This window comes from Segatella hominis (genome assembly GCF_004535825.1).
In the GTDB taxonomy this organism is placed as follows: Bacteria; Bacteroidota; Bacteroidia; order Bacteroidales; family Bacteroidaceae; genus Prevotella; species Prevotella hominis.
This window is the reverse complement of the sequence record NZ_SGVY01000006.1, coordinates 1-115,343: the sequence shown is the minus strand read 5'-3', so window position 1 is coordinate 115,343 and position 115,343 is coordinate 1. Positions and strand designations below refer to the sequence as shown.

General features: G+C 42.6%; 92 protein-coding genes, 1 tRNA gene and 3 pseudogenes. 48 read left to right on the top strand and 48 right to left on the bottom strand.

Features of this window, described 5'->3' with window-relative positions:
- Nucleotides 1-242: 242 nt before the first annotated feature.
- The 13 genes from EXN75_RS03775 (at nucleotide 243) to EXN75_RS03715 (ending at nucleotide 17,447) form a co-directional block, all read left to right on the top strand.
- On the top strand, nucleotides 243-1,745 hold the full coding sequence (locus EXN75_RS03775; protein WP_118118282.1) for a 2-isopropylmalate synthase: 1,503 nt from the start codon (nucleotides 243-245) through the stop codon (nucleotides 1,743-1,745).
- A 63-nt stretch (nucleotides 1,746-1,808) separates the two neighbouring features.
- A complete protein-coding gene (leuC, locus tag EXN75_RS03770) occupies nucleotides 1,809-3,206 on the top strand; it encodes a 3-isopropylmalate dehydratase large subunit (protein WP_134842826.1) in 1,398 nt (465 codons plus the stop codon).
- A gap of 119 nt (nucleotides 3,207-3,325) precedes the next feature.
- Nucleotides 3,326-3,916 carry a 3-isopropylmalate dehydratase small subunit gene (gene leuD, locus EXN75_RS03765; RefSeq protein ID WP_006846819.1) on the top strand — a complete coding sequence of 197 codons (591 nt, stop codon included), beginning with the start codon at nucleotides 3,326-3,328 and terminating at the stop codon, nucleotides 3,914-3,916.
- A gap of 2 nt (nucleotides 3,917-3,918) precedes the next feature.
- Nucleotides 3,919-5,517, top strand: coding sequence for an alpha-isopropylmalate synthase regulatory domain-containing protein (locus EXN75_RS03760; RefSeq protein WP_022110576.1), 1,599 nt, complete (start codon nucleotides 3,919-3,921; stop codon nucleotides 5,515-5,517).
- A gap of 22 nt (nucleotides 5,518-5,539) precedes the next feature.
- Nucleotides 5,540-6,601, top strand: a complete 1,062-nt coding sequence (leuB, locus tag EXN75_RS03755; RefSeq protein WP_134842825.1) for a 3-isopropylmalate dehydrogenase — start codon at nucleotides 5,540-5,542, stop codon at nucleotides 6,599-6,601.
- A gap of 271 nt (nucleotides 6,602-6,872) precedes the next feature.
- A complete protein-coding gene (locus EXN75_RS03750; protein WP_022110574.1) occupies nucleotides 6,873-7,868 on the top strand; it encodes an AAA family ATPase in 996 nt (331 codons plus the stop codon).
- Nucleotides 7,868-8,737 (top strand): DUF58 domain-containing protein, encoded by an 870-nt coding sequence (locus EXN75_RS03745; RefSeq protein WP_118118290.1) that lies wholly within the window; start codon nucleotides 7,868-7,870, stop codon nucleotides 8,735-8,737. The genes EXN75_RS03750 and EXN75_RS03745 overlap by 1 nt, the downstream gene beginning before the upstream one ends.
- 57 nt (nucleotides 8,738-8,794) lie before the next feature.
- Nucleotides 8,795-9,868, top strand: coding sequence for a BatD family protein (locus EXN75_RS03740; protein WP_134842824.1), 1,074 nt, complete (start codon nucleotides 8,795-8,797; stop codon nucleotides 9,866-9,868).
- 39 nt (nucleotides 9,869-9,907) lie between these two features.
- Nucleotides 9,908-10,906 (top strand): vWA domain-containing protein, encoded by a 999-nt coding sequence (locus EXN75_RS03735; protein WP_134842823.1) that lies wholly within the window; start codon nucleotides 9,908-9,910, stop codon nucleotides 10,904-10,906.
- Nucleotides 10,907-10,972: 66 nt separating this feature from the next.
- Nucleotides 10,973-12,751 (top strand): VWA domain-containing protein, encoded by a 1,779-nt coding sequence (locus tag EXN75_RS03730; RefSeq protein ID WP_134842822.1) that lies wholly within the window; start codon nucleotides 10,973-10,975, stop codon nucleotides 12,749-12,751.
- Between the two features lie 53 nt (nucleotides 12,752-12,804).
- Entirely contained in the window at nucleotides 12,805-15,414 is a 2,610-nt protein-coding gene (locus tag EXN75_RS03725; RefSeq protein ID WP_134842821.1) for a BatD family protein, read from the top strand.
- Nucleotide 15,415: 1 nt separating this feature from the next.
- Complete coding sequence (locus tag EXN75_RS03720) at nucleotides 15,416-16,120, top strand: phosphatase PAP2 family protein (protein WP_118118300.1); 705 nt, start codon at nucleotides 15,416-15,418, stop codon at nucleotides 16,118-16,120.
- A 52-nt stretch (nucleotides 16,121-16,172) separates the two neighbouring features.
- Nucleotides 16,173-17,447, top strand: coding sequence for an S-adenosylmethionine:tRNA ribosyltransferase-isomerase (locus tag EXN75_RS03715; RefSeq protein ID WP_118118302.1), 1,275 nt, complete (start codon nucleotides 16,173-16,175; stop codon nucleotides 17,445-17,447).
- A gap of 173 nt (nucleotides 17,448-17,620) precedes the next feature.
- On the opposite strand, the gene proS is transcribed toward EXN75_RS03715, so the two are convergent.
- A complete protein-coding gene (gene proS / locus EXN75_RS03710) occupies nucleotides 17,621-19,102 on the bottom strand; it encodes a proline--tRNA ligase (protein WP_134842820.1) in 1,482 nt (493 codons plus the stop codon).
- 268 nt (nucleotides 19,103-19,370) lie between these two features.
- Between proS and EXN75_RS03705 the strand changes: the two genes are divergently transcribed.
- The 3 genes from EXN75_RS03705 to EXN75_RS03695 are packed head-to-tail and all read left to right on the top strand — an operon-like array spanning nucleotide 19,371 to nucleotide 23,296.
- On the top strand, nucleotides 19,371-20,060 hold the full coding sequence (locus tag EXN75_RS03705; RefSeq protein ID WP_134842819.1) for an OmpA family protein: 690 nt from the start codon (nucleotides 19,371-19,373) through the stop codon (nucleotides 20,058-20,060).
- Complete coding sequence (gene mtgA, locus EXN75_RS03700; protein ID WP_118119160.1) at nucleotides 20,060-20,794, top strand: monofunctional biosynthetic peptidoglycan transglycosylase; 735 nt, start codon at nucleotides 20,060-20,062, stop codon at nucleotides 20,792-20,794. The genes EXN75_RS03705 and mtgA overlap by 1 nt, the downstream gene beginning before the upstream one ends.
- Before the next feature lie 18 nt (nucleotides 20,795-20,812).
- Nucleotides 20,813-23,296, top strand: a complete 2,484-nt coding sequence (locus tag EXN75_RS03695; RefSeq protein WP_134842818.1) for an ATP-dependent helicase — start codon at nucleotides 20,813-20,815, stop codon at nucleotides 23,294-23,296.
- 98 nt (nucleotides 23,297-23,394) lie between these two features.
- Here EXN75_RS03695 and EXN75_RS03690 read toward each other — a convergent pair whose 3' ends face one another.
- From EXN75_RS03690 to EXN75_RS03680, 3 genes are read right to left on the bottom strand one after another with little or no spacing between them, the layout of a single operon-like run.
- Nucleotides 23,395-23,532 (bottom strand): dehydrogenase, encoded by a 138-nt coding sequence (locus EXN75_RS03690; RefSeq protein WP_134842817.1) that lies wholly within the window; start codon nucleotides 23,530-23,532, stop codon nucleotides 23,395-23,397.
- Between the two features lie 5 nt (nucleotides 23,533-23,537).
- Complete coding sequence (locus EXN75_RS03685; protein WP_134842816.1) at nucleotides 23,538-24,986, bottom strand: DUF4270 domain-containing protein; 1,449 nt, start codon at nucleotides 24,984-24,986, stop codon at nucleotides 23,538-23,540.
- Between the two features lie 58 nt (nucleotides 24,987-25,044).
- Entirely contained in the window at nucleotides 25,045-25,857 is an 813-nt protein-coding gene (locus tag EXN75_RS03680; protein ID WP_118119152.1) for a glycogen/starch synthase, read from the bottom strand.
- Between the two features lie 174 nt (nucleotides 25,858-26,031).
- On the opposite strand from EXN75_RS03680, the gene panC reads away from it, so the two are divergent.
- Both panC and panD read left to right on the top strand, forming a co-directional pair.
- The gene (gene panC / locus EXN75_RS03675) at nucleotides 26,032-26,883 is read left to right on the top strand and encodes a pantoate--beta-alanine ligase (protein WP_134842815.1); all 852 of its coding nucleotides are present in this window, start codon (nucleotides 26,032-26,034) and stop codon (nucleotides 26,881-26,883) included.
- A gap of 74 nt (nucleotides 26,884-26,957) precedes the next feature.
- A complete protein-coding gene (gene panD / locus EXN75_RS03670; protein ID WP_022110374.1) occupies nucleotides 26,958-27,302 on the top strand; it encodes an aspartate 1-decarboxylase in 345 nt (114 codons plus the stop codon).
- A gap of 202 nt (nucleotides 27,303-27,504) precedes the next feature.
- Here panD and EXN75_RS03665 read toward each other — a convergent pair whose 3' ends face one another.
- The 6 genes from EXN75_RS03665 to EXN75_RS03640 all read right to left on the bottom strand — a co-directional run bounded on the left by EXN75_RS03665 (nucleotide 27,505) and on the right by EXN75_RS03640 (nucleotide 33,674).
- On the bottom strand, nucleotides 27,505-28,344 hold the full coding sequence (locus EXN75_RS03665) for a PstA family ABC transporter permease (protein WP_134842814.1): 840 nt from the start codon (nucleotides 28,342-28,344) through the stop codon (nucleotides 27,505-27,507).
- 39 nt (nucleotides 28,345-28,383) lie between these two features.
- Nucleotides 28,384-29,265 carry a phosphate ABC transporter permease subunit PstC gene (gene pstC / locus EXN75_RS03660; protein ID WP_134842813.1) on the bottom strand — a complete coding sequence of 294 codons (882 nt, stop codon included), beginning with the start codon at nucleotides 29,263-29,265 and terminating at the stop codon, nucleotides 28,384-28,386.
- 209 nt (nucleotides 29,266-29,474) lie between these two features.
- Nucleotides 29,475-30,200: a phosphoadenylyl-sulfate reductase gene (locus EXN75_RS03655; RefSeq protein WP_134842812.1), complete on the bottom strand. Its 726-nt coding sequence runs from the start codon at nucleotides 30,198-30,200 to the stop codon at nucleotides 29,475-29,477.
- Between the two features lie 20 nt (nucleotides 30,201-30,220).
- Nucleotides 30,221-31,486, bottom strand: a complete 1,266-nt coding sequence (locus tag EXN75_RS03650) for a sulfate adenylyltransferase subunit 1 (protein ID WP_223176144.1) — start codon at nucleotides 31,484-31,486, stop codon at nucleotides 30,221-30,223.
- Between the two features lie 86 nt (nucleotides 31,487-31,572).
- On the bottom strand, nucleotides 31,573-32,481 hold the full coding sequence (cysD, locus tag EXN75_RS03645) for a sulfate adenylyltransferase subunit CysD (RefSeq protein ID WP_371318253.1): 909 nt from the start codon (nucleotides 32,479-32,481) through the stop codon (nucleotides 31,573-31,575).
- 449 nt (nucleotides 32,482-32,930) lie between these two features.
- Nucleotides 32,931-33,674 carry a Fic family protein gene (locus EXN75_RS03640; protein ID WP_408005918.1) on the bottom strand — a complete coding sequence of 248 codons (744 nt, stop codon included), beginning with the start codon at nucleotides 33,672-33,674 and terminating at the stop codon, nucleotides 32,931-32,933.
- Between the two features lie 447 nt (nucleotides 33,675-34,121).
- Between EXN75_RS03640 and EXN75_RS03635 the strand changes: the two genes are divergently transcribed.
- Together EXN75_RS03635 and EXN75_RS03630 are read left to right on the top strand one after the other, a co-directional pair.
- Entirely contained in the window at nucleotides 34,122-34,631 is a 510-nt protein-coding gene (locus EXN75_RS03635; RefSeq protein WP_134842809.1) for a lipocalin-like domain-containing protein, read from the top strand.
- A 137-nt stretch (nucleotides 34,632-34,768) separates the two neighbouring features.
- Nucleotides 34,769-35,395 carry a hypothetical protein gene (locus EXN75_RS03630; protein WP_134842808.1) on the top strand — a complete coding sequence of 209 codons (627 nt, stop codon included), beginning with the start codon at nucleotides 34,769-34,771 and terminating at the stop codon, nucleotides 35,393-35,395.
- 69 nt (nucleotides 35,396-35,464) lie between these two features.
- On the opposite strand, the gene EXN75_RS03625 is transcribed toward EXN75_RS03630, so the two are convergent.
- Both EXN75_RS03625 and cysD (EXN75_RS03620) read right to left on the bottom strand, forming a co-directional pair.
- On the bottom strand, nucleotides 35,465-37,054 hold the full coding sequence (locus tag EXN75_RS03625) for an ATP-binding protein (protein WP_134842807.1): 1,590 nt from the start codon (nucleotides 37,052-37,054) through the stop codon (nucleotides 35,465-35,467).
- 378 nt (nucleotides 37,055-37,432) lie between these two features.
- Nucleotides 37,433-37,879, bottom strand: a pseudogene (cysD, locus tag EXN75_RS03620) (sulfate adenylyltransferase subunit CysD); the annotation flags it as partial.
- A 308-nt stretch (nucleotides 37,880-38,187) separates the two neighbouring features.
- On the opposite strand from cysD (EXN75_RS03620), the gene EXN75_RS03615 reads away from it, so the two are divergent.
- Entirely contained in the window at nucleotides 38,188-39,711 is a 1,524-nt protein-coding gene (locus tag EXN75_RS03615) for an RNA-binding domain-containing protein (protein WP_134842806.1), read from the top strand.
- A 113-nt stretch (nucleotides 39,712-39,824) separates the two neighbouring features.
- Here the strand turns inward: EXN75_RS03615 and EXN75_RS03610 are convergent, their stop codons facing one another.
- Nucleotides 39,825-43,235, bottom strand: coding sequence for an AAA family ATPase (locus EXN75_RS03610; RefSeq protein ID WP_134842805.1), 3,411 nt, complete (start codon nucleotides 43,233-43,235; stop codon nucleotides 39,825-39,827).
- Nucleotides 43,232-44,608: a metallophosphoesterase family protein gene (locus tag EXN75_RS03605; RefSeq protein WP_167639437.1), complete on the bottom strand. Its 1,377-nt coding sequence runs from the start codon at nucleotides 44,606-44,608 to the stop codon at nucleotides 43,232-43,234. The genes EXN75_RS03610 and EXN75_RS03605 overlap by 4 nt, the downstream gene beginning before the upstream one ends.
- Nucleotides 44,609-44,764: 156 nt before the next feature.
- On the opposite strand from EXN75_RS03605, the gene EXN75_RS03600 reads away from it, so the two are divergent.
- From EXN75_RS03600 to EXN75_RS03585, 4 genes are all read left to right on the top strand, one after another.
- The gene (locus tag EXN75_RS03600) at nucleotides 44,765-44,950 is read left to right on the top strand and encodes a hypothetical protein (RefSeq protein ID WP_134842803.1); all 186 of its coding nucleotides are present in this window, start codon (nucleotides 44,765-44,767) and stop codon (nucleotides 44,948-44,950) included.
- Between the two features lie 120 nt (nucleotides 44,951-45,070).
- Nucleotides 45,071-45,709, top strand: a complete 639-nt coding sequence (locus EXN75_RS03595) for an HU family DNA-binding protein (protein ID WP_134842802.1) — start codon at nucleotides 45,071-45,073, stop codon at nucleotides 45,707-45,709.
- A gap of 103 nt (nucleotides 45,710-45,812) precedes the next feature.
- On the top strand, nucleotides 45,813-46,151 hold the full coding sequence (locus EXN75_RS03590; RefSeq protein WP_134842801.1) for a nucleotidyltransferase domain-containing protein: 339 nt from the start codon (nucleotides 45,813-45,815) through the stop codon (nucleotides 46,149-46,151).
- Between the two features lie 36 nt (nucleotides 46,152-46,187).
- Complete coding sequence (locus tag EXN75_RS03585) at nucleotides 46,188-46,652, top strand: hypothetical protein (protein WP_134842800.1); 465 nt, start codon at nucleotides 46,188-46,190, stop codon at nucleotides 46,650-46,652.
- Nucleotides 46,653-46,896: 244 nt separating this feature from the next.
- Here EXN75_RS03585 and EXN75_RS17580 read toward each other — a convergent pair whose 3' ends face one another.
- The 3 genes from EXN75_RS17580 to EXN75_RS03575 form a co-directional block, all read right to left on the bottom strand.
- The gene (locus EXN75_RS17580) at nucleotides 46,897-47,070 is read right to left on the bottom strand and encodes a hypothetical protein (protein WP_167639436.1); all 174 of its coding nucleotides are present in this window, start codon (nucleotides 47,068-47,070) and stop codon (nucleotides 46,897-46,899) included.
- Nucleotides 47,055-47,243 carry a hypothetical protein gene (locus EXN75_RS03580; protein WP_118119126.1) on the bottom strand — a complete coding sequence of 63 codons (189 nt, stop codon included), beginning with the start codon at nucleotides 47,241-47,243 and terminating at the stop codon, nucleotides 47,055-47,057. Before EXN75_RS03580 ends, EXN75_RS17580 begins: the two co-directional genes overlap by 16 nt.
- 176 nt (nucleotides 47,244-47,419) lie before the next feature.
- Nucleotides 47,420-47,704, bottom strand: coding sequence for a hypothetical protein (locus EXN75_RS03575; RefSeq protein WP_134842799.1), 285 nt, complete (start codon nucleotides 47,702-47,704; stop codon nucleotides 47,420-47,422).
- Between the two features lie 426 nt (nucleotides 47,705-48,130).
- Between EXN75_RS03575 and EXN75_RS18600 the strand changes: the two are divergent.
- Nucleotides 48,131-49,007 (top strand): annotated as a pseudogene (locus EXN75_RS18600) (Rpn family recombination-promoting nuclease/putative transposase).
- Nucleotides 49,008-49,184: 177 nt separating this feature from the next.
- Here EXN75_RS18600 and hemL read toward each other — a convergent pair.
- The 11 genes from hemL to EXN75_RS03515 form a co-directional block, all read right to left on the bottom strand.
- Nucleotides 49,185-50,459: a glutamate-1-semialdehyde 2,1-aminomutase gene (hemL, locus tag EXN75_RS03565; RefSeq protein WP_134842798.1), complete on the bottom strand. Its 1,275-nt coding sequence runs from the start codon at nucleotides 50,457-50,459 to the stop codon at nucleotides 49,185-49,187.
- Between the two features lie 54 nt (nucleotides 50,460-50,513).
- Nucleotides 50,514-51,509, bottom strand: a complete 996-nt coding sequence (gene hemB / locus EXN75_RS03560) for a porphobilinogen synthase (protein ID WP_022110242.1) — start codon at nucleotides 51,507-51,509, stop codon at nucleotides 50,514-50,516.
- A 131-nt stretch (nucleotides 51,510-51,640) separates the two neighbouring features.
- The gene (cobA, locus tag EXN75_RS03555) at nucleotides 51,641-53,797 is read right to left on the bottom strand and encodes a uroporphyrinogen-III C-methyltransferase (RefSeq protein ID WP_134842797.1); all 2,157 of its coding nucleotides are present in this window, start codon (nucleotides 53,795-53,797) and stop codon (nucleotides 51,641-51,643) included.
- A 74-nt stretch (nucleotides 53,798-53,871) separates the two neighbouring features.
- Entirely contained in the window at nucleotides 53,872-54,882 is a 1,011-nt protein-coding gene (gene hemA, locus EXN75_RS03550; RefSeq protein ID WP_134842796.1) for a glutamyl-tRNA reductase, read from the bottom strand.
- Complete coding sequence (locus EXN75_RS03545; protein ID WP_134842795.1) at nucleotides 54,860-55,315, bottom strand: precorrin-2 dehydrogenase/sirohydrochlorin ferrochelatase family protein; 456 nt, start codon at nucleotides 55,313-55,315, stop codon at nucleotides 54,860-54,862. The genes hemA and EXN75_RS03545 overlap by 23 nt, the downstream gene beginning before the upstream one ends.
- A 22-nt stretch (nucleotides 55,316-55,337) precedes the next feature.
- On the bottom strand, nucleotides 55,338-57,911 hold the full coding sequence (locus tag EXN75_RS03540) for a sulfurtransferase TusA family protein (protein WP_134842794.1): 2,574 nt from the start codon (nucleotides 57,909-57,911) through the stop codon (nucleotides 55,338-55,340).
- A 55-nt stretch (nucleotides 57,912-57,966) separates the two neighbouring features.
- A complete protein-coding gene (locus EXN75_RS03535; RefSeq protein ID WP_134842793.1) occupies nucleotides 57,967-58,365 on the bottom strand; it encodes a M67 family metallopeptidase in 399 nt (132 codons plus the stop codon).
- A gap of 47 nt (nucleotides 58,366-58,412) precedes the next feature.
- Nucleotides 58,413-59,222 carry a HesA/MoeB/ThiF family protein gene (locus EXN75_RS03530; protein ID WP_022110248.1) on the bottom strand — a complete coding sequence of 270 codons (810 nt, stop codon included), beginning with the start codon at nucleotides 59,220-59,222 and terminating at the stop codon, nucleotides 58,413-58,415.
- A gap of 244 nt (nucleotides 59,223-59,466) precedes the next feature.
- Entirely contained in the window at nucleotides 59,467-59,679 is a 213-nt protein-coding gene (gene thiS / locus EXN75_RS03525) for a sulfur carrier protein ThiS (RefSeq protein ID WP_022110249.1), read from the bottom strand.
- A 274-nt stretch (nucleotides 59,680-59,953) separates the two neighbouring features.
- Nucleotides 59,954-63,532: a pyruvate:ferredoxin (flavodoxin) oxidoreductase gene (nifJ, locus tag EXN75_RS03520; RefSeq protein ID WP_134842792.1), complete on the bottom strand. Its 3,579-nt coding sequence runs from the start codon at nucleotides 63,530-63,532 to the stop codon at nucleotides 59,954-59,956.
- Nucleotides 63,533-63,638: 106 nt separating this feature from the next.
- Nucleotides 63,639-64,829: an ATP-binding protein gene (locus EXN75_RS03515; protein ID WP_134842791.1), complete on the bottom strand. Its 1,191-nt coding sequence runs from the start codon at nucleotides 64,827-64,829 to the stop codon at nucleotides 63,639-63,641.
- 177 nt (nucleotides 64,830-65,006) lie between these two features.
- On the opposite strand from EXN75_RS03515, the gene EXN75_RS03510 reads away from it, so the two are divergent.
- Nucleotides 65,007-66,110, top strand: coding sequence for a hypothetical protein (locus EXN75_RS03510; protein WP_134842790.1), 1,104 nt, complete (start codon nucleotides 65,007-65,009; stop codon nucleotides 66,108-66,110).
- Between the two features lie 34 nt (nucleotides 66,111-66,144).
- The gene (locus tag EXN75_RS03505; protein WP_134842789.1) at nucleotides 66,145-67,812 is read left to right on the top strand and encodes a glycoside hydrolase family 43 protein; all 1,668 of its coding nucleotides are present in this window, start codon (nucleotides 66,145-66,147) and stop codon (nucleotides 67,810-67,812) included.
- Between the two features lie 185 nt (nucleotides 67,813-67,997).
- Here EXN75_RS03505 and EXN75_RS03500 read toward each other — a convergent pair whose 3' ends face one another.
- From EXN75_RS03500 to htpG, 8 genes are all read right to left on the bottom strand, one after another.
- Nucleotides 67,998-68,447 (bottom strand): hypothetical protein, encoded by a 450-nt coding sequence (locus tag EXN75_RS03500; RefSeq protein WP_118117476.1) that lies wholly within the window; start codon nucleotides 68,445-68,447, stop codon nucleotides 67,998-68,000.
- 337 nt (nucleotides 68,448-68,784) lie between these two features.
- A complete protein-coding gene (locus EXN75_RS03495; protein ID WP_118117419.1) occupies nucleotides 68,785-69,423 on the bottom strand; it encodes an HD domain-containing protein in 639 nt (212 codons plus the stop codon).
- An 8-nt stretch (nucleotides 69,424-69,431) separates the two neighbouring features.
- Nucleotides 69,432-70,355, bottom strand: coding sequence for a 1,4-dihydroxy-2-naphthoate octaprenyltransferase (gene menA, locus EXN75_RS03490; RefSeq protein ID WP_134842788.1), 924 nt, complete (start codon nucleotides 70,353-70,355; stop codon nucleotides 69,432-69,434).
- 4 nt (nucleotides 70,356-70,359) lie between these two features.
- Nucleotides 70,360-72,705 (bottom strand): putative porin, encoded by a 2,346-nt coding sequence (locus EXN75_RS03485; RefSeq protein ID WP_134842787.1) that lies wholly within the window; start codon nucleotides 72,703-72,705, stop codon nucleotides 70,360-70,362.
- 98 nt (nucleotides 72,706-72,803) lie between these two features.
- Complete coding sequence (locus EXN75_RS03480) at nucleotides 72,804-73,100, bottom strand: mechanosensitive ion channel protein MscS (protein ID WP_246031278.1); 297 nt, start codon at nucleotides 73,098-73,100, stop codon at nucleotides 72,804-72,806.
- A gap of 31 nt (nucleotides 73,101-73,131) precedes the next feature.
- On the bottom strand, nucleotides 73,132-74,010 hold the full coding sequence (locus EXN75_RS03475; RefSeq protein WP_134842786.1) for a DUF4468 domain-containing protein: 879 nt from the start codon (nucleotides 74,008-74,010) through the stop codon (nucleotides 73,132-73,134).
- Between the two features lie 71 nt (nucleotides 74,011-74,081).
- Nucleotides 74,082-74,170, bottom strand: a tRNA-Ser gene (locus EXN75_RS03470).
- 533 nt (nucleotides 74,171-74,703) lie between these two features.
- Nucleotides 74,704-76,761 carry a molecular chaperone HtpG gene (htpG, locus tag EXN75_RS03465; protein WP_134842785.1) on the bottom strand — a complete coding sequence of 686 codons (2,058 nt, stop codon included), beginning with the start codon at nucleotides 76,759-76,761 and terminating at the stop codon, nucleotides 74,704-74,706.
- 221 nt (nucleotides 76,762-76,982) lie between these two features.
- Between htpG and EXN75_RS03460 the strand changes: the two genes are divergently transcribed.
- Nucleotides 76,983-77,507, top strand: coding sequence for a sigma-70 family RNA polymerase sigma factor (locus tag EXN75_RS03460; protein ID WP_246031277.1), 525 nt, complete (start codon nucleotides 76,983-76,985; stop codon nucleotides 77,505-77,507).
- A gap of 663 nt (nucleotides 77,508-78,170) precedes the next feature.
- Here EXN75_RS03460 and EXN75_RS03455 read toward each other — a convergent pair.
- A complete protein-coding gene (locus EXN75_RS03455) occupies nucleotides 78,171-79,637 on the bottom strand; it encodes an aminoacyl-histidine dipeptidase (protein WP_134842784.1) in 1,467 nt (488 codons plus the stop codon).
- Between the two features lie 173 nt (nucleotides 79,638-79,810).
- Between EXN75_RS03455 and EXN75_RS03450 the strand changes: the two genes are divergently transcribed.
- Genes EXN75_RS03450 through nth form a run of 3 tightly spaced genes read left to right on the top strand, consistent with a single transcriptional unit; the run spans nucleotide 79,811 to nucleotide 81,292 of the window.
- Nucleotides 79,811-80,005, top strand: a complete 195-nt coding sequence (locus EXN75_RS03450) for a hypothetical protein (RefSeq protein WP_022109776.1) — start codon at nucleotides 79,811-79,813, stop codon at nucleotides 80,003-80,005.
- Nucleotides 80,006-80,028: 23 nt separating this feature from the next.
- Nucleotides 80,029-80,637, top strand: coding sequence for an OmpH family outer membrane protein (locus tag EXN75_RS03445; protein WP_134842783.1), 609 nt, complete (start codon nucleotides 80,029-80,031; stop codon nucleotides 80,635-80,637).
- A gap of 7 nt (nucleotides 80,638-80,644) precedes the next feature.
- Entirely contained in the window at nucleotides 80,645-81,292 is a 648-nt protein-coding gene (gene nth / locus EXN75_RS03440; protein ID WP_118117434.1) for an endonuclease III, read from the top strand.
- Between the two features lie 74 nt (nucleotides 81,293-81,366).
- On the opposite strand, the gene EXN75_RS03435 is transcribed toward nth, so the two are convergent.
- From EXN75_RS03435 to EXN75_RS03425, 3 genes are all read right to left on the bottom strand, one after another.
- Nucleotides 81,367-82,263, bottom strand: coding sequence for a GYF domain-containing protein (locus EXN75_RS03435; RefSeq protein ID WP_134842782.1), 897 nt, complete (start codon nucleotides 82,261-82,263; stop codon nucleotides 81,367-81,369).
- 36 nt (nucleotides 82,264-82,299) lie between these two features.
- A complete protein-coding gene (locus tag EXN75_RS03430) occupies nucleotides 82,300-83,622 on the bottom strand; it encodes a clostripain-related cysteine peptidase (RefSeq protein ID WP_118117438.1) in 1,323 nt (440 codons plus the stop codon).
- A gap of 152 nt (nucleotides 83,623-83,774) precedes the next feature.
- Nucleotides 83,775-86,456, bottom strand: a complete 2,682-nt coding sequence (locus tag EXN75_RS03425; RefSeq protein ID WP_134842781.1) for a valine--tRNA ligase — start codon at nucleotides 86,454-86,456, stop codon at nucleotides 83,775-83,777.
- 176 nt (nucleotides 86,457-86,632) lie between these two features.
- Between EXN75_RS03425 and mazG the strand changes: the two genes are divergently transcribed.
- From mazG to EXN75_RS03400, 5 genes are all read left to right on the top strand, one after another.
- The gene (gene mazG, locus EXN75_RS03420) at nucleotides 86,633-87,589 is read left to right on the top strand and encodes a nucleoside triphosphate pyrophosphohydrolase (RefSeq protein WP_134842839.1); all 957 of its coding nucleotides are present in this window, start codon (nucleotides 86,633-86,635) and stop codon (nucleotides 87,587-87,589) included.
- Nucleotides 87,590-87,787: 198 nt separating this feature from the next.
- The gene (locus EXN75_RS03415) at nucleotides 87,788-88,351 is read left to right on the top strand and encodes a lipocalin-like domain-containing protein (protein WP_134842780.1); all 564 of its coding nucleotides are present in this window, start codon (nucleotides 87,788-87,790) and stop codon (nucleotides 88,349-88,351) included.
- A gap of 68 nt (nucleotides 88,352-88,419) precedes the next feature.
- Nucleotides 88,420-89,334, top strand: coding sequence for a ribonuclease Z (locus EXN75_RS03410; RefSeq protein WP_134842779.1), 915 nt, complete (start codon nucleotides 88,420-88,422; stop codon nucleotides 89,332-89,334).
- 126 nt (nucleotides 89,335-89,460) lie between these two features.
- Nucleotides 89,461-90,006: an RNA polymerase sigma factor gene (locus EXN75_RS03405; protein ID WP_134842778.1), complete on the top strand. Its 546-nt coding sequence runs from the start codon at nucleotides 89,461-89,463 to the stop codon at nucleotides 90,004-90,006.
- On the top strand, nucleotides 89,999-91,417 hold the full coding sequence (locus EXN75_RS03400) for a hypothetical protein (protein ID WP_134842777.1): 1,419 nt from the start codon (nucleotides 89,999-90,001) through the stop codon (nucleotides 91,415-91,417). Before EXN75_RS03405 ends, EXN75_RS03400 begins: the two co-directional genes overlap by 8 nt.
- A 417-nt stretch (nucleotides 91,418-91,834) precedes the next feature.
- Here the strand turns inward: EXN75_RS03400 and EXN75_RS03395 are convergent, their stop codons facing one another.
- From EXN75_RS03395 to uvrB, 4 genes are all read right to left on the bottom strand, one after another.
- Nucleotides 91,835-93,199: a PFL family protein gene (locus EXN75_RS03395; RefSeq protein WP_134842776.1), complete on the bottom strand. Its 1,365-nt coding sequence runs from the start codon at nucleotides 93,197-93,199 to the stop codon at nucleotides 91,835-91,837.
- A 67-nt stretch (nucleotides 93,200-93,266) separates the two neighbouring features.
- The gene (locus EXN75_RS03390; RefSeq protein ID WP_022109789.1) at nucleotides 93,267-93,539 is read right to left on the bottom strand and encodes an ACT domain-containing protein; all 273 of its coding nucleotides are present in this window, start codon (nucleotides 93,537-93,539) and stop codon (nucleotides 93,267-93,269) included.
- Nucleotides 93,540-93,675: 136 nt separating this feature from the next.
- Complete coding sequence (locus EXN75_RS03385; RefSeq protein WP_022109790.1) at nucleotides 93,676-94,593, bottom strand: DMT family transporter; 918 nt, start codon at nucleotides 94,591-94,593, stop codon at nucleotides 93,676-93,678.
- A gap of 184 nt (nucleotides 94,594-94,777) precedes the next feature.
- A complete protein-coding gene (uvrB, locus tag EXN75_RS03380; RefSeq protein ID WP_134842775.1) occupies nucleotides 94,778-96,820 on the bottom strand; it encodes an excinuclease ABC subunit UvrB in 2,043 nt (680 codons plus the stop codon).
- A gap of 195 nt (nucleotides 96,821-97,015) precedes the next feature.
- On the opposite strand from uvrB, the gene EXN75_RS03375 reads away from it, so the two are divergent.
- The 10 genes from EXN75_RS03375 (at nucleotide 97,016) to EXN75_RS03330 (ending at nucleotide 110,824) form a co-directional block, all read left to right on the top strand.
- Nucleotides 97,016-97,888: an outer membrane protein assembly factor BamD gene (locus EXN75_RS03375; protein WP_022109792.1), complete on the top strand. Its 873-nt coding sequence runs from the start codon at nucleotides 97,016-97,018 to the stop codon at nucleotides 97,886-97,888.
- Nucleotides 97,889-98,116: 228 nt separating this feature from the next.
- Complete coding sequence (locus EXN75_RS03370; RefSeq protein ID WP_022109793.1) at nucleotides 98,117-98,458, top strand: DNA-directed RNA polymerase subunit omega; 342 nt, start codon at nucleotides 98,117-98,119, stop codon at nucleotides 98,456-98,458.
- A 261-nt stretch (nucleotides 98,459-98,719) separates the two neighbouring features.
- Complete coding sequence (locus EXN75_RS03365) at nucleotides 98,720-99,187, top strand: DUF4293 domain-containing protein (protein WP_134842774.1); 468 nt, start codon at nucleotides 98,720-98,722, stop codon at nucleotides 99,185-99,187.
- 142 nt (nucleotides 99,188-99,329) lie between these two features.
- Nucleotides 99,330-99,869, top strand: coding sequence for a 30S ribosomal protein S16 (locus EXN75_RS03360; RefSeq protein WP_022109795.1), 540 nt, complete (start codon nucleotides 99,330-99,332; stop codon nucleotides 99,867-99,869).
- Nucleotides 99,870-100,094: 225 nt separating this feature from the next.
- A complete protein-coding gene (locus EXN75_RS03355) occupies nucleotides 100,095-102,032 on the top strand; it encodes an ABC-F family ATP-binding cassette domain-containing protein (protein ID WP_134842773.1) in 1,938 nt (645 codons plus the stop codon).
- Between the two features lie 72 nt (nucleotides 102,033-102,104).
- Entirely contained in the window at nucleotides 102,105-104,138 is a 2,034-nt protein-coding gene (locus EXN75_RS03350; RefSeq protein ID WP_134842772.1) for a M13 family metallopeptidase, read from the top strand.
- Between the two features lie 210 nt (nucleotides 104,139-104,348).
- Nucleotides 104,349-105,266 (top strand): homoserine O-acetyltransferase MetA, encoded by a 918-nt coding sequence (metA, locus tag EXN75_RS03345; RefSeq protein ID WP_022109798.1) that lies wholly within the window; start codon nucleotides 104,349-104,351, stop codon nucleotides 105,264-105,266.
- 3 nt (nucleotides 105,267-105,269) lie between these two features.
- The gene (locus EXN75_RS03340; protein ID WP_134842771.1) at nucleotides 105,270-107,246 is read left to right on the top strand and encodes a peptidase U32 family protein; all 1,977 of its coding nucleotides are present in this window, start codon (nucleotides 105,270-105,272) and stop codon (nucleotides 107,244-107,246) included.
- Nucleotides 107,247-107,293: 47 nt separating this feature from the next.
- On the top strand, nucleotides 107,294-108,247 hold the full coding sequence (locus tag EXN75_RS03335) for a zinc ribbon domain-containing protein (protein ID WP_246031276.1): 954 nt from the start codon (nucleotides 107,294-107,296) through the stop codon (nucleotides 108,245-108,247).
- Between the two features lie 111 nt (nucleotides 108,248-108,358).
- The gene (locus tag EXN75_RS03330; protein WP_134842770.1) at nucleotides 108,359-110,824 is read left to right on the top strand and encodes a TonB-dependent receptor; all 2,466 of its coding nucleotides are present in this window, start codon (nucleotides 108,359-108,361) and stop codon (nucleotides 110,822-110,824) included.
- Nucleotides 110,825-110,920: 96 nt separating this feature from the next.
- On the opposite strand, the gene EXN75_RS03325 is transcribed toward EXN75_RS03330, so the two are convergent.
- Both EXN75_RS03325 and EXN75_RS03320 read right to left on the bottom strand, forming a co-directional pair.
- Nucleotides 110,921-112,501 (bottom strand): ATP-binding protein, encoded by a 1,581-nt coding sequence (locus EXN75_RS03325; protein WP_134842769.1) that lies wholly within the window; start codon nucleotides 112,499-112,501, stop codon nucleotides 110,921-110,923.
- A 145-nt stretch (nucleotides 112,502-112,646) separates the two neighbouring features.
- On the bottom strand, nucleotides 112,647-112,847 hold the full coding sequence (locus tag EXN75_RS03320) for a hypothetical protein (RefSeq protein ID WP_022110166.1): 201 nt from the start codon (nucleotides 112,845-112,847) through the stop codon (nucleotides 112,647-112,649).
- On the opposite strand from EXN75_RS03320, the pseudogene rhuM reads away from it, so the two are divergent.
- Nucleotides 112,835-113,143, top strand: a pseudogene (gene rhuM, locus EXN75_RS03315) (RhuM family protein); the annotation flags it as partial. The gene EXN75_RS03320 and the pseudogene rhuM overlap by 13 nt on opposite strands.
- Before the next feature lie 363 nt (nucleotides 113,144-113,506).
- Here rhuM and EXN75_RS03310 read toward each other — a convergent pair.
- Nucleotides 113,507-114,187, bottom strand: a complete 681-nt coding sequence (locus EXN75_RS03310) for a hypothetical protein (protein ID WP_134842768.1) — start codon at nucleotides 114,185-114,187, stop codon at nucleotides 113,507-113,509.
- Nucleotides 114,188-114,209: 22 nt separating this feature from the next.
- Entirely contained in the window at nucleotides 114,210-114,944 is a 735-nt protein-coding gene (locus EXN75_RS17960; RefSeq protein WP_187349069.1) for a hypothetical protein, read from the bottom strand.
- Nucleotides 114,945-115,343: the final 399 nt, after the last annotated feature.

Below are 115,343 nucleotides of genomic sequence, written 5' to 3'. Positions count from 1 at the left end.
ATATATTACCTTTGCAATCGTAAATTAAAAATTAAGAATTATGGCAATTGAAACATTGAACATTAGCAGCATTATTATTCGACTTCGACTGCAGTATGTAGGCGGAAGTGATGAGGTATGCGTATAGTTCATGGATTATGATATAATAAGCCTTTCCACTTCCATATAGAAGTGTGAAAGGCTTTTTTGTTAAAAACTTCGGTTGTCTTCTATGGTATAGAATAATAAAAAAAGATATTGATATGAGTGACAGATTATTTATTTTCGACACAACCCTGCGAGATGGTGAGCAGGTGCCTGGATGTCAGTTGAACACAGTGGAAAAAATTCAAGTGGCAAAACAGTTGGAGCTACTCGGCGTTGATGTTATTGAAGCCGGTTTCCCTATCTCAAGTCCAGGTGATTTCAATTCGGTTGTGGAGATTTCTAAAGCCGTGACTTGGCCTACGATTTGTGCCCTTACTCGTGCGGTGGAGAAAGATATTGACTGTGCTGCCGAGGCATTGAAGTATGCTAAGCATAAGCGTATTCATACGGGTATCGGTACAAGCGATAGCCATATCAAATATAAGTTCAATTCTAACCGTGAAGAAATCATTGAGCGTGCTGTTGCTGCTGTAAAGTATGCTAAAAAGTACGTCGAGGATGTGGAATTCTATGCAGAGGATGCTGGTCGTACGGATAATGAGTATTTGGCTCGCGTGGTAGAGGCGGTCGTAAAGGCTGGTGCTACGGTGGTGAATATTCCTGATACTACTGGTTATTGCCTTCCTGAGGAATATGGTGCTAAAATCAAGTATCTGATGGAGCATGTTGACGGTATTGAGAATGCCCGTATTTCTACTCACTGTCATAATGATCTCGGTATGGCAACTGCCAATACGCTCCAAGGTGTATTGAATGGTGCCCGTCAGGTGGAGGTTACGATGAATGGTATCGGTGAACGTGCTGGTAATACTTCTCTTGAGGAGATTGCCATGATTCTGAAGTGTCATAAGCATCTCAATATTGATACCAATATTAATACGACTAAGATTGTTCCGATGTCTCGCATGGTGAGCAGTCTCATGAATATGCCTGTTCAGCCTAACAAGGCCATCGTGGGTCGTAATGCTTTTGCTCACTCTTCTGGTATCCATCAGGATGGTGTATTGAAAAATGTTCAGACTTACGAGATTATTGATCCTAAGGATGTCGGTCTGGATGATAACGCTATCGTATTGACTGCTCGCTCTGGTCGTGCGGCATTGAAGTATCGTCTCCATGTAAATGGTGTCAATGTGGAGGATGAAGAGAAGCTCGATAAGATTTACAAGAAGTTCCTACAGTTGGCTGATAAGAAGAAAGAGGTTACTGATGAGGATGTATTGATGCTCGCTGGTGCTGATTCTGCTGACAAGCATGGTGTTCAGCTCGACTGGTTGCAGGTTACTACTGGTAAGGGTGTCAAGAGTGTGGCAAGTATTGGTCTCAATATCGCTGGTCAGAAGTTCGAGGCTGCATCTTCTGGTAATGGTCCTGTGGATGCTGCTATCCGTGCTCTCAAGAAGGTGATTACCAAGGAAATGAACCTCAAGGAGTTCACTATTCAAGCTATTGATAAGGGCTCTGATGATGTAGGTAAGGTTCATATGCAGGTAGAATACGATGGTCATGTTTACTATGGCTTCGGTGCAGATACCGATATTGTGACTGCTTCTGTAGAGGCTTATATTGATTGTATCAACAAGTTCAAGGTGAGATAGTTGGTTCTGTTTAAATTTTGAATTGTCATTAAACTTAAACTATAAATATTAAACATTAGCATAATGAATACATTATTCGACAAGATTTGGGACAAGCACGTTGTCCAGATTGTACCAGACGGTCCTACACAGCTTTATATCGACCGTCTTTACTGTCACGAAGTTACATCACCTCAGGCTTTTGCTGGTATGCGAGCACGCGGACTCAAGATGTTCCGCCCAGACCAGATTTTCTGTATGCCTGACCACAATACTCCTACTCACGATCAGGATAAACCAATCGAGGATCCTATCTCAAAGAAACAGGTAGATACCTTGGCAAAGAATACTGCAGATTTTGGTGTGGCTCACTTTGCGATGAACACCAAGGATAATGGTATCATCCACGTGGTTGGTCCAGAGAAGGGTCTTTCTCTTCCTGGTATGACTATTGTCTGTGGTGACTCTCATACTTCTACTCATGGTGCGATGGGTGCCGTTGCTTTTGGTATCGGTACTTCTGAGGTGGAGATGGTGATGGCTTCACAATGTATTCTCCAGAGCAAACCAAAGTCTATGCGTATCAGCATCAATGGAAAGCTCGGTAAGGGTGTTACTGCTAAGGATGTGGCGCTCTATCTGATGAGTCAGCTCACTACTTCTGGTGCTACCGGTTACTTTGTCGAGTATAGTGGCGATGTTGTGAAGGACATGTCTATGGAAGGTCGTTTGACTCTCTGTAACCTCTCTATCGAGATGGGTGCTCGTGGTGGTTTCGTGGCTCCTGATGAGACAACTTTTGAGTACATCAAGGGTCGCGAATATGCTCCTAAGGGTGAAGATTGGGATAAGGCTGTGGCTTATTGGAAAACCTTGAAGAGTGGCGATGACGCTGTATTCGATAAGGAATTGACTTTCGATGCTATGGATATCGAACCTCGTATTACATATGGTACCAACCCTGGTATGGGTATCGGTATCACAGAGAATATTCCTACTCTTGACCAGATTCCTGAGGAAGAACAGGCTGGTTTCAAGAAGAGCCTTAACTATATGGGCTTCCAGCCTGGTGAGAAACTCGAAGGTCATCCTATCGATTATGTCTTCTTGGGCGCATGTACCAATGGACGTATAGAGGACTTCCGTGCTTTCGCTTCTTTGGTTAACGGTAAGAAGAAGGCTGAGGGCGTAACTACTTGGCTTGTACCTGGTTCATGGTTGGTTGATAAACAAATTCGTGAAGAAGGAATTGATAAGATTGTAGAGGCTGCTGGTTTCGAAATCCGTCAGCCAGGATGTTCTGCTTGTCTTGCTATGAACGATGATAAGATTCCTGCAGGCAAGTATTCTGTAAGTACATCAAACCGTAATTTTGAGGGTCGCCAAGGTCCAGGTTCCCGTACGATCCTTGCCAGTCCTTATGTGGCAGCAGCTGCAGCTATCACTGGTAAGATTACCGACCCAAGAGAGTTTATGAAATAGTGTTTGATTAATGTTTAATGTTTAGTTGGGTTTCGCTTTACAATACATTCAATATAATCCTATTAAGTAAACATTAAACATTATCAAGTAAACATTAAAAATTAAATATTTAAATAACGATGAAACAGAAATTCAATGTAATCACATCAAGCTGCATTCCTCTTCCTTTGGAGAATGTTGATACAGACCAGATAATTCCTGCCCGTTTCCTCAAAGCTATTGACAAGGAAGGTATGGGCGACAACCTTTTCCGTGACTGGCGTTATAATGCTGACGGTACTCCTAAGCCTGATTTCGTGATGAACGACCCTTCTTACAGTGGTGTTATCCTCGTAGCAGGTAAGAACTTCGGTTCTGGTTCTTCTCGTGAGCATGCTGCTTGGGCCATTGCTGGCGCTGGCTTCCGTGTTGTCATCAGCTCTTTCTTCGCTGATATTCACAAGAACAACGAGTTGAACAACCTTGTTTTGCCTGTTGTCGTAAGTGAGGAATTCCTGAAAGAACTTTTCGAGAGCATCGATAAGGATCATAAGACAGAGGTAAAGGTGGATCTTCCTAATCAGACCGTTACTAATCTTGCAACTGGCAAGAGCGAGCATTTCGAGATCAATGGCTACAAGAAGCACTGTCTCGAGAATGGTTTGGATGATGTGGATTTCCTTGTGCAGAACCGTGACAAGGTAGAGGCTTGGGAAGCTAAAAACAAGTAATTATGGATGTTAACGCAAAGAGAGATAATTCTCGTATCAAGGAGATTGAAATCATGGACTGTACGCTGCGTGATGGCGAACAGACCAATGGTGTCAGTTTCCTTCCTCACGAGAAGTTGATGATAGCAAGAATGCTGTTGCACGATATCAATGTGGACCGCATTGAGGTGGCTTCAGCTCGTGTTTCGGAAGGCGAAAAGGATGCTGTCGCTCGTATTTGCCGTTATGCTAAGACCATAGGTAAACTGGATTCCGTTGAGGTACTTGGATTCGTGGATAACAATAAGAGTGTAGATTGGATTGCTGAATGTGGCGGTCATGTCATCAACCTCTTGGCAAAGGGCAGTTACAAGCACTGCACCCAGCAGCTCAAGATGTCTCCTGAGGAGCATCTTGCGCATATCAAGCAGACCATTGATTATGCCTTGAGCAAGAATTTCACTGTAAATCTCTACTTGGAGGATTGGTCGAGCGGAATGCGCGATAGTCGTGACTATCTCTTCATGATGATGGACGAACTGGTCAAGCTGCCTATCAAGCGTTTCCTTCTTCCTGATACTTTAGGAATTCTGAACCCATTGCAGTGTGTGGAGTATATGCGCCTGATGGTGCGCCGCTATCCGAATACTCACTTCGATTTCCATGCTCATAATGATTATGACTTGGCGGTGAGCAATTCTTTGGCTGCAGTACTGAGTGGGGCTAAGGGACTTCACGTTACCGTAAATGGTCTGGGTGAGCGTTGTGGCAATGCGCCTTTAGCGAGCGTGCAGGTGATTCTGAAGGATATGTTTGAGGCTAAAACCAATATCAAGGAAGATCGTCTGAATGATATCTCCCGTCTGGTAGAGGGGTATAGTGGTATTGCTGTGGCTCCGAATACTCCTGTCGTGGGTGATAATGTCTTCACACAGGTGGCTGGTGTTCATGCTGATGGCGATAACAAGGACAAACTTTATTGCAATGATCTGGTGCCGGAACGATTCGGCAGACATCGTGAATATGCACTTGGCAAGAACTCCGGTAAGGCTAATATTGTTCAGAATCTTAATGAACTGGGTTTGGAGTTGACGCCGGAGCAGACCAAGGCGGTGACGAAACGTATTACCGAACTGGGTGATCGCAAACAGTTGGTAACTCAGGATGATCTTCCTTATATCGTGAGCGATGTGCTGAAACATTCTGCTCCTGAAGATAAGGTAAAGCTGGTAAGCTACATGGTGTCAACTTCTTATGGTTTGAAGCCTATTGCAAGTGTAAAAGTTGAAATCGATGGCAAGGAATATGAGGATCAGAGTACTGGTGATGGTCAGTATGATGCTTTCGTGAAAGCTTTACGTAATATATATAAGGTAAAGCTTGGCAAAACCTTCCCATTGCTTGACAACTATCAGGTAAGTATTCCTCCTGGCGGTCGTACGGATGCACTTGTTCAGACTGTCATCACTTGGCGTGAAGGTAATCGTATCTGGAGAACCCGTGGTTTGGATGCCGACCAGACTGAGGCTGCTATCAAGGCAACGCTGAAGATGATCAATATGTATGAGGCAGATAAGAGTGACGAACAGCCAGTATCGCCTCGAAATTTAGACATGGAATAAAAACGATTAAAAAATAAATAAGATGAAATTAAACATTGCAGTTCTCGCCGGTGATGGTATCGGACCAGAGATTATGAAGCAGGGCGTTGCTGTTATGCAGGCCATTGCAGAGAAATTCAATCACGAGTTTACTTACAACGAGGCTATCTGCGGCGCTCATGCTATCGATGAGGTAGGTGATCCATTCCCAGAGGAAACCTTCAAGACTTGTATGGATGCTGATGCTGTGCTTTTCGCAGCTGTTGGTGACCCACGTTTCGACAACAATCCTACTGCCAAGGTTCGTCCTGAGCAGGGTTTGCTCGCTATGCGTAAGAAGTTGGGCCTTTTTGCTAATGTACGTCCTGTTGCAACATTCGATTGCTTGCTCCACAAGTCTCCTTTGAAAGATGAACTCTTGAAGGGTGCTGACTTTGTTGTCATTCGTGAGTTGACCGGTGGTATGTACTTCGGTGAGAAGTATCAGGACAACGACAAGGCTTACGATACAGATATCTATACCCGTCCTGAGATTGAGCGCATCTTGAAGGTAGCTTTCGAGTTTGCCATGAAGCGCAATAAGCACTTGACTGTTGTTGATAAGGCAAACGTTTTGGCTTCTTCTCGTCTCTGGCGTCAGATTGCTAAGGAAATGGAGCCTCAGTATCCTGAGGTTAATACCGACTATATGTTTATCGACAACGCTTCTATGCGTGTGTTAACAGAACCTACTTTCTTCGATGTCATCGTAACAGAGAATACCTTCGGTGACATCCTGACTGATGAGACCTCATGCATTACAGGATCTATGGGCTTGCAGCCATCCAGCTCTTTGGGTGAGCATACTCCATTGTTTGAGCCTGTTCATGGTTCATGGCCACAGGCAGCTGGCAAGAATCTTGCCAACCCAGTTGCTCAGATTCTTTCTGCAGCCATGTTGCTTGAACACTTCGGTCTGAACGAGGAAGGTGCTTTGATTCGCAAGGCTGTTGATGCCTCTCTTGATGCCAATGTCCGTACACCTGAAATTCAGGTTGAGGGCGGTGCACAGTACGGTACCACTCAGGTTGGTGAGTGGATCGTAAACTGGATCAAGAATGCGTAATCTATAGATGCTATATTTATATATGATTATAGTATTCTCATGGGGAATGTTTCTTACATTCCCCATTTTTATTGCTTGTTTCTTTGGCTCAAAATATCAAAAGTTTCTTAAATAAAGAAAATATCTCTCATTTTTAATATTATTTAGATTGCTATATTCGTCTATCTGAGGCTAAATGATTACTTTTGCGATTGTTTTAATAAATACTCCTTATCTTGGAGTGATTAAATACGATTTTAATTTAGAGTTTAAACGTAAAAGTATATAGATTATGGCAGAAGCTATAGATATCCGCGAATTGAATATCCGGATTGAACAACAAAGTCATTTCGTTACCAATCTGGTAACTGGCATGAATAAGGTCATTGTAGGACAGAAGCACCTTGTTGACTGTCTTTTGATAGGCTTGCTTTCCGATGGTCACATTCTCTTGGAAGGTGTGCCGGGATTGGCTAAGACCCTTGCAATTAAAACACTGTCTCAGTTGATTAGTGCCGATTATAGTCGCATTCAGTTTACTCCAGATTTGTTGCCTGCCGATGTAATCGGTACACAGATCTATTCCCAGAAGGATGAGTCTTTCCATGTAAAGAAAGGCCCTGTCTTTGCAAACTTTGTGTTGGCTGATGAAATCAACCGTGCACCTGCTAAAGTACAGAGTGCTTTGTTGGAAGCTATGCAGGAACATCAGGTTACCATTGGCGAACAGACTTTCAAGTTGCCTAATCCTTTCCTTGTTATGGCTACTCAGAATCCTATAGAACAGGAAGGTACTTATCAGCTGCCTGAAGCGCAGGTTGACCGTTTCCTCCTAAAGGTTGTCATTGATTATCCGTCATTGGAAGAGGAAAAACTTATCATCCGTGAAAATATTCAGGGCAGTATGCCTACCGTGACTGCTGTTACTTCTGCTGATGAAATTCTCAAGGCTCGTAGCATTGTCAATGAGGTATATATTGATGAAAAGATTGAGCAGTATATTGCTGATATTGTTTTCGCTACCCGTTATCCTGACCGTTATGGACTGGCAGATTTGAAGGATATGATTACCTTTGGTGGCAGTCCTCGTGCAAGTATCTCTTTGGCAAAAGCAGCACGAGCATACGCTTTCATCAAGCATCGCGGTTATGTGGTTCCTGAGGACGTGAGAGCTGTTGCTCATGATGTTTTGAGACATCGTATTGGTCTTTCTTATGAGGCAGAGGCAAGTGATGTAACCAGTGAAGAAATTGTAAGCCGAATTATCAACAAGGTGGAGGTTCCTTGATGGATACACAAGATCTTTTAAAGAAAGTTCGTAAGATTGAAATCAAGACTCGCGGATTGAGCCAGAATGTTTTCGCAGGTCAATACCACTCTGCTTTCAAGGGTAGGGGTATGGCTTTTGCGGAAGTAAGGGAGTATCAGTTCGGAGATGATGTGCGTGACATTGATTGGAATGTTACAGCCCGTTTCCATCGTCCGTTCGTCAAGGTTTTTGAAGAAGAACGCGAACTTACGGTCATGCTGTTGGTCGATGTGAGTGGCTCGTTGGATTTTGGTACAAGTTGCCAGATGAAACGTGACTTGGCTACAGAGATAGCTGCCACATTAGCCTTCAGCGCTATTCAGAATAATGATAAGATAGGTGTTATCTTTTTCTCGGACAGAATAGAAAAGTATATTCCTCCGAAGAAGGGAAGAAAACATATTCTTTATATCATTAGGGAAATGTTGGATTTCCATCCTGACAGCCAGCGCACTGATATCGGTGTTGCCTTGGAATATTTCACTCGTGTCATGAAGAGACATTGCACTGCGTTCCTGATTTCGGATTTCTATGATGAAAAAGATTATCAGCACAAACTGCAGATTGCCAATCAGAAACATGATGTAGTGGCCATCCAGGTTTATGATTTAAGGGCTAAGACATTACCGGATATCGGCTTGTTGAAGGTAAGGGATGCTGAGACTGGACATGAAATGTATATTGATACCAGTAGCAAGAAATTGAGGTTGGCTCATACTCGCAATTGGATGTATCGGGAAGAAAAACTTCGTGATACTTTTGCCAAGAGTAAAGTGGACTGGACTTCCATTGCTACGAATGAAGATTTCTCTAAAGCGCTTCTCATGCTTTTCAAGCAGAGAGGATGAAATGATTACGATGACTGAAGTATATAAATACTTTGCGAATCATATAATATTGGATTAATGATTAAAGTTAAAAGTTTTATATTAGCAATCGCCTTGATTTGCAGTGCCTTTTCTGCTTCAGCACAAAGTGTTGAACAGAAGTTGGATTCTCTGCAACTTCTCATTGGTGAGCAGACTACTTTACATCTTATAGTGACTGCCAACCGTGGTCAGAAGATTGTAATGCCTTCTTTCAAGCCTTCCCAACAGTTGATACCTGGTGTAGAGGTTGTTGGACAGAGTGAAGAAAATACTTCTGAGATTGATGGTAACCGCATTCAGGTGAGTCGCAACTATACGCTTACTTCTTTTGATGAGAATGTGTATGCGATTCCTGCACTCAATGTAAAGGTAAACGGCAAGGACTTTCATGGTAATCCCTTAGCATTGAAAGTACTTACGGTTCCTGTAGATACAGTTCATCCTAACCAGTTCTATCCTCCTAAGGACGTTCAGGACAATCCTTTCCTCTGGAGTGAATGGAGTGGAATCTTTTGGTTGAGCGTATTAATGTTATTGCTCTGTGGTGCAATGTGTTATCTCTTGCAGAGATTAAAGCAGAATAAACCAATTCTCAAAAGTTTCCGTATTGTAAAACGAGTTCCTGCTCATGAAAAGGCTCTTAACGAAATCAACGCTATCAAGCATCAGCGCTCTGAGAATCAGGAGAATCTGAAAGAGTATTATACCCGTCTTACCAATACTTTGCGTGAATATATCAATGGTCGCTTCGGATTTAACGCTATGGAGATGACCAGTAGCGAAATTATCGAATGTCTCCAGTCTGCTGGTGATCAGAAGATGATTGATGAATTGAGACAACTCTTCAGAACTGCCGATCTGGTAAAGTTTGCCAAGTATGAGACGCTCATCAATGAAAATGATTCTAATCTCGTTAATGCCATCAACTTTATCGACCAGACAAAGACCGACGAAAAGCCTGTAGAGGAGAAAATTGTTCCAACATTGAGTGAGAATGATAAGAAGTCTCAGAGTCAGCGCAAGGTCATCAAGTTGCTCTTATGGGCAGGCTCTTTGGCGATTGTTGCTATTTTGGTTTATATCGTCTATACTGTGGTTTCACTTGTTTAACAGTGGTTGTTGGACGATAGTTATTAATAAAACGAAAAAATGGAATTTGCAAGTAAAGGATACTTTCTGTTACTCCTGTTATTGATACCTTATATATTATGGTATTTCCTATACAGGAGAAAGAACGAGCCAACGATGCGTATGAGTGATACCAAGCAGTATCTTTATGCGCCTAAGAGTCTGCGTGTTCGTCTGATTCATCTTCCGATGTTTCTGCGCTGCGTCTCTTTTGTACTGATTGTTTGTGCAATGGCTCGTCCTCAAACCCATAATTCCTGGGACAACAAGACGGTGGAAGGTATTAATATCATGCTGGCGATGGACGTATCTACATCCATGCTTGCTGAAGACTTGAAACCTAACCGTATGGAAGCTGCCAAGGATGTTGCTCATGAATTCATATCAGGCCGTCCGAATGACAATATCGGTTTGACGATTTTTGCCGGTGAGGCTTTTACTCAGTGTCCGATGACCACAGACCATTCGAGTCTCTTACGCCTGTTGCAAGATACTCGTACGGATATAGCTGCCCGAGGTCTTATCCAGGATGGTACTGCTGTGGGTATGGGTCTGGCTAATGCCGTGAGTCGTCTGAAAGATTCGAAATCAAAGAGCAAGGTTGTCATTCTTCTGACTGATGGTAGTAATAATATGGGTGATATTTCTCCTATGACAGCTGCAGAAATTGCCAGAAGTTTAGGTATCAGAGTTTATACCATTGGTGTCGGTACGAATAAGGTTGCTCCATATCCAGTACCTGTAGCAGGTGGAGTTCAATACGTGAATATTCCTGTGGAAATAGACACGAAGACTTTGAAGGATATTGCCCAGACTACCGATGGTAATTTCTATCGAGCTACCAATAACAAGGAGTTGAAGCAAATCTATCAGGATATTGATAAACTGGAGAAAACGAAGATGAACGTCAAGCATTTCGCCAAGAGATATGAGGCTTATCAGCCTTTCATTATTGCAGCGTTCTTGATTTTGCTCATGGAAATTCTTCTTAGAATCACCTGGTTGAGAAAAATTCCTTAAAAAAAAGAGGTCGAACTTCCATTTTATACATGAAGTCGATTCTTGTAGATTTAAAAAGATTAGAAAATGTTACGTTTTGAAGATCCTATATTCCTCTGGTTGCTATGCATCCTTCCGGTTTTGGTTTTAATCAGACTGATAGGATGGGGGAGGAGACATGCAAAGTTGAAGAAGCTGGGTGATCCTGAGCTTCTCAAACAATTGATGCCTGGTATTTCTAAATACCGTCCTACCGTGAAATTCTGTCTGCTGTTGTCTGCATTGGCACTCCTGATTGTCATGTTGGCTCGTCCGCAGATGGGTAGCAAGATTTCGCATGATAAGCGACAGGGTATTGAAACTATCATTTGTTTGGATATCTCCAACTCTATGTTGGCAGAGGATGTTGTTCCTTCCCGTCTTGATAAGAGTAAGATGCTGGTAGAAAATCTGGTTGATAATTTTACCAATGACAAGATTGGACTGATTGTTTTTGCAGGCGATGCGTTTGTGCAGTTGCCTATTACCAGCGATTACGTTTCTGCCAAGATGTTCTTGCAGAATATTACCCCTGGTCTGATTCAGACACAAGGCACCAATATAGCTGATGCCATTGATTTGGCTTCTAAAAGTTTTACCCAACAGAACAATGTTGGACGTGCTATCGTTGTGATTACTGATGGTGAAAACCATGAACCAGGTGCAACGGAAGCTGCTGCCGCTGCCAAGAAAAAAGGTATTAATGTATTTATCCTTGGTATTGGTAATACGACAGGTGCGCCTATCCCTATGGGTGATGGCGGTTATCTGAAAGATCATTCCGGTAATACGGTTATGACTGCCCTGAATGAAAACATGTGCAAGGAATTGGCTCAGGCTGGTAGCGGACAGTATATTCATGTTGATAATACCAGCGATGCAGAGAAAACGCTGAATGATGATCTGACAAAATTGCAAAAGGGAGATACTTCTTCTGTGATATACAGTGAGTATGACGAACAGTTTCAGGCTGTTGGTATTTTAGTGATATTGCTCTTAATCATAGAAATCTGTATTTTGGAAGTGAAAAATCCTCTGTTGAGAAATGTCATGTTCTTTGGTAAGGCCTTTTCTATGGGAAAGGCTGCCAAATCATCGCAATTGGGTAAAACCAGTATCCTGCTTCTTCTCTTGATTGTGAATAGCGGACTTGCATTTGCGCAGAATGACAGAACCTTCATTCGACAGGGTAATAAGTTATACCGATCTCAGAAATGGGCTCAGGCTGAAACCCAATATCGGAAAGCTATATCTAAAAATGCGAAGAATACCCAGGCATTGTATAATTTAGGTTGTGCCTTGATGATGCAGCAGAAGGATTCCATGGCGATGGTACAGTACCAGCATGCAGCACAGGAAGAAACCAATGTGCTGAGACGTTCCAAGAGTTATCACAACATGGGTGTTATCATGCAAAACCATCGTGAATATGCCAAGGCTATTGAATGTTATAAAATGGCTCTGAGATGTAATCCTCAGGATAATGAAACAAGATATAATCTTGCTTTGTGTAAGAAACTTCTGAAGAATCAACCTCAAAAGAATAATAAAGATAATAAGAATAATAAGAACAAGAACAACAAAAATAAAAACAAAGACCAGAATAATAAGAACAAGAATAACGAACAAGATAAAAACAATAAGAAAAATAACGACAAGGATAAGAATAAACAGAACCAGAACGAAGAGCGTAATCAGGACAAGATGAGCAAAGACAACGCTGAGCAACTTCTGAATGCAGCTATTCAACAAGAGAAGGCAACAAAACAGAAAATGCAGAAAGCATTGTCACAGCCTAAGAGCCGCTCTTATGAGAAAAACTGGTAATAGGAATCTTATCAAAGACTCTTTTTTCAAAAAGTAAAATTATGATGTGTATAATGAAACATATTGGACGTTATGCGATATTGGTGGTGATTGCTATTTGCTGTGCTCTGAGTTCCAGAGCTCAGCATATTGTTGTATCTGCCCCATCTCATGTGTCGGCGGGTGAGAACTTCCGTCTGGCTTACACTATTAATACGCGTGATGTGGAGGAATTCCGCATGGGCGGAGTACCAGAAGGATTGGAAGTGATTGCCGGTCCTTATACTTCCCAGCAGTCCAGCTATCAGATGATTAACGGACATACCAGTTCTTCTTCTTCCGTTACTATTACTTATACTTTGTATGCTGCAAAGAATGGTTCTTATACGATAGGGTCTTCTCATGCTGTAGTAAATGGTAAGAGAATTGCTTCTCGTGCTGTTAAGGTGAGTGTTTCTGGTCATGCCAGAAATTCCAATGGTGCTCCGAATATGCACGGAAGTTCCAATATGGATGATGAACCTCGTATGCGACAGGCTGGTTCTTCTATTTCTGGTAGAGATCTTTTCATCAAGGTTTCTGCCAATAAGAAAACGGTACATGAACAGGAACCTGTCTTGTTGACCTATAAGGTATATACTCTGGTTGATTTGTCTCAGTTGGAAGGAAAAATGCCTGACTTGAAGGGTTTCCATACTCAGGAGGTAGCTTTGCCTCAGCAGAAGGCTTTTCATAGTGAAATGGTCAATGGCCGTCAATATAAGTGTGTGACCTGGAGCCAGTATGTCATGTATCCGCAGATGACTGGTAAACTTGAAATTCCGTCTATTACTTTTAAGGGTCTCGTCGTTCAGCAGAATCGTAATGTGGATCCGATGGAAGCTTTCTTTAATGGTGGCTCCGGTTATGTTGAGGTACACAAGGATATCAAAGCACCAGGCATGACTATCAATGTTTTGCCTTTGCCATCTCGTCCAGCTAATTTCTCAGGAGGTGTGGGTAAGTTTAATATTTCTGCAAGTATAGACAAGAAAGAAGTAAAAGCAGGTGATCCTGTTACCATCCGTGTGGTTGTGGGTGGAGTAGGAAATCTCAAGCTTCTCAAACAACCTGTCGTTACTTTGCCGAAAGATTTTGATAAATATGATGCTAAGATAACCGACAAGACTCGCCTGACCTCCAATGGTGTTGAAGGTAATATGGTATATGATTTCTTGGTTGTACCTCGTAATCAGGGTTCTTATAAGATTCCGCCTGTAGAATTTACATATTACGATACATCTTCTAATTCATATAAGACCATCAAGACTCAGGCCTTTGATCTGACTGTGTCTAAAGGCGATGGTTCTACAGGAGGTTCACAGGATTTCTCTGATCAGGCAAAGGATATTCGTGCTTTGAAATTAGGAAAGAGCAAGTTGCATGATTTGGATGATATGTTCTATGGCAGTTTTGGATATTGGACCAGTCTGCTCGTTCCGCTTATCACCTTTATTGTTTTGCTTGTTGTCTTCCGTAAACGAGCTTTGGAAAATGCAGATATCGTGAAGGTTCGTTCTAATAAAGCTAATAAGATTGCAACGAAACGTCTGAAAAAAGCTCAGCAGCTGATGTCTCACGGTAAACAGAATGAATTCTATGATGAAGTTTTGCGAGCATTGTGGGGTTATGTGAGCTATAAGTTGAATATTCCTGTAGAGAAACTCTCTCGTGAGAATATCACGGAAAATTTAGAGATGCATTCTGTCAACATCTCAACGATTGATAAATTTACCCAGGCATTGGATGAGTGCGAGTTCGAACGATATGCACCGGGTGATGCTGCTGGTAATATGAATAAGACTTTCAATTCTGCTATGACAGGAATCATGGAAATAGAAAACGCAATCAATGCTATGCGTAAGGAGCACAAGAACCGTGCAAAAGAGGACAGACAGTCCTATTCTTTCATATGGATTCTTGCATTCTTTCTCCTTACATCTGTGTCTGCTTCTGCAATAACCAAGCAGAATGCAGATGCTGAGTATCAGAAAGGGAATTACCAGCAAGCTATCAAGGATTATGAGGATCTCCTGAAAAATGGTGTTTCTTCTGAGATCTATTATAATTTGGGTAATGCTTATTATCGTACGGATAATATCACAAAGTCAGTATTGGCTTTCGAGCGTGCTCATCTCCTGTCTCCTGGTGATGAAGATATTAATTTCAATCTTCAGTTCGTTCGTGGCAAGACGATTGACAAGATTACACCTGTAAGCGAGATGTTTTTCGTGACATGGTATAAGGCTTTAGTAAATTATACCAGTGTTGATTGCTGGGCAAAGACTGGTATCATAGCGATTATCATAGCTTTGGTTTTAGCATTGGTCTATCTGTTTGCTCCGCAAATCTATTTGCGCAAGATGGGCTTTTTTGGTGGTATATTCTTCTTGGTTATTTTCCTGTTCTGTAATGTCTTTGCATATCAGCAGAAAGAAGTTCTCTTAAACCGCACGGGTGCTATTGTGGTGGCGCCAACTGTGAATGTGAAGAATACGCCTGCTAAATCAAGTTCTGACCAATTCGTCATTCATGAGGGAACTCGAGTTGATATTACTGACAAGTCTATGGATGACTGGCGAGGTGTTCGCCTGGCTGACGGGCGAACAGGTTGGGTAGAGACCAAACAAATAGAGGAAATATAATATGGGAGCATCTCTTTTATTAAATGCGGATTTGGCGTTGCTTCACTTCTTTAATGGAAGTGGTAATATGCTGTTGGACCAGATTGTCTGGCTACTTTCTTCCGGATTGACCTGGGTTCCTCTTTATCTGGCTTTGTTTTATATTGTAATGAGAAACAATGAAACAATGTCTCAGATAGGATTGGTAGTTCTGATGGCTATTCTATGTATCTTCTTTTCCGACGGATTAGTAGATGGTATTATCAAACCATTGGTTGCCCGTTGGAGACCAAGTAATGATCCTGTTATCAAATATACCATAGAGGTAGTCAACAATATGCGCCTGAAAGATTTCAGCTTCTGTTCTGCCCATGCAGCGAACACCATGTCATTAGCTGTATTTTTCTCTCTCTTGATACGTAGTCGTCTGATGACTTTCACGTTGGTCTTCTGGTCATTGTTGAACTGTTGGACTCGCCTTTATTTAGGTGTACATTATCCATCAGACATTCTCTGTGGACTGGTATTGGGAGTTGTAGTTGGTATATTGGTTTACCTGCTGTATTATCGTTTGTACTATAAGATTTCTCCGAAGATTAAATACATTTCCAATCAATATACAAGTACGGGCTATGCACACGATGATTTGGATTTTGTGATGGGTGTTATTATGTTCATCCTCGTCTATGTGCTTTTGCGTGCCTGTATCATGATGAGTGGATTTTAATGTAATGTGAGAAATATTGTATGGTGATTGGAATATAAAGAATAAATTGAAAATGGATACAAAACATATTAAAATTAGTGATTACAATTATAGTTTGCCAGATGAGCGAATCGCCAAGTTCCCTATAGCTCAGCGAGATCATTCCAAACTTTTGGTCTATAAGCATGGTGTGGTCAGTGATGATGTCTTTTATCATCTGCCAGATTATCTTCCTAAGGGAGCTTTGATGATATTCAATAATACAAAGGTGATTCAAGCACGTATGCACTTTAGAAAGGAAACTGGTGCTTTGATTGAAGTTTTCCTGATGGAACCTGCTGCTCCTACCGATTATGAATTGATGTTCCAGACTACTGGTCACTGTTCTTGGTTGTGTATGGTGGGTAATCTGAAGAAATGGAAAGACGGTAGCCTGAAACGCGATTTTGAAATTAAAGGTCATTCGCTCACTCTTTCTGCAACGATGCGAAGAGGAGAGGCTGGTGCTGACGGCAAGGCTGCTCCTTTAGCTGTAGGTGGTGGAACTAATTATTGGATAGACTTTGATTGGGATAATGAAAATATCTCTTTTGCTGAGATTCTCGAGGCAGTCGGTGAATTGCCGATTCCTCCTTATCTGAATCGCGAAACTCAGGAGAGTGACAAGACTACCTATCAGACGGTTTATTCTAAAATCAAGGGTAGTGTAGCTGCTCCTACGGCAGGTCTTCATTTTACAGATGCAGTCTTGGCAGATTTGGATGCCCATGGTATAGACAGAGAAGAAGTGACTCTTCATGTTGGTGCTGGTACATTCAAACCGGTCAAGAGTTTGGAGATCGAGGGGCATCAGATGCATACGGAGTATATCGTTGTTCATCGTCGTAGCTTGGAAAAACTGCTTCACCATGATTGTCAGGTGATAGCTGTGGGTACTACCAGTGTTCGTACGATTGAAAGTCTTTATTATATGGGTGTTCATCTGTTGAAACATCCAGAGGCCAATGAAGAGGATTTGCATGTGAAACAGTGGGATCCTTATGATGATGGTCGTGATGGTGGTCTTGTAGATGATATTACTCCGATGCAGGCTATTCAGGCTATCGTAGATTATTTGGATAAGAATGGATTGGAGGCACTGCATTCCAGTACACAGATTATTATAGCTCCAGGATATACCTATAAGATAGTGAAGATGCTGGTTACTAATTTCCATCAGCCACAGAGTACTCTCTTGTTGTTGGTCAGCGCCTTCCTGCATGGTGATTGGCATCAAGTATATGATTATGCTTTAAGTCACGATTTCCGCTTCTTGAGTTACGGAGATTCTTCTTTGCTGATTCCATAAGGGGTAGTCAAGTATTCAAAGACTCAGTTGAGTTGACAATAAATAATAAAAGGTGAATGAGAATTATTCTCATTCACCTTTTATTATTTATAGGATTCGATAGGATAGAATCTCTATTTTATTTATCATAGAAATCTATGATATTAAATCTATGCATGATTGGAATCTACTTTTTAGTAGCTTCTTGCGATGATGACACGAGCCACAGCAGGCTTGCCGCTTACCATATCCACACCAGGTGTCTGCTCATAAGCGAAAGGCACGCAGCGGATAGTAGCCTGTGTTTCCTCCTTGATCTTTGCCTCGGTCTCGGCTGTACCATCCCAGTGGCAGAGGAAGAAACCACCTTTCTTCACGCGCTCCTTGAACTCCTCGTAGTTGTCGCATTCATAAACGTGAGCATCACGATAAGCACGAGCCTTTTCGAAGATGTTCTTCTGAATGTCTTCCAGCATATCCTTTACGCGCTCTACGATACCGTCGAAGCTTACATTCTCCTTCTCGAGTGTATCACGGCGCATAATCTCGATGGTGTTGTTCTCCAAGTCACGACCACCCATAGCGAGACGCACAGGAACACCCTTCAACTCGTAGTCAGCAAACTTGAATCCTGGACGCTTAGCAGTATTGTCATCATATTTCACTGAGATGCCCAGCTCGCGGAGTTGGTCGATAACAGGCTGCAACTTAGCTGTAATCTGAGCCAACTGCTCCTCGCCCTTGTTGATAGGGATGATAACCACCTGGATAGGAGCTAACTTTGGAGGCAATACCAAACCATTATCGTCGCTATGAACCATGATGAGGGCACCCATCAGTCGGGTAGAAACACCCCAAGAAGTAGCCCATACATACTCAGGCTTATTTTCCTTGTTCAAATAAGTAACATCGAAGCTCTTGGCGAAGTTCTGACCCAAGAAGTGGGAAGTACCGCTCTGGAGAGCCTTGCCATCCTGCATCATAGCCTCAATGGTATATGTGTTCAATGCACCAGCGAAACGCTCAGTCTCAGACTTTACACCCTGTAAAACTGGAACACCCATGTAGTTTTCTGCAAAGTCAGCATAAACCTTCAGCATCTCCTGAGCCTTTGCCTCTGCCTCTTCCTTAGTGGCATGAGCGGTATGACCCTCCTGCCAAAGGAACTCCGATGTACGGAGGAAAGGACGAGTACGCATCTCCCAACGCATCACGTTACACCACTGGTTGCAGAGGATAGGGAGGTCGCGCCAAGAATGAATCCAGTTCTTGTATGTGTTCCAGATAATAGTCTCTGATGTAGGGCGGATAATCAATTCCTCATCGAGCTTTGCATTAGGATCTACCTCTACCTCTGTACCATCCTCAGTAGAACGGAGGCGATAGTGAGTAACTACGGCACACTCCTTGGCGAAACCTGCTACGTGCTCAGCCTCACGAGAGAAGAAACTCTTCGGAATGAGGAGAGGGAAGTATGCATTCTGTACACCTGTCTGCTTAAACATCTTGTCGAGCTGCTGCTGCATCTTCTCCCAGATAGCGTAACCGTATGGTTTGATAATCATACAACCACGTACAGGTGACAACTCAGCGAGGTCAGCTTTTACTACCAAGTCATTATACCACTGACTGTAATTGTCAGCACGCTTGGTCAAATTCTTAAGTTCCTTAGCCATTTTTATTATTCTAAATTTTAATATTCCAAATATATTATAATATAGGTATAGTCAGATATCTTCGCTCCGTTCTTAGGAGTAAAATATCTTCAGAAAAAGTGCACAATAGGGATTTTCCAACCCAAAATAGGTGTTTCCCTTTGCCATTTTCATCAAATACCATTAAATTTGCATGCAAAAATACAAAAAAATATTAGAAAAAGCTCCATAATGGAGAAAAAAGAGTTATCTTTGCAATTAAATAACAAAAATATAGGAGATTTTGAATATGAATAAGATGAAATTTTCGGTTGCAGCACTTTCTATGCTGTTGGTTTTGGGTAGTTGTCAGACTAAGACTGGTACAGGTGCAGCAGTAGGTTCTGGTGCAGGTGCAGCCCTCGGTGCTATCGTAGGTGGTTTGTTGAACAATAGCCATCGTGGTACAGGTGCCCTCGTTGGTGCAGCTATTGGTGCAGCAGTTGGCGGTGGTGCTGGTACTTTGATAGGTAAGCATATGGATAAGGTGGCTGAGCAGGCTAAGGCTGTTGAGAATGCCAAGGTAGAGCAGGTTACTGATGCCAATGGTTTGGCTGCTGTCAAGGTAACTTTCGATTCTGGTATCCTTTTCCCTACTAATGGTTCTACATTGAGCAGCGCAGCTAAGAATGACTTGGCTAAGTTTGCTGGTGTATTGAAGAGCAATACTGATTGTGAGGTTGCTATTCAGGGTTATACCGATGCAACTGGTAATGATGGTATCAACTTGCCTTTGAGTCAGAAGCGTGCTGATGCTGTTTATAGCTATCTATCTTCTTGTGGTGTAACACGTAATCAGGTAAAGACTGTTGAGGGATTGGGCTCTTCTAACCCAGTTGTCAACACAACTGCAGCTTGTGCTCAGAACCGTCGTGTAGAGGTTTACCTCTATGCTTCTCAGGCTATGGTTAATGCCGCTAATAACGGAACATTGAAATAATGATACTTAAAAGAATTAGAAATATTCTAAGATGGGTGGTGGTGCTGTTTTTCAGTACCACCATTCTTGCTGTTGTAGTATATCGTTTCTTACCGGTTTATTTTACCCCTCTGATGTTTATCAGATGTTTTCAGCAAGTTGCTGATGGTGAAAGCATTACGTTGCATCATCATTGGGTAAGTATGGACAAAATCTCTCCTCATATGCCTGTAGCTGTAATGGCCAGCGAGGATGGTCGTTTTCTGAAGCATCATGGTTTTGATTTTAATGCCATCGAGAATGCTGCCAAGAATAATGCCCGTGGAGGTAAGGTTCATGGAGCCTCAACCATCAGTCAGCAGACTGCCAAGAATGTTTTTCTCTGGCCTGGTCGCTCTTGGACCCGTAAGGGCTTTGAGGTGTATTTTACTTTCCTGATAGAAATGATGTGGAGTAAGCAACGTATCATGGAGGTTTATCTCAACAGTATAGAAATGGGCAATGGTATCTATGGCGTAGATGCTGTGGCCGAATACCATTTTAATAAAAAGGCTTCTGATCTTTTCAGAAGTGAATGTGCATTGATAGCGGCAACGCTTCCTAATCCAAGAAAATTTGATTCCCAGAATCCGAGCGCTTATATGAAGAAGCGCCAACGCCAGATAGAGCATGAAATGCGTTTTGTGCCTTCTTTCCCAAAAGAAGGTGAGGATTTTGACCCTTCTACTGCAGTGGGTGGTTATAAGGGTAAATAGTTATAATATTTGAAGTTTATGGATTTATTGAACGACTTGAATGAGGCGCAGCGTCAGGCTGTGGAATATATAGACGGTCCTTCGCTGGTGATTGCCGGTGCAGGATCTGGTAAAACACGTGTTCTTACTTACAAGATTGCTTATCTGTTGGAAATGGGATTGAAACCTTGGAATATCATGGCTTTAACCTTTACCAACAAGGCTGCTCGTGAGATGAGGGAACGTATTGATAGACTGATGGGAGGCGATTTGGCTGCCCATCTGTATATGGGTACATTCCACAGTATCTTTTCACGTATTTTGCGCGCAGAAGCGTCTCATCTTGGCTTCAATAATAATTTCACTATTTATGACGAGACCGATTCTCGCTCCTTGCTCAAGGCTATTGTCAAAGAGATGGGGTTGGATGATAAGATTTATAAGCCTGCTGTCGTACATCATAAGATTTCGATGGCAAAAAATCAGTTGATGGGACCGGATGAATATACTGCCAATGGTGAACTCCTCCAGCGTGATTTGCATGAGAAGATGCCTGAGGTGGGGAAGATTTTTGCTGCTTATGTTCAGCGTTGTAAGCAGGCTAACGCAATGGACTTTGATGATTTGCTTACCCTTACCTTCCAGTTGTTCCGTGATCATGAGGATATCAGAAGAAAATATGCTGACCGCTTTGATTTCATTCTTGTGGATGAGTATCAGGATACCAATCAGGTTCAGATGAATATCGTGATGCAACTTTGTAAGGAAAAGCAGCGTGTCTGTGCGGTGGGTGATGATTCGCAGAGTATCTATAGTTTCCGTGGTGCTAATATTGATAATATCCTGAATTTCAGACGCCATTTCGATGATGCCAAACTTTTCAAGCTGGAACAGAACTACCGCTCTACCCAAACTATTGTCAATGCCGCAAACAGTCTGATTAAGCACAATCGTAATCAGATTCCTAAGGATGTGTATAGTGAAAATGCAGAGGGAGAAAAGCTTCTCTACCAGCCTGCCTATAGCGATAAGGAGGAGGCATTGATTGTCAGCAAAGACATCAAGCGTTTCAAGCGCATGGATGACTGCGAGTATAGTGATTTTGCCATCCTTTACCGTACGAATGCGCAGAGCCGTAGTTTTGAGGAAGAATTCCGCAAGCAGGGTATCCCTTACCGGATTTATGGTGGATTGAGTTTCTATCAGCGCAAGGAAATCAAGGATATCATTGCTTATTTCCGTCTGGTGGCTAATCCTGATGATGAGGAGGCTTTCAAGCGTATCATCAATTATCCTACTCGCGGTATTGGTGCTACTACTGTCAATAAGGTGATAGATTGTGCCCGCAGTCAGGAGGTCAGTTTGTGGGAAATCATTTCTTCTCCCGAACATTATGGATTAGCTGTCAACAAGAGTACGCTTACTAAGTTGGATAAATTCCATCTTCTTATCAGTAGCTTTATTGAACGAGCTAATCAGGTGGATGTCTATGAACTTGGTGAGGCTATTATCAAGGAAAGTGGTATCAGTGCAGAAATCTTTAATGGCGGTAAGGACGCAGACAATATTGCCCGTCAGGAAAACTTGGAGGAGTTCTTGAGTGGTATGCAGACATTTGTGGAGGAACGCAAGGAAGAGGATAGGGCAGAAGAGATCTTTCTGACTGATTATCTGCAGGATGTAGCCCTGTTGACCGACCTGGATAGTAAGGGAGATGATGATGCTCCCCGTGTTTCTCTGATGACTGTTCATGCTGCCAAGGGTCTGGAATTCCCAACCGTCTTTGTTGTCGGTCTGGAGGAAAATATTTTCCCAAGTCCTATTTCTGCAGTTTCTTTACGTGAACTTGAGGAAGAGCGTCGTCTGCTTTATGTGGCTATTACACGTGCAGAGAAGCGCTGTGTCCTGACCAATGCCAAAAACCGTTTCCGCTATGGAAAGATGGAGTTTGATAATCCAAGCCGTTTCATTGATGAGATTGATTCTCGATTGGTTCAGACTGAAGGTGAATCGAGTGGAATGGATAGTGGTTATGGCGGAAGAATGCCGTGGGATCGGGATGATTATTCCAGAACCCGCAGGTCAAGATGGGAGCAGGATGATGACGAACCGGAGTATCTGAGAGGTCAGCGTAGACAGAAATCTGTGGTATCCCAATTTATGCCGGATCCAAAGCCATCATTCGGTTCTCAGGGCTATAAGTCTGAACCGAAATCTGCCCCTCGTTCTGACAGTTATAGATCTGAACCGAAATCTTCGTCACTCAATGAAGGAAACTTCAAGTCTGTAAGAGCTGTAAATGCTGCTCGCAGGATTATGGGGAAGGATACACCTGTTTCCGGAACGAATTCTTCTTTTGGAGGATTACAGGAAGGAGTCAAGATAGAACACCAGCGTTTTGGTGTGGGAACTGTGGTGAAATTAGAAGGTTCTGGAGAGAATGCAAAGGCTACCGTAGAATTTGTTAATTCTGGTCGTAAGCAACTCTTGTTGAAGTTTGCTAAGTTTACTGTTGTCAGTTGAAATGAGTTGATGTTCTTATTAAAAAAGCGAAAGAAATAAGATTCTCATCCTATTTCTTTCGCTTTTTAATATGATAGAGTTTATTAAAACTACGTTATTTATAGAGCCTCATCCTCTGGTTTCTCAGGAATAACCCTTCCGCCTTTAATCACAGGAAAGCGTTTTTTCTTGCGAAGCCATGCAGCTTTTCGCTTTTCGTAGTCCTCCCGATGACGCTCCAGGAAATTGTCTTCCATCTTGATTAATTCTCTTTAAACTTGCTATAGATGACTTTGATCTGAATAGGTCCTGCGGGAACACGCTTGCCATCTTTGGTCTCATATACATCAGTTCCCTTTACCAGTCTGGTAGAGGTCAAACTCATACAGTGTGTCATCTTACTGATAACGGTAGATGAGTTCTCTGTTACTGTAGTAATGGTGATAGGTACGAGTACCGCCTTGTTCCAATTCTCGCTCTTACCCTTGTTCTTATACATGGCAGTAATCAAGTTACTGATATTGCTGAACGTATAAGTGTTCTTGTTGATGGTATTGTATGTAGCGTAGAAGGATGTTCTATTGTCTATAATGTCACCATTCTCAAAGAAAGACTTCAAACTGTCTTTTGGCAGTAAGAGAACCGTCTGTGGAGTATCAAAATTATATGCATTGTTTTCATCCACATTGTTGATTCTTGGGAACATAACCGTTGCTGTATTCAGCGTATCCTTCTCATGATCTTTGATGATATCTTCTACAGGGAGAGTAACCTCCGTGAAGATGCCCGCAGGAGACTTCAAGTATGTGCAACTTTCATCTGTAGCCAATTCGTTGATTCTATCCTGGTCATTGGTGATTCTATTCGTCTGAAGGACCTCTTCTGTACCATCAAAGCGGTTGAAACCGGATGAAACAACAGTACTGTCTGTTACACCATCAGAAGCCTTGACGGTCTTCTTTCGGGTCCAGTAGAACTGGAGCTCAGTATTCCAGATGTCAGCTACGTTACCGATACCGCCTTCATGCTTGATGTAGAAACCAGGACAGATATTCTTCATGAACTCATAATTGCTCTTGAAGTATTCTGGATGCTTCTCGTAGTTCTGCATGATGTATGTACCATAGTTGTCATACTGTACCCCATTTTTCGTAAAAGGCTTGTTGAAATAAATCTTGAAATAGCCCTTTGATTTGGATAGGGTGTATGTAGCGCTGGAATGTAAATTGTCCTTGCTCACATATCCTTCAGCCATCGGGTCGTAATCAGAATAGTAATTTCTGTCCTCAGACATCGCTTTGGTCATTTCGTATGCAGTAACCTTCATCGGTGCGAGGGTGTCTCCGTATGTGCTCTGATAGCTCACGAGGAGGAAGCAGGAATCAGCTTTGAGTACACCATTGTTGGCATCCTTGATATATTTTAGAGTATCGATGTCGAATGAAGAAAGCGGAGCTAACTGAGCCATATAGTCGGCTTCCAGATAAGCTTTTGTTTCAGGATCCTTTACTTTACCAATAATACCATTATTTGTTTTACTTAAAACGGACCCTGCAGCCAATGAATTGGTAATTACATTGTATGTCGCATCCGTAACGGTGAGTTTATCCACATTATTAGTGATAGACGAACCAATCATGTCGGTAGTGTCATCACAGGCAACCATGGAAAAGGCTGCCATTATCAATGCTGTATATTTGAAAAACTTCATTTCTAATTTTGTTTTTTAAAACCCCTTTACAGGGAACAGAATATTGCAGAATAAACTTTTATTCTTCGTCAGGACAAACCTCATTGATGAAGTTTGTATATGGTTCTTCGAAGTCGTTGCCAGTGAATCCCAGCATAGGCTTTTCTTTCTCCTTGGCATATTCCAGAAGGATAGGGTTTACGCCCTCTTCACCTTCTACCACACCATCTGAATAGTCGATGGCCAGTTTGCCGAGTTCTACGAAGTCAAAGTCGTTCTTGTAACCATCCAGAAGTTCTGCTTTCGCATCGCGGAAATCTACGCACTGCTTAAAGTTGGTGCCTAACTCTCCCTTCAGTTCGTTGTTGTAAAGAGAGATGATAACCTTAGAGTTTGCGAATGAAGGTTCTTCTGCGTAGGCAGTTTTGATATAGAGAGGTACCACAGCACTCATCCATCCCTGACAAACGATTACATCAGGCTGCCAACGTAGTTTCTTGACAGTCTCCAATACGCCTCTTGCATAGAAAATAGCACGCTCACCATTATCGGTGTATTCCACGCCATTTTCGTCCGCACCCATTTGGCGGTTGTTGAAGTAATCATCGTTGTCGATGAAATAGATTTGCTGACGGGTTGTCGGAATAGAGGCAACCTTGATAATCAGTGGATGATCCGTATCGTCGATAATGAGATTCATGCCAGAAAGGCGAATAACCTCATGTAGTTGACCACGTCGCTCATTGATGATGCCCCATTTTGGCATGAATGTTCGAATTTCGAAACTTGCCTCCTGCATTTTCTGAGGCAACTCTCTTCCCATGACAGACATGCGGCTTTCAGCTACGTATGGATTAATCTCCTGATTGATGAATAATACTTTCTTTGCCATAATTATTAATTTATTCTTCTCGAATTAGGTGCAAAGTTACAAAAAAAAGTTGAAATTAGCGAAAAAATTAGGGAAAACAAAGAAATCAATGCCCTAAAAGGCATATTTTTATGATATTTTTTTGTTATTTCAGAAATTAGTTGTTATTTTGCACCCTGAAAACAGATTTAAACGATGAAAGTATTCAATAAGATTGTTGACCTCCAGAATGAACTTTTCAATGTTCGCAAGGAGGGAAAGGAAATCGGCTTAGTGCCAACTATGGGTGCGCTTCATGAGGGTCATGCCTCTTTGGTTAAGCGTAGTGTTAAGGAAAACGGTGTTACTGTGGTATCAGTTTTCTTGAATCCTACTCAGTTTAATGATCAGGGTGACCTGGATCGCTATCCTCGTACACTCGATGCTGACTGCAAGCTTCTTGAGGCTTGTGGTGCTGATTATGTATTTGCTCCATCAGTTGAGGAAATGTATCCAATCCCTGATGAGCGCCATTTTGAGTTTCCACCGGTTTCTACCGTCATGGAGGGCGCTAAGCGTCCTGGACATTTCAATGGCGTATGCCAGGTAGTTAGCCGTTTGTTCTATATCGTTCGTCCTACTCGTGCTTATTTCGGTGAGAAGGATTGGCAGCAAATTGCAGTCATCAAGCAACTCGTCAAGTACATCGGTAGTGATGTCAAAATCGTAGAGTGTCCTATCATTCGTGATGAGGATGGTCTTGCGAAGAGTAGTAGAAATACCTTGCTCTCTGCTGATGAGCGTGCTATTGCTCCTTCTATCTTCAAGGCTCTCAAGGCGAGTGTGGAGTTCGCAAAGACTCATACTGTCAAGGAAACTCACGACAAGGTGGTTGAGGATATCAATGCCGTGGATGGTCTTGAAGTGGAGTATTTCGAGATTGTGGATGGTGATACCTTGCAGGATGTTGCTTCATGGGATGACTCTGCCTATGTTGTAGGTTGTATTACGGTGTATTGCGGAAAGACCCCTATACGCCTGATCGACCATATCAAGTACAAGGGGTAATTCCTGACGATAGAAACAGTATCATTTAGCTCTATATAATTTAGTCAGTTTGATAAAGATAAACGAATCGAGATATGCAAATCGAAGTATTGAAGAGTAAACTCCATTGCGTGACTGTTACGGAAGCCAATCTCAACTACATGGGAAGTATTACCATCGATGAGGATCTGATGGATGCTGCCGGACTGATTGCTGGAGAAAAAGTTCAGATTGTAGATAATAATAATGGCGAACGCTTGGAAACCTACATCATCAAGGGTGAGCGTGGCAGTGGTTGCATCTGTTTGAACGGTGCTGCTGCCCGCAAGGTTCAGGTGGGTGATACGGTTATCATCATTGCCTATGCCATCATGGACTTTGAGGAGGCTAAGACTTTCAAGCCTACCGTGGTTTTCCCGAAAGAGGGAAATAAGGTATAGGATTCTATATTCAATGGAAAAGGAAAAAGGTGTGCCTGAAGTGGATTTCCCACTTTTGACACACCTTCTTTTTTATGTCCCACAGATTTCACGGATTTACACAGATTTGGAGACCTGTTCGGTCTTTGAAAAAGTCAAAAATCTGTGAAATCTGTGGGACATAAAAATATTTAGTGAGAAGAAAAAACTGCGTGCGCAAATATTATATTTTATTCTTCGAGAAATGACTCATGATGAAACGGCCGCCGAAGCTCAATATCAAAACGATGATGGTGAGCACCACGGCTGCAGCATAGGCTCTGTTCTGTACATCTTCCTGTGGAGCACTCAACTGGAAAAATACGCTTAGTGGTAGCGTTGCGGCTTGCTGGTTGAGACCATGAGGGATATGGTCTGAAAAGCCTGCCGTAAACATCACACCGGCACAGTCTCCAATGGCTCTTCCGATGCTCAAAAGAGTAGCGGTAGCGATGGCTGGAGCAATCTGTCGCAATACGACGCCGATGGTTTCTATGCGTGTGGCTCCTAAACTGTAGGAACTGTCCAGAATCTCCTGTGGAATGGTCTTGGCGACTTCGTCCATCGAACGAATCAGGATAGGTACTATCAGCAGGGTAGTTACCAAAATTCCACCGCCCAGCGAGGCTCTGATTCCCAACCATACCATGATGGTGAAGGCAAACGAGCCATATACGATACTTGGTATTCCAAAGAGAGTGTCGTAAGCCAGACGGGCAGCATAACCGAATTTGGAATTCGGTTTCAGATACACGTTCATATAGAATACTACAGGTAGGGCGATGAGCAGTCCGACAATGGTAGAACCTCCTACGATATAAAGACTTCCCACGATGGCATTGAGAAAACCTCCCTTACCGCCCAGATAGAACCCTCCGCTTGGTAATTGACTCACCATTTCCCAGGAGAGTACCGGAAATCCTCGTCTGAAGATGGTCCAGAGAACGCTCAGTACGAAGAAAGCGACAATGCCAATCGACAGAAGCATCAAAATTTTCACGATTTTTTCTTCCAAGTATTTCATAAGCCTTTTGTCCTTTTACCTTTTTACCTTTTTACCTTTTTACCCTTTTACCTTTAAAAGCACGATTCTTGAACAGAGATTCAGGATGACCACTACGAAGAAAAGCAGGAAGGCTGCAAACATCAGAGCACTGTCGTAGAGCGGAACTGAAAGCATTTCACCATAATTATTGGCGATAAGTGCCGGAATCGGATAGCAGGCATCGAGCAGACTTTCTGGTACGATGGCAAGATTGCCGCAGACCATGAGAACTGCAATCGTTTCTCCGAGCGTACGGCTCAAGGCCAGTACGATGGCTGCAATCATTCCCGGTCTGGCTTTTCTCAGAACCACGTATTTGATGGTTTGCCATTGCGTAGCACCTAAAGAGAGCGAAGCTTCACGCAGTTCTTTCGATATGTTATCGAAAATCTCCATGAACAGACTTACTAAGAGGGGAATAACCATGACTCCTAATACGATACCTCCTGCAAGCACCGTATATCCCGAAGAAAAATCAATGAAGAGAGGAGCTACATATTTTGAAATGAAAGGTACTATCAGCAAGGATCCCCAGACACCATAGATGACCGAAGGTAAACCAGCGAGAATGTCGAGTAGGGGATAAACGTATTTCCTAATCCTTCGATGGGCATATTCCGTAAGATATATAGCCATGAAAAGTGATATCGGTAAGGCAATAATCATGGCGAGTACTGTGCACCAGAAGGTACCAGCAAGGAATGGCAGAAAACCAAATTTCCCTTCCATCGGTCGCCAGTTGCTTTCCGTGAGCAGGTCCCACAGATGATACTGGCTCAATATCGGTTCCGATTTGATGAACAACCCTATCGTCATGGCTATCACCAGTAATATGGAGGCAATGGTCATGATGAACATCACTTGTCCTGCAATCTTATCCTTTGCAATTCTATATTCCATACTCTTTTTATTTTTCAAGAATTATTTGAGCAGACTAACGCCCAATCCCAGCAGTAGAAATACTGCAGCTTCCAAAATATTGATGATCAAATTCTTCATGCTCATTCCTTTCTTAAAAACATTTGAATTGACTTTCACTTCGTCCGTCGAACGTTGTTTCTTCACTCTTCACTCTTCGCTTAAAAAGCTCTTCGTTCTTCACTTCACTCTTAGCTTCTCTGATGAAGTCCACACTCCCTGTGCTCTGGAGATTCCCACCACCATCTGCCTGCACGGATATCCTCGCCAGGCTTAATAGCCCTTGTACAAGGTTGGCAACCAATGCTCGGAAAACCTTTGTCCTGCAGCTTGTTATAAGGCACATGGTGCTTCTTTACATACTGTTCAACGTCTTCTTCAGACCAGTTGATGAGTGGGTTTACTTTGATGAGGTTGTGAATGTCATCCCATTCTACTACCTGCATGTTCTTTCTGGTCACGCTCTGCTGCTTTCTCAGTCCACAGATCCAAACATCCAGTCCTTTCATTGCCCGTTTGAGAGGTTCCAGTTTTCTCACCTGGCAACAGCGGTGGCGACTTTCTATGGAGTTATAAAACAGATTTATACCTTCTTCTTTCACCATCTGTTGTACTGCCTCATAGTTGGGGAAGAATACCTCCAGATTGATGCCATACGTCATGTTGGTCTTGTCGATGAGCTGGTAAGTTTCCGGGAAAAGGCGACCAGTATCAAGTGTGAAGATGCGTGCAGTTTTATCTGTCTTCACGATGATGTCGGTAAGCGTCTGATCTTCTATGCTGAGAGAAGAAGAAAGAGCGATGCGCCCTTTGAATGCCTGAAGGAAATAACCGACAATATCCTCGGCAGGCGCATCGCTGAATTTCTTATTGAGCTCTGGTACGAGAGACTCTATATTGCTTTGATCATTTCTCATTTCTCATTTTTCATTTCTCATTACTTAATAAGTCCCGCTCCCACAGTCTCGTTGGTATCAGGATCGATGAAGATGAGGCTTCCCGTCACCTTGTTCGCCTGATATGGGTCGAATACCAATGGGTTGGCGGTGTGGATAGTGATTTCGGCGATGTCATTCATCTTCAATTCACTTACTCCCTCTTCCTTTTCCAAAGTATTGATATTGCGGCGGTAGTTGATGCTGCGTATCAAACCCTGTGTTTCGAAAGTAGCCTGACGGATTACATATTTATTCCTTACGGCAGCTGGGCGCTCGTTGAACCAGCAAACATCCAGCGTAATATCCTGTTCGATACTTGGCTGTTTTTCGTCTGCCTTCACAATCGTATCTCCACGAGAAATGTCGATGTCATCATTCAGGGTCAGCGTTACGCTCATTGGTGAATAAGCTTCCTCTAAATGCTCCTCTACAAAGTCGATGCTCTTGATGGTACTTTCTGTACCTGAAGGAAGAACTCTGATTTTGTCACCCGGACGAATGATGCCGCCGCTTACTCTACCTGCATAACCACGATAGTCTGGGAACTGGCTGCTGATAGGACGAATCACATACTGTACAGGGAAGCGGAAGAAATCACTCACCGTCTTATGACCTACCGGAACGGTCTCCAGGTAGTTCAGAAGTGTTGGACCGTCATACCAAGGCGTCTTTTCACTCTTGTTGACTACATTATCTCCATCCTTGGCGCTGATAGGGATAAATACCACGTTCTTGATATTGAGAGTCTCAGACATCTTCTTATAGTCTGCGATAATCTTGTTATATACATCTTCACTGAAATCAACCAGGTCCATCTTGTTGATAGCCACCAGAATATGAGGTATTCCGAGAAGCGAAGAAATATAGCTGTGACGTACTGTCTGCTCCAATACACCATGTCGTGCATCGATGAGAATGATGCTCAGGTCGGCAGTACTTGCACCCGTCACCATGTTGCGGGTATACTGAATATGTCCCGGAGTATCAGCGATGATAAACTTGCGTTTCGGTGTAGCGAAATAGCGGTAAGCCACATCGATGGTGATGCCCTGTTCGCGCTCAGCACGGAGACCATCCGTGAGCAAAGCTAAGTTCACCTCTTCATTACCACGGCTTTTACTTGCCGCTTCCACCGCCTCCAACTGGTCTTCGAATATCGACTTGCTATCATAAAGCAATCTTCCTATCAATGTACTCTTTCCATCGTCCACGCTACCCGCAGTAGAGAAGCGGAGCAGCTCCATATCTAAATAACCTCTGTCCATGCTTTTTAAATCTTAAGTGTTAAATGTTGAGTTGTTTGCACTATATGCTTGCTATGCTCATTTCACATTTCTCATTTCTCATTAAATTAGAAGTATCCCGCCTTCTTGCGGTCTTCCATTGCCGTTTCACTTCGCTTGTCATCGGCTCTTCCTCCACGTTCAGTAACACGGGTAGAAGCAATTTCGTCGATGATATCCGCTACAGTTGTAGCTTTTGATTCCGTGAGTCCGGTGCAGGTGATGTCGCCGATGGTGCGGCAGCGAACCAGCTTCTTTACCACTTCCTCTGTAGGCTTGCGCTTGATGCAAGGCAGGGCTGCGAGCCATTGTCCGTCACGGTTGAATACCTCTCTTTCGTGGGTGAAGTAGAGCGAAGGCATTGGGATGTTCTCCAGGAAGATATACTGCCATACATCCATCTCGGTCCAGTTGGAGATAGGGAACACACGGAAGTGTTCGCCCATGTTCTTTCTGCCGTTGAAGATGTTCCAGAGCTCAGGGCGCTGGTTCTTCGGGTTCCATTGTCCGAATTCATCACGATGACTGAAGAAACGTTCCTTGGCACGGGCTTTTTCCTCATCTCTTCGTGCACCACCGATGGCTGCATCGAATTTATATTCCTCCAGGGTATCGAGCAGGGTAGTGGTCTGCAACTTGTTGCGGGATGCATAATAACCCGTTTCCTCCTTCACTCTTCCCTTGTCGATGCTTTCCTGCACGCTGCCCACGATGAGTTCGGCTCCGAGTTTCTTCGCCAGTTCATCACGATACTGGATGGTTTCCTCGAAGTTATGTCCTGTGTCGATGTGCAACAACGGGAATGGAATCTTTGCCGGATAGAAAGCTTTGTAAGCAAGATATGTAATCACGATAGAATCCTTGCCACCCGAAAAGAGGATGACTGGACGCTCGAACTGGGCAGCTACTTCGCGGAGCACGTAGATAGATTCTGCCTCCAGTTCCTTGAGATGTTTGATAGTCTTATTGTCCATAATCTATGTCTTTTATTATTATTATTTTCTGGGTGCAAAGGTACTGCGTTTTCGTGACTTGGGCAATACCACATGGGGTGTAAAAATACTACCACGATGGGAGTAAAGCTCATACCAAACGTATGGTATGGGATAGACGAATGTATGGTATGAAGTGTCTGTTTTTCGGTGGTATGTTATATATAATGTACGCTCGCGTGTGTATTTATGAATGCTTTGTTGGCAATGAAAGAACCGATAGAAGCACAGGAAAGAACAAATGGGAGTTTTTGAAAATATGAATAGAAAAAGTCAGAAGAATAAGGTTGTGTCTCCAAAGAATTAAGGTTCGTTAATCGCACATCAGCTGTTGAGCGCTCGCCCAACACCTGTTGTGCGCATGTCCAGCAGCTGATATGCGGTCGCACAACATGTGATGGGCAGTGAGTTTTCGTCATGCCGTGTGGTATCATTTATTCTATTTCTTTTAATCTTTCTTCTAATCTCCCCAAGAAATAATCTGCATATTGGGTATAATCTCCTGTTTCATAGAATGCTATCAAACCTCTACGATAATGCAGAATATTGGCATCTTTGGCAGAATAGACTGGGATGAGGTCGGCATTCATCATCACCACACTCTCTAGCATTCGGGAAGTTCGCTTGTTGCCATCAATGAATGGCTGAATTCTCGCCACATTGCAATGCAAGAAGACGGCTCTCTCCAAAGGGTTCTGATATTGCTCTTGCTCAAAGAGTATCATTCCTAATTTCTGCATGATGTCCTCACGATTTTTAGGCGGAATATATTCCGTACCGCTAATTCTCACGGCACGGTCACGAAGTTGCCCTCGCTCCTCGGTAGATACCAAACCGTCGCTGATGGTGGAATGGATGCGGAAGAGCGTGCGCTCATCTATCTGCTCTTGGTTCTTTCCCTTATGGATATATTCTAATTCTCCTACGAAAGTATTATGCAGATTCTTCAGCATTTTGGCATCCTCGTATCGCTTTTCGGGCGTGATGCCATCCTTCAAGAGCGTCTCCGTCTCCACGTATGTATAGGTATTGCCCTCTATCTTACCTGAGTAATAACACCATACCACCGCCAAATCTCTTAATTCGGAAGAAGAAAGACTCGATAGCTTTGCCAAAGGATTTCTTATGATACCCTCAGCCCGCTTAAGTTGTTCCTCATTAAATATATGTTTATCCATTGCCATTATTCTCTATTATTATGTGATAATCTCGGCACAAAGTTAATCATAAATTCAGAGAAAAACAAAAAATAAGGAAAAAATATTGGTATTTCAAAAATATTCATTACCTTTGCATTCGGAATGATTCTCCAATAGGGGATGACTTCTGATTTTTTTGATGGTTAAATTAGCGTTTGCTATTCGGTCATGCACATTGGAACGTAGGAAACTTCAATAAAAGCAATAGAAAAGCCGACAGTTAGTAGACGTCCGCTATAGCGTGGACGTTACTTGTCGTTTTTCTCAGCTTTTCCTACGGCTGCAATGTGGACAAGTTTTCGTCCACGTGTTTTGTATCCGTAGGTGTTATGTAGAGAACGATGGCTTTCGCAAATACAACTAGCAAATATTCACTAATTTAATAACATTCAAAAGCTTAGCTACCGGCATGACGGGCAGAAACTCATGAAAAAGTTACATTTTTCTTTGATGGCGATTCTCTTCGCCTTGTTGGCAATGGTGTCTTTCACCGCTTGTTCTTCATCTGATGATGACGATGCTCCTTCTCAAAAGTCTATCAAGGAGAATATCGTGGGAGGACGATGGATTCCTACTCATGTTTCTGGATGGGAGTACATAGGAAGTGGTATGGAGACTAGTGGAGATGACGTTTACAAGCAGGTTGATAAAGATATTACGCTTGGAGATGATGAATATGAGGCCATTACATTTAAGAGCGACATGACTTGCCGCTATTCTTATTATTACCAATTTCAAGGTTCATGGGTAGAAAGTAGCTACAATAGCACCTATACAATTAAAGGTAACAAACTAACTATTTTTGACAACAGAGGGTATGAGGAAGATGTCTTTGATGTCATTTCTGTCAACAGCAAGAAGATGGTTGTAGAATATCCTTTGGAAGATGATACTCCAGACAAAAAAGTTAGATTAACTTACGAGAAAGCAAACTAGTTATGGAACTTCAATGGTGTGATCTCCCTATTTTCGTGCTAAGAATGCATGTCGATGGAAATGAGAAAATGCTGACTTCTGAGACGTTTCCTATTTTGTCTTATGATCATCAAGATGAATTGGATGAGTTGAAGAAAATGGCAGATAGTGATGCAAAAACGATAAAGGACATGTATTACTATGCTTGCGAAAATGGCATAAAAGAACTGTTGGACTTAAAAGAAGAGGCTTATTTGAAAATGGAGAAAAAGTCCTTCTATGAAGGAATGGTTAGCCATTCAATTCATGAAAGATATAGAAAAACTCTTGATGAACTTGGAAAGGATAAGTCAATTGTAGTTAGTTATCAGGGACTTCCTGGATTCTCTAGAAGAAGCTATTCTATAGATGAGGATTTCAGGGTTGAGTTTTCTACAAACATTGGCTATGGCTCTTACTCTTACTTTCTGGTATTCTTGTCGTATAAGAATATCCCAATTGAGGTTGCTCCTGCTTTTTCTTGGAATGCAAAGAGGCCAGATGTCATAAAAAACTGGGCAACAGGGAAATACGATGGACAATATCTTGCCGCTGGTTTTGCAAGAGGAGTTTTGGATATGAGTCCAAATTATGATTCATGCAAAAAAGCCATGGATGCTATTGCGGAATTATATAATATGTTGGTAAAGAATATCGAGTATAAAGTTCAAGCTTTAGTTCTTGATGCCGATACCTCAAGAATGATTAGTTCTAAATATTGGGCGTCTGATATTTACAAAATGTAGTTCTCGAATTAATATAAAAGAGGTGGAATCTGATTTGAAATTTAGATTCCACCTCTTTTATATTAACCCTTACTTCACATCCCAGTCATCAATGGTTCCTGTTTCGGATGAGAAGCTGCAACCTATCTTGTATATTTTTCTACCATCCGTAATATATTCTCGCTCATAGCCTTTGTCCTTAATCTGCTGCAAGGCATCGGCTGAATTGCCATCTCGCTTAAACTCAAAGATATAGACGAAGCGAGGGGTCTCTACGACGCAGTCAACCCTGCCTTCGCTCTGCTCTTTTTCGATAAATACCGTGTAGCAGCTTATCATTCTGAGCACCAAGTAGAAAGTGTATTGGAAATAACGCTCCTTCTCGGGTTCGGAATCCTTCCTGCGCTGAGTATATGGGATGCTGGCAAAGAATGACACCAGCAACTGATGCAACTGCTCGCACTCGCCATCTTCCATCGCATCCAATACCTGGAGCACCCATGAATCGGGCGAAACCCTTGGCTTCAGATAGTCTGACGCCAGCAAACTGACAAAACCTCGTCTCACTTCATCATTCGGAAAGTCCAAGAGATAGGAATTCGTATTGCGGCGATAGCCCTTGATGGTGAGATAACCACTCTGATATATCATAGGCAATGGACGCTCTACCGTAGCCTTGTAATCATCAAAATCCTTGGTGGGATAATATTTGCCTACCAGTTCGTTGATTTGCTCGTTGCAATGAGACAGGAGGCGAACCAGATAGGTGGACGAACCTGTCTTAAACCAATAGTCGTCTATCAGCATCTCCTTGAAGGCACGCAGGATGCTGAACGGATTGTACACACCGCGCATCCTACGGCTGAAATGGTAGCCATCAAACTGGCGGCGCAGTTTCAGCAGCATCTCCTCCTCGGTAACTTCATATTCCTCAGCCATCTCGCTTATCTGCTGGGCTAGGGCAGAGCGCAATTCCTCCTCTGTTATGCCGCAAAGCGTATCGTAATGGGCTGAAAGACTGATGTCTTCTGGCTGATTGAAACCGCTGAATACGCTGACCTGCGAAAACTTGGTAACTCCTGTGAGCAATACAAACTGCAAGTCTTGGTCGGCCGCCTTGAATACGCTGTAGAATCCCTTCAGTATTTCTCGATTCTCCTCCTCCAAGAGCATCTCGTTGCCATATTCATCCTTGGTCTTCAGCCCCGTGTCCAATACATCGAGCAATGCCTTGTCATATTCATCTATCAAGATCACGGCTCTCAGCCCTGTCTTCTGGTGAGCCTGGGCAAGCACATAGATGAATCTGTCGCCCAGGGTGTCGTGATAAGGATCCTTGCCATAGATGGCTTCCTGCTTCTCGATGAAACCATTGAGCGTGCGCTGCAATTCTCCGGGTTTGGTGAAGTTCTTGCCATTGAAATCTAGGTGGAATACAGGATATTGCTTCCATTCCTTCTCCAAGTCATCTATCGCCAACCCCTTGAATAATTCTTTCTTTCCCTCAAAGTAATACTTCAAGGTGGAGACGAGCAATGACTTTCCGAATCGTCGAGGACGACTCAGAAAATAGATTTTTCCCATTTGAGTCAAATCATACAATAGGGCGGTCTTGTCGATATAGAGATAACCTTCCTTGATGATTTTCTCAAAATCCTGTATTCCTATTGGATATTTCATTATGCTATATTTTTATTTGTTTTGCAAAGATAGTGCAAATTGTAGACAAAACAAAATAAAAAGACGAAGTTTTATATTTTTTTTGTTGAGATGCAGCCTATCTTATCAAAAGGTAATAAATAATATTGGAATAAGTGGAATTTTAGGATAAAAAATCAATTCTGATAGCATTTTTGTCTTTGCAATCAGGATTGAGAATTTTATTGTCCATGAGAAAATCTCACGCAGATTTCTTACTCGTTTTAATATTTCTTACTCGATGCTCTCCGCTATCGACTTCAATACGTAGTCGAGGATTTCGTCGGTGTGGCAGAGGGAGATGAAATTGCCCTCAAACTGGGACGGGCTGACGTAGATGCCACGCTCCAGCATGTTGCGGAAGAAGCGTTCCTTGGCACGAGCCTTCTCCTCATCTCTTCTTGCGCCTCCGATGGCTGCATCGAATTTATATTCCTCCAGGGTGTCGATCAGGGTAGTGGTCTGCAGCTTATTTCGGGAAGCATAATAACCCGTTTCCTCCTTCACTCTTCCCTTGTCGATGCTTTCCTGCACGCTGCCCACGATGAGTTCGGCTCCGAGTTTCTTCGCCAGTTCATCACGATACTGGATGGTTTCCTCGAAGTTATGTCCTGTGTCGATGTGCAACAGCGGGAATGGAATTTTTGCCGGATAGAATGCCTTGTAGGCAAGATATGTAATCACGATAGAATCCTTGCCACCCGAAAAGAGGATGACTGGACGCTCGAACTGGGCAGCTACTTCGCGGAGCACGTAGATGGATTCTGCCTCCAGTTCCTTGAGATGTTTGATAGTCTTATTGTCCATAATCTATGTCTTTTTTTATTATTATTTTCTGGGTGCAAAGGTACTGTGATTTCTCCAAGTGGGCAATACCATATGGGGTGTAAAAAGACTACCATACAGGGAGTAAAGAACATACCATACATTTGGTATAAGGCTGCCAAACGTATGGTATGTATGATGGATAACGTATGTGTATCCTATATTTAATAAGGTGTAATTGATATTGACCAATTAAAAAAAGTATCTCCATTTTATTGCTAAATAATTATAAAGAAGTTGTTAGTATCAAATAAAAAGAGTATATTTGTACGATATAAAATTAATAAATCATGGCATTACCAATAAATATAGAAAGCCTTCTTAGTGGAAGTGCAGTAGAAAGCAACCAACTTGAATATAAGGAAGGTTGGAATCCAGATACAATATATCGTAGCATCTGTGCCTTTGCCAATGATTTTGAGGACACTGGTGGTGGGTATATCATTGTTGGTGTAAAGGAGGAACACGGTCATGCTGTTCGTCCTGTTTTAGGTGTTAATCCTAATTTGATAGAACAGATAGAGAAGGATATGGTTGGTTACAATAATCTTATCCGTCCATACTATCAACCTCGTCTTTTCATAGAAGAGGTTGATGGCAAGACTATTCTTGTAATCAAAGTAACGGCAGGAGAACGCCGTCCATATAAGGTGCCTGATCGTATTACAGCAAAACAGAAGGATTTCAACTATTATATCCGCTATAATAGTAGTAGCATCGTGCCGAAAGATGAGTATGAACGCGAGTTGATAAACTTGGCGAATCGTACGCCATTTGATGACCGTGGCAACGACCTAATAAGTCTAAGAGATATTTCGACAACTTTACTGAGAGATTTTCTAGTGGAAGTAGGTAGCGACTTGGCTGACCAAGATTTAACTGGTGACAACTTGAAAATAGTTCTTGATCAAATGGACTTGTTGGAAACTACACCAGAAGGCTTCAAGGTCAAGAATGTTGCTGCAATGATGTTCTGTGAGCATCCCGAGAAATTCTTCAAAATGACCCAGGTTGAAATCGTGATATTCCCTAAGGGGAGATTACAAGATCCTGATAATATGATAGAGGTTGCACCGATAAGGGGTTGTGTACCTAAGATGATTCGTGATACGATGAATTATCTAAAGACAAATATTATTCAGAAGACAATTCATAAGCCAGAGGATACAGAACGTTCTGTTGTTACATATAATTATCCTTATCAAGCTTTGGAAGAAGCTGTCGTAAACAGCCTTTATCATCGCAGTTATATCGAAAGAGAACCAGTTGAGATAACTATCGAACCAGATAAGATTAGTATTCTCAATTTTGGAGGACCTAATCACACAATATCTATGCAGGCTATAAAAGAAGCTCGTATGCTTCGTTCTCGTCGATACACAAACCGACGATTAGGAGAGTTCTTAAAGGAATTGGATTTGACTGAGGGTAGAGCAACTGGTATTCCGACTATTCAACAGAAATTGCAGGAAAATGGTTCGCCTCGTGCAACAATTGAGACTGATGAGGAACGTACATATTTCTTGATTGATATACCATGTAATTTAGACTATATCGGTGTGCCTATTGGTAAAGAATGCAAGAAAGAATGCAAGAAAGAATGCAAGAAAGAACTGACTGAATTACAGATGCTTATCATGGGTGCGTTGTCTGAAAATGCTAAGTTAACAATACCAGAATTAGCAAGAAAGATGGGCATATCTGCAAGAAAGATTTCTCAGGAACTAAAGTCTTTACAGGAAGAATTTCAGGTCTTGAAACGTGAAGGAGGTCGCAAGAATGGTTATTGGGTAGTATTGAATAATGACGTGTAAAACGTATTATAATATACATATATTTCTGTACGATAGCAAGTGCTTTCTAAAGTAACTCGAATGGTTTGGAGTTATTCAGAGCATAACTTGCTATCGTCAGATATTTCGTTCTGTTAAGGATAGATCTCGATATGGCTGCTGCCGGAGTTGCCATTCTTGATAATCCTTATCTGGGTGGTGATGCGCTCGCTCATCGTGTCGGTATGACTGATGACGCCCACCTTCTTGCCTTGCGAACTTTGCAGCATGGCGAGGGAATCGATGACGGTGGCGAGGGTATCGGGGTCAAGGGTTCCAAAGCCTTCGTCGATGAACAGATTCTCGAAGGAGATGTTGCGGGAGGATAATGCTGACAGACCCAGAGCGAGACCGAGACTCACGATGAAGGTTTCGCCACCTGATAGGGAGGTGGTGTCTCGGATATCGTCGGCACGGTCGTGGTCGATGACTCGGATGCCCAAGGAATGCTTTACCTGCTGCAGTTCGTAACGGCTGTTGAACTTTCTGATTTCCTGGTTGGCATGAGTTATCAGGAAACTGAGCGTATAGCATTGGGCTATCTTGCGCAGCGTCTTTCCGTCTGCTCCGATAGCATCCGTAATGGCTGTCCAGTCATCCTTTTCCTGTGTTACGAGTTGCAGAGCCTCAGCCTTGTCACCCAACTGCTTCACGGCTTCCTGGTGGTTCTGCATCCTGGCGTTGGCAGCAATCAGTTCGTTGCGCTGGCTTCTTTCCTGATACTCCTGCTGAATGGCTAAGAGAGCATCCCGGGTTTGGGCAGGCTGATGTTCCAAGTGCTGCTGATGCGCCTTTTCTGCGTTCTGGTAAAGGGCGGTAGTTGAAGCCGCGGCTTTCTCCTTTTCGTCCTTTTCCCGACGGATGGCATTCCAGTCTTCGGCAGAATGAAGCATCTCCCGGATGGTATTTCGGTCGATAAGGCTTGGTTCGATGCTCTTTTTTGTAAGCTGTTTGTTATATTCCTCAATCCAAAGGTCGAGTTCCTTTTCCTTCGTCTGCAGAGTCTCCTTTGTTGTCTTATTCTGAGACAGCATGGTTTGATGCGAACCTTTACTGTTGGCGAGTTCTGCCTTCAGTTTGTTGATATTCTCGTTCTGGTCATCTGCTGCTTTTGTTGCTTCGTCCTTAGCTGCAGTCAGTCTTTGTTCAGCAGCATCAGGCTCTTCACCATTCAGAATCTGCTGGTATTGCGCCTGCCATTCCTCCATTTCTTTCTTGGTGTTATTCCACGCTTGAAGAGCTTTCTCGTAAGCTTCTTTCTTGTTCTTTTCTTGTGAAATGAGATTTGTGGTAAGTGCTTTGTGTTCAGCCAGTTTTGTGGCGCAGATTGAAGTGCTTTCTTGAGCGTTATTCAGTATCGTTGAAGCCTTGCTTTCATACGCAGCTTCATCCTTTACAGCCTTATCCTTGAGTTGGGTCAGTCGTTCTATCTCTTTCTGAATCTTGTTAAACAGGCTCAGTTTGTCGGTTGCTTCTTTCGCCTTGTCTTCATAGATAGGCAAGAGCGATTTCAGTTCTGCCTCTTCCTTTGGAATCTTTGGATACTGGGCGATGAGCGCCTTCCATTCCTCTTCGTAAGTTGCGATTTCACCCGAGAGTTTTTCCTGTTGTTTTTGGAGCGTCTGTACTTCGCCGTCGTTCTGTTTTCTTTCGCCGGAAAGATCCTTCTCCTGTTTCTGCTGCAGTTTCAGCAGATCCTCTTTTGCTTTCAGAAGTTGCGAGAGTTCCGTGGTGGCTTCCTCAAACTGTCTGTTGTCGGTATGATAAGGATGGGTCGTGCTGCCGCAAAGTGGACAAGGCTTGCCTTCGGTCAGGTTGGCACGATGAATCTCCCATTTCTCACTCACCATGAGGGTATAGGCATTTCTCAGCGTCAGGGTCTCTTTCTCCAAAGCCTCGATGAACAACTTGCCCAGCGCTTCATCTATCTCTGCGTTTCTCTTGCCCAAGATCTGGATTCGCTCCTCATTTTTCTGCTTTTCTGTTGTGGCAGAGTCGAGATGAGCTACTACCTTGATGGCTTGCTGGACATCTTGCAGTTTCTTTTCGGCTGCCGACTTTTGGGTCTGCAGTTCCTCTATATTCTGTCCGGCAGTCTTGCTCTTTTCTGTCTCCCAAGCCTGTTCTGCGGCTTGCGTCGCTTCGTACAGAACCTGTTTCTGCTTGGCAATCTCTTCCTGTGTCGTTTTGAGAGCAAGGTTCGCTTTCTCCGTTTCTGCTTCCCATTTTTGGATGTTTCGGGCGTTTTCCTCCACATCTTTTTGGGCAGTTAGATTCTCTTTCTGTGCCAGCTCTAATGCCTCTTTCTTTTCTTTCAGATTCGGCATTGCCGCTTCCATTTTTGTTTTCAGCGCCCTTGCTTCAGCGATAACCGGCATGGCCTTTTCGAGTTGCTCCTGTGCCTTGCTGACTGCTTCCTTCAGACTGGCGAGAGTTTTCTCGCTTTCGCTAATGTCAGACTCTTGGCTTTTGATGGCAGCTTCCGATTTCTGGATTTCTTCTTCTTGATTGTGGATGCTTTGTATCTGTCGCTCAACTTCCTGTAACAGGTTGACGGCTGGTTGTACTTCATCGTGCAACTGGAGACGGATAATCTGGGCTTGTATGTCTTTGATTGCGTTTGCAGCCTGCTCCATATCTGCTTGATAGATAGCTATTTGCTTCGTTTGCTTATCGTTTTCCTCATACCATTGCAGGTTTTCAGAGATGACCTTCAATTGGCTGTCGAGTTCCTTCTCTGCCTTTTCCAAAAGGGTGATTTCCTCTTGCAGTTGGGCGAGTTCTTCGTCATTCAGCAGGTTCTGTTTTACTGCTTCCACTGATGCTGCCATCTGGTTGTAGGCATCCACCGCCTGGTCTTTTGCTTTCTTGATTTCAGTAGCGATGTTCGTATAAGTTTCCTCACATCCGATGAGTTTCTCCAGGAGTTCGTAGCGCTCGTTTTCCTTTGCAGTCAGGAAGTTGGCAAACGAACCTTGTGCGATGAGCACGGTGCGGAGGAACTGGTCGTAGTCGAGACCGATGATGTTCGGCAATTCGTTCCAATCGGCTATTTCTTCTGTCAGTTGTTCTCCGTTTCTTGTGATTTTATAGAGAGAAGTCTTGGCATTTTCATAGCGTACTCTTTGGAATCTGACATGCCATTCTGCGCGGTAGATACTGCCGTTGTTGGCAAGGAAGGTGAGTTTACTGTAACCCTCTTTCTTGCCACGGGTCAGTATGTTTCGACTATCTGTAGGAGCTAATCGGTTGTTTTCATTAGCATCAGCTTCTCCGAAAATCTCTATGTTCTGATTCTTGTCGCCTTTCTTTCTTGGGTAGCGAGGGGCGCGGTTGTAGAGGGCAAGGCAGATGGCGTCGAGTAGGGTGGATTTGCCACTTCCCGTCGGACCTACGATGCTGAAGATGGTGCTCTCGCCTAAGGCACCTTCTTCAAAGTTGATGACCTCGCCACCTTGTTTGTCAAGCGAAGCGAGGTTGAGTATTTCGAGTTGTAGGAATTTCATAATGATGATGTCGTTAATAAATCGGATAACATTTTCTCCTGTCTTTCGTTCATCGGAGCGTTGTGCTTGATGGCAAAGGCCTCCTTCAAAGTATCAAGTGGCGGTCGGTTGACGATGTCCTCGATGCTGGTGATTTGCTGGGAACCCTGTATGGTAGAGAGGTCTGACTGCGGGATGATGCGCTGGATTTTGCAGAGTACGGCATCCTTCTCATTGACGAGATTCTCCAGTTCCTTGATGTCATCGTTGGAAAGCTTCTCCTGTTTCACCTTCAGCATTACGTAGTCGAAATGGTCGCTCAGTTCGCCATTCATCCTTTCTGAAAGTTCTGAATGGATGAGTTTCTGCCATTTCTTGATGGTGAGTTCCTCCTCGTTTTCAGGCAGAATGCGAAGGGAGTGCTGAGGCTTGTATTCCAGGAAATCTACTTTTATATCCTTGCTTTTGCTGTTTTCCTTTTCTTCTTCTTCCTTCATTCCATCTTTATTTTTCTTCATTTCATCTTCTTTCTTCTTCGCTTCCATTTCCTCCTTTTCTCCCTTGTCACATCCGATGGTGATGAGGTCGATGCCGTGAGTGTAGTCTTTCTCGGCGAACGACATTGGAAGAATACTACCCGTATATCTTGCCCAGTCGGTGTTCCAGATATGTTGCCGTTTGTGGATGTGTCCGCAAGTCATATAGTCAGGATGATCGTTCCATCCTTCCAAATCCACTTCCTCCTGTCCGCCGATAATGATCTTCTCGCTCGCATCCTGTTTGGCTATGTCTGAACTCTTGGCGTACATGTGTGCCATCATGATGCACTTTCTGCCCGGGTATTTCTTTCGTGCTTCAGCAGTCAGTTCTCTCAGGAAGGTGTTGACTCCTTGCGAATAATAGGCGTTCTGGACCACATCACTCCGAAGGAAAGGCACGGCGAGGATGATGACTTCTTCTCCTTCCTCATTGGACACAGGGATGATGAGATCATCGTAGGAATAGAGCCAATGTCCGCCGGTTTTATTATCGTCTTCGTTTTCTCCCTGCTGCCAGATTTTCCTTACGTTTCCTCTGATTTCTACATGGTATCTGGCAAGGAGTGGGCGGGGAGCCTCCAGTCGGCTGGCGGAATCGTGGTTGCCAGCGGTGATGATAATCTGCATGTTCGGGCACAGATGGGTGGCATCGGCAAGAAACTCGTAATAAACGGTCTGTGCTGCTGCCGATGGATTTCCATTGTCGAAGATGTCTCCTGCAACGAGGAGTGCATCGGGCTTTTGTTCAGCGATTTGCACTAAGAGCCATTGCAGGAAGTGCTTGTGTTCAGGCAGTCGGTCGTTGCCGTGAAACAAGTTGCCCAAGTGCCAGTCGCTGGTTGCTAATATCTTCATACTCATAGGGGTTGTGTTATCTTTGTCTTTTTCTTTGTTTCAAGTTTACAATCGTTTTTCCTCCGTTTCAAGATTGCAATCCTTGAACTCGGAAATGCAATCTGACCACAAAGTTAGCATAATTCTTTGGGATAAGCAAGGAAAAATACCCTAAAAATGAAGAAAAACGACTGGAAAAGTGAAGATATTTGGGTAAACTATTGTTTTCTTCCTGATAATGTTGTATCTTTGCCTAATAGAAATCTTCGTTCAAAGACGTTGAATGTCGGTTCAACGACTCTGAACGGCGGTTCAACGACTTTGAATGTCGGTTCAACGTCTTTGAACGGAGATTTCTCTTAGGATGAGATACTTTTATTCCTAAGTAGGAAGATCCTGTTACTTAGTAGAGATCATATCTCTCAGAGATAGAAGGACCGATTAAGTGAGAAAACTAACAATCTAAATAAGAAAGGAAAAGAAATGGCAAAGTACAAATTGCAGGAAATGAGTGATATGCGTGATGAAGGCAAGCGCAGAGTTTATCCCAAGATGGTGCCCTATCGCACGCTTTCCAGAAAGGAATTCGTCGAACAGATGCAGAGTTATCATCGTGACCTTTCTCAGGGCACTATCGAAGCGGTTCTGACAGATGTGGAAGACGTGTTGGTCCGTATGCTCTCTATGGGTTATAATGTGAATCTCGAAGGCTTGGGCACCTTCTCCTTGTCCCTTGGTTTTGAGGATGACAAGCCTACGGAGATGCAGACAGATGACGACATGATGAAATATCGCAAGGTAGGGGTGAAGAACGTCAACTTCAATTCATCTCCTGAGTTAGTGAAGGCTGTAAAGATGGAGACCGACTGTGATTTGGAACGAGTGATGAGTGGTGTGAAGGTTATCCGCAAGCAACTCTATTCCAAGGAAGAGCGCATTGCCCGTGCCTTATCGGTATTGGAAAAGAACGCAGCTATCACTCTCGGTGATTATGCCTACATCAACGATATGAGCCGCACCGCCGCTTCCCTCGAATTGAAGGAGATAACCCAAGACCCGACATCACCTATCCGCTCGATTGGAAGAGGAAGCCACAAGGTTTGGGTGAAGCGCATGGAATGATGGTTAAGAAAATAACCAATATATGTAAGAAAAAAGCTTTGAGATTTTGAAGTTTCAATTCTTTTTCTTATCTTTGTCGCAGTTAAACTAAATGGATAGAGTTATGACGATATTGAAAAACGAACATCTTGAAGATGAGGTTTTAAATGCGATACGTTTGAAAGCGGAATCGATTATGCCGAAAGATGCCAAGGTCATTCTTTACGGGTCAAGGGCGCGAAGAGATGCGAAGGCAGATTCCGACTGGGACCTCCTTGTGCTTCTGAACAAGGATAAGATAGATGAGCAAGATCATGATGATTATACTTATCCGTTTTGGGAATTGGGTTGGAAAATCAATCAGATGATTCACCCAATTGTGTATTCGATGAAGGATTGGCAGTGCAAAAAGGGCAGTCCTTTTTATAATAATGTAGAAGAGGAAGGACTGCAGTTATGTTAATATTTTATTAAAAGCGCGTGTTAATAGTCTTATTTAGTGCATCAGGTATTGCAGGCAGTAAACTTCCGTTTTAAGGTGGCTGATGATAAGGGAGAGATGCATGAGGCTACGGAATGGTATCAGGTTCCGCTGGAAATCATCGACAGTATCATTCAGAAAATCATGAATGGCACTATCATCTACTTTGCCTACAATAAGGAACAGCAATGTCTGGAGCAGCGAATAGAGAAAAAGCCATCGCAGTTAAATCTGTCGGGCTTGAAGGTTTTGACGCTGATTATCGAGAAGGTATATTTCGAGGAAATTATATCTGGTGTGAAGACCGAGGAGTACCGTTCGCTGAAGCAGACTACGCTTAACAAATATACTTATATTGATGAGGCTGATGCAAGCGTTATCTCCGTCGTTTCGATGCGATTAGGTTTTATGTGGGTTATCATTCGGATAGGGATAGTGCCGTGGTTCTGGTATTGGACACCACCTATGAGGATGGCTTGGTAACTTATCATCTCGGAAAGGTATTGGAGGTGATAAGGGGAAAGGAAAATAAACAAAACAGTTGAAATCCAATAGTTTAAGGTCACAAATTGTGACCTTAAACGCTATTTCTATGTGTTCTAATATAGAGTGTTATACGAAGCTTTTGCCCTTGCAGGGCGCATTGCTGACTGCAAGTGTACCTGGGCGCTACCCTTGACTAGGAACTTTTGGGCTTTCAGCCCGTTTCTGAACCACCTGCAAAGTTCTATTTTATGTTCGACCTTTCAAGTATTGTGCGCATAGCACGATAGCGAGGATCTTTTTTGATGTCTCGCTTGGGACTAATATCATATTTGCGCTCTGTTACGTCTGCCATTTCTTGGAAACGACGAGCCTCTTCACCATAGAGTGTTGGTATTGCTTTTATTGGTTGAGCCATAATCCTTCCGATTTTAGTTCTTCTATAAATTCATCAAAATCAGTAGCCTTGCCTGCCCTTTCGTACTCCGCTTCAATGGCTTCAATCCTATCCGCGGCTTCTTCTTCATTAGCCGGATGCCAGCCAACTGGAATCGGCTGCTCTTCTGGCAATGTATATCTTTTCTTTTTCATGGGCTCTTTCCTTTATAGTTTTCTTTTGAATTGTCTAATCAGATATCTAGGACTTCTTCTCATATCCCATAAATCTACGAAAATGACGAGGTCGTTGGCTTCGTCGTAGCGATAGATAATCTTCCAATTCCCCTTGATAATTGCACTATGGTAAGGGCGGTGGTAAAGAGTTAATCTTATGCCAGCCATGGATATTGTGCAATTAGTTCTTTTTCAAATTCTTCTGCATCAATATATTGCCCATTCTCATACTCCGCCTCAATAGCTTCAATCCTTGTCATGGCTTCTTCTTCATTAGCCGGATGCCAGCCCACAGGAATCTTGTTCCGGTCAATATCTTCTTCTGCACATTCATCCTCGGGAAGTGTCATGGCGGCATTTCCGTGATAGGTTGGTGCAGGCTCTGCTGCGAAAGCTGCATCTTTCTGCTCTTCTGGCAATGTATAGCTTTTCTCTTTCATAAGCTTGCGTATTTTATCTACTGCAAATTTACGATTATTATCTGAATCATGCAAGGAAAATGGGAGAAAACTGTGAAAAACAATATATTTTTTAAGCTTTTGCCCTTACAGGGCGCATTGCTGACTGCGAGTGTACCCAGGTGCTGCCCTGGGTTACGAGCCTTTGGGCTTTCAGCCCGTTTCAACCATACAGTTAGAGCTCTTTCCTTTATATTTTTCTTTTGAATTGTCTGATCAGATATCTGGGGCTTCTTCTCATATTCCATAAATCAACGAAAATGACGAGGTGGTTTTCCTTGTTTTTACGCCGATATTCTCCATCATATTGATTTTTTTTGCTTTCAGATTTGCATTTTTCAAAAATTAATCGTACTTTTGCCCTCGAAGACGCAATAGTGCGTTAACAACATACATCATACAAATATTATGGCGAAATACATTAACCCATTTACCGACTGGGGCTTTAAGCGATTGTTCGGTCAGGAGTTCAGCAAGGATTTGCTGATAAGTTTCTTAAACGATTTGTTCGAGGGGGAATTTCAAGTCAGGGATGTCTCCTTCAAGGACAAAGAGCAGTTGGCTGATTCCAAGGATTTGCGAGGCTGTATATACGATGTCTATTGCGAGACAGATGAGGGCAAGCATTTCATTGTGGAGATGCAGAACAACTGGACGGTTAATTTCGTGAATCGTACGTTGTGTTATGCCAGCAAGGCTATTACCAATCAGCGTGAGAAAGAAAAGTCCAAGGACAAGCCTTCATTTTATGAGTTGGTTCCTGTATATGTGATCAGTTTTATGAATTTCTCTCCTCATGTCGGAGAAGAGATCAGTCAGTTCAAATCTGATGTGATGTTGAGAGAAAAATAGCGAAGAACCTTTCACAGACAAGCTTCGCTTCATCTATTTGAATCTTCCGTATTTCACGAAGAAGGCGGAGGAATGTGTAACAGATTTTGAAAAGTGGATTTACGTATTGAAGCATATGACAACATTAGAAAGAATTCCATTTGAAACGCAGAAGAAGATCTTCAAGCGTTTGGCAGAAGTGGCTGACAGCCGCTGCCTGAGCAAGGAGGAAATGGAAAAATATGAAGAGAGCCAGCGTCAGGTTGATAATTACAACCTGGGGATGTATAGTGCCTGGCTGGAAGGAAATGAGAAGGGGATAGAGCAAGGTGAACTTGCTAAAAGTCTTGATGTCGCAAAGAATCTTCTTGCATTAGGTATGTCAGTAAGTCAAATCATGCAAGTTACAGGCTTGACTAAAGAGCAAATAAGCAGTTTGCAGGCCAAGAAATAATATAAATTCGGATTTAGAATCCTCAAGAAATAAAACGGAGAAAAGTTTTTAAAAGCATCTTATAATCAAGGCTTTTGCTCTTTATTGGGCTTGGGGTGTTTCTGAAAATAAAAGTCACAATACCCGGCAGAGGGTGCTGAGTATTGTGACTTTACTTTCTTGTTATACAAATCTTTTCTATTCTATACTTTCTTCTATTGACTTCAATACATAGTCGAGAATCTCATCGGTGTGGCAGAGGGAGATGAAGTTGCCCTCAAACTGGGATGGACTTACGTAGATGCCACGGTCCAGCATATTGCGGAAATAACGTGCGAAACGTTCCTGATCACTCTTCTTGGTATCTTGGAAATTGCGGACAGGCTGGTCGTTGAAGAACATCGTGAACATCGTGCCCACGTGGTTCACCTGGATGCCCTTGCCTTCTACTATCTTCTCAAGACGGGAGAGGAAACGATTGCTGCGTTCTTCTAAGAGTTCATAAACGCCCGGTTCGCCCAACTGCTTCAAAGTTTCATAACCGGCTGCCATCGCCACAGGATTTCCACTCAAAGTACCTGCCTGATAAACTGGACCCTCTGGGGCTAATACGCTCATGATATCCGCTCTACCTCCGAAGGCTGCGGCAGGGAATCCGCCACCTACTATTTTACCAACTGTTGTCATATCCGGTGTGATTCCGAATCGCTTCTGTGCTCCGCCGTATGAAAGACGGAAACCGGTGATGACTTCATCGAATATCAGGATGGCTCCATGCTCTTGGGTTACCTTGCGGGTTGCTTCAATAAACTCATGGGTAGGAGGAACCACACCCATGTTGCAGGCTACAGGCTCAATGATGAGGGCTGCCACTTTGTCTCCGTTTCCTGCAAAGTATTTCTCTAAAGCCTCGGTATCATTATAAGGTAATACCACGGTATATTGAGTGAAACCAGCTGGAACTCCGGCAGACGAAGCATTGTTCAGCTTGGCTACTGCAGAACCGGCACTTACCAGAAGATGGTCGGCATGACCATGATAGCATCCTTCGAACTTCACGAGAATATCTCGTCCGGTAAAACCACGTGCCACACGGATGGCTGACATCGTTGCCTCGGTTCCGCTGTTGACGAAGCGAAGTCGCTCCATAGAAGGAAATGACTCTCTTACCTTCTCTGCCAAGGTGGTTTCTGCAAGAGTCGGGATTCCGAAACTGCTTCCGTGGAAGATGGCATCGGATGCAGCCTTGCTTACCTTATCATTATTATGCCCCAAGATGAATACGCCCCATGACATACAGAAGTCAATAAACTTGTTGTCATCAATATCGTAGATGTAGGGACCTTTGGCATCACGGACGAAGAGTGGGGTAGTTCCCACGCTCTTCAATGCTCTCACTGGCGAGTTGACTCCGCCAGGTATTATCTGTTTTGCCTCCTCAAAAGCGGCGGCAGATTTGATTCTTTCGTTCATATTTCAGTAATGTTTAGTGTTAAATGTTTTGTATTTACTGAATGGAAATTGCTTTTAACCTATTTTGATATTCCACTCTTCTGCCTTTTCGATGATTTCCTTGGCATAATAAGTGATAATGTATTGTGCGCCAGCTCGCTTGATGGCGATGAGGCTCTCGAATGCCACGCGGCTCTCGTCCAGATAACCGAGTTTGGCTGCAGCCTTGAGCATCGAGTATTCTCCGCTCACCTGATAAGCTACCATTGGGATGTTTGGGAACTTCTCTACACCTCTGGCAATCATGTCGAGATAAGGCATCGCTGGTTTTACCATCGTCCAGTCTGCCCCTTCCTCTATGTCTGCTGCAATCTCTTCAAGACCCTGATCGTGGGTGCGGAAGTCCATCTGATAACTCTTTCTGTCTCCAAAGCTTGGGGCAGAATCTGCTGCATCACGGAATGGACCATAGAAGGCTGAGGCGTATTTGGCAGAGTATGCGAGAACCTTACACTGTTTGTCGAGACCTCCTTCTTTAAGCCTCTTCTTGATGGCTTCCACCTGTCCGTCCATCATGGCTGATGGGGCTACGAAATCAGCGCCAGCCTTGGCATGAACATAAGCTTCTTCAGCAAGTAATGGGAGGGTGGAATCATTATCTACATCGTGATGATGCAGAAGACCGCAATGTCCGTGATTGGTATATTCGCAGAGGCAGACGTCGGTGAAGACGATGATGTCCTTGCCAAACTCTGCTTTGATGGCTTTCACGGCACGGGCAATGAGTGCATCATCGGCATAGGCAGCACTGCCTCGCTCATCTTTCTGTTCATCAGGAATCACTCCGAAAAGAAGAACCTTGTTGATGCCGAGGTTCTTGATTTCTTTGATATCCTTGAGAAGAGTATCTATACTGAAGCGATAGACGCCCGGCATGGTGGAAATCTCTTCCTTTTGGTTCTCTCCCTCTACTACGAAGTAAGGGTAGATGAAGTCTGCGGCACTCAATGAAACGTCGGCATACTTGTCGCGAGTAGCCTGGTCTTTTCTAAAATCTCTAAATCTTTTCATAATCTATGTCGGTTTTATTATAATGTTAAATTAAAAATGAGAAATATTAAAGAATGAGAAATGACAAGAAAATGAGAAATGACAAATGAAAAATGAGAAATTAGGCTGCGCCCTTCAAACACTTGAATTCTTCACTCTTCACTCTTCGTTCTTCTCTTTCTATTGTTCTTCGCTTCCAATACTTCTTCCAGATGTTTCTGAGTGATAGGACCACGGGTGATGAACTCAGTATTCTCTGGCAATTTACCATACAGTTCGATGAAGTTGTCGATAGTGGAAGGCGATGTGAAGACAATCCGCTTGAAGTGATTGAGATTCACAAGGCGAGGATGCTCCGGCATCACGTTTTTGTAAGCGACGAAGCTCTTTACGCTAAATCCTAATTCTTGCAATGCCAGAGGAATGTCTTCTGGTGACAATGAGGAATGAGGATAGATAATATCCTCGTATCGTGCATTGGCTTCATCGTATTTCTCTTTCTCTTTTTCAAACCACTTTATGATTCCGAAGCGATTGTCTTCCTCTACCTGTATCACATCTTTGATGCCTGCATTATGCAAAGCTTCAGTCGTGGTATCCCCAATGGAAATAAATATATAATTTTCTTGCTCCTCGAGTAATTCAGGTATGCATTCTATTGTTGATGATATGCTATGTTGACTTGTAAAGACTACATATTTCGGCTTCTTTTCATCATCGTCATCCCAAGCTAAACCTTTTCCTTTGTAATACTCGTAGTTTTCTTCATCATATAATGCATCTTTTAAACTGAAAATAGAACTATTATTGATTTCTATCAGCGGGGTATATGTGTAGTCGGCATTTCGTTTCTCTATATCAGGTAATGTGCCCGTATAGAGTGTTGGCTTGATGTCTGATGCCTGATGATGCTTCAGACCAGCCACGTTGCCGATAAGGGCGATGAGAGGAGTAGGGAGATCTTTTTTCTCTCCGTTTCTGAGTTCCCAAAGCGTAGTTTCAAAGGTCTGTTCGTCCTGACGGCTCACATTGTAGGTGAGGAGAACCGGGGTATTGAAAGCCCAACCCTCTTCGTCGATGAGTTGGGTAGCGATAGCCTGCAACTGTTTGGCACCCATGTAATACACCAAAGTTTCTGCATCAGGAGTGACTGGCTGGGGGGTATGTCCGCTTACCAATGCTACGCTGGAGGAAAATTCGCGATGGGTGAGACTGATCTTCTGAGATGCGGCAAGGGCCGAGGCTGTGGTAATGCCCGGAATGACATTCACATTGATGAGATTACTCTCTAAGAATTCGATTTCCTCGCTTCCATGAGCAAATATCATAGGATCTCCACCTTTCAGGCGAACTGCGTTCTTACCCTTTCTGGCTGCATCAAGCAGGAGACGATTGATCTCAGACTGCTCTTTATGATGATATCCGGCTCTCTTTCCTACATATACTTTTTCTGCTTTTTTATCATTGAGATAAGTCTCGTCTATCAAGTCATCATAAAAGATGATGTCGGCGGCTTCAATGGCTTTTGCTGCCTTAATGGTTAACAGCTCTGGGTCACCAGGACCGAAACCTACCAAGGATACGGTGCCTTGCGAATTCAAGAGATTCTTATGGGAAGAACGAAGAGTGAGAAGCGAAGAATTTTCTTGCTCAGAAGCAGAAGAACCTTCTGTATTTTGATTCTTCATTCTTTGTGCTTCACTCTTCACTTTCTTTGCTGTGATGGCAAGGAAACCTTGAAGAGGATGGGTTTGGAAAGGGAGTACTTCGGCGATTTCATCCTCCATTCCCAATCGCTTTAATGCACAAGTAGCTACGATGGCGGCATCATATTTTCCGTCTTTTACCTGTTGTACTCTATCTTCAATGCAACCGCGTATCCCTTTGATAGTCAGGTCAGGACGTAATTCGTTTAAACCTTTCTTGCGAAGTGGACTACTGGTTCCAATGATACTTCCGGCAGGGAGTTCTGCCAGTTTCTTGTGGTCTCTGCTAACGAGTGAATCGGTCGTATCGAAAGCAGGAAATAAGGCGATGACCTCCATGTCCTCAGGCAGAGGATAAGGCAAGTCTTTCGCTGAATGAATGGCGATGTCTGCATCTCCTTGGCGGATGGCATCGTCAAGCTCTCTCGTGAAAATATCAGCAGGAGCTTCACCGTTTAATAGTGAAATCTGCTGGTTCTTGTCGCCGTAAGATTCCAAATATTTAATCTCGTAGGCGAGTTCCGGGAAGTTCTTGAACACTTCCTCTACTTGCAGTCGGGAGAGTCGGCTGCCTCTTGCAATGACTCTAATCTTTTTATTCATCTTTAAAAATGTCGGTTATGTTTATGAATAAAATGAAAAGGAAGTAAAGATGTTTGAGATGATGACAACTGACTTTAAGCAATTGAATTGGCTTTCCCTTCGGCCGCCGAACGTTGTTTCTTCACTCTTCGTTCTTCATTCTTCACTTCTAAAAATTTCTTTCTTCTTTCTAAAGCCTCCTGCATCTCCTGAATTTCTTCTTCGATGATAGCTTCGGCTTTATCTACTTCAGCTCCTCTCACTTCGATGTTCTCACGTACTTTTCTTTCTACGTCTCTGATATTGTAGAGCAGAACGTTTGGGAGTTCACTAAGGCGTGAATCGATATCACGAGGGAATGCGAGATCGATAGCGAGCAGAGATTTCTGCTCTGGGATGTCTTCCTTGCGGATGATGAGATGTGGGGCTGAGGTAGCGCTTATGAGGATATCTGTCTTTGACAGGAACTCCTGCTTCTCATCCAATGTATATACCTTGATGCCGAGTGGATCAGCAAGGTAATGTGCCTTAATCTGGCTGCGGTTGGCGAGGAACACCATCTTAGCTCCTTTATTCTGGAGGAACTTCAGAATGTCGGCGGTCAGTTTGTTGACTCCGATGATGGTGATTCGGGCATCCTTTAGATCAATATTGCCATCCTCAATAATCTCCAAGGCTGCAAGACTGTGCGATACGGCACCATGGGAAATCTCGGTTTCGTTGCGCACCCGCTTGCCTACCTGCAATGCACTTTGAAAAAGTCGATGGAGTTCGGCTGTCAATGGGCGCTGGTCCTTGGCTGTATAATAAGCTTCTTTCACTTGTCCCTGAACAGCTCTTTCTCCAATGATGGCAGATTCCAATCCTGCTACCACACGGAAGAGATGGCGCGCTACCTCATCCGGGACTTCGCCTTCACCATAGTATATTTCGCTGCGGTTGCACGTTTTCAGGAAGATATAAGGAATGGGGGAATGATTGTTGATATGACTTCCCTTTATTTCCAAGAGAGATTCTTGTAGAAAATCATCGAAGACTTTCTCCTGCTCCTTGATGTTGGTTCCTTCAGCGAACTGGTTTTGGTCAATCGATTTGTAATGTACCATTTTCTATCAATTCTTTTATTCTGTTTCTTACTCGGATGCTTCTTTTTACATCCCTGGAGTCACTTCCAACGGCAATGGTGAGGTTGTCATTGCGATAGATGGCTGGGGATATGAAATCACATTGAGCCGGGTCATCGCAAACGCTGGTCAGAATATGCCGTTCTGCTGCAAGTTCTTTGATATGGTGGTTCAACTCATGATCTCCTGTACATACAAAGAGGAGTTGTACTCCATCCAGATCTGCAGCTTCGAAAGTTTTCTCTTTGATATGGAAGGGTAGTGCCTTCAGCTCTTCTGTAATCTCTGGGGCTACAATCGTTGCGTGAGTGGTGAAGCGGGCGAGTATCTGAGCCTTGTGGGTCGCTACCTTCCCTCCGCCAACGATGAGTATGTTGGCGGAGACGATTTTAATCGTTATAGGAAGATAGTCCATATTGACATAGATTAATGAATTTCTACTTTTTCCTAATCAATACTTTCCAGTAGTTCTCTATCTTTTCAGTAGAGAGTATGGTGTGGCCTTCGCCTTTCACGCTGCCTGGAACGTTTTCGATAGGTGCGCCATCGTCGAGAAGAATCTCCAGTATCTGTCCACTCTGCATTGGTGTGAGAGCAATCTTTGTCTTTACAAAGTTCATTGGGCACATCACGCCTCGGAAGTCTTTCTTTACATCCGGGGATATGGCTGCTTCGCCCACAGATTCTTTTTCTTCATTCTCGCTTCCGTTTTTTTGTCCCACAGATTTCACAGATGACACAGATTTATCATTGGCATTCTTGCTTTCGGAAACGCACACGGATTTCACGGATTTTTCTTTCTGATTGTCCTTTTCCTTGGAATCTTTTGCATCCGTCTGAGAACTATCGCTTGACAATTTAAACTGCAATGAATCATCCATGTTCTGATAGAGGTCATTGAGCAGCTGTGCGAGTTCATCAATCAATGGCTTCTCTGCTATCAATGAATTGTTGTTTCTTGCCTTTTCTGTCAATACTTTGAACTTCTGAGGGATGATGCCAGCAGCGATGAATTCCTTCTCAAATCCCTGATATACATCCTCGTCGGTGCGTGGATCCAAACCACGGGTAACGAGCAGCATTCGGTTCTCCGAGAACACGATGTCGTGGAGGAGTTTCTCTATCTTCTTTGCGTCCTCTTCGTTTACAATATCCGTGAGATTCGTGAGATCTGTGTGCGACTTATCATTGCCCAATATCTTGTCTATCTCTCCGAGTTTCTCCCTGATGGTATCCTGGTCGATCTCGATGATATCAAACAGACCGGCTGAGCATTCTGCTTTACCATATTTGATGAGAGAGAACTTTTCGTCGTCGCCGAAATCATAAAAGGTATCTGGTTCTTCTGTAAACGGAGCTATCTCCTTGTACTTGGCTATCAATTCCTTGATAAAACCTGCACCACGCTTTGCTACATAATCGTAGTAGTCAGCATAGTTGGCTTGCTCCTGGATGACATCTCTCAGATAATCTTCTACAAAGGCAGGAATCTTCTTGGCTGCGATATAACCCTGTTGGAGGTCAATCTCATGTTTGCCCTTGACTGGCAACCAAACCGTATAGGCTGGGTATGGATCATCTCCGACACGTCCCACACGTCCACTGAATCCCAAGTCGCCCCATGTGGCCAATGCACATATATTGGTACATCCGTTCATTCGGAGTTCGAAGTCAGGGATGGTATCCAGATTCAAATCACTGTTGAGGAGTTGCTTGGCAATTGCATCAATCGCACCCTTAGGTAAACAGATGCCAAGTCGGCAGGTGTCTGCACCAGTACAGCAGGTGAGGTTTGTGACAACTACAGGATAATCTACCTGATATACGCCTAATTTCTTGAAGAAGGAATAGATATCTGGAAGATATTCTTCTGGGATATTTCTCACCTGGATTTGTTCCTTCTTGGTGAAGCGGATCACATCGTTGCCATAATTTCCAAGATATTCAGCCACTTCTGCAAAGAAATCGGTGGAATTATTGCCGTGTCGAAGCGGAATGTAAGCATACCACAGATTCTCTTTCAGACCTTCCGCATTCGTTTGCTTGTGAGCATAGCGGTGCTTCCAGATTTTGAAAGCATCACTATCAAAGTAAGTACTTGCATTATTACCTTCTTTCTCTCCTAATGGTGAAAAGGATGGTTTGTGATGTTCCAGAGGAAGTGCTGGAGCTACAAAATCGATGGACGGATCTTTCTTGAGTGCCTCAAACTCTTCCAGATACAAGCGTTTGGCTTCTTCTGTGCCGTATTTGTAGAATACGTATCTCATACGGGCCTTGTGGCGGTTGCGCCGGTTGCCATATTTGTGGAACCAGTTTTTCAGTGCTTTAGCAGCACGGTAAAGGTCCTTTTCTGGAAGAAAGTCAAATACTTCCCAACCCGTATGGGCATTGCTTGCAGCGCTACCAGCTATCAGTACTCTGAATCCTCTCTTGCCATCCTTGATTCGTGCTTGTAATCCCAAGTCTGCAATATAAGAGTAGTTGGCGGTATCTACACTGGTGTCTATAGCCACCTTATATTTTCGAGGCATCGTAAACGAATCCTTTTCTGCAATGAGGCGGGATGTTAATTCCTCTACATAAGGATATACATCGAATTCCTCTTCGGCAGTCAGGCCGCTTCGGTCGTCCACCATCATATTGCGAACCGTATTTCCTCCACCACCTGCGCTGGATATACCTATTTTCTCTAATTTTCTCAGCGCAGGAACTGCATCCTCTATATCAACATTGTGTATTTGGATTTCCTGTCGGGTGGTTACGTGGAGATGAGAGGTGGATAGCTGATGACCCACGAAAGCTATCTTGGCGAGTTGTTCGGGAGTGACCAATCCACCTGCACAACGAAGTCGTAACATATAATGTTGATTTTTGCGCTGTTCGTAGATTCCCATAGGAACGCGATTGGATTTCAATTGTCCTGCCTGTATCTCGCCAGCCTTAAACTGATCGATGAGCGACTGGGTATAATCCAGGTCCCCCTTTAATGTAGAAGGTATTCTATACATGTTTTTGTATCGTTTATTGTGGGTGAACTTTAATCTTCACTTTTTGTGGTGAATTTTAATCTTCACTATAATGTTCTTCTTTATCCACCACTTTTCCATTCAGAACCTTGAATGAATTGAGATGAACTTTACCATTTTGCAGTGAAAGAATGGCATAACGGATATTGGGATCGTTGGCCAATCTTAAATCCTCTTCTGAAGGACGGGAAGGTGATGCAGGATGACTGTGCCAGTTGGCAAGAATCTTAAGTCCCTTGCTTCGTGCATATTTCAATGCGGCAAACTGGTCTTTGGGTGAAAAGGAAAAATGCTCTTCACTGTGGTCAATATTCTCCATCCAATAGCTCTCTGTCACATGATCATCTTTGCCTAAAAGTAATCCGCAACTTTCTATTGGGGCATCCTTCTTCGCCTGCTCTAAAATAACTTTGATTACGTTGTCGTTAATTTTCATAAGCAATAGCGAGTCTTTATCTATTTACACTTTACACTAATATATGATTAGTGCTTTTTTAAGTCACAGGCAGCCTGCTCGTAGTCAATGAGGTGGTCGATGGTTGGATGATCACCACAAATTTCACATGAAGCACGCTTCTTCACATTGATGGTACGGAAGTTCATCGTCTTGGCATCGAATGTGAGCAGTCTGTCTGTCAGAAGATCGCCTACGCCCAGGAAATATTTCAATGCTTCTGCAGCCTGAATGGTTCCTAACATACCGGCAATGGCTCCTAAAACTCCTGCCTGACTACAGGTCGGAACGACACCTGCTGGAGGTGGCTCCTTGAAGAAACAACGATAACATGCTGTTCCTGGCAGATGTGTAAAGGTCTGACCCTGGAAGCGGAGAATACCGCCATGAGAAAAGGCTTTGCCTAATCGAACACAGGCATCATTGATGAGGAATTTTGCTGGGAAATTGTCTGTTCCATCAATGATGAAATCCCAAGGCTGGATGATTTCCTCTGCATTGTGGGAATCAAGGAAATCATGATAGGTAGTTACCTCTACGTCCGGATTGATGGCAATCATCTTCTCCTTGGCACTTTCCACCTTAGGTCTTCCCAAATCTTTGGTCTGATGAATGACCTGTCGTTGCAGGTTGCTCAGATCAACAACGTCTGCATCAACGATACCGATATGTCCCACTCCGGCTGCTGCCAGATAAAGAGATACTGGTGAGCCTAAACCTCCTGCACCGATAATTAGGACTTTGGCATTGAGGAGCTTTTCCTGTCCTTCAAGGCCTACATCCTGAAGCAGGATATGTCGGCTATATCTCTCAATTTGTTCTTCACTTAATTCTATCATCTTACACTGTTTTTCTTTTACGGATGAATACTATCACTTATTAAATACGTTAACGATACAGAATACGTACATTAACGACAACGTAATCTAATATATTAAACTATTTAATAAGCTTTTTATTGTACAGAATTTCTGTCTTACTTCTTAAAAAATGCTACTTTTAATAGTTTTTTCTCTTTAAGAATTTTTTCTTGCTATTTTGTATACAGTTGATTCCTGCTTGACGACAGAGATTCTATTGAATTTAGCAAGCGCCTCCTCCCATGAAATATAGGAAATCTACACGGTCACCTTCTTTCAGTTGTATTTTCTCGTAGTCTTCTCTTTCTACGAAATCTTCGTTTACCTGAATGGTTACCATTTCTGGCTGGAACACTTTATTGATTTTTATCAGTTCTGCCAATGTGAGAGGAAGTGTTACTTCCTGCTTTTCGTCGTTTACAATAATCTGTGCCATAATCTTATTTTTTATTTGTTATTTTCTGGGTGCAAAGTTACTGCGATTTTGCGACCTATACCATACCACCCCGGGGGTATTTTGGGTCACATTATGATAGTATGGTATATACCACAAATGGGGTAGAAGGATACTATATAAGTATAAATAAGACTACAAAGCTGCAGATATGCGCTTAAAGTAAGCCAAAAATAGGTATAAGTAATAGTAAAAAAAAAGTGGTACACCCTCTTTGGGATGTACCACCTTATATAGATATTTACTGAAAATCAGATTAGATCTGCTCGCTCCAGTCCTCCTGGCTCTTACGAACGTAAGTCTGGTAGCGGAGCTTAGCCATCTTCTCTGCCTGAGAGAAGAGCTCATCAGCCTCCTTAGGGAATGCTTTCTGGACAGAGAGGTAACGAACCTCACCGAGCAAGAAGTCGCGGAAGTTCTCCCAGTTAGGAGCCTTAGAGTCGAGTGTGAATGGGTTCTTACCCTCATCAGCCAAGAGTGGGTTGTAACGCCACAAGTGCCAGTAACCGCACTCAACGGCCAACTCTTCCTCGTGCTGTGAACGACCCATACCGCCCTTACGCTTCAAACCGTGGTTGATACATGGTGCGTAAGCGATGATGAGTGATGGACCTGGATAAGCCTCAGCCTCGCGGATTGCCTTCAATGTCTGAGCATTGTCAGCACCCATAGCTACCTGAGCTACGTAGATGTAACCGTATGTAGTCTGCATCAAACCGAGATCCTTCTTACGGATACGCTTACCCTGAGCAGCGAACTGTGCGATAGCACCGAGTGGAGTAGACTTAGAAGACTGACCACCAGTGTTAGAGTAAACCTCAGTATCGAGTACCAAGATGTTAACATCCTCACCAGAAGCCAATACGTGGTCGAGACCACCGTAACCGATATCATAAGAAGCACCGTCACCACCGATGATCCACTGTGAACGCTTAACGAGGTAGTGATCCAAAGTCTTGAGCTCCTTGCAGATAGGGCAACCCTTCTCAGCGCCGGCAGCGATGAGAGGCTTCAACTCTGCAGCAGCCTCCTTAGAACCCTCTGAATCGTTCATGTTAGCCATCCACTTGTCAGCAGCAGCTACGAACTCAGCAGGAACATGCTCCTGAGCCTTAGCCTCCTCGAGCAAGTGAGCGATACGCTCCTTCATCTTCTTGTTACCCATTACCATACCGAGACCGAACTCGCAGAAGTCCTCGAACAATGAGTTGTCGAATGCAGGACCCTGACCCTTAGCGTTCTTTGTATATGGAGTAGATGGGATAGAAGCTGAGTAGATAGAAGAACAACCAGTAGCGTTAGCAATCATCTGACGATCACCGAAGAGCTGAGAAATCAACTTAACGTATGGAGTCTCACCACAACCAGAGCAAGCACCAGAGAACTCGAACAATGGCTGAGCGAACTGAGAGTTCTTAGGGCTCTGCTTGATGTCAACGAGATCCTGCTTAGAAGCAACGTTGTGTACAAGGTACTCCCAGTTAGCTGCCTCCTTAACCATATCCTCTGCATCAACGTTGAATGGAACCATTGTCAACGCCTTCTCACCCTTCTTACCTGGGCAGACGTCAGCACAGTTACCACAACCCAGACAGTCGAGTACTGAAGTCTCGATGCGGAAGTGCATGCCAGCCAAAGCCTTAGGTGCCTTAACATCCTGAGTCTCGAGACCCTCGATGCCAGCGAGCTCCTCGTCGGTCAATACGAATGGACGGATAGCTGCGTGAGGACAAACGAATGAACACTTGTTACACTGGATACAGTTCTCAACGTTCCATACTGGTACGAATGCCTCAACACCACGCTTCTCGAATGCTGCAGTACCGTTCTGCCATGTACCGTCAACTGTGTTGTGCTTAACGAAGTCAGAAACCTTCAAGAGGTCACCTGCCTGGCCGTTGATAGGACGAACGAGCTCCTTAACGAATGCTGGAGCGTTATCCTCCTTAGCCTCATCGTCAGCGAGGTTAGCCCAAGCTGGATCTACTGTCAACTGCTTGTACTCACCACCACGGTCAACAGCGCCGAAGTTCTTGTCAACAACGTCCTGACCCTTCTTAGAGTAAGACTTAACGATGAATGCCTTCATCTGCTCTACAGCGAGATCCAAAGGAATAACCTCTGTGATACGGAAGAATGCAGACTGGAGGATGGTGTTGGTACGGTTACCGAGACCAATCTCCTGAGCAATCTTAGTTGCGTTGATATAGTAAACAGTGATGTTGTTCTTAGCGAAGTAACGCTTTACCTTGTTAGGGATGAAGTTAACCAACTCCTCACCATCGAAGATAGTGTTCAACAGGAAGAAACCGTTCTTACGCAAACCACGTGTTACATCGTACATGTGGAGATAAGCCTGTACGTGACAAGCTACGAAGTTAGGAGTATTTACCTGGTATGCGCTGTGGATAGGGCTGTCGCCGAAACGCAAGTGAGAGCAGGTGAAACCACCAGACTTCTTAGAGTCGTAAGAGAAGTATGCCTGGCAATACTTGTTAGTATTGTTACCGATAATCTGAACTGAGTTCTTGTTAGCACCAACAGTACCATCAGCACCCAAACCGTAGAACTTAGCCTCGAACAAGTCGTCACCACCCATTGGGATTTCCTCCTCTTCTGGGAGAGAAGTGAATGTAACATCATCAACGATACCTACAGTGAAGTGGTTCTTTGGCTGTGGCAACTCGAGGTTCTTGAATACAGCAACAATCTTAGCTGGAGTTGTATCAGAAGAACCGAGACCGTAGCGACCGCCAACGATCAATGGCTTGCGCTCGTCATCGTAGAGAGCTGACTTCACGTCGAGGTACAATGGCTCACCCTCTGCACCTGGCTCCTTAGTACGGTCGAGAACAGCGATACGCTTAACAGTAGCTGGGATAGTCTTCTTCAAGAAGTCAACAGAGAATGGACGGAAGAGGTGAACTGCAACCATACCAACCTTCTTGCCCTGCTTGTTCAAGTAGTCGATAGCCTCGCGAGCTGGCTCTGTAGCAGAACCCATCAAGATAATGATGTTCTCAGCATCCTTAGCACCATAGTAGTTGAAGAGGTGATACTCACGACCAGTAATCTTAGTCATCTCCTGGCAGTACTTCTCTACTACCTCAGGGATTGCATCGTAGTAAGTGTTGCAAGCCTCGCGGTGTGTGAAGAATGTCTCTGGGTTCTCAGCGGTACCGCGAGTAACAGGACGCTCAGGAGTCAAAGCACGGTTACGGAAGTCCTCGATGAACTCTTCCTTAACCAATGGACGGATGTCTTCCATATCCATCTCCTCGATCTTGTGGTACTCATGAGAAGTACGGAAACCATCGAAGAAGTTAATGAAAGGAACCTTTGTCTCCAATGTAGCCAAGTGAGGAACTGCAGAGAGGTCCATAACCTCCTGAACAGAACCAGAGCAGAACATAGCGAAGCCAGTCTGACGGCAAGCCATTACGTCCTGGTGGTCACCGAAGATACAAAGTGAGTGAGAAGCCAATGTACGAGCTGATACGTTGAACACGCAAGGGAGCAACTCACCAGCAATCTTGTACATGTTAGGAATCATCAACAACAAACCCTGAGAAGCAGTGTAAGTTGAAGTCAAGGCACCAGCCTGGAGAGAACCGTGAACTGCACCAGCAGCACCAGCCTCAGACTCCATTTCCTGGATAGAAACTCGCTGACCGAAAAGGTTCTTACGACCTTTGGCAGCCCATTCATCTACATGCTCCGCCATTGGTGATGATGGAGTAATAGGGTAGATTGCAGCAACCTCTGTAAACATATAGCTTACATGAGCGGCAGCTGTGTTACCATCACAAGTGATAAATTTTTTCTCTTTAGCCATTTTACTTTTAGATAAAATATTAAAAATGTTTTGTATTTAATTCGTTTTTTATCGAATGACTTTTGCAAGCCAACCGATGCGTTTTATAGTCTTTGTTGTATTTACCTTAGTACAGGAATCCCAATAACCACAGTGGAATCTTATTGTCCTTACCAACTTCCGTATTATAGCGGGCATAGATGGTGTCTGGATTAAATCTCACTTTGTTGGTGGCATGAGCATCACAGATACGGAACTTGGTCGTTCCATCTACCATATAGAAATGGTCTTTTCCGCCTTGGTGTACTTTGTGATCTTTCCACATGGAATTGACGAAGAATGTCTCCATGATTTCCTGCTCGTCTATTTGCAGCGGGAAGATGGCATACATCAGGTTGGTATTGTGAAGCATGACCTTGGATGGTTTCTTTGGGAAGAATTGACCATCAGGATAAATCATGTTGATGAGTCTTGCATCTGCCAGATACTTGATATAGTTCATCACCGTAGCTCGACTTGTCTCAATGCTTTCTGCCAGTTGACTGACGTTTGGAGCTTTTGCACCTTCTACTGCCAGTTGATAGAACAATCTTTTGATTTTGTTTAGATATTTAAGTTCTATTTGTTTGATGAGCAATATGTCAACCTCCGTCATCATATTCATAGTCTTGAGCAAGTTCTCCGTGAAGTTGCGTTGCTCCAAGAAGAATGGATAGAACCCATGATGCAAGTAGTCCTTGAAATACTTCATCGGACTAACTTTCGGTAAGATTTGTTTTACTATGTGCTCGTGATTACGTAATATTTCATCAAGAGAAAATGCAGGAAAGTTATTACCCGTCTGCAGATTGAGAAACTCTCTGAATGAGAAACCTCTGAGATTGTAGCTTTTAACAATTCCGTTGAGCTCGGGATTCTCCTCCTTGAGTCGCATCACGCTTGAACCGGTAAATATGATTCTCAGCTCTGGATACAAGTCGTAGCATTTTCTCAACTCCTTGCTCCAGTTTGGCTGTTTAAATACCTGGTCAATAAGTAATGTTCTTCCACCTTGGCGAACAAAGTCTCCAGCAAAATCAGCTATACCTCTTCCCTGGAAATAGAAGTTGTTCATATTCACAAAGAGACACTTGCGGTCAGTCGCTCCAAAATGTTCTTTTGCATATTGAAGGAGAAATGTTGTCTTACCAACGCCTCTTGTGCCCTTGATACCTATCATGCGGTCATTCCAGTCAATCTCGTCCATGAGAGATCGACGTACTGGCGCATTGATATGCTCTACCAGGTATGTATGTGTTCTGAAGAATGCTTCTTCCATGCGATTCTATTTGTTCGTTTTGTTTTATGATGCAAAGGTAATCAATATTTTCTAATTTGCAAACTCAAGATAGCAAAAACTAACTTTTTTTTCATTATTTAGCACTATTCTAAGTTAAAAACCCATTTTTGGGGCTTTTTTTTCTCAATTTAGAGTGCTTTTTATTAACTTTGCAGTATGAAACTACATATATTTAATCCAGAACATGATTTGGCGCTTGCTGTCAATCAACCGAATTATACGGCTCCTCATGCGGGGAGACAACTTCGTAATGATTTAGCTTTCATTCCTGCTCTTTGGGCGGATGAAGGAGATTTCGTCATGGTGGATTCCATTGATGATGCTTATGATAAGGTAAGGCATCTCGGCTATATATATAATAAGGTGGAATTTATCACGCCAAGACAGTTGGAAGGTGTCTTCAGGGATACGATGGAGATAGATAGTATTCATCCTTGGGGATGGGATAAGGCTATCGTTTCTCAATTGAGACATTTGGGGTGTCCGGATATCATGTTGCCTACTTCTGAAAATCTGGATAAAATCAGATGCGTAAGTAGTAGAGAATGGGCTGCTCGTCATCTCCAGGATCATGTGGATTTTGTTGCTGATGTGACAAAGCTGAAAGATGTGGTTTCAAGAAAAGGACAGGCAATTATTAAATCTCCTTGGAGTTCCAGTGGACGTGGTCTCAGATATGTGAACAGTTCTTTCTCTGGCGTAGCACAAAATTCCGGTATTACCAGACTCGACAATCTGGATGATATGGAGAAATGGGCTGCTAACGTGATTCGCCATCAAGGGGGTGTTACTGTGGAGCCTTATTATAATAAGGTGAAAGATTTTGGTATGGAATTTGAAATGGTTGATGGCGTGGTGAAATACTGTGGATTATCTCTGTTTCAGACCATCAAGGGGGCTTATGCGGGTAATATCCTTGCTTCAGAAGAAGAGAAAGAGGAAATTCTTGCTTCTTATGTTTCCTTAGATGAATTGGCTCAAATACGTCAGCATATCATTGAGACTCTCCAACCGGTTCTGAAATCTATCTATAGCGGACCTTTTGGTGTGGATATGATGATTTATGCGGATGATGAACGAAGATTGCAGATTAATCATTGTGTGGAATTGAATCTTCGTCGTACGATGGGACATGTTGCTTTGTCATTAGGACTATCCGAAAAAACGGCCGGACATATTATGCAGGTTGGTTTTGATGGTAACAGACATCGCTTACGGGTTTTACCTGGATTGCCTTCTGAATCTGCTCCTTATCATTAAAAGTACTATTATTTATATACAAACAACTTAAGACATGAAAACAAAATTAATCTATCTGCTGATAGCTTCAGCTTTGGTAGGTGGTAGTTCGACAGTTTTTGCTCAAAAGGCTCAATCGGCTTCCCCTTATGTTTCTCAGGTCTGGAATCCAGACTTAGGTAATGGCATGTATAAAAATCCTGTCATCAATGCGGATTATTCTGATCCGGATGTGGTTTGCGTTGGTGATGATTATTATATGACAGCCAGCAGTTTCAACTGTATCCCAGGCTTACCAATCCTGCATAGTAAAGACTTGGTGAATTGGGAAATCATCGGTCATGCTGTTACGAAACTTCAACCAGAGAGTGAGTTTGATCAGCCTTCTCATGGCAACGGTGTATGGGCTCCATGTATCAGTTATCATAATGGTGAGTTCTATATTTATTGGGGCGATCCTGACTATGGCGTGTTTATGGTCAAGACGAAGGATCCTGCCGGAAAATGGGACGATCCTGTATGCGTGATTCCTGGTAAGGGAATGATTGATACGTCTCCTCTTTGGGACGAAGATGGTAGAGTTTATCTCGTTAATGGTTGGGCTAATTCCCGCAATCGTTTTGCCTCTGTTATTACTGTTAGAGAATTGAATGCTGATGGTACCAAGGCTATCAGTGATCCTGTCATCGTTTTTGATGGAAATGGAACGGAGAACCGTACTTGCGAGGGACCTAAATTCTATAAGAGAAACGGCTGGTATTGGGTTATGTTCCCTGCTGGTGGCGTACCTACAGGTTTCCAGGTGGCTATGCGCTCTAAATCACCTTTCGGTCCTTATGAATCTAAGAAGGTTCTGGCACAGGGAAAGAGTCTGATTAACGGCCCTCATCAGGGTGGATGGGTTCATACCAAATATGGAGAGGATTGGTTTATTCATTTCCAGGATAAGGAAGCTTATGGACGTGTCGTCCATCTCCAACCTGTTACCTGGAAGGATAATTGGCCAGTGATTGGCAAGGTTCCGGCAAAAGGTTATTGTGGTGAACCTTATGAGACTTATAAGATGCCTAAAGCAAGTACTCATGTGAATGTGAATCCTGTTGAGAGTGATGAGTTTAATACTCCAAAACTTGGTTTGCAATGGCAGTGGCACGCTAATTACCAACAGCAGTTTGGTATGCCTACTTCCTGGGGAGTGTATCGTATTTATACCCATAAGAGTGATGAAACCATTTGGCATACTCCCAACCTCTTGCTCCAAAAAACTCCTGCTGATAATTTTACGGCTACTGCAAAATTACAACTGACAGCTAAAGATCAGAATCAGATGGGTGGTATCATCATGATGGGATTGGACTATTCTGCTTTGGTTGTCAAAAGAGTAGGGGATGAATTCCAGTTGCAGCAGATTACCTGTCATAAGGCTGACAAGAAGGGAACTGAAGATGTGAAGGTGCTTGCCACTTTTGCGCCGACTTCCGCTGATAAAATTGATTATCAGCCTGCCTTGCATCATTCTTCTTATCTCCGAATGGTTGTTAAGCAGGGAAAGGTTAATTTCTACATTAGTAAAGACGGAAAGTCCTTTAAGAAGGTAGGTGACGAATTTACAATGCGTGAAGGTAAATGGATTGGAGCTAAAGTCGGAATGGTTGCTCAAGAACCGGCTGGTAAGACCAATCGTGGTTGGATTGATGTAGATTGGTTTAGAATTACCAAATAATCTACTTATAACTGCAGAGCATTTTGAAATCTATATAAGAATATAGAATCTTTAGAAAAAGATAAAGGATGAGTGACTTCTCAGTTACTCATCCTTTTTTTGATTTCGCTAAATCAATTTTAGTTCTTATAAGTATGTACTTATTTAATTTATAAAATTATTATTTACTTTTTACTAACCCCTGATTATACTTCTTTGAGTAGGTCATCGAGGAAGGTATCTAAGTCATGATCTAAATCTTCCATCAGATCACCACCCACAATAATCGTATCATCATCTGCCAGATAGAGTTCTCCAAGATGCTCTTTGTCATCATCTTCGAGGACAAAACTGTATGGCTTGAGAATTCCCAAGTTATCAACGATAGCTGTGTTCTTTCTCAAGATGTTTCTCAAACACTTGGCAACTTCCTCATAGAAATTTTCGTCTTTGTTGTCTATCCATTGTTCAACAACGCAGCGAGTAATCTCCTGTTCGTCGTCATTGAATGCCAACAATTCTCCACTATCCTGAGAACATCTTACATGAATATCTGTAAGAACAGAAGTTTCATTGAGTTCTTGAGGTGGAAACTTTTGAGCTATCTTCTTGATGAATCGCTCAACTTGCTGAAGTGTTTGTTCTGTTAATTCCATGTCGTTTCTGTTAGCGTTATTGCCTGGCATGATATTGATGTTTGTACTTTTATGTACTTATAAAAAGAGAGGGGTCGCTCGATGATGTGATGAAACTCTGAACTTTCACAAGTTTGAGAGCTCTCCGTCTTTGTAATCCACTGGCTTTACAGCTTAGTCGCAAATGCGATTTATATGGCCCGCCATCAACAAGAGAAGTCTTCTCGGTTTCACGATTTAATATGAAGAGTAACCCGATCGAACCGATACGACCCCAAATATTTTTATTCATTTGTCATGTCTTACATTTGCAAAGGTAATGCTTTCTTATGAAATAACCAAATATTTTCTCATTTTTTTATTTGCATTCTTCAATTTCTTTCCAGATGCTTTCAAATGTTCTTCTTAATTCTTCTTTGTTTTCTATAATACCCCTCAGTTCCTTTAATGCTTTTTCATTGGGTGAGTTGGGTATCCAGAGTTTGATATACCCATTGTTGGAGTATTTTTCTTCCATGTGCTGAGAGAATCTGAGCCATTGTTCTTCTTTATCTTTCTCTGCGTAATTTTCTCTTCCATATTGAATAGCTCGCAGGAATATTTCATGAGCTTCGATATCTCTGTCTGCCTCTGCAACGATTTTCCCATAAATACTTCGGGGTTGTCTGCTGGAAGATGCTCGATGATCTTCTACAGCTTCTTTCATGATTTTGATTTGCTCTGGCTTGAACCAACGCTTCAATCTTTGATCACTCTGGAGTATCTTACCACTTGTGATATGGTGTATGGCTCTTGGTCCTTCCATTCCTAAATCATGATATGCTGCTATCACATATACCATGTTTATGTCTGCACCTGTCACTTCTGCCAACTTGATGGAGTTTTTGATTACTCTATTCACGTGGCGTAAGCCATGACTCGTTCCGAATGCATTGTAACGTGGAAGAATCTGTAGCTCGATGAATTCCATTATTTCAAGATTTACCTGTTGTTTCATAAGCTTTGTTATATAAATATTACAGAAAGTATGGCTGCAACTGATAGAATGCCAAAAACTAAAATGTTACGGGCTGTCAAGCCGAGTACCTGATTTAATTTTGCTCCCTTGTTGATTCTTTTCATCTCTTGATAGGATTGCCGGTGTAATATGATATATATAAGGTATATAGCATACGTCGGAATGAACTTGTCGATTTGATATAAATCGAAGAATACGAGGATGATCATGATACCTGCAGCGATGTATCCTATTGATTCGTATAGTCTTCTTGTCTTGCTTTCTCCCAAACGTACTGCAAGGGTTATCTTGCCGTTGCTCCTGTCATTGTCAATATCTCTGTAATTGTTGACTATCAATAGTGCGTCTATTGCTAAGCCGCAGGCTATGGATGATGCGATCACTTCACCTGTTGGGATTTGTTGGTGGAGAGGCATGCAGACGTAGTACGTACAGCATACAGGAATGATACCGAAAAACAGAAGTACTAAAATATCACCCAATCCGTGGTAGCTGAATAATGTGGTGTAGAGAAAGCAAAATACGACACATGCTATTCCCACCATCACCATTTCCAGTCCTCCGTATAATATAAGCGGTATTCCTGTCATACATCCCAAAAGGGTTGTAATGAGGATTCCCCACACCATAGCGTCGGATGTTATCCATCCTTCCGAACATGCTCTTTTAGGACCTAATCTCGTCTCGTCATCATTACCTTTTTTAAAATCAAAATAGTCGTTGACAAGGTTTGAATCAATCTGCATGATCCATGCAAATAGCAAACATAAGATTGCAGGAATCCAATTGAATTGTTCGCTTGTATTTCGCCACGCGAATGCAGTTCCTATCATGACAGGAACTGCAGCCGCTGAAAGCGTCTTGGGGCGTGTTGCTAAAAGCCACGCTTTTACAGAATTCGTTTTTACCATTTTATTAGTTAAAGAAATTCCAACTTACTCCAAATCTGAATACCCTTCCATTGATAGGGTAGTGAGGTGTCAAGAAATAATTTCTGTCTCCCTGTCCAGCATTGATGTGACTCATCATGACAAAGAAACGGGTATGCTTGATGAATGCATTGGCATAGACATTGACTATCGGATAATTGCCTACCTTTACGTTCTTGTCACCATTTCCCTGGACAACATATTGTCCCATATATGGAGAATAGTCGGGTGCTGTGTAGCTCGTGAAATATCGGGCATCTGCACCTAAGTCTATATGCAAAACTTTTGCGATAGAGAATTTGATATATAAATTGGTGTAGATATCCAAGTCTGGTACCGGTACAACTTCTTCCTTGCTTGAATGCTGGTATGTGACTACGTTTTCCCAATTCAGTATGCCCAACTTAAAGTCCTGTTTTAATTGTGCAGTAAGTAAATTGATAGGACTTGAACTCTGCATAGGCGTTACTGTAACGCCAGTTCTCAAACCTTCATCGGTAATGGTATAACTCTGACTCAAATAAGTATAATTCTTGATTTCGTCAACGGCAACACGTAACGAAGTGCGAGTCTTGTTGAATCTTAATGTTCCCATGATGCGGGTATGAATGATCTTGTCGAGATCGTTTTCCCACCAGAGGTGTCGAGAATGATACTTTCTATAGTAAAAAGATGGATTCTCGCGATGGAAGAAAGCATCTCCAATAATCGAAAGTGTATCTCCAAGGAAAGGGATATTTACATCCAGATTCCCATCTACTGCCAAAGTACCCGCATCTTCGCCTGCGATTCCTATTTCCGCAATGGCATTATAATGTAATAGTTTTCCTTGTTTTTTACTGAGTTGACCACCAACACTGAAGGTGTGTTCGTTATATTTCTCTATACCGCCATCCATTGTAGGCAAGTCGAAGTGGCGCATGTCGTAACTTGCAAAAGCTTTGATACCTGCTTTGGCCCATTTGCTGAAGCCCTCTAAAGTAGCTAATGCAAAGGTATTCTTCATTTCCCAATGGCGGGTCTTGTCGTATATAGAGTCTCCTGTCAACTTACCCACGTTGTAGTATTCGTTTAAGTAAAAGTTCGCAGGGGTCTGATAAGCAGTGTATATACGCTTGTAATTGTCAAACTTGAGCGTATGGATAAAACTTGTGACTGGTACGTACTCAGTTTTATAGAACAATGAGTCTTCCTTGGCCTTCTTTTGGATGGCCAATAAGCTATCAGCTGCAGCTTTACCGTTGACTGCTATTCTGGTTGTATCTGTTTTCAAAGTGCCAGCATTAGCTTCCACTGCAGGTTCGTTGCCTGCAATTTTAGCACCTTCTGGTCTTCCGGTATATTTGGTTTGTTGTGCTTTATCAAATTCCTTTTCGTCAAATTTCTTTCCGGCTTCTTTCGCCTTTTTTCTTGCCTCTTCTTTTGCGTCGCTTTCTGCATTATCTTTTGCAGATTCCATAGCGAATTTTTTAGCCTTGATTTCTTCTTCTGTCATTTTTACTTTGCGTTTGAAACCTAAGCTATAGCGATGAGATAAGAAGATATGCTGATTATCGTTTCTGTTCCAGTTCTTCTCTAAAACCGTTGGAATTTCGTTTTCAGAAAATGTTTCTTCGAAAATTTCCGGGTGCTTGATATAGTCATCGTCTGTAATACCTCCATTCTCTGTCACCTTCTGGTGGAGGGTACTGAGAAGCAAATGTGCCTGATATTGGTTACCAATGTAGGAAGCCCACATGGTATATTTGAAGTGACTGGTACTTTGTGCGTTATAGTAACCACGTCCGTATTTGTAGTCGAATTTGAATCCTGCTCCCAATCGCTTATTGGCATTGATTGCAAAGATGGCATGGAAATCGTCCTCACCATTGGTGCGATTACCACATGAGTTGAGTGTGATGTTGGTGATTTGTGAGTATGTGTTGGTGAAATGAAAATCGCTGACAGGCGTATTGAAATATGAATAAGGTTCTGTGAAGAGGAATTGTCCCTGAGTGTTTCTGCGATCAATAAAAATACGTCCTATTCTCGGAGAACCCATGTTTCCTAAGGTGTTGTATTCTCCGCGAAGTCCTTCTGTGAAAGTGGTATTCATGTACATATGCTGAAGTGTATCTACTACAGCATCTTGCTGGTCGCCGAATCTTTCATCTACCGTCCAAACTTTAATTCCTTTTGGAATTTCCTGGTTGGAGCCGAGTGAATCTGTACTTATTCTTCTTTCGGAAGCTGGGCGGAAATCTCCATCTTCATTGATTGAGTTAAAATCAGTTTGTGCTGCAACTGAGGTAGTTGCAGCACAAAATATCATTGTAGTGAATATTTTATTCATTATGTAGGTATTCATTTACTACTTTCTTATTCCTAATATATGGTTTTCTCCTGATTCTTGAACAGACTAAACCTAATATCATTTCTTAAAACCTTATGTTATTTCTTAAATAGTCTGAGACAGACTTCAATAATTTTAAGAACAACTCCTGCAATCAGTACAATGGTACTTGCAGTTTGATATTCTGTTTGAGTCCAAAGAATGAGTCCGATGACAGCCAAAAGCATGAATGCAATGTTGAGCTTGTTTCGAACTTTCAGCATCTTATCTCTTCCATCATAGTCTATGAGGCGTCGCTGACGATGTTGGGGTCTGACGGCATAAGATGTCTTTGTTTCGTTATTCTCGTTGGATTCAGTATTTACTGTATCCTGTATCTTGTTATCTTCTTGCATTTTGAAAGAATTGTTTTAAACAACTTGAAAGTTAATTTTTAACTAATGCTTTTATGTCGCTGAATATCTGATCCTTACGGTCAATAGTTCTCTTGCGGAATTTGCCAAAGATGCGTGCTAAACCATTCTTTTTCTTATTGAGTGCATAGCGATCAGAAATTACATTTTCTGCTGGCTCCTTAAAACCAGTAGAGCGTCCTTCTTCATAATTATAGATGATTCTAGACAATGTAACGGTCAAAGAGTTATCTGCAATTTGTGCAACCAACTGATATCTGAATTCAGTTCGGTCGAGGGAAAGGAATGACTGACTGAAAACAAGCCATTCATCCATGGTATTTGCTATGATGTTCTCTTTTGGATTGACAAGTGCAACTCTGCTTGCTATATTATTCTTGTCTTGTGTCAAATTGCTGAAGTAATTGTACACAAGATCATAAATCTGTTTTGCAGATTTCCCGTTAGCATCTGTTTGCATCGTAAATTCGATTTTACCATTTTCATCAGTTGGTATTGCACCCTCCAAATACTTTGGGTCGTCTTTCAGTGTAACACCATTTTTTGTAACCGTTTTCTTGGCAACTTCGTTTTGCTTTTCTACTTTAGGGACAATCCAACCTTGGTTTGTCTCTGCAGGTGTGGTGTTGCTTTCGACATTCTTTTGCTGATTTTTGACTACAATAGTTTTACCATTAATTGTAGTAGATGCTGGCTCATTTGCAATGGATGGTTCCAGTTCTTTATCTGTACCTTTCGCTTTTTCAGCGGCAGCCTTTGCTTCTTCAACTGCTTTCTTGGCTTCTTCCAATTGTTTTTGAGCTTGTTCCAACTTTTGTTCTGGTGTCAAAACAGTCTGTGCTGACATCATCAAAGGGAGAAACATGAATATGGTGAGAAATACTTTCTTCATGATTATTTTGCTTTTAGAATCTTTTTCCGCTCAATTAATGGCGAAAACAGAATGGTTATAAATGATATGTGCGGAAGATGAGGGATTCAAACCCCCGATACCCCGTAAGGGGTATACCGGATTTCGAGTCCAGCGCATTCGGTCACTCTGCCAATCTTCCATTCTCTGGTAATTTAGCATGATATATATTCATACTAACCTTAAAACATTGCAAAGATAGTGTTTTTTGATGTTATAGCAAAATTTATGACGTATTTTTTAACAATATTAACCTCAGTTTCTTTGTTGTTCATTCAATGGATAAGTTCAATTGGTGTTTTGGATCATATTGTAAAAGATGAAGGAGTGGTACTTTTCGGAGGTACTGTTGCTATTTGACTTGTTTCCTGATGCTAAGTGACTTGTTTCCTGATGCTAAGTGACTTGTTTTCTGGTGCTAAATGACTTGTTTCCTGATGCTAAGTGACTTGTTTTCTGGTGCTAAGTGACTTGTTTCCTGATGCTAAGTGACTTGTTTCCTGATGCTAAGTGACTTGTTTGCTGATGCTATCTGACTTATTTATTGTTGCTGTTTCCCTTTATTTCTTGAATTTGTAATCTATGATTCTGATTTGTAAACATAAAAATCCCCTTCTGGAAAGCATTTGATTGTCTTTCCGGGAGGGGAATTATTATATTCGGTAAATAAATCTATTATTTGATCATATCAACGCTGCGCTTCAAGAATGCTTCGAGACCTGCGCCCTTTAGCATACCGTTTTGCAGCAAAGCAAGGTCAATCAGTTGGTGAACAATATTGTTGTCCTTGGCGTAATTGCCTATGATTTCATCGCGCTTACCTTTTTCATCGCTGATAGTCTTTTCGGTTTGATGAACATCATCCTTTTCCTGCTGGGTAATCTCCTCTGGTTTCTTCTTGGTCTGTTCCTGATGAAGAACTGCCAATCGAGCCTCCTGACCTTTGATCTCTGCCAAAATAGGCTTGAGTGCTTCTGCAGTATTGCTTTCTGAATCAGCCAAAACATTCTTTATCAGAGTATGGTCTGAGTTCAAGATGATGGTGTAGCTGTCAGGCATCTCACCATAGAAGTTCATACCTTGCTGGAACTGACTCATGGTCTTCATTCTTCGCATCCACTCGTTCTGTGTGATGACTACCGGTTTGCTGTTCTCACCCAAAGCTTGCACTTCAACGGTGAATTCCGTTTTTTCTATCTTAGGAAGTTGTGAGCGGAATACTTGTGTCAGATTGTCGGTCTGCTCATGATTGAGGTCTGTCTTTTTGGCATCTTCTTTCACGATAAGGCGCTCAATTGTATCAGAATCAACGCGAACAAAACGAGATTTCTCAAACTTTTGTTCAAGCATGTTCACCATTGGAGTATCCAGCTGACCATTCATCAAGAGCACAGAATATCCCTTGTCCTTTGCAGCCTCGATATATGAGTACTGCTCCTCTTTGTTGTTGGCATAGAGATAAATCAGGTTGCCTTCCTTGTCAGTCTGGTTGTCCTTGATAACGGTCTTATATTCGTCAAATGTAAAGTACTTGCCATCTACGTCCTTAAACAAGGCGAAGTCTTTAGCTCTATCATAGAAATCTTCCTTAGACAACATACCGTAGTTGATGAATATCTTGAGGTCATCCCATTTCTCTTCGTATTCCTTGCGGTTTTCCTTGAATATAGAATTCAGACGATCTGCTACTTTCTTTGTGATATAGGTAGAAATCTTCTTGACGTTGCTGTCGCTCTGTAAGTAACTGCGGCTTACGTTCAATGGAATATCCGGTGAATCGATGACACCATGAAGCAAGGTAAGGAACTCTGGTACGATGCCCTCAACTTGGTCTGTCACAAATACCTGGTTGCAATACAACTGTATCTTATTGCGTTGCATGTCGATACTGTTCTTGATACGTGGGAAGTAGAGAATACCAGTCAGGTTGAATGGGAAATCTACATTCAGGTGAATCCAGAACAGAGGCTCGTCGGACATAGGGTAGAGGGTACGATAGAAATTCTTGTAGTCCTCGTCTTTCAATGTACTTGGAGTCTTAATCCATAAAGGTTCTACATTATTAATAATGTTGTCTTCCTCTGTTTCGACATTTTTTCCATTCTTCCATTCAGTTTTCTTTCCGAATGCCACAGGTACGGCCATGAACTTGCAGTACTTGTTCAGCAATTCCTGAATCTTGTTTTTCTGAAGGAATTCCTTGCAGTCATCTGCTATGTGGAGGATAATATCCGTACCTCTCTCGCTCTTTTCTGCATCTTCAATTTCGAATGCAGGAGAACCATCGCAGCTCCATTTTACGGCTTTAGAACCTTCTTTGTAGCTCTTGGTAATGATTTCCACCTTGTTGGAAACCATGAAAGAAGAATAGAAACCGAGTCCGAAGTGACCAATGATAGCATTGGCATTCTCCTTATATTTATCAAGGAAATCAGTAACACCTGAAAAAGCTATTTGGTTGATGTATTTATCTATTTCCTCTTCAGTCATTCCGATACCATGATCGCTGAAGGTCAATGTACCAGCATTCTCGTCAAGAGAAACTCTTACTGTAGTGTCTCCAATTTCTCCCTTGAAATCACCTTGAGCAGCAAGTGTTTTCAACTTTTGTGTGGCATCTACTGCATTTGACACCATCTCACGGAGAAAGATGTCATGGTCTGAATAAAGAAACTTCTTGATGACAGGAAAAATATTTTCTGTCGTTACTCCAATATTACCTTTTTGTGCCATAATTATATGTTTTAATTTTAAATTTACTATTCTTATCTTATGTTTTTGTGTTTGCCACTTACAAAAGGCGTGCCAAAGAGTGATTAAATGTTTCTTAATGTATCTGAAATGTTTCATTTATGACTTTTTGGCTCAAATTATTTCTTATAAAATTTGGTTGCTTTGTTTTTTTTATTACCTTTGCAATCAATTTAATGATAAACTTTTGAAACAACACAATCATGATGCAACAATTTCAATCTAAATCCGATTTGATCGCTGACTATTATTCTCAGCACTACGAAGAAGTGAAAGCTTTCGTTTCTTCTCGATTACAATATGCAGATGATTCTGAAGATGTCGTTCAGAATATCTTTCTGCGCCTCTTGCAAATGGACAAAATGATATCTTCTGTCACTTTGCCTTGTTTGGTATATACGGTTGCCAGAAATTTGATTTGTGATTATTGGCGTCATCGTCAATGTGTGTATGATTATGAACATTTCTTCGTGAACTCTCCTGCTTCTCGAATTTGCACTAATACGGGTGAATCAATCTATTCGGTCCTGCAAATTAACGAATTGCTTGAACGTGGAATTGCTCGCTTAAGTGAAAATCAACGTAAGATTTATCGGATGAACGTATGCGATGGAATGCAGATTAGTGAGATAGCAATCAAGTTGGATGTTAAATATAAGAATGTAGAAAATCGTCTTTGTGCTGCTCGTAAAGAGGTTAGGAAATATATGAAGTGTATGTTGGCTTAATTGGTGATTTAAATGAAAGATGTTGTATTCATATAAAAATAGGAGAAATTATCATCTTATAAGTGATAATTTCTCCTATCTTTTTGTAGCTGTTGCCACAAAAGCATTGAGACAACGTAAATTTCTTTGTTTAGCTAATCATAAGTTAGTTATACCAAATTTCTCCGCCCATTACGTTTTGGGTCATTAACACAGTTTCTTGAATAGGTGATGCGATTTCTACATACTCACCATAGATCTTAGCATTTTCTGTTTTCATTTTCTTTAGGTTTGTGATTTAATAAATGTTTATCTTTGTACTTATACTTTGTCTTAAGAAAACAAACATGTTATCTTTAAGACATTGCAAAGTTAATCATTATTTTTCAGATTATCAAGTATTTACCGCATTTTTTTTACGTTTTTAACAGTATTATTTTTCTTTTGGCATATTTATGCGTCTTTTTTCTATTTTTGCTGAATTTAGTATATTTTATGATTCTGGATAAAAGAAAAGTAGGTGCGTCATAAGCCGCATCATGTAAACTAAAAAAGTCCCACAGACTTTAAATATTTACATAGATATTTATGGCGGAAAGACCAAATCTGTGTATATCTGTAAATCTGTGGGACTATGTGCTATTAGGCTATCAGCCCGTACTAATCTTGCCTGTTACTTAACTTTTATCCTTTGCGTGGTGCATTGTGGAGTATTTCCAGAAGATGATCCCATACCATCTGCACAGTTGGGATATAGAGTGCTTCCTGTGGAGTGTGTACTTCTCGGAGAGTAGGACCAAAGCTAACCATGTCCAAATCAGGATATTTTTCTGAGAAGAGACCGCATTCCAGACCTGCATGAATACCCTTGACTAATGGTTTCTTTCCGAAAAGTTTTTCGTAACTCTTGACGGTGATTTCCGTGAGTTTGCTATCTGTACGCATTTTCCATGCTGGATATTTGTCGCCTACAGTAATTTTAGCTCCAGCCAGCTGGAAAGCAGCTTTCACAGTATTGGTCATGTTTTCCAGATTGCTCATCACATTACTGCGTTGTGAAGCTACGATGTCAATAGAGTTGTCTGTAGTTATCACACTGGCAACATTGCTGGAAGTTTCTACCATCCATGCAATAGCTTCATCCTGGCAGGTTGTCAGCGGACCGTTATCTACTGCTTGTAATGCCATGATGAACTTTTCTGCTGTTGCTTTTTCGATGACAGGAGATGGCTCTGCAGATTCCATATTGAAGACCATATCCTTTTCTGTAACATGGAATTCTTCTTCAACTTCTGATGCAAAGATGTTCCAGTCTATACGAACCTGTTCTTTTACCTCATTCTTGATAGCTAATACGACCTGACCATCACGAGGAATGGCATTGTGCATCTTACCACTATTGAAGTTGACTAATCTGATGTCGCCGTTAAACTTTTCCATCTCCAAATACAGGAAGCGGGCGAGAAGTTTGATGGCATTGGCGCGCTTCTTGTTGATGTCATCACCAGAGTGACCGCCATTTAAGCCTTTCAGACTCAATTTGATGAAGAAGTAACCAGCAGGAGCTTGTTCGCGTTCAAATTCAAACGTAGCGTGAATGGTTTGTCCACCAGCACAGGAAACGAAAATCTGTCCTTCATCCTCAGAATCCAGGTTGATGAGCATTTTGCCAGTCATAAAACCTGCCTCCATGCCATGAGCACCTGTTAAGCCAGTTTCTTCATCGCGTGTAAACACACATTCAATAGGACCGTGTTCGATCTCATTGCTGTCGAGGATAGCCAGTTCTATAGCGCATCCAATTCCGTCGTCAGCCCCCAGAGTAGTTCCCTTAGCTCTTAACCATTCGCCATCTACATAAGTCTGGATAGCATCCTTGGTAAAGTCGATATCAACATCTACCAACTTGTCGCAAACCATATCCATGTGACTCTGAAGAATGATGGTTTCTCTGTCCTCATATCCAGGTGTAGCAGGCTTTCTGATGATCACATTGCCCGTTTTGTCAACGTTGGTTTCAAGATTTCTGCTTTCGCCAAAATCTTTGAGGAACTCAATCATCTTTTCCTCGTGCTTAGAAGGACGAGGTATTTGATTGATTTTTGCGAATTGCTCGAAAACGCATGATGGTTTTAACTCATTTTTTTCCATATCAATATGTTTTTATATTATTGTTGTACTATTAATAACTTACTTTTTTTAGAAAAGAATGTTATTTTATTTATAATTACTTACTATTTCTGGCTTTTTATTTGGGATATTCCCCAAAAAATATTACCTTTGCAACCAAATGTGCTAATTAAAGCACTGCAAAATTAATAAAAATGGTAAAGATATTCCTATTTAGTGTGTTAATAATTGCTATTTGTATAGCATTGTTATCAGTTAAGTTGATTTTTAGGAAGAACGGAAAGTTCTCTTCCCAGCATGTGCATGATAATCCAGGCTTGCGCAAGCAGGGCATTCATTGTGTCATTGATCAGGACAGAGAGGCTCGTCAGGCAGGAAAAGCATATTAAGTAATAATAAAATTATAGAAGAAATGAAAAAGAACATTTTGGGGTCAGTGGCATTTGCTGCTATGGTCGCTTTGTCACTAACATCTTGCAACAAGTCACAGCCACAGGTTGAAGCTAAATCTGAAAGTAAGGCTCCGGCTGAGTTAAAGATTGCTTATGTTGAGGTGGATTCTATCATGACTCAATATAAATTTGCAAAGGAGTATGCTGCAATTCTTGAAAAGAAGAGTCAGAACATTCAGGCTACTCTTGCACAGAAGCAGCAGAACTTGCAGGCTGCCGCTGCTAATTTCCAGCAGCAGATTCAGCAGAATGCTTTAACTCGTGAGGCTGCTGAGCAAAGACAGGCTGCTTTACAGAAGCAGAATAATGATTTGCAGGGATTGCAGCAGCGTTTGAGCAACGAGTTTGCTTCAGAACAGGAGAAGTACAATAAGGCTCTTCATGATAGCATCGCTAATTATCTGGCAAGATATAATAAGGATAAGAAATATAGCATTATCTTCTCTAAGAGTGGTGACAACTTGCTGTACGCAGACAAGGCTTATGATATTACCAATGAAGTAATCTCTGGTCTTAACAAGGCTTACAAGAGTACACTCCCTGCTGCTACTCCAGCTGCAAAGAAGTAATATTATTATGTTAAGAGACGAGCGGTATCAATTTGTGTTGGATTACTTTCGGCAATCCATGCCACATGTAACCACGGAGTTGCAGTTTGGTAGTGCATTTCAGCTTTTGGTGGCAACCTTGCTTTCGGCTCAATGTACAGACAAGCGTATCAATATGGTTACACCTGCTCTTTTTGCCCATTATCCTGATGCAAACAGAATGGCTCAGGCTGAGGAGGATGACATCTACGATCTGATTAAATCAGTCAGTTATCCTAATGCCAAGGCTAAGCATTTGGTGGAAATGTCACGTAAACTGGTATGTGATTTTAATGGAGAGGTTCCTTCCGAAATGGCTCAGTTGGTTACTCTTCCTGGCGTAGGGCGAAAGACAGCAAATGTGATACGGGCAGTTTGGTTTGGTAAGGCTACGATGGCTGTTGATACGCACGTTTATCGCGTAAGTCACCGTTTGGGCTTAGTTCCTAAAACCGCTGATACTCCTCGTAAAGTAGAAGATTACCTGATGAAGCATATTCCAAAGGAAGATATTCCTAATGCTCATCACTGGTTACTCCTGCATGGTAGGTATGTTTGTAAAAGTGCTAACCCAGATTGTGGTAAGTGTCAGTTTACAGATATCTGTCCTAAATTGCTGAAAAACAGTAAATTATAAATATGGATACAAAAAATCCCAAACAGTTGGTTGATATTCAATCTCTGTTTGGGATTTTTTGATGTTTTATCTTTTTATATTAATTCCAGAATCTTATCGATAATTTTATCTATTGTAGTAGAATCAGTAGCTTGATCTATTTTCTGATTTATCTTTTCCTCGATTTTCTTGCTCACCTTGTCTGCAGCCTTATCCATAGCCTGATTGGCTCTGTCTTCCAACTTCTTCTGGATATTTCCGCCCAAATCTCTTTCATCAGTTGTGCTTTCGCCCAAATCTTTTTCATCAGTAGTGTTTTCACTTGAATCGTACTCGTCAGAACTGGTATTTTCTGGGTTGTTTCCTTCCAATGCTTTTACCATGTCGTCAGAATTCATAGTAATGACTTTTCCGAAAATTCCATAACTTACTGTATGTTCTTTGTCTTGAATAGTCACAGTACCTTTCGAGAAAATCAGATAGTTATGATATTCGAAGAGATTGTCAAGTGCCGAGTCAATAAAATTACCAGCAAGCATTCTCGCCATCATTCCAAAACCTTGTGAGAAGATATCATTGCCATTAGATGTTGTTGCTTTTTCCACGGCTTTACTTACTTCTGTGCGAATGGCATTTTCATGTGATTCTTTATTCGGATTTGTCAGAGCCATGATAATGAGGAGAAGCAAGACAAGTCCACCGAAAATTTTGAGCAAATAATGATTTTGCGGTTTCTTTTCCTCTTTATAGGGAGCCGAAGGGGGTGTTGGCGGAATTGCTGTTTCTTGTTGCATGCCTGTGGAAGAAGCATTCCTATATTCATTTGTCTTTTCATTCAAAATGTAACGGAGTTCAGAAATAGTCCAGGCTGGTTGCCAGTCTTTCATACCTTCTTTCCATACTAAGGTTTCTGATGAAATACCCATTTCTGCAAGTTGGGCTATCGTATATGGTCCTTCTTGCTGATTATTTAATATAACAAAGAATTTCATTTGCTTATGATATTATATATAATGTATGGTCTTCTTTTATTCATGTGTAGCTTTCCACCAGCCAGTTTTCTCTTTACCTCTGATGGCAACAGGATGCTGGCTTGGGTCAGAAATTGAAAGACCGCAATAATTCTTGATCTTAATTGTTACTTCTGGATACTGTCTTAAAGCTGTATATGCGCAATCAGTATGTGCTGCAGCTTTGACTGTTTTCTTCAGTTGGTTGCTGAATTGTTCTTTCAGATAACCATTTGGTCTCAAACTGTCAACATATACAGCCATGTCATAGGTCAGATGTGGCAAGAAACCATCGAGTGGCTGGATGGAGTCGAGAGGAATCGTGGTATCTAATGTATATTTTTGATTGATTTCTTTCATTACATTTGCCAGCTCATCTAATTGTCTGCAATCGATGGCAGCCATATTGCAATATGGAAAATTGCTATTCTTGTAGAAGTTTACGATGCCATTTACAAGACTGCTATAGTTTGGTGTCGTTCCATTAAGATAGCTCCACATTGAGCGGTAAGGAATTCCTTTTGCCATGATTTCACTACTGGTAGCGACGAGATAGTTGGTAACATCTTTCAACTCGTAGGCGGTTTCTATATTGCTCATGTAGCAGACGTCGAAGAGGATGTATTGCATCTTCAATCCGCTCTCTCTGATGCCTTCGGCAAGGGTGCTGATATCCATGGCGTTTTCTGCCAGGCTCACACTGCCGAAGAAGCGGGTGAGGGGGGCGTTGGGATCAGGACCAAACTGAATGCCGCTGAAAGAGGAGATACCGGTAGCAGAATAGCCGGTAGCTGAATTGTCGGCTGCGGAATAGCCGCTCAAGGCGCTATCGCTTGGTCGTGTTACGCTTGGACGTGCATAGTAAGGGTATTTGTTCCAGTCGCTGGCATAAGTCCATCCACAACCATGTGCTCCCACGATGAGGGCATAGTTCAGTGCACTGGCTTGCGTTTTCACCTCGTTCAGAATATCTGCGATGCCCTCGGCTGAGGCATACGAAGCACCCTCGTATTCCTTCAGGGGAACACGGTCCACGCTTTTGGTAGTAGCATTATATTGCAAGTCATAGAGCGTGCTGTGGTTATATTTATCGCTTAGGAACACCAGAACGCGGGAATTGTTGAGTCCCTTTCTGTCGATGATGCCATCGCAGATGCTGTCGATGTTGTTCTGCAAATAGCCCAATAATTCCGTGCTGCTTTTGCCTCCCGTCCATGGATAGAACGCCAGGATAGTCTGCTTGTTGACGCTATCCGTATCAAAAGCCTCTTCGCTGCAACCCGTAAAAGTCATCGCGAGCGAAATCATGCATATAAATAAGGTGAAAAGCTTCTTGATCATGTTTATATCTAAAAAGGTTAAATGTTTAGTGCTTAGCGTATGACACACTAAACACTAAACATTATTTATAATTATTTTCCGTAATTATGTCTCTAATTATATCTATAATTATTTCTAACTATGTCTATAATTACTTCTAATTATGTTTCTAATTACTTCTTCTTGAGCTCCTCGATGGTTGCCTTGAGGGCAGCAATCTTCTCTACAGAGTCGCTCTCCTTCTTGCGCTCCAGAGCTACAACCTTCTCTGGAGCGTGAGCCACGAAGTTCTCATTGCTGAGTTTCTTGCGTACACCCATCAGGAAGCCTTCTAAGTGCTTGAGCTGAGCTTCTGCCTTCTCAATCTCGGCAGCTACGTCGATAAGGTCGCCCAAAGGAACGGCAAACTCGTCAGTACCTACCATGAAGCTGGATGCATCAGCGCTCTTTTCTGCAATGACCTCAATCTTGTCGAGGTTAGCCATCTTGAGAGTTACCTCATTGAAAGCTTCGAAATCGTTCTTGCCAACTACCTGGAGAGACAACTGCTCCTTCTGTGCAATGTTCTTCTGGTTGCGGACAGTACGAACACCGGCGATAATCTGCTTCACTGCGTCGATGTCTGCTGTCAACTTCTGCTCCTCGGCTGTAGGTGCAGGCATCTCCAGCTTCTCGCGCATGATGCTCTCGCCATCCTTGCGGTCGTAGATGTGCTGCCACAACTCCTCGGTGATGAATGGCATGAATGGATGCAACATCTTCAGGAGGGCATCGAAGAAACGGAGGGTAGCGTCGTAGCTCTTCTGGTCGATTGGCTGACCATAAGCTGGCTTTACCATCTCCAGGTACCAAGATGAGAACTCATCCCAGAACAACTTATATACAGTCATCAGAGCCTCAGAGATACGATATTCCTTAAACTGCTTCTGCATCTCTTCGTTTACCTCCTTGAGTTTAGCGTCAAACCACTTCACTGCGATTTCTGCGCTCTTAGGCTGCTCGATGTCGGCTGTTTCCCAACCCTTAACAAGACGGAAAGCATTCCAAATCTTATTGTTGAAGTTACGTCCCTGCTCGCAGAGGCTCTCGTCGAAGAGGATGTCGTTGCCTGCTGGAGCGCTGAGCATCATACCCATACGAACACCGTCGGCACCAAACTTATCAATCAGATCGAGTGGGTCAGGTGAGTTACCGAGACTCTTACTCATCTTACGGCCAAGCTTATCGCGAACGATACCTGTGAAATATACGTGCTTGAATGGCATCTTGCCACGATACTCGTAGCCAGCCATAATCATACGTGCTACCCAGAAGAAAATGATATCCGGACCAGTTACGAGGTCGGAAGTAGGGTAGTAGTAGTTGATCTCCTCGTTGTCAGGATTTTCAATACCATCGAACAATGAGATAGGCCACAACCATGAAGAGAACCAAGTATCGAGGCAGTCGCTTTCCTGCTCAAGATCCTCAGCCTTGATGTTGGCGTTCTTTTCCTGAGCGAGCTTCAATGCTTCCTCTGCAGTTTCTGCTACTACGAAATCCTTCTTGCCAGCGTTGTCGAAGTAGTAAGCTGGGATGCGGTGACCCCACCAGAGTTGGCGGCTAATACACCAGTCCTTGATGTTCTCCAACCAGTGGCGATAGGTGTTCTTATACTTCTTAGGATAGAACTCAATATCATCGTTCATTACTGGAGGGAGGGCGATGTCTGCAAAGTGCTGCATCTTGAGGAACCATTGTGTAGAGAGCTTTGGCTCAATAGGCACATTGGTACGCTCAGAGAAGCCCACCTTATTATTATAATCCTCAATCTTCTCCATCAAACCAGCATTCTGAAGATCGATAGAAATCTGCTTGCGCACGTCCATGCGGTCCATACCTACATAGAGACCAGCAGCTTCGCTGATAGTACCGTTGTCGTTGAAGATGTCGATGGTTTCCAAACCATGCTTCAAACCGAGAGCGTGGTCGTTGATATCGTGAGCTGGAGTTACCTTCAAGCAACCTGTACCGAACTCGATATCTACGTATGTATCTTCGATGACTGGAATCTCACGGTTGACGAGAGGTACGATGACGTGCTTACCCTTCAACCATGTATTCTTCTTGTCCTCTGGGTTGATACACATGGCTGAGTCGCCCATGATAGTCTCAGGACGTGTAGTAGCTACTACTGCATAGTAACCCTTCTCATCCTTGTGAATGACGTTCTCTTCATCTACCTGCTGGCAGTCTTTCTCTACTACGTAATACTTCAAGTGATAGAGCTTAGAGTGCTCGTCCTTATAGATTACCTCCTCGTCAGAGAGTGCAGTCTGAGCCTTAGGATCCCAGTTGACCATGCGCACACCACGATAGATGAGACCTTTCTTGTAAAGATCGCAGAATACGTGGATGACGGCGCGAGAACGGGTCTCATCCATAGTGAATGCTGTGCGATCCCAATCGCAGCTGGCACCGAGTTTGCGGAGCTGTTTCAGGATAATGCCACCATGCTCGTGAGTCCAGTCCCAAGCGTGCTTGAGGAACTCCTCGCGAGTAAGGTCAGTCTTCTTGATGCCCTGCTGAGCGAGGCGGTTGACTACCTTAGCCTCGGTAGCGATACTGGCATGGTCTGTACCTGGTACCCAACAAGCGTTCTTACCTTCCATGCGTGCACGGCGAACGAGAATATCCTGGATCGTATTGTTGAGCATGTGTCCCATGTGAAGCACACCTGTAACGTTTGGTGGAGGGATAACCACTGTATAAGGTTCACGACCATCTGGCTTTGAGCTGAAAAGCTTGTTGTCGAGCCAGTACTGATACCATTTACTTTCCACTGCTTGTGGATCGTATTTACTTGCTAATTCCATTGCTTATATCTAATTTTTATTCTTTTTCTTTCTTTTTCTTTAAAAAACAGTGCAAAGATACTACTTTTTGGGCGAAAAACACTATCTTTGCATCAAAATTATTAATTTTTGCACATTTTCTTAACGTGATAGTTGGAGATGCGCATGATGAACCTTTAAAGTTGAATATGAATAAAATGCATACGAAAGAAGAAAAAATGGCAGCGTTCAGTCGCTTGTTGGATGTGCAGGACCGTCTGCGACTGCAATGCCCATGGGACAGAAAGCAGACATTCGAGAGTCTTCGTCCGAATACAATCGAGGAGACTTTCGAACTCTGTGATGCACTGATGAAACGCGATTATAAAGATATCAAGAAAGAGTTGGGTGATGTTTTGGAGCATGTGATGTTCTACAGTATCATCGGACGAGAAGATGGTGAGTTTGATATCTGCGATGTTTGCAATCAGGAAGCAGATAAACTGATGTTCCGTCATCCATTTATCAATTGGAACGAGGAAGGAGAATGGAGCGTATCCAATCCTGATATGTATATCAACGAAAATGGACAGGTGGTTTATAAAGAAGAAAAATGTGAGTCAGAGGATTCTGCTTCTGATGATGACCAGAACTCTTTGGTTAAGGCGGGTTCAGTCAAACCTAAAACATCAACTGCTGTTGAGAAAACCTGGGAACAGATTAAGCAGCAGGAGAAGGATGGAAATGAAAGAGTGCTTAGCGGTGTTCCTAATGCCTTGCCTTCTCTTATTAAAGCTTATCGCATACAGGACAAGGCAAGAAATGTTGGTTTTGATTGGAAAAACAAAGAGGATGTTTGGGATAAGGTTCAGGAGGAACTTGATGAATTGAAAATAGAATTGGCAAAGGAAGATAAGGAAAATTCTACAAAGGAATTAGGTGATTTCCTTTTTTCTGTGATCAATGCAGCCCGTCTCTATAAACTGAATCCCGATAATGCACTTGAACATACCAATCAGAAATTCATTCGTCGCTTTAATTATGTGGAAGATCATACCTTAAAGAAAGGAAAAAATCTGAAGGATATTTCATTGGAAGAAATGGATCTACTTTGGAATGAAGCTAAATCTTTAGAGAAAAATGAAGGTCAATCTAAAGAGGTGAATAAAGACTGATCTTTTCTATTAAGATAAGAGTGATTAAATCTATAGATATGAGTGATATAAATAAGAGTAATGGTAAATCTATAGAAAAGAATGGTTTTGATTTTTGATAACATTCGGAATATAGATAATCCTGCGATTATTGGTTATCCTGCGATTATAGACTATATCGCGAATATTGATAAAAATAAATAATAAGGAGATTTAAATATGAAGAAATTATTTTTTATAACAATAGCTGTGGTAAGCCTGTTTATTGTTAACAGTTGTAAGGAACGTAAAACGTCCAATGTCATTTCTGTTGTTGATTCTGCAGATGTTGATGTTCCGGACTCGACAATATATGGTATTTGCGGTGACGGCACCACAATGCATAATCTTCAATTGATAACAGATGCTGGAGATACCATGAATGTTTTTATTGATGATGAAGAACCTAACATCGTGAAAGGTGGTTTGTTGGCAGGTGACAGAATCGCTTTGATATTGAATGGTCAAAAAAATGAAGAACTGGGCGATGTGGCTGCTCAGCAGGTGATTAATCTGACTTCCCTTCTCGGAAAGTGGACGAGTCTGGATAAGAATTTTGAGATTATTGAAGGCGGTGAGGTCAAGAATCATGTGAAGGCAGAACAGAATCCTTGGACATCCTGGAAGATTCTCAATGGTAAGTTGTTGCTCAACAAGGATACTTTCATGATTGATGAATTAGGCCCTGACAGTATGTATTTGGAAAATAATGCTGGAATCTTTACTTTCAAGCGTCAAGTATAATATATTTCCAAATGTTGGGTATAAGTTTCTTGTAAGAGGAAAATAATTAACGTTATAGATAACTTTTAATGGAACCTTTTAGAATTCATATATTAGGGTGTGGCAGTGCATTGCCCACCCTTAAACATTATCCTACTTCGCAAATTATTGAATTGCGAGGAAAGGCTTTTATGATAGATTGTGGTGAGGGTGCACAGATACAATTCAGGCGCTCCCGCATTCATTTTGGGAAGATTAATGCCATCTTCATTTCTCATCTCCATGGTGACCATTGCTTTGGCTTGCTCGGATTACTTTCTACCTTTGGAATGTTAGGTCGAACCTCTTCTTTAAAAGTCTATGCACCAAAAGAATATGAGAGTTTGTTTAAACAACAGTTAGATTTCTTTATGACGGGTATGGAATATAAAATCGAGTTTATTCCCGTTGATACCAAGGTGTCTGAAATTATCTATGAAGACAAGTCTCTTACGGTAGAAACAATTCCACTTCAGCATCGCGTTCCTTGCTGTGGATTTCTGTTCCGTGAGAAGGCTACATTGCCCCATATCCGACGTGACATGATTGACTATTATGAGATACCGGTAAGTCAGATTAATAATATCAAGTTAGGAAAAGATTGGATTACATCGGATGGAAAGGTTATTGACAATAGCCAATTGGTTACTCCAGCAGAAACGCCAAGAAGTTATGCCTATTGTAGTGATACAAAGTATATGCCTGAGCTTTATAAAAAAATACAGGATGTAACGGTACTTTATCATGAGAGTACTTATGCTTCGGAGAGTGAGGATAGAGCCAAACTTTATTATCATTCCACTGCTAAACAGGCTGCTCTTGTTGCTAAAGCAGCCAATGTTGGTAAACTTCTTTTAGGCCATTATAGTGCAAGATATAATTGTGAAGCCGTTTTGCTCAATGAGGCAAAAGCCGTTTTCCCTCATAGTTTTTTAACTCAGGAAGGGGATGTCGTAGAGATTTAAATGGCCTACAAAAAAGAAATTTGCAAAAAAAATATAAATCTGATGCAAGATTTTCATATTTTTCAGTTTTTAGATAAAAGGCTATGAGTTTAAGACCACCCGGTTGTGGTAACTTGTTGTTAAAGAATGAAATCAGAAAAGGAATTATTGGATGACATCAAAAAGGGCGACAGGAGTGCGTTGCATCAACTGTATAGCCGATATGTGGGATATGCCATGGCTGTAGGGCTGAGGTATGTCCCTGATCGTGATGATCTCAATGATGTCATTCAGGATAGTTTCGTGAAGATTCTTTCTTCTGTCAACAGGTTTGAATACAGGGGTGAGGGATCGTTGAAGGGATGGATTCTTAGGATTGTTTCTAACGAGGCAATCAATTTCATCAAACAGAAAACGAAATTTTCTTTTGTTGATGAGTTCCCAGATGAGATAGAAGAACAAGTACCAGACGTCGATAAAGTGCCACCGCAAGTTCTGAATCAGATGATCAGTGAGTTGCCTGATGGTTATAGAATGGTTTTGAATCTCTATGTCTTTGAACAAAAGAGTCACAAGGAGATTGCAGAGATGCTTGATATCAAGGAATCTACTTCTGCTTCTCAGTATTTGAGAGCCAAGAAACTTTTAGCGAGCAAAATTAATAATTATCTAAAGAATAAGGAATATGAATAACGATTGGACAGACAGACTACGCGACCGGATGGCAGACTATGAAATGCCAGTCGGAGATGAGTTGTGGGCTAACATAGAACAATCGTTAGCTCAAGATGAGGTATTTGCGAATAAAAACGACCATAGCAATCATGGGGTCACTCGCTCTATTGTGATGCGTCGTTTCTCTATAGCCGCATCAATAGCTGCCATTCTTGCTGGTAGTGCCTATGTGTATTTCCATCCGTGGAATGAAGTTGCAGAAAAAGAAGTTGCTGCTATATTTGACAAAGGCCCCAAAACTTTCATTGATAAAAGGCAGACAGCTGTCCCTAAAGATAGTCAGGCAGCAATCTCTGATAATAGTCAGAAATCAATCTCTGATAATGGTCAAAATGCAATTTATGATGATGGTCAGACTGCTGTATCTGCTAATGGTCAAAATGTGATGTCTAAAGATGGACTGCAAACTTTGTCTGGAGGCGGACAGACAAGGAACAACATTCTTGCTCAATCTAATTCTGTAGAATTAGTAAGTTCTGAATCTGCTTTGTCTTTAGATTTAGATACTCAGAGTTCTGCCCGTTCTGTAAATGAGAAATCAGAAACGGTTCCTTCATCCCGTTCTTCTCGGAAAGTAAACTCTCTAATAACTTCAGAAGGTGATGTAATGTCTTCTGCTCAGAACGGAAGAAGGACTGTTTTGGCACAAAGCAGTATGGATGAAAAACTGGGACGTAAAGACAAACATCATCGTGGTGGCTTGAAACTCCAGTTGTACGGCGAGAATGGATTTATAGGGAAGACATCGGGAGGCAACAGTCCTGTATTGATGAGCTCTATGCCTTCTTCTGATCCTGTTTATTATGATAAAAATATCAAGATTGCCAATTTCTTTGATGAAAGATATATGGCTATGATTCCAACTTCGGATCTCTACGAAGAGACCAAGCATCATCAACCGATATCTGTAGGTATGCAGGTGGGCTTTCATCTTCTTACTAAGTTGAAACTCTCTACGGGTCTGGTTTATACCAAAGTCAGTTCGGATTTCATCAGTGGAGTTTCTGATACCCGTACAGTATCTACCCAAGATCTCCATTATATGGGAATACCGCTCAATTTGAGTTATTCTGTATGGGAATATAAAGGCTTGCATACTTACGTGACAGCAGGTGGCGAAGGTGCTGTAAATATTAAGAATCATACCGAAACGGATGGAGAAGTAAAAGAAAGCAAACGTGATAAGATGCAATGGTCAACAAATGCATCTGTTGGTATTCAGTATGATTTTATTCCTCAATTGGGAGTTTATGTGGAGCCTGGAATGAAATATTACTTTGATAATGGAAGTCAGATTGAAAATATCTTCAAAGATAAAAAGTTGAATTTCAATATCCAGTTCGGTCTCCGATTCAATATTGGGAAATAATAAAGTTAATTATAAAAAAGTGAGGGTGTGTCATAAGCCATGATACACCCTTTTTCTATCTGTATTTTTCTACCATAAATGTTAAAACATGCCCTTTTCGATGACACTCCCATTTCCTACAAATACTCTTATAATTTCCCTTCTCTGTCTGGGTATATTTTTCTCCCTGCCCACGCAAGAATTTTTCCGTGGGCAGGGAAAAATAAAAGTGGGTACAGGGGCGGAAATTATGAAACCTGAATCCTCGAAAATTATAGACGGATGAAGAAGCGCTTTGTTAGATCTCAATAAACTTAGACCTTAACAAAGCGCTTCGTTAGAGCTTATAAATGCGTTTCCTTTGAGGAAATGCTTTATAAAAAGAGGGAGTGTCATAAGCCATGACGCACCCTCTCTTTTTTATATGATTTTTCTGATTTAGTTCTTGAAACTGTGGATAGGAGCAGGGATGCGTCCTACACGGTTGACAAATGCTTCACAACTGAAAGAGTTGACAGGCATGATAGGTGCATGACCCAGCAAACCGCCAAAGTCAACATTGTCGCCAACCTTCATTCCTACTACAGGAATAACGCGGACTGCAGTTGTCTTCTGATTGATCATACCGATAGCTGCCTCGTCAGCAATCACACCAGAAATGGTTGTTGCAGGAGTATCGCCAGGAATTGCAATCATATCAAGACCTACAGAGCAAACACAGGTCATAGCTTCCAATTTCTCGATAGTCAGAGCACCTGCCTCTACAGCATCAATCATACCCTGGTCTTCACTTACAGGAATGAAAGCACCACTCAGGCCACCTACGTATGATGAAGCCATGATGCCACCCTTCTTTACCTGGTCATTCAACAAAGCCAAAGCAGCAGTTGTACCAGGAGCTCCTGGATGCTCTAAACCAATTTCCTTAAGAATATCAGCCACACTGTCGCCGATAGCAGGAGTAGGAGCCAGAGACAAGTCGATGATACCGAATGGGATATTCAGACGAGCAGAAGCCTCTTTAGCCACCAACTGACCTACACGTGTAATCTTGAATGCAGTACGCTTGATGGTCTCGCACAAAACCTCGAAACTCTCACCTCGAACACTTTCCAGTGCATATTTTACAACACCAGGACCGCTGACACCAACGCTGATGACAGCATCAGCTTCGCTAACACCATGGAAAGCACCAGCCATAAACGGATTATCGTCAGGTGCATTGCATAAAACAACCAACTTAGCACAACCTAATGAACCCTTGTCCTTGGTTGCTTCAGCAGTATCCTTGATGATTTGTCCCATCAGGCGGACAGCATCCATGTTGATACCCGTCTTTGTAGAACCTACATTGATAGAACTGCAGATAAAATCAGTCTGCGCCAGAGCCTGTGGAATAGAACGAATCAGAAGTTCATCGCTCTTGCTCATACCCTTGCTTACGATGGCAGAGTAACCACCCAGGAAGTTTACACCGAGTTCCTTGGCACATTTGTCAAGCGTCTTGGCTATCTTCACATAGTCGTCTGTAGTCTTGCATGCAGAACCGCCTACGAGTGAAATAGGAGTAATGGAGATTCTCTTGTTGACGATAGGAATACCAAATTCCTTAGAGATATCTTCGCCTGTTTTTACCAGATTTTTGGCCAGGCGAGTTATTTTATTGTATATGTTCTGCCAGAGCACGTCTACATCTGTTGCAGCACAATCCAACAGGTTGATACCCATTGTGATGGTACGAACGTCGAGATTTTCCTGCTCAATCATCTTGTTGGTTTCGATAACCTCAGATATGTTGATCATAATTGTATTTTTATCTATATATATAATAATGTGTCAAACTGATACTCTGAATGAATATCAGGATTGATTAGATACGGTGCATCATATCAAAAATTTCCTCACGCTGGGTTTTGATCTGTACACCCATGCCTTTACCAATCTCAGCAAGTTCATCAGCCACATTCTCAAAAGACTTCTTCATCTTACCCATGTCAACAATCATCATCATGTTGAAATACTCCTGAACGATGGTCTGTGAGATATCAAGAATGTTGATGTCATTCTCTGCCAAATAGGTACAAACCTTTGCAATGATACCCACAGTATCTTTGCCCACTACTGTAATAATTGTTCTGTTCATGATCAAATCTATTTGTTTTTGGTAATTATTTTGTCTGCAAAATTAACACTTTATTATCGAACTGCCAAATAAATATTCAAAAAGTTATTGTTTTTAATGGAAAGAATATTCTTTTTGCAGTAATTTCCCTGTTTTCTTATTTAGTTCCGAAATACAGGAAGAGCATACCTAAGAGTACCAAAAGCAGGTCGACAAACTTTGCTTTGAGGTTCTTTTCGTGGAAAATGGCGGCTCCAAAGAGGAAGCTGACGATGACACTTCCGCGTCTCACCATACTCACGATACTGATCATGGCTCCTGGCAAACTCAATGCATAGAAATAGACGAAGTCTGCTGCGCTCAAGAAGATACTGATGAATACGATAGACCAGTGCCAGTGGAATGGGGTGGTACTGTTTTTCTTAGGCCACCAGATCATGAGCATCATCGCTCCCATGAGGAAGAATTGGTAGATATTGTACCAGCTCTGTACAATCATTCTGTCCAGTCCTACGCCACCATTCTCTGGAGGAGCCATGAGATATTTGTCGTACAGACCGCTGATAGCTCCCAATATGGCAGCCAAGACGATGAAGTAGATCCACTTGTCATGCTTGAAGTCGATTCCTTCTTTCTTTCCGCTTTTGCTGAGCATGGCGAAAGAGACGATGGCTAAAATCACACCGATCCACTGATATAGGTTCAATACCTCCCCATATACAATCAGTGCACCTACAAGTGTCATCACCGGTCTTGTAGCGTTGATAGGTCCTACAATGGTAAGAGGCAGATGCTTCATACCGAAATAGCCGAATGTCCAACTGCTCAGTACAATCATACTCTTCAATACGATATATTTATGAACTTCCCATCCGCCTTCGGCTACATGAAAAATCGTTCCGTCCAGTTGAGTTCCTGTATAGCTCATTATGATGAACGGAATGAAAATGAGCGATGAAAATAGGGTGTTCAGAAAGAGCACCGGAATCACCGCGTTACCAGAAAGAGCCTTTTTCTTGAAGGCATCATAGAATCCCAGCAGTGTGGCTGAGAGAAATGCTAATACTAACCACATAAATTTTAATCTTATTACCTTTTATTTACCTATTGCTTTTTCTAATATTTTAATTTACTTTTTCTGAAGTCCAGAATTTCTATAGTCCTGGATTCCTGAAGTCCTTGGTTTCCCACTTCCAGATACCTTCATTTCTTGATTCCTCCAGTCCTTGAATCCTCCAGTTCTGATATTCTCTAAGTGTTTATTTTTCCTCCAGTTCCTTCTGCAGTCTCAGAATCTCATCTCTGTATTGTGCAGCTTGCAAGAAGTCGAGTTCCTTGGCAGCCTGTTTCATAAGGGCAGTCGTGTTTTCAATACTCTTGACGAGTTCCTCCTTACTCATACTGCGTACGATAGGATCGGCAGCAAAAGCGCCTCCTTCCGGTTCGACATATACCCGTCTGTTTTCCTTTTTGCCGTCACCGATGCGATAGTTAGCTTCCTTGTCGGCAGATGTTGGGAGTGCAGAGGTAATTGCCTTCTCTATCTGTTTAGGTGTGATACCATGATCGGCATTGTACTGCAACTGGATACTTCTTCTGCGGGCAGTTTCATCGATGGTACGCTGCATGCTCTCTGTGATGTTATCTGCATACATGATTACCTTTCCATTGACGTTTCTTGCCGCTCTACCAGCAGTCTGTGTGAGTGAACGGTGACTTCTCAGGAAACCTTCCTTGTCGGCATCGAGAATAGCTACCAATGAAACCTCAGGCAGGTCAAGTCCCTCACGTAAGAGATTGACGCCCACCAGCACGTCGTAAATGCCAGCTCGCAGGTCGTTCATGATTTTCACACGGTCAAGCGTAGCCACATCACTGTGGATATAGGCAGCTTTCACATTATGATTCAGCAAGAACTCAGTCAATTCCTCAGCCATTCTCTTGGTCAGGGTCGTGATCAGTACTCGCTCGTTTCTGTGAGTCCTGGTCAATATCTCATCCAGCAGGTCGTCTATCTGATTTTCACTTGGTCTTACTTCTATTTCAGGATCCAACAGTCCCGTCGGTCTAATCAACTGTTCTACCACAATACCCTCAGCCTCTCTGAGTTCATAGTCGGCAGGTGTGGCACTTACGTAGATCGCCTGATGGATCATACTGTGGAATTCTTCAAAGGTCAGCGGTCTGTTGTCAAAAGCAGCAGGAAGTCTAAAACCGTATTCCACGAGATTCTTCTTTCTGGCTCTATCACCTCCGTACATCGCACCTATCTGTGGGATGCTGACATGACTCTCATCCACCACAAGCAGGAAATCTTTCGGGAAGAAGTCCAGCAGACAGTATGGTCGTTCTCCAGCCTGTCGTCCATCAAAATATCTGGAGTAGTTTTCGATACCCGAACAGTGACCTAATTCCTTGATCATTTCCATATCGTATTCCACTCTTTCCTTGATTCGCTGTGCCTTGATTCCATCGCCGATACTCTTGAAGAATTCTTCCTGCTTCACCAGGTCGTCCTGTATCATGCGGATAGCCTGTTCTGTCTGTTCCTTGGTAGTCACAAACAGATTGGCAGGATAAATCTCATACCGGTCGAATGATTCTATGCGATGATAGGTGAGAGAATCGACTTCCTCGATACTGTCGATTTCGTCATCCCACCAGGTAACTCTCAGCACATGGTCACTGTATGCCATGAAGATATCAACCGTTTCACCTTTCACCCTGAAGTTGCCTCGCTGCAGTTCAATGTCGTTTCTTACATACAGCGCATCAACCAGTTGGCGCAGGAATACATTGCGGTCCAGTATCTGTCCTTTCTTTATCTTGATGATATTTTCCTGCATGGCAGTAGGTCCACCCATACCATAGATACAGGAAACAGAGGAGACCACGATGACATCCTTTCTACCTGATAATAGAGCAGAAACGGCTCCGAGTCGCAACTTGTCTATTTCTTCGTTGATGGCAAGGTCCTTCTCTATGTAGGTGTCCGTAGTAGGAAGATAAGCTTCCGGCTGATAATAGTCGTAGTAGGAAACATAGTATTCCACTGCGTTTTCAGGGAAAAAGCCCTTCATTTCCTGATACAACTGTGCAGCCAGAGTCTTGTTGTGACTCAGGATGAGGGTCGGCTTTCCCACGTTGGCAATGACATTGGCTACGGTGAAGGTCTTTCCCGAACCGGTGACGCCTAAGAGAACCTGTGCAGGATCTCCTTGCTCCACACCCTCAGTGAGTTGCCTGATCGCCTGTGGCTGATCGCCGGTAGGCTGGTATTTGGAAGTTATCTTGAATTCCATATCTGTTGATTTCAAAAATCAGTTTGTTGACAAGTATTGAGACGCGAAGTCTTAATAAAATTAAATTATCGGTTGCAAAATTACAAAAAAAATCGCATAATTAGTTATAAAGAATGATAAAATGCGAAAAAGTGTATTTTTTTCTTTGTAGATAGCTATTTTATAGTTAACTTTGCATCACAAAACGTGATTATAATGAAAAAAACAATTCTTATATCAGCTTGTTTTGCGCTTCTGATGTCAAGTTGTGCAAATCAGTTTAACCAGGTTTATAAGTCTCAGGATTATAACTTGAAATATGAGTATGCCAAGCAGTATTTTGCTTCTGGCAAGTATTCTCGTGCAGCTACTCTTCTGAATGACTTGATTACTATCAAGAAGGGATCTACAGAGGCAGAGGAGAGTCTGTATATGCTCGCCATGTGTGAGTTTGAGATGAAAGACTATGAGACTGCAGCAGAATATTTCCGCAAATATGTTTCCAGTTATCCTAAGGGCATCTATGCAGAGCAAGCTAAGTTCTTTGTAGGCGAAAGTCTGTATATGAATGCTCCAGAACCACGTCTCGACCAGAGTACTACGATTACAGCAATCAGTGCATTTCAGGAGTATCTTGACGTATATCCTGATGCCCGTCTGAAGAATTTGGCTACCAGTCGTCTTTTCGCTTTGCAGGATCTTCTGGTGGAGAAGGAATATAAGAATGCGAAGCTTTATTATGATTTGGGCAGTTATTTTGGCAACTGTCTGGGCGAGGGTAACAACTATCAGGCATGTATCGTAACAGCTCAGAATGCGTTGAAGGATTATCCTTATAGCAATAAGCGTGAAGCATTTGCCACACTGATTATGAAAGGCAAGTATGAACTGGCCAAGATGAGTGTGGAGGAGAAGCAGCTGGAACGTTATCAGGATGCTGAGGATGAGTGCTACGGCTTCATCAATGAGTATCCAGATTCAAAGGAACGTGCCAATGCTGAAAAGATGATTGCAAAATGCAAGGAATTCGAAAAAGAACATCCAGAGGATGCATTGGAAAAATTGAGTTCCGGTAATTCTAATCAGTAAAGTTTCTTTTGGGATTTAGCTGTTGCAAGAATCTATCTGAAGAGAATTGAATATTCTTTCTGAAGGGATTTGAATAATCTTTCTGAATGGATTTAGAGAACATTATAAAAATAGTTTGAAGAATCTGCAGATTTATAGAATCTTCCAGAATAAGAATAATTTATAGAATTTCTCAAAAATAAGAATAATAAGAATCAATCAAAATAGATATTAAATAAAGGTATTATTATGGATTACAAAAAAACAAAAGCTCCAACAAACACCGTGACTCGTAATATCATGGATCTCTGTGATGACACAAACAATATCTACGAGAGTGTAGCAATCATCGCTAAGCGTGCGAATCAGATTTCTCTTGATATTAAGCAGGAATTGAACAAGAAGCTCCAGGAGTTTGCTTCTTATAACGACTCTTTGGAAGAGGTATTCGAGAACCGTGAGCAGATTGAAATCTCTCGCTATTATGAGAAGCTCCCTAAGCCATCTCTCTTGGCTACTCAGGAGTTTGTAGATAAGAATATCTACTGGCGTGACCCAACAAGAGAACACGCTCCTGTTGACAGATATTAATCTGATTACTGACTCTATATCATATATAATGCAGATTCTGCAAATATATAATTCAATTTTATATAGTAAGGTATTCTGCTTCTTTATGTGGTGTTTCTCCTTATAATGAGGTGCTTCCCTTTTTAATGAGGAGTTCTGCCTTTTAATGTGGAGTTCCGTCTCTATTATGTAATTTTAGGAATATAATTATAATTTAGGGATTTCAATTATATAGAAATGTAGGGTAGTGATTATATAATCATGTAGGAATATAACAAGATTATGATACAGCGTAAACAAACATTGTTTCTTCTGGTCGCAGTCATTGCCTGTGTGATCTGCCTGTTTGTACCTGTGGCTTCAGTGATGCCACAAGGTATGGGCAATCCGATGTCAGTACACTGTCTGGGCATTAGCGGCGACGAGGGAATCCGTTTTGATGCAAGCTGTTTGCCACTGTTTCTTCTTTGCTCCGTTTCAGCATTGATGTCTCTGGCAACAGTATTCCTGTTCAAGAACCGTAAGTTGCAGATCAATCTCTGTTCTATCAACCTGCTTTTCAATGTACTCTGGTACGTAGATTATGCAGTGATCTTCTTCGGACTTGTAGGATTAGAAAAAGTATCCGGCAATTTGACATTCCATTGGGGTGCAGTAATGCCTCTCTTATCACTTGTCTTTGTGCTTTTAGCACGCAAGGGAGTCAGTGATGATGAAAAATTGGTACGTGCTGCCGATAGAATTCGTTAATGCACCCCGTAGAATACGTTAAAAATAATTATAAAATCAACTTGAAATTTGTGGGAATCAAATAAAAGTTGTAATTTTGCACCCGCTGTCACGAGATGGCAGCATAAAATTCAAACCTCAAATTAAAAAATTAGATTAAAAAATGGCAACAAAAATCAGATTGCAGCGCGGCGGTCGTAAGAGCTATGCTTTCTACAGCATCGTAATCGCTGACGTTAGAGCACCACGTGATGGTAAATTTACTGAGAAGATTGGTACATACAACCCTAACACCAATCCTGCTACTGTAGATTTGAATTTCGATCGTGCCCTCTACTGGGTAGAGACAGGTGCACAGCCAACAGACACAGTACGTAACATCCTCAAGGGCGAGGGCGTTTACTTGATGAAGCACCTCCGTGGTGGCGTTAAGAAGGGCGCATTCGACGAGGCTGAGGCTCAGAAGCGTTTTGACGCTTGGAAGAACGGCGCAGACCAGAAGGTTTCTGCAGTTCGTGACGCTGAGGCAAAGGCTAAGAAGGAAGCTGCTGCTAAGGAGCTCGAGGCTGAGAAGAAGATGAATGAAGCAATCGCAAAGAAGGTAGCTGACAAGAAGGCTGCTCAGGCTGCTGCTCAGGCAGAGGCTGAGGCTGCTGCAACTGCTGAGGAAACTCCAGCAGAGGACGCTCCTGCAGAGGCTTAATCTTCTTGAAGATTTAAAGTATAAAGGTCGGTTTCTCTTTTTGAGGTCCGACCTTTTTTATTAAACTTACCCCATTGGGGATTTTTTTGGAAATAATAGATTCTTGATGATAGATTCTCAAAAAGAATAATAAATTCTTCATAATAAAGATATTTACATTTCAAAAGAATGAATTCTTTAAAAGTAGATTCTGTAATCAAGATTCTGTAATATATAGATTCTGTAATGATATCGGTTGAAAATCTTAAAGTTGAATTTGGCGTTAAACCTCTTTTTCATGATGTCAGTTTTGTCATCAATGATAGAGATCGCATAGCGCTCGTCGGCAAAAACGGTGCTGGAAAATCTACCATGCTCAAAATCCTGTGTGGTTTGCAGAAACCTACTGACGGTGTTGTGGCGATTCCAAACGATACCACTATCGGATATCTGCCTCAGGTCATGAAACTTCAGGACGATACGACGGTCAAGGAAGAAACCCGCAAGGCCTTTGCTCATAATACGGAGATGAAGGCACGTCTTGATAAGATGCAGCAGGAGATGGCTGACCGTACCGACTACGAGAGTGATGAATATGCGCAACTCGTGGAGAAGTTCTCTCAGGAACATGAACGCTACATGATGATGGGAGGTGAAAACTATGAGGCTGAAATCGAACGTACCCTGACAGGTCTCGGATTTGTGCGAGAGGATTTTGAACGTCCTACCAGAGAGTTTTCCGGTGGATGGCGTATGCGTATTGAATTGGCGAAAATCCTGTTGCAGAAACCTGATGTCCTCTTGCTCGATGAGCCTACCAACCATCTTGATATCGAAAGTATCCAGTGGTTGGAACAGTTTCTTGCTCAAAGTGCCAAGGCGGTAGTACTCGTGAGTCACGACCGTGCGTTTATCAATAATGTTACTAATCGTACGTTGGAGATTACCTGCGGAAGGGTAGAGGACTACAAAGTGAAATACGATGAGTATATCGTCCTTCGTCAGGAACGTCGTGAACAGCAGTTGAGGGCTTACGAGAACCAACAGAAGGAAATCGCTGATATTAAGGACTTTATAGAGCGATTCCGATATAAACCTACCAAGGCTGTACAGGTGCAGAGTCGCATCAAGCAGTTGGAGAAAATTGTGCCGATCGAGGTGGATGAGGTGGATAACAAACAGATGCATCTCAAGTTCCCTCCTTGTCTGCGAAGCGGTGATTATCCGGTTATCTGCGATGAGGTACGCAAGGATTATGGAGAGCATACGGTTTTCGATCATGTCACCCTTACTATTAAAAGAGGTGAGAAGGTTGCGTTCGTAGGAAAGAACGGTGAAGGTAAATCAACGCTTGTCAAATGTATCATGGGCGAGATTCCTTTTACGGGCAACCTCAAGATTGGACACAATGTACAGATAGGATATTTCGCACAGAACCAGGCGCAGCTCCTTGATGAGAACCTCACGATATTCGATACCATCGATCGTGTAGCCACTGGTGAGATGCGATTGAAAATCAACGATCTCCTTGGTTCATTCATGTTCGGTGGTGAGACTTCAGAAAAGTATGTGAAGGTACTCAGTGGAGGTGAAAGAAGCCGATTGGCTATGATCAAACTGCTGCTCGAACCAGTGAACCTGCTGATACTCGATGAGCCTACCAACCATCTTGATATGCAGTCAAAGGATGTGCTCAAGGAAGCTATCAAGGCTTTTGATGGTACAGCTATCATCGTGAGCCACGACCGTGAATTCCTTGATGGACTGGTAGATAAAGTCTATGAGTTCGGTGGCGGAAAGGTACGTGAGCATTTAGGTGGTATCTATGACTATCTTCGTGCGCATAATGCAGATTCCATCAATGCCGCATTGACAAGTGCTCAGTCTGCTCCTGTAGCAGCAACTGTAGAAGCAACTCCTTCTGCCGGTAAACAGAATTATGCTGAGCATAAGGAACAGCAGAAGAAAATCCGCAAGGCAGAGAAGGCTGTCAGGGAGTGTGAAGATCGCATTGCCAGACTGGAAAAGCGCAAGAAGGAAATAGATGACCTCCTGATGAAGCCGGAGAATGCTACCAATATGGAACTTGTCACAGAATATACTTCGCTGATGCAGAAACTTGATGAGGAAAATGATAACTGGCTGCTTCTTTCTGAAAAGCTCGAAGAAGTCAGCAATTCATAAACCTTCAGCATAAGATTTTCTTTCAGCAGATGCTTATCTTTCTGAGATTTAATAATAAAAAATATAACTAACATGAACATTAAAATGATTCTTCCGATGATGATGCTGGCAGCTATGCCTCTCGGCGCAGATGCACAGAACAAGTCGGGTCTTGTCATGGAAAACCTTGATAAGACAGTCAGTCCTGCTAATGATTTCTACCAGTTTGCTACAGGTGGATGGCAGAAGAACCACCCACTCCCAGCAGCTTACAGCTGCTACGGCAGCTTCAATCTGTTGGCAGATGACAACAACAAGCGTATCAATACCATTCTTTCTGAACTTCAGAAGAAGACTTATAAGAAGGGTACTATCGAGCAGAAATTGTCTGACTTCTATAAGTTGGCGCTTAATGTAGATGCTCGCAACAAGGCTGGTATCTCACCAGTTAAGCCACTTTTCGATGAGATGGAAGCAGCCAAGACAAAGGCTGACTTGCAGAAGATCCAGTTGAAGTATGCAGCACAAGGTTATGGTGTGAGCTTCGGTGGCGGCTTCGCTGCTGACGAGAAGAATGTCAAGATGAATATCTTCAATCTCGGTCAGGGCGGTCTTACCCTCGGTCAGAAAGACTATTATGTCAACAATGACACAGCTACAGTAGCTATCCGTGAGGCTTTCAAGAAGTATGTTCAGAAGATGTTCCAGCTCTACGGTTTCTCAGCAGAGGAAGCAGCTCAGAAGGAGCAGGCTATCTTCCAGCACGAAACCATGTTGGCGCTCATCTCAAAGAGTATGACAGAACTTCGCGATCCTCAGGCTAACTATAATAAGATGACTCTCAAGGAGTTCCAGGAGAAATATCCTAACCTCAACTTCGAGGCTATGTGTAATGCAGAGGGTATCAAGAGCGAGTACATTCAGGAGATGATCGTAGGTCAGCCTGACTTCCTCGCTGGTCTCGACAAGATTACTGCTGCCGAGAATGCCAATACGCTCAGAGCTTTGATGGAGTGGGATGTTATCCAGAGTTCATCTTCTTATCTCACTGATGAGATCCGTGAGGCTAACTTTGATTTCTTCGGCAAGACAATGAGTGGTCGCAAGGAGGATTATCCTCTCTGGAAGCGTGCTACCAGTCAGGTAGAAGCTCAGTTGGGCGAACCTCTCGGTCGTATGTACTGCAAGCGCTACTTCCCAGAGTCTTCTAAGAAGATCATGTTGGAATTGGTAAGAAATCTTCAGGTAAGTCTCGGTCAGCGTATCGATGCACAGACCTGGATGAGCGATACTACCAAGGCAGCAGCTCACGAAAAGCTCAACAAGTTCTATGTGAAGATCGGTTACCCTAACAAGTGGACAGACTATAGCAGTCTTCAAATCGATCCATCTAAGAGTTTCTATGAGAACGTGATGGCATGCCGCAAGTTTGCTCACGACAAGCATATCAATGACAAGGCAGGAAAGCCAGTGGATCGTGACGAGTGGTACATGACTCCACAGACAGTCAATGCTTATTATAACCCAACAACCAATGAGATTACCTTCCCAGCAGGTATCCTCCAGTATCCATTCTTCGATCCGAAGGCTGATGCAGCATTCAACTATGGTGCTATCGGCGTAGTGATCGGACATGAGATGACTCACGGATTTGACGACCAGGGAAGACTGTATGATTCAGATGGTAATATGCATGACTGGTGGACAGCCAATGATGCAGAGGGCTTCAACAAGCGTGCTGATCAGTATGCTGCATTCTTCAGCAATATCAAGGTATTGCCTGATTTGAATGCCAATGGTCGATTCACTTTGGGTGAGAACCTGGCAGACCACGGAGGTCTGATGGTTTCTTTCAATGCATTTAAGAATGCAACTGCAAAGAAAAAGCTCAAGGAGAAGGATGGTTTCACACCAGAACAGCGTTTCTTCCTTGCTTATGCTGGCGTATGGGGTCAGAACATCACAGAGCAGGAAATCCGCAACCGCGTAAAGAGCGACCCACATTCATTGGGAGAATGGCGAGTAAATGGCGCTCTTCCTCACATCAATGCCTGGTATGAGGCATTTGGTGTCAAGAAGGGAGACAAAATGTATATCCCAGAGTCTGAGAGATTGGATCTTTGGTAAAAGAAATGATGATGTTATAGCATCTACTTCTGGATCAAGTCTTTTTAGGGTTTTGGCATAATCTTATTTAGATACTGTTCCAGGGGGTGGGAAGGTGTTGAACTTCGGTTCAACACCTTTTTTGCGTTTTATATAAAAAAATCCTCTTTTTTTTCGCTAAGTCAGATTTTTACAGTAACTTTGCAGAAAAATACAAAGAAAGGATAAAAAATGCCATTAAGATTACCAGATAAATTGCCAGCCATCGAGTTGCTGAAGCATGAGAATATCTTTGTGATGGACGAGAGCCGGGCTCACAGCCAGGAAATCCGTCCACTTAAAATCGTGGTTCTCAACCTGATGCCGCTGAAGATAACTACAGAGACCGACCTCGTGCGACTGTTGTCCAATACGCCTTTGCAGCTTGAGGTCTATTTCATGAAACTCAAGAGTCATACCCCTAAGAATACTCCTATCGAGCACATGATGATGTTCTATAAGGATTTTTCCGAACTCTCCAAACAGAAGTTTGATGGTATGATTGTTACGGGTGCTCCGATCGAGACGATGGCATACGAGGATGTTGAGTATTGGCCGGAAATCATGCAGATTTTCGATTGGGCACGTACTCATGTCACTTCTACGCTCTATATCTGCTGGGGTGCACAGGCTGGACTTTATCATTTCTATGGCGTGCCGAAATATCCGTTGGAGAAGAAGATGTTCGGTATCTTCCAGCAGAAACCGCTGGATATGTCACAGCCTATCTTCAGAGGCTTTGATGATGTCTTTGCCATGCCTCACAGCCGTCATACAGAAGTGAGACGAGAGGATATTGAGAAGGTACCAGGACTTGACATTATTGCAGAATCTCCTGAAAGCGGTGTGAGCATCGTGATGGCAAGAGGGGGCCGTGAGTTCTTTGTAACCGGTCATCTTGAATATGCGCCAAATACACTCGATAAAGAGTATAAGCGCGATATGGGCAAGCGCGATGATGTGGAATTGCCAAAGAATTATTATTATCACGACGATCCTAACGAGGCTCCATTGGTTACATGGCGTGCACATGCCAATCTCTTCTATAGCAACTGGATCAACTATTATGTTTACCAGGAGACTCCTTATAATATTGACGATATTCAGTAAGTTATGAGAACATTGGAATTATTGGCTCCTGCCAAAAATTTAGAATGCGGTATAGCTGCCATCGATCATGGAGCAGACGCCGTCTATATCGGTGCTCCACGATTCGGTGCACGAGCTGCTGCCGGCAACTCTATCGAGGATATCAAGCAACTCTGTGATTACGCCCATCAGTTTGGTGCCAAGGTTCACGTTACCGTCAATACCATCATCTATGATTCAGAATTGGAAGATACGCTTAAGATGATTTCCCAGTTGGATGAGATTGGTGTTGATGCACTCTTGCTGCAGGATATGGGACTCCTCTGGGAGGTGAGAGCTAAAGGTTTGTGGAAGAGGGAGTTACATAGCAGTACCCAATGCGATACTCGAACTCCTGAGAAAGCTTTGTGGTTGACTCAGATCGGTTTCAAGCGAGTGGTTCTTGCACGTGAACTGTCACTGGATGAAATCAAAGCCATCCACAATGCTATTCCAGACAGAGAGATTGAAGTCTTCGTGCATGGTGCTCTCTGCGTCAGTTATTCCGGAGTCTGCTATGCATCCGAAAAATGCTTCTCCCGTTCTGCCAACCGTGGTGAATGTGCCCAGTTCTGCCGTATGAAGTTTGACCTGGTTGATGCCGACAACCAGATGATAGAGCACCAGCGCTATCTCCTGTCGCTCAAGGATCTCTGTCAGTTAGATTATCTGAAGGACCTGGCTGATGCCGGAGCTTCTTCATTCAAGATAGAGGGCAGACTCAAGGATATCACTTATGTGAAAAACGTGGTGGCTGCCTATAACAAGAAATTGGATGAAATCGTAGCCAAATATCCACGCGAATACCGACGTGCTTCGCGAGGACATGTGGAATATAATTTCGTTCCGAATCTGAAGAAAACCTTCAACCGCGGTTTTACCAACTATTTCCTGCATGGCAGACAACCCGATATTTCATCCTTCGACACACCGAAGGCTATCGGTGAATATGTAGGTAAGGTGAAGGAAATCCGTGGGAATGTATCATTCAATGTGGCTACTGTTGCAAGTTTTGCCAATGGCGACGGACTCTGTTTCATCAATGATGAGCGAGAGTTGGAGGGTTTCCGTGTCAACAAGGTAGAGGGCAACCGCCTTTTCCCTTTCCGCATGCCGGAAAACCTCAGACCGGGTATGGCTTTGTATCGCAACAACGACCAGGCATTCGAACAGATTCTTGCTCGCAAGACAGCAGAACGCCGTATTCCGCTCTTTATCGAACTCCAGCCTGTGTTGGAAAAGGACGAGGATAATGATGAAGTAGTAGATGGATTCCTTGCAACTGCCAATATCTTCAAGAGTGTAGAACAGGGCTTGTACTACAAGGCTGCAGAGGTCTTCACACCTATGCAACTGCAGTGCGCCAAACGCTCTCAGCATGATAATATGATTGCGCAGATGAGCAAGTTCGGTGAATCTAAATATGAATGTAAGCATGTGGTACTCAAGAATGATATTGATGCTGCGTTCATCCCTAACAGTGTGCTTTCAAATGTCCGTAGGGAATTGATTCAAAAACTTGATCAGAGAATAACAGATGAACTCAACCGTTCGCTGATTTCTGGTATGGACAGAAATTTCTTTGCCAATCCTTACAGATTGGATCACCCGGGAGAACGTGAAGCTAAGAGTCAGAAGGAATTAACCTGGCAACCGGAATATGAAAAATGGCGATATACTTATAATATTGCCAATGATGCTGCGGTTGATTTCTACAAGAAGCATGGACTTGAGAATATCCAGCCTGCATTCGAACTGGGTGCTAACAAACGCAAGGATGAATCGCTCATCATGCAGTGCCGCCATTGCATCCGCTATTCCTTAGGATATTGCGTGAAGCGTGGGGGAAAGAAACCTACATGGAAAGAACCGCTTTCGCTGGTATTAGGCGATGGCAGAAGATTCCGGCTGGAGTTTGTCTGCAAGGAATGTCAGATGAATGTCTATGCTGAGTCAAACTGATCATTGTGAGCAGGTTCTATTCAGAAGAATCATATAATAAAATACAGATGAAGTTAAAGTTATCCGATATGAGAAAAGGCTGTCAGTGTGTCCTCAAGGGCATGCTGATGGTCTTTGTGCTTTTCTTTGTAACCAGTTGTTATCACCGTCATATTGCAAAGGGACAGCATGCAGCACTGGTGGAATACAGTGATCGCCAGCGCGATTCGATTTCTTTTTCTTCTACGCATCATTATACCTATCGCTACAATTTCGAGGTGGCAGCAGATTCTCTGATGCTTATCAAGCAGCAGCCGGAGGAATTCGTCAGCCATCTTCCCATCGATTCTTTCGCAGTCATGAAGCACTGTCTTCTGGTTGTTTCTGATATCAGGATAATTCCGCAGGATCGTGAGGATTCAGTTTGGATCCAGTTGGCAACAGAGGATAATGTATTCGGTTGGATACATGAGTCTAATATGCTTTCTAAGGTAGTGCCTGATGATCCCATTTCCCAGTTTATCATGGTGTTCAGCAATACCCACCTGCTCATCTTCCTGATAGTCTTTGTGCTGATAGGAGTGAGTTATCTGGTGAAGAAGATCTTTACGCGAAATGCGCCTATCGTGCATTTCAATGATATCGACTCACCTTATCCAACAGCCCTTGTGCTGATGGTATCGCTGTCTGCAGCTTTCTATGCCACGATTCAGACCTACATGCCTGAGGTATGGCGTCATTTCTATTTCCACCCTACGCTCAATCCTTTTGCAGTGCCTAAGGTGTTGGGTTTCTTCTTAGCATCCGTATGGGCGATTCTCATACTTGCCATTGCCTGTGTGGATGAAGTAAAAAACCGTCTTACTTTGGGTGAAGGAATACTTTATTTGGGTGGTCTGATGGGTATGTGCGCCTTAGATTATATCATATTCAGTATCAGTACGTTATACACTGTCGGTTACATTATTTTAGTAGCGTATATCTGGTATGCCATCCGGGCTTATCTCAAGCGAAATTCCTGATATGTTCTCGTTTCCTGATTTTTCAGGTTCAGTCTGATTTCCTAATTTATAAGGATAATCCTTTCGGGATAATCTTTGTACCTTTGCAGCCGAAAAAAAATCAGTTGAATTATGTATTTTAAAATTTTGGTAGCCGCATCTTTAGCTGCAAATTTTCTGCCAGTAAATGCAGAAGATGAATATCTGGCTAAAGCGGAAAGTATGCATCCAGCCAGTGCCGCTAATGGTAATTTGGTCAGTCCCGAGAGCGTTTTTGCTGATAGCAGCAAGGTATTTGATATTGATGAGATTGTAGTCGTTTCCCAACCCAAGGAAACCCGTCGCCTCCGTCAGCAGGCATTGAGCAGCAGTTCTCTCAGCAGTTTTCAGATTCATAAACTCGGTGTTCATGATTTGCGTGAACTCTCTCAGTATATCCCTAATTTTGTGATGCCTAATTACGGCAGCCGCTTGTCGTCTTCCGTCTATGTGCGTGGCATCGGCAGTCGTGTCAACAGTCCTTCTGTGGGCATCTATATGGATGATATCCCGGTGATGAGCAAGTCTGCCTTCAATCTCCACAATTACCAACTGAGTCGTGTGGATGTGCTCCGTGGACCGCAGGGCACTCTTTATGGACAGAATACAGAGGGCGGACTCGTGAGAATGTATTCCCACAATCCTTTTAACTATCAGGGTACGGATGTGAAATTGGGCTATGGCAGTCGCAGCTATCGCAATTTTGAGGTAGCGCATTATAATAAGGTGAATGAGAAGACAGCCTTCTCTTTGGCTGGTTTTTATGATGGACAGAACGGTTTCTTCCGCAATTCCTTTACTGGTGAAAGGGCTGACAAGATGAATGAAGCGGGCGGAAAACTGCTTGTAAAAACCCGTCTGAATGCCGGTTGGGATGTTGATGTTCTCGCCAATTATCAGTATGTAGATCAGAATGGATTTCCTTATGGTCGTCTGGATCTTGCAACAGGCAATACCGACCGTCCAGCCTCCACCTTTGCAGGCATCTATCGCCGCAACAATCTGATTTCCGGTTTGCGACTCACCCGTCAGGGAAATCTTTTCGATTTCACTTCCGTTTCGAGTTATCAGTATGTGAAAGACCATATGCTGATGGATCAGGATTATCTTCCGGCTGACTATATGCGCATCCTTCAGCAGCAGTTGCAGAATTCCTTTACCCAGGAGTTTACCTTCAAGGGCAAGCAGGCTGTGGGCGGATTCTGGCATTGGACATTAGGTGCTTTCTTCTCCCAACAGTGGTTGAAGACCAACGGACCAGTGTTCTTTGATGAAGCGATGACGGCGCCTATCGGCAATGCCATCCAGCGCCAGATGTATGATGCGATGGTGAAGGCGATGGCAGGCAGGATGATAGCCCAGGGAATGCCTGCAGCTGCCGCTCAGGCTGCCGCTCAGCGAGCTATAGAACAAGCTGGTGGAGTAGGCATGGAGGTTTCCATGGGTGCGCCAGGATTGTATCGTACGCCTCAGTCCAATCTCGGTTTCTATCACGAGAGCCTTTTCGATTTATCTTCTTCGCTTTCCCTTACCTTGGGTTTGCGATATGATTATATGCTTACCTCCATTCATTACGAAAGTTCTGCCTATATGAGTATGAAGGCGAGGGTGATGGGCATGGAGAGAACCAATACTTTGCGCAGTATGCTCGATGGTCGCACGCACGATCATTTCGAAGAGCTGTTGCCTAAGCTGGGACTCACTTGGCGATTGGATTCCCATGGCAGTAATGTGTATGCGGTTGTCAGCAAGGGTTATCGTGCCGGTGGTTATAACATCCAGATGTTCAGCGATATTCTTCAGACAGAATTGAATGCCAACCGTCAGGCTGCGATGCGTGGTGATTATGATGTTCCTCATTCTGCCGAGGATTATGAGAAGGTGAATAAGACGATTTCCTATGAACCGGAAGTGAGTTGGAACTACGAGTTGGGAACCCATCTCAATCTCTTTGAGAATGCGGTTCATCTGGATTTCAGTGCTTTCTATATGCAGGTAAAGAACCAACAGTTGTCTGTGATGGCGGGTAATTACGGTTTTGGCCGAATGATGGTCAATGCAGGCAAGAGTCACAGTTGCGGTATTGAGGCTGCGCTCAGAGGTCAGCTCTTCAATGGTCATTTCGACTGGATGTTGAACTATGGTTATACCCGTGCCGTATTTGATGAGTACCGGAGTGGGGAAGGAGCCGAGGCTGAGGATTTCAAGGACAAGTTTGTACCTTATGTTCCGCAGCATACGCTTTCTGCAGCAGCAGATTATCGTATTGATACAGATTGCCGTTTGCTCCGTTCGCTTACTTTAGGAGCCAATGTCAATGCACAGGGCAAGACCTATTGGGATCAGGCCAACAGTTACAGTCAGAATTTGTATGCAGTCTTAGGCGCTCATCTGGATGCCGATTTAGGCAAGGTCCTTATCAGTTTCTGGGCTCGTAATCTGACGAATACCCATTACAATACCTTCGCGGTAGATAATGCCGCCACAGGCAACAAGGAATACTTTGCCCAGCGTGGCAATCCTTTCCAGTGTGGCGTTGATCTCCGCTTTCACTTCTAATATTCCGTAAAAGGCGGGATTAAATAAAAACCACCACATGCCAATAAATAAGCATGTGGTGGTTTTTATTTTGTTTATGTATGATTTAAGAAATACTTACTCCTTTGCGATTTTCCAGTCGAGCAAGCCCTTTCCTTCATCGTCCAGTTCTATTCCCAAACCAATCACCTCTCGTGAATCAGCCTTGAAAGGCTCCAAGTATTGATGTTCGATGATCTGTCGGACTGCAGCTTCCTTTCCGCCATTGTTTCTTAATTTCAATTCTATCACATAGATGTATTGTGAGGTAGAGGTAATGAGGTCAATCCTGCCCGTAGAAAGCATGTGCTCTATCTCTACCTTCATGCCTATGGCGTTGAGAATAGTGCTGATAATCAGGCGATAACGTTCTTCCATATCCATAGAAGCCATTTTCTTGTTACTATAAGGAACATCAGCAATCAGCGCCTTCAGCGATTTCATGGCTTCGGATACCTGCCCTGTACCTAATTGCATATAGAGGTTTGCTTGCATTGACTGGATTTCACTCTCTTCTCTCATGGTCAGAGAAGGTAGTACTGTCTCATATAGAGCCTGTCTTACTTCCTTGTTAGGGAAGCCCAAAACATATCCGAATTCGTCGCTGTCCTTGATTGTGAGATACCCCGACTGATAGAGGAATAAGGAAACTCCACCCCCTGTAACATCAGATGTCTCCAAAACATTGCGGAGAATGCGGCAATTCTCAAAATCACCCAAGTGTAATTCTGCATTGGTTATAAACTTTGGCAATCTGGAAGTGGCACCTGAAGCAGCCCAGAAATTTGCAAGTTTGGATTGTGACAAGGCATTGACAAGACTGAAAGGATTATAGATGTCAACCATATTGTCTTCGCTGAAGTGATAACCATCATAATATTCCTTCAGTTTGTCGTGAGTTTGCTGCAAAGTCCAATTGTTCATTTCTGCCATTTTCTCCAACTCTGGCTGGAAATTCTCGCTGATTTCTTCTTCAGTGATACCGCAGAGTGGTGCATATTGTGGAAGGAAACTGATATTGGTCAGATTGTTGAGCGCAGAGAAGAGTGAAATCTGCGTAAACTTGGTGATTCCTGTAATGAATACGAATCGTTCGAACTCATCATCAGCTTTCAGTATGGCAAACACATTGCGATATATATCTGTGCATGCTTCGTGCTCAGGAGTTTTCCAGGAGTGCTGGAGTGGGGAGTCATACTCATCTATGAGGACTACCACCTTCATGCCTGTCTGCTGATAGGCAGTGGTGATAATGGCATCAAAACGGTCTGCAAGTTGGGCTGTAGGATCCGGAGTGATATTGTATTTCTGCTCATACGATTTAAAGCAGATATTGAGATACGACTGGATTCCTTGAGCACTGGCACCGCCACGGCTCATGTCAAGTCTGATAACAGGATACTGATTCCATTCCTCTTCCATCTCCATGATTTTGAGACCTTCGAAGAGATCCTTTCGGCCTAAGAAATAGGATTCAAGGGTATCAACGAGCACAGACTTGCCGAATCGACGAGGACGACTGAGATAATTATACTGATCGCCGTTGTTCGCCAATTCCCAAACAATATCCGTCTTGTCAACATATAGGTATCCTTCTTCTCTGATTTTTCTGAAAGACTGAACGCCTACCGGCAGTTTCCTACGTTTGATTTTTGCCATATTCTTATCCTCCAACTTATTTTACTGCAAATATACGAAAAGTTTCACTTATACGTGATAAAACCAGCCTTTTTTTTGATTTTTATAACTTATAAATGAAAAAATCAGTGCTACTACTGAGAGTAACACTGATTTTCTATTTTGATTATTGAACGGCAACTTTCTTGATGCTGCCATCACTATATACCACGATATTCACGCCCTTGGTAGGAGAGGTTACTCGCTGACCATTGAGAGAATAGCGGGAGATTTCCTTCACATCGCTGCGATTTGTCACCTTATCAATACCTGTCGCGTCATACTCAATGATGTTTCCAAAGTCTTTCCAGACGTCAGCATTTATCAAATATTTTTAAAGAGGGAGAACTTGATGAAAAAGTGGTTGTTAGGAAATTCCGACAGACCACTCAGCATGGTGCTATGGCAGGAAAAACCCAAAGCAAAGAAGTGAAGTTCTATAACCTTGATGTTATCATATCTGTGGGCTATCGTGTAAAATCTATTCAAGACACTCGTTTCCGTCAATGGGCTACAGAGCGACTGAATGAGTCCATCGTAAAAGGGTTTACGATGGACGATGAACGACTCAAGAATCTTGGTGGTGGCAACTATTGGAAAGAGTTGCTCGACCGTACTCGTGATTGTCATGAAAAGATTAACAAGAAAAAAGAAAATCTTTCAAGAGAAATAGGCACGCATATTGAAAAGAATGCGTGCCTATTTTCGTAAACCAATCCATTTTATATTCCAAATCTCGAAGTATCCACTTCATCATGCTGTTTAGCCTTGTATCCTCCGAAACGATAAGTGAAGGATACTTCAGGGCACCTGATGTTGAGATATCGATGACTCCTTGTATTGCTCGGGTACGGGTGCGGTGTTGATTGAACATCGTACACTACCTAATTTACTGTGTAATAATTAGTTAAGTGCTGCTTAGTGAGGTGTGCGGTAAAATCCAAACTATGTTTCTACAACCTTGTAGTTGGAGAATCTTAATCCCGATTATTGTTTACTGGAAGCAGCTTTCCATTCATCATAGATATGGCTAAAGATAGCTACGCCATCATTCAGTTGCTTCCTAGCTAAAGACTTATCTTTGTTCCACCATTCTAGAATGTAATTCTTCAGTCCCTCATATTCCTTTTGATCCTTGAATTGTCGATCCAGGCTTCCCATTTTGCCAAGCGTTGCATTGTAAAGAATAAATGCCCTTTTCTGTCCATTAGGCTTCAGTGCATACCAAGTAGCCCAAGAGTTTCCTGTGTTTATGCCATTGCCAGGCAGAAATACGTGAACTTGATAGACAGATGCATTCTTGCCGCGGTAAAGGAGTTCCATAAGGCGATCCTCTTTTACAGCCCTAATCGAATTACGTGCTATCGTTTGGCATTGTTCCCACACTTCGCCTTCAGGGTGTTCCTCTGTGAGTGCAAGCCATTCCATCTTGGTTACTTTCTCAGCATCGTACTTCTTGGCTTTTTTGCCATCTGGATTCTCGGCAAGTCTTACTTGATATTCTAACGCCCACCCCATGTACTTCTTAGGAATGTAGCCCTCTATCTGTTTGCCATCCATCATAGTGAGGCGAACATGACGCATTTCTGGGTCGTCATTCTTGCGAGCGTGTGCAGCTATCGCTACCACCATTACTGCTATGAACAGCCAAAACTTCATTGCTTTCATAATGATTCCTTTTAGTTGTTATTTATTGTTTGTCATCTAATACTTCTATCACTCTTTGTATCATAGAACTTCGGTTGTGTTCACTTAGTCCAATGAGTTTCTTTTCCCATTCCTGCGAAAGTCCTACACAGTGGCAAAGTTCTCGGATAAAGTGTTTGTCGCATTTCTTATAGGTATCTCCCAGACATATAAGCTTGCCATCAGTCTGTCTGACATAGAAGTCGCAAGCCGTCTTGCTTGGGATGAAAAACATTGCTGCTGCTGTGTTACATTGCCTAGCTTTCATTCCTCCCATGTCCGTCACGGAATAACCTTGGGAGGCATAAATATAGACTTGCAATCTTGGGTGGTTGATATATAGCCAGCTCCATCCCACATTTTCCAAAGGAACAAGTGTGCGTACGTTTTGCTTGGAGGTGGCATTCCACACCACTACAGAATCAATGTTGGCGAAAGGTATCACATCGCTAGTGCATTGGCGAGAAAAGAAGTTTCTATAAACTTGAACATCCTTTTTCTTGCGTGGCAAGTCTATTCGATCATTACTTTCATAGAGTTGCTGGATACCATTCTTTAGGTACACTCGTCCCTCGCATGATTGAGCTTGCATGCTAACAGTTCCCATATAAGCAAGCAAAATGCTAATGATGAGATATATTCGCCCCAAATTTACCTCCTCATGCACGGCATTTTTGATCTCTCGGATGGTCTTGCCATAGGAAAGACGCCAACCTTCTATTTCTTCAAATTTGCACATAAGCGATTCCTCTTGATAATTTTTGCAAATATACGAGGAAACTTTCTGATTACCAAATGAATTAACCATTTTTTTTTAAAAAAGAACGCCTAAAAGGCAAAAAATAGCAAAATAGAGCATTTGTTTTGAGTTTCAAGTGGTTGTGGCAGTCGTTGGCTTTAGTTGGCAGTGACAAGGAAATGAGAAAAAAGCAGATTAGAGAAGTAGAAACGCCCTAATAAGCATTTTTAACGGTGGCGGTTCATATTGTAACTACTCATGCCCTGGGGGTGCTGATTCCTAAGACATAGCCAAATTTTTGAGCAGCTTTTTATGTTAATAAATATAAAAGAGGCGTTTTGGAGCATACAGGCACTAAAATATCGGTAGCAGAAATGGTCAAAAATGACATTTCTGTTA

Coding starts and splice junctions, on each gene's coding strand:
- EXN75_RS03605 (WP_167639437.1), bottom strand. CDS start 44,608: ATGAAGATATTAGCAACCAGCGACTGGCACTTGGGCAACTTGTTTCAC.
- EXN75_RS03475 (WP_134842786.1), bottom strand. CDS start 74,010: ATGAAGAAAGTATTTCTCACCATATTCATGTTTCTCCCTTTGATGATG.
- panD (WP_022110374.1), top strand. CDS start 26,958: ATGCAAATCGAAGTATTGAAGAGTAAACTCCATTGCGTGACTGTTACG.
- EXN75_RS03635 (WP_134842809.1), top strand. CDS start 34,122: ATGAAAAAGTTACATTTTTCTTTGATGGCGATTCTCTTCGCCTTGTTG.
- EXN75_RS03410 (WP_134842779.1), top strand. CDS start 88,420: ATGGAACCTTTTAGAATTCATATATTAGGGTGTGGCAGTGCATTGCCC.
- EXN75_RS03400 (WP_134842777.1), top strand. CDS start 89,999: ATGAATAACGATTGGACAGACAGACTACGCGACCGGATGGCAGACTAT.
- EXN75_RS03590 (WP_134842801.1), top strand. CDS start 45,813: ATGACGATATTGAAAAACGAACATCTTGAAGATGAGGTTTTAAATGCG.
- EXN75_RS03680 (WP_118119152.1), bottom strand. CDS start 25,857: ATGGCAAAGAAAGTATTATTCATCAATCAGGAGATTAATCCATACGTA.
- EXN75_RS03745 (WP_118118290.1), top strand. CDS start 7,868: ATGGATACACAAGATCTTTTAAAGAAAGTTCGTAAGATTGAAATCAAG.
- EXN75_RS03415 (WP_134842780.1), top strand. CDS start 87,788: ATGAAGAAATTATTTTTTATAACAATAGCTGTGGTAAGCCTGTTTATT.
- hemL (WP_134842798.1), bottom strand. CDS start 50,459: ATGAACGAAAGAATCAAATCTGCCGCCGCTTTTGAGGAGGCAAAACAG.
- pstC (WP_134842813.1), bottom strand. CDS start 29,265: ATGGAATATAGAATTGCAAAGGATAAGATTGCAGGACAAGTGATGTTC.
- hemB (WP_022110242.1), bottom strand. CDS start 51,509: ATGAAAAGATTTAGAGATTTTAGAAAAGACCAGGCTACTCGCGACAAG.
- EXN75_RS03665 (WP_134842814.1), bottom strand. CDS start 28,344: ATGAAATACTTGGAAGAAAAAATCGTGAAAATTTTGATGCTTCTGTCG.
- EXN75_RS03425 (WP_134842781.1), bottom strand. CDS start 86,456: ATGGAATTAGCAAGTAAATACGATCCACAAGCAGTGGAAAGTAAATGG.
- EXN75_RS03310 (WP_134842768.1), bottom strand. CDS start 114,187: ATGAAAGCAATGAAGTTTTGGCTGTTCATAGCAGTAATGGTGGTAGCG.
- EXN75_RS03510 (WP_134842790.1), top strand. CDS start 65,007: ATGAAACTACATATATTTAATCCAGAACATGATTTGGCGCTTGCTGTC.
- nifJ (WP_134842792.1), bottom strand. CDS start 63,532: ATGGCTAAAGAGAAAAAATTTATCACTTGTGATGGTAACACAGCTGCC.
- EXN75_RS03375 (WP_022109792.1), top strand. CDS start 97,016: ATGAAAAAAACAATTCTTATATCAGCTTGTTTTGCGCTTCTGATGTCA.
- EXN75_RS03330 (WP_134842770.1), top strand. CDS start 108,359: ATGTATTTTAAAATTTTGGTAGCCGCATCTTTAGCTGCAAATTTTCTG.
- EXN75_RS03430 (WP_118117438.1), bottom strand. CDS start 83,622: ATGATCAAGAAGCTTTTCACCTTATTTATATGCATGATTTCGCTCGCG.
- EXN75_RS03600 (WP_134842803.1), top strand. CDS start 44,765: ATGAAGAAAAACGACTGGAAAAGTGAAGATATTTGGGTAAACTATTGT.
- EXN75_RS03630 (WP_134842808.1), top strand. CDS start 34,769: ATGGCAGATAGTGATGCAAAAACGATAAAGGACATGTATTACTATGCT.
- EXN75_RS03735 (WP_134842823.1), top strand. CDS start 9,908: ATGGAATTTGCAAGTAAAGGATACTTTCTGTTACTCCTGTTATTGATA.
- EXN75_RS03485 (WP_134842787.1), bottom strand. CDS start 72,705: ATGAATAAAATATTCACTACAATGATATTTTGTGCTGCAACTACCTCA.
- EXN75_RS03655 (WP_134842812.1), bottom strand. CDS start 30,200: ATGAGAAATGATCAAAGCAATATAGAGTCTCTCGTACCAGAGCTCAAT.
- EXN75_RS03535 (WP_134842793.1), bottom strand. CDS start 58,365: ATGAAAATTAACGACAACGTAATCAAAGTTATTTTAGAGCAGGCGAAG.
- EXN75_RS03720 (WP_118118300.1), top strand. CDS start 15,416: ATGGGAGCATCTCTTTTATTAAATGCGGATTTGGCGTTGCTTCACTTC.
- EXN75_RS03530 (WP_022110248.1), bottom strand. CDS start 59,222: ATGATAGAATTAAGTGAAGAACAAATTGAGAGATATAGCCGACATATC.
- mtgA (WP_118119160.1), top strand. CDS start 20,060: ATGATACTTAAAAGAATTAGAAATATTCTAAGATGGGTGGTGGTGCTG.
- EXN75_RS03580 (WP_118119126.1), bottom strand. CDS start 47,243: ATGAAAAAGAAAAGATATACATTGCCAGAAGAGCAGCCGATTCCAGTT.
- leuB (WP_134842825.1), top strand. CDS start 5,540: ATGAAATTAAACATTGCAGTTCTCGCCGGTGATGGTATCGGACCAGAG.
- EXN75_RS03740 (WP_134842824.1), top strand. CDS start 8,795: ATGATTAAAGTTAAAAGTTTTATATTAGCAATCGCCTTGATTTGCAGT.
- EXN75_RS03760 (WP_022110576.1), top strand. CDS start 3,919: ATGGATGTTAACGCAAAGAGAGATAATTCTCGTATCAAGGAGATTGAA.
- EXN75_RS03685 (WP_134842816.1), bottom strand. CDS start 24,986: ATGAAGTTTTTCAAATATACAGCATTGATAATGGCAGCCTTTTCCATG.
- EXN75_RS03480 (WP_246031278.1), bottom strand. CDS start 73,100: ATGCAAGAAGATAACAAGATACAGGATACAGTAAATACTGAATCCAAC.
- EXN75_RS03615 (WP_134842806.1), top strand. CDS start 38,188: ATGGCATTACCAATAAATATAGAAAGCCTTCTTAGTGGAAGTGCAGTA.
- EXN75_RS03650 (WP_223176144.1), bottom strand. CDS start 31,486: ATGGACAGAGGTTATTTAGATATGGAGCTGCTCCGCTTCTCTACTGCG.
- EXN75_RS03335 (WP_246031276.1), top strand. CDS start 107,294: ATGAAGTTAAAGTTATCCGATATGAGAAAAGGCTGTCAGTGTGTCCTC.
- EXN75_RS03545 (WP_134842795.1), bottom strand. CDS start 55,315: ATGGACTATCTTCCTATAACGATTAAAATCGTCTCCGCCAACATACTC.
- EXN75_RS03395 (WP_134842776.1), bottom strand. CDS start 93,199: ATGATCAACATATCTGAGGTTATCGAAACCAACAAGATGATTGAGCAG.
- EXN75_RS03575 (WP_134842799.1), bottom strand. CDS start 47,704: ATGAAAGAGAAAAGCTATACATTGCCAGAAGAGCAGAAAGATGCAGCT.
- EXN75_RS03325 (WP_134842769.1), bottom strand. CDS start 112,501: ATGGCAAAAATCAAACGTAGGAAACTGCCGGTAGGCGTTCAGTCTTTC.
- EXN75_RS03500 (WP_118117476.1), bottom strand. CDS start 68,447: ATGGAATTAACAGAACAAACACTTCAGCAAGTTGAGCGATTCATCAAG.
- metA (WP_022109798.1), top strand. CDS start 104,349: ATGCCATTAAGATTACCAGATAAATTGCCAGCCATCGAGTTGCTGAAG.
- EXN75_RS03450 (WP_022109776.1), top strand. CDS start 79,811: ATGGTAAAGATATTCCTATTTAGTGTGTTAATAATTGCTATTTGTATA.
- cobA (WP_134842797.1), bottom strand. CDS start 53,797: ATGAATAAAAAGATTAGAGTCATTGCAAGAGGCAGCCGACTCTCCCGA.
- uvrB (WP_134842775.1), bottom strand. CDS start 96,820: ATGGAATTCAAGATAACTTCCAAATACCAGCCTACCGGCGATCAGCCA.
- EXN75_RS17580 (WP_167639436.1), bottom strand. CDS start 47,070: ATGGCTCAACCAATAAAAGCAATACCAACACTCTATGGTGAAGAGGCT.
- EXN75_RS03350 (WP_134842772.1), top strand. CDS start 102,105: ATGAACATTAAAATGATTCTTCCGATGATGATGCTGGCAGCTATGCCT.
- htpG (WP_134842785.1), bottom strand. CDS start 76,761: ATGGCACAAAAAGGTAATATTGGAGTAACGACAGAAAATATTTTTCCT.
- EXN75_RS03435 (WP_134842782.1), bottom strand. CDS start 82,263: ATGAAATTCTTTGTTATATTAAATAATCAGCAAGAAGGACCATATACG.
- leuC (WP_134842826.1), top strand. CDS start 1,809: ATGAATACATTATTCGACAAGATTTGGGACAAGCACGTTGTCCAGATT.
- EXN75_RS03775 (WP_118118282.1), top strand. CDS start 243: ATGAGTGACAGATTATTTATTTTCGACACAACCCTGCGAGATGGTGAG.
- EXN75_RS03715 (WP_118118302.1), top strand. CDS start 16,173: ATGGATACAAAACATATTAAAATTAGTGATTACAATTATAGTTTGCCA.
- EXN75_RS03340 (WP_134842771.1), top strand. CDS start 105,270: ATGAGAACATTGGAATTATTGGCTCCTGCCAAAAATTTAGAATGCGGT.
- EXN75_RS03725 (WP_134842821.1), top strand. CDS start 12,805: ATGAAACATATTGGACGTTATGCGATATTGGTGGTGATTGCTATTTGC.
- EXN75_RS03370 (WP_022109793.1), top strand. CDS start 98,117: ATGGATTACAAAAAAACAAAAGCTCCAACAAACACCGTGACTCGTAAT.
- menA (WP_134842788.1), bottom strand. CDS start 70,355: ATGGTAAAAACGAATTCTGTAAAAGCGTGGCTTTTAGCAACACGCCCC.
- EXN75_RS03610 (WP_134842805.1), bottom strand. CDS start 43,235: ATGAAATTCCTACAACTCGAAATACTCAACCTCGCTTCGCTTGACAAA.
- EXN75_RS03445 (WP_134842783.1), top strand. CDS start 80,029: ATGAAAAAGAACATTTTGGGGTCAGTGGCATTTGCTGCTATGGTCGCT.
- EXN75_RS03495 (WP_118117419.1), bottom strand. CDS start 69,423: ATGAAACAACAGGTAAATCTTGAAATAATGGAATTCATCGAGCTACAG.
- EXN75_RS03625 (WP_134842807.1), bottom strand. CDS start 37,054: ATGAAATATCCAATAGGAATACAGGATTTTGAGAAAATCATCAAGGAA.
- EXN75_RS03595 (WP_134842802.1), top strand. CDS start 45,071: ATGGCAAAGTACAAATTGCAGGAAATGAGTGATATGCGTGATGAAGGC.
- EXN75_RS03390 (WP_022109789.1), bottom strand. CDS start 93,539: ATGAACAGAACAATTATTACAGTAGTGGGCAAAGATACTGTGGGTATC.
- EXN75_RS03460 (WP_246031277.1), top strand. CDS start 76,983: ATGATGCAACAATTTCAATCTAAATCCGATTTGATCGCTGACTATTAT.
- leuD (WP_006846819.1), top strand. CDS start 3,326: ATGAAACAGAAATTCAATGTAATCACATCAAGCTGCATTCCTCTTCCT.
- EXN75_RS03640 (WP_408005918.1), bottom strand. CDS start 33,674: ATGGATAAACATATATTTAATGAGGAACAACTTAAGCGGGCTGAGGGT.
- nth (WP_118117434.1), top strand. CDS start 80,645: ATGTTAAGAGACGAGCGGTATCAATTTGTGTTGGATTACTTTCGGCAA.
- proS (WP_134842820.1), bottom strand. CDS start 19,102: ATGGCTAAGGAACTTAAGAATTTGACCAAGCGTGCTGACAATTACAGT.
- EXN75_RS03365 (WP_134842774.1), top strand. CDS start 98,720: ATGATACAGCGTAAACAAACATTGTTTCTTCTGGTCGCAGTCATTGCC.
- EXN75_RS03750 (WP_022110574.1), top strand. CDS start 6,873: ATGGCAGAAGCTATAGATATCCGCGAATTGAATATCCGGATTGAACAA.
- panC (WP_134842815.1), top strand. CDS start 26,032: ATGAAAGTATTCAATAAGATTGTTGACCTCCAGAATGAACTTTTCAAT.
- EXN75_RS03730 (WP_134842822.1), top strand. CDS start 10,973: ATGTTACGTTTTGAAGATCCTATATTCCTCTGGTTGCTATGCATCCTT.
- EXN75_RS03515 (WP_134842791.1), bottom strand. CDS start 64,829: ATGGAAGAAGCATTCTTCAGAACACATACATACCTGGTAGAGCATATC.
- EXN75_RS03455 (WP_134842784.1), bottom strand. CDS start 79,637: ATGGAAAAAAATGAGTTAAAACCATCATGCGTTTTCGAGCAATTCGCA.
- EXN75_RS03705 (WP_134842819.1), top strand. CDS start 19,371: ATGAATAAGATGAAATTTTCGGTTGCAGCACTTTCTATGCTGTTGGTT.
- EXN75_RS03690 (WP_134842817.1), bottom strand. CDS start 23,532: ATGGAAGACAATTTCCTGGAGCGTCATCGGGAGGACTACGAAAAGCGA.
- EXN75_RS03695 (WP_134842818.1), top strand. CDS start 20,813: ATGGATTTATTGAACGACTTGAATGAGGCGCAGCGTCAGGCTGTGGAA.
- EXN75_RS03385 (WP_022109790.1), bottom strand. CDS start 94,593: ATGTGGTTAGTATTAGCATTTCTCTCAGCCACACTGCTGGGATTCTAT.
- EXN75_RS03405 (WP_134842778.1), top strand. CDS start 89,461: ATGAAATCAGAAAAGGAATTATTGGATGACATCAAAAAGGGCGACAGG.
- EXN75_RS17960 (WP_187349069.1), bottom strand. CDS start 114,944: ATGTGCAAATTTGAAGAAATAGAAGGTTGGCGTCTTTCCTATGGCAAG.
- EXN75_RS03355 (WP_134842773.1), top strand. CDS start 100,095: ATGATATCGGTTGAAAATCTTAAAGTTGAATTTGGCGTTAAACCTCTT.
- EXN75_RS03360 (WP_022109795.1), top strand. CDS start 99,330: ATGGCAACAAAAATCAGATTGCAGCGCGGCGGTCGTAAGAGCTATGCT.
- thiS (WP_022110249.1), bottom strand. CDS start 59,679: ATGGCACAGATTATTGTAAACGACGAAAAGCAGGAAGTAACACTTCCT.
- hemA (WP_134842796.1), bottom strand. CDS start 54,882: ATGGTACATTACAAATCGATTGACCAAAACCAGTTCGCTGAAGGAACC.
- EXN75_RS03540 (WP_134842794.1), bottom strand. CDS start 57,911: ATGTATAGAATACCTTCTACATTAAAGGGGGACCTGGATTATACCCAG.
- EXN75_RS03505 (WP_134842789.1), top strand. CDS start 66,145: ATGAAAACAAAATTAATCTATCTGCTGATAGCTTCAGCTTTGGTAGGT.
- mazG (WP_134842839.1), top strand. CDS start 86,633: ATGCATACGAAAGAAGAAAAAATGGCAGCGTTCAGTCGCTTGTTGGAT.